The organism is Methylosinus sp. RM1, assembly GCF_011378635.1.
GTDB lineage: Bacteria > Pseudomonadota > Alphaproteobacteria > Rhizobiales > Beijerinckiaceae > Methylosinus > Methylosinus sporium.
In genome coordinates this window covers 1-100,476 of sequence record NZ_WOVC01000015.1, presented here as the reverse complement: position 1 = coordinate 100,476, position 100,476 = coordinate 1, and the positions used below count along the sequence as shown (strand labels likewise).

Genomic DNA, 100,476 nt, shown 5'->3' with positions numbered 1-100,476 from the left:
GAGCAGGCGATAGACGTGGCCCATCACGCGCTCGCTGCGGCGGCTCTTCTCAGGATCGAAATCGTCCTCCGCGCGTTCGCGCGCCGCCACGGCCTCGAGCTTGTCGAGGTGCTGCGTGAAGACGATGCGGAACACCTTCTGGATTTGCGGCTGGGAGAGGCGACTGGTCATGGCGGCCGGAAAGAAACAACGATCGGCGAGCGCGGAAATCTGGCCCGCGAGGTAGCGCGCTCTCCCGGGGTTGCTGGCGCCCCGGCCGAGAATCAGGGTCGCAGAATTTCTCGATTCGGCAAGGGCCGATGGCAGTCGCCGCCGCCAATAATAGAACGCGCCGCGACGCACGACATGGGGGATGGCGGGCACGAAAATCTCCGTGGTGTACCAGCCATGTGTCACACGGATGTGGAAACGCGCCCCAGCTGAGGCGATTTTCTAGCAATTCCAATGATTTGCGGAGTTCTGGCTGGGGCGGGAGGATTCGAACCTCCGTATGGCGGAATCAAAATCCGCTGCCTTACCACTTGGCGACGCCCCAATGCGCCGACCGGCCGAGTCGCCGGGCGGCGGCTATCCAATAATGCCCCGGCGTCGGCTCCGCAACTTTTTCGCGCGCCTCTAGTCCCAGGCGCGCAGCGGCATGAAGCGGGCGAATTTCTTCGATTGATGGCGATCCATGCGGGCCAGCACGTCGCGCAGGAATGTCACCGCCTCGGCGAGATACGGCCCTTTGTTCAGCATCACGCATTCGGCGCGCTGGGCCATGGCGGCGTCCGTGGTCTCGGCCCGGCTCGGCGCGCCGTCCTTGATGAACTGGTCGAGCACCTGCGTCGCCCAGATCACCGGCGCATGGGCGGCCTCGCAGAGCCATAAAATCTCCTCCTGCATTTCGGAGAGCCGCGCGAAGCCGAGCTCGACGGCGAGATCGCCGCGGGCGATCATCACGGCGGTCGGATGATGCTGGGCCGAGCGCAGAATGAGCTGCGGCAGATTGCGCACGGCGAGGGGCGTCTCGATCTTCAGCACGATCGTCTGCTTCGGCAGCGCGCCGCGCCGCGCCGCGAGATGATCCTGCAGGAGATCGACGTCGCTCGTCTCCTGCACGAAGGAGAAGCCGACGAGATCGGCCTTGGCCGCGACGAAATCGAGATCGCGGAAATCCTTCGGCGTCAGCGGCGGCAGGCGCAGATCGATGGTGGGGAAATTGAGGCCCTTCTCGACCTTCAGCCGCTCGCCCTTGCCGCGCGCGCTGAACACTTCCAGCTCCACGGCGCCCGCGCGCGCCTCTATGACGCGGGCGCCGATCTTCCCGTCGTTGATCCACACTTCGGCGCCCGGCGCGAGCTGGTCGATCGCCTGCGGAAAGGAGGGGCGGATCGCGACCGGCCCGGCGGCGCGCGGATCTAGCGCGGCGACCATGGCGAAACGGTCGCCGCGGTAGAGGCGCAGCTTCTCGGGCGCGCGCACTTGCTCGATCCGGCATTTCGGCCCGGCGATATCCATCAGCACGCGGCAATTGCGCCCGAGCGCGGCCTCCGTGCCGCGAATATTGGCGATCATCGCCTCCCAGGCGGCGGCGTCGTCATGCGCGCAATTTATGCGCGCGCAGCCCATGCCGGCCTCCATCAGCCGGCGGATGAGCGCAGGCTCGCTCGCCGCCTCGCTCGGCAGCGTCACCATCACCACGGCGTGCGGCTTCGTGGGGACGGTGCCGAAAATCTGGTCGCGCGCGGCGCTCAAGGCGTCCTCGCCGGCGCGCATCGCCGCCGGCGTGGGGTAGGGGGCGTCGGCCTCGCCGTCGAGCCGCCTGAGCGTCGCGAGCAGCGCGTCCAGCGCCTCCATCACCTTGGCTTCGCTGCGGCCGAGCGAGGAGAGGCCGAAGGCCGAGAGGCGAGATTGCAGAGCGCTGAGATCGCGGCGCCGCAAGGCGATGTAATGGGCGAGATTCTCCGCCGCCGGAGCGGCCTGCGGCGTGAAGGGCTCGCCCCAGCGTGTGAGGAGGGCGGCGCCGTCGGCGATGATCTCCTCGCGCAGGCGCGACAGAGCGGTCGATAGCTCGTGGAGTTCGGCGCGAGCCTCGCTCGTTGGCCTGTGTCTGGCGTCGTTCATCCGGTGAAGTCCATTCGCGGCGAGGCGCCCATGGTTTCTTCCTCCATCGTGACGATTTCGCAACGTCGCTGTGCGACGCGCCGTCACACGGCGAGCGCGCCGGCAGCCGCCGCCGCATGACGCAGCGCGGCGATATTGTCGCGATAGGCGGAAACGCCCGCGCCGGCGAAGACGGCGGAGCCGGCGACGAGAACGTCCGCGCCCGCTTCGACGATCGCCGTCGTCGTCTGCGGCGTCACCCCGCCGTCGACCTCGAGCATGATGTCGCGACGACCGATCATCTCGCGAATGCGCCGAAGCTTGTCGAGCTGCGAGGGAATGAAGCTCTGCCCGCCGAACCCCGGATCGACGCTCATCACGAGAATGAGATCGACATCGTCGAGCACATAATCGAGCGTGCGCTCGCTGGTGGCCGGATTGAGCGACACGCCGGCCTTTTTGCCGAGCGAGCGGATGAGCCGCAGCGAGCGATGCAGATGCGCGCCCGCCTCGGCGTGAACGGTGATGATGTCGGCGCCCGCCTCGGCGAAGGCCGCGACATAAGGGTCGATCGGCTCGATCATCAGATGCGCGTCGAAAGTGCAGGCGGCGTGCGGGCGCAGCGCCTTCACCACGGCGGGGCCGAAGGTGATGTTGGGCACGAAGTGCCCGTCCATCACATCGAGATGAATCCAATCGGCGCCGGCGGCGACGACGTCGCGCACCTCCTCGCCGAGCCGTGCGAAATCGGCGGAGAGAATGGAAGGAGCGATGACGATGTCATTGGGCATATGAGAGGCTCCGTCTATGTCGATGTCGAGAGACTGGCGGGGCTCCCCGATTGCGATTGCGATTCGGCGGGCCGCGTCGATTTGCGTCACGCAGATTTCGTAATGGCGGTGCACCAATGAGATGGCAGGCGCGCTCAAAACCGCTCGCCCGCCGTACATCACATAGAGGGGGGATCCCATGAAAAAAGCCATCGCTCTCGCGGCGCTGCTGGCGCTGCCGTTCTCGAACGCTTTCGCCGCCGATTGCGTCGTTCACATCAAGCGCACGGCCTGCGCCGGCCAGGAGGCGGAGTCTTACAAGAAGTGCAACGGCAAGCAGGAGTGCGACACGCAGGAATCCGCCGAGAGCGAAGCCGAGTGCTCCGCCGTGGCGCTGAAGCATTGCGACAATTCCCGCCTGGATATCACGAAATACAAAGTCGTGACGGCGACCTTCAAGGGCGCGACGCTGACGGGCGGCTTCGCTTCCAGCGGCAAGCCCAGCTCGAAGGGCGCGAATTTCTGCGCCGGCGATCGCCCCGATCTCAATCAGTGCAAATAAGCTCGAAGCGAGCTTTGGCGCGCCCGACGTTTTAGGGCGCGCCGTTCGCCGCATCACTCCGCGGCCCTCTTTTCCGCGAATTGCGGATCGAGCGCGCCTGCGGCATAGCGCTTCGCCATTTCGCTGAGCGGGATCGGCTTGATCTTGTTCGCCTGGCCCGCCGCGCCGAATTCCTCATAGCGCTGCTTGCACACTTTGCGCATCGCCTCCTGCGCCGGCTTCAGATATTTGCGCGGGTCGAACTCGCCCTTGTTCTTCAGCAGCGTCGCGCGGATGGAGGCGGTGACGGCGATGCGGCAATCGGTGTCGATATTGATCTTGCGCACGCCGAATTTGATGCCGCGCTGAATCTCTGCGACCGGCACGCCCCATGTCTGCGGCATCTCGCCACCGGCCGCATTGAACGCGTCCTGCAAATCCTGCGGCACGGACGATGAGCCGTGCATCACGAGATGCGTGTTCGGCAGGCGATTGTGAATCTCCTCGATCACATGCATCGCCAGAATGGCGCCGTCCGGCTTGCGTGAGAATTTGTAAGCGCCATGCGAGGTGCCCATGGCGATGGCGAGAGCGTCGACCTTGGTGCGGGCGACGAAATCCACCGCCTGAGCGGGATCGGTCAGCAGCTGGTCATGGCTGAGCTTGCCTTCGGCGCCATGGCCGTCTTCCTTCTCGCCCTCGCCGGTCTCGAGCGAGCCGAGCACGCCGAGCTCGCCCTCGACCGAAGCGCCGACCCAATGGGCGAGATCGACGACGCGTCGCGTCACTGCGACATTGTAGTCATAGCTCGCCGGCGTCTTGCCGTCGGCCTCCAGCGAGCCGTCCATCATCACCGAGGTGAAGCCGAAGCGAATGGCGCTGGCGCAGGTGGCTTCGCTATTGCCATGGTCCTGGTGCATGACCAGCGGAATGTCGGGATACATGATCGCCAGCGCCTCGATCATCTTGGCCAGCATCACGTCATTGGCGTAGGAGCGGGCGCCGCGGCTCGCCTGGATGATGACCGGAGCGTCGACGGAGGCGGCGGCCTCCATCACCGCGAGGCCTTGTTCCATATTGTTGATATTGAAGGCCGGCACGCCATAGTCGTGCTCGGCGGCGTGGTCGAGCAATTGTCTCAGGGTGATGAGCGCCATTTGCGGTGTCCTCCCAGTGCCGGAATTCGATTAAAGTCTACGGCGGCGGCGCCAGAGCAATGCGGGGGGCGCAGGCCGATTCCGCTGATAGCGATATAGCGGAGCGCGGGAGATGTCATCACCTCCCGCGGCCGCTCGCCGAGAATTGCGACGCCCTCTCGCGAGGGTTTCTCTTGGTCTATTCGCTCGAGCTCGAAATCGACTATTCATTGCTGCCGGCGCGACGCCCGCGAAGCCGCGGGCGCCGTTCCGATCACGCCGATCGTCAGAGCAGCGCTTGCGCGGTTCCGGCGACGCCTTCGGCCGTTATGCCGAAGCGGGCGTAGAGCGCATCCGCCGGCGCGCTCGCGCCGAAGCCCGTCATGCCGACGAAGGCGCCGCGCTCGCCGATCCAGCGGTCCCAGCCGAGCCGCGCGGCGGCCTCGATGGCGACGCGCGGCGCCGAGCCGAGCACGCTGGCGCGATAGGTCGGCGATTGCGTCTCGAACAGCTCCCAGCAGGGCATGGAGACGACGGCGGCGCGCACGCCCCGCGTCCACAGAAGGTCGGCGGCGGCGAGCGCGATCTGCACTTCCGAGCCGGTGGCGATGAGCGTTACATGGCGCCCGCCGCTCGGCTCGCGCAGCACATAGGCGCCGCGGGCGGTGAGGTTCTCGCCGAGCGGCCGCTCCAGCGTCGCCAGATTCTGGCGCGACAGGCTCAGCACGGAGGGCGTCGTCTTCGCATTGAGGGCGATTTCCCAGCTCTCCGCCGTCTCGATCGCATCCGCCGGGCGGAACACATAGAGATTGGGCAGAGCGCGCAGCGAGGCGAGATGCTCGATCGGCTGATGCGTCGGACCATCCTCGCCGAGGCCGATCGAATCATGGGTCAGCACATAGACGACGCGCTGGCCCATCAGCGCGGAGAGGCGGATGGCGCCGCGCGCATAATCGGAGAAGACGAGAAAGGTTCCGCCATAGGGGACGAAGCCGCCATGCAGCGCTATGCCGTTCATCGCAGCGGCCATGCCGTGCTCGCGCACGCCATAGTGAATGTAGCGGCCGGCGAAATTCTCCGCCGAGACGGAGCCGAGCCCTTTGGTGATGGTGAAGTTCGAATGGGTGAGATCGGCGGAGCCGCCGATCGTGGCGTCGGTCGCGGCGTTGATGACGCCGAGCACGGTCTCGGAGGATTTGCGCGTCGCCACCTTGGGCCGCTCGGTGGCGAAGCTCTCGCGCAGCGCGCGCAGCGGCGCCGCCACCGCGCCGGAGACGTCGCCCTTCAGGAAATTCTCGAAGGCGTCGCGCTTGCCGGAGGCGGCGAGGCGCTGCTCCCAGGCGAGCCTTTCGCTCGTCCCGCGACGGCCGGCGGCGCGCCAGGCCTCCAGCGTCTCCGCCGGAATCTCGAAGGGCTCATAGGGCCAGCCGAGCTCGGCGCGGGCGAGCTCGATCTCCGAGGCGCCGAGCGGCGCGCCGTGGACCGTCTCCTTGCCCTGCTTGCCCGGCGCGCCATAGCCGATGACGCTGCGGCAGGCGATCAGCGAGGGGCGCGCGTCCTGCTGCGCGGCGGCGAGCGCGGCGGCGATCTCCGCCGGCGCGTGGCCGTCCACGCGCTGCACATGCCAGCCGGAGGCGGCGAAGCGCGCCAGCTGATCGGTGGAGGTGGAGAGCGTCGTCGGTCCGTCGATGGAAATGCCATTGTCGTCCCATAGCACGATCAGCCGGCCGAGCTTCAAATGGCCGGCGAGATCGATCGCCTCATGGCTGACGCCTTCCATCAGGCAGCCGTCGCCGGCGATGACATAGGTGCGATGGTCGACGATCTCATCGCCGAAACGCGCCGCCTGCAGCCGCTCCGCAATGGCGAGGCCGACGGCGGTGGCGAGGCCCTGGCCGAGCGGGCCGGTCGTCGTCTCGACCCCGATCGTGTGGCCGAACTCGGGATGGCCCGGCGTCTTCGAGTCGAGCTGGCGAAAGTTTTTCAGATCGTCGATCGAAACGCCCGGATAGCCGAGCAGATAAATCAGCGCATAGAGCAGCATGGAGCCATGCCCCGCCGACAGCACGAAGCGATCGCGGTCCGCCCAGTCCGGCGCCGAGGCGTCGAATTTCACGAATTGACGAAACAGCACCGCGGCGACGTCGGCCATGCCCATGGGCATTCCGGGGTGGCCGGATTTGGCCTTCTCCACCGCGTCCATCGCCAGCGCGCGAATGGCGTTGGCGGCGCGGCGCTCGTCCTCGGCCGCGGCGACTTCGGCGACAGTCTCCAGAACATTCGACATCGGATTCGTTTCCTCAGGCTTCGCCACGTTTGCGTTTCATCAGCTCCAAGATCCGCGGCGTGAGTATGAGCTGCATGGCGAGATCGAGCTTATTGCCCGGAATGACGATGGAATTGGCGCGCGACATCCAGCTGCCGGCGATCATCGTCACGAGATAGGGAAAATCGACGCCGCGCGGATCGCGAAAGCGAATGACGACGATCGATTCGTCCGGGCTCGGAATGGAGCGCGCGACGAAGGGATTGGATGTGTCCACCGTCGCGGCGCGCTGGAAGTTGATGTCCGTCTCCGAGAATTGCGGGCAGATGTAATACACATAATCGTGCATCCGACGCAGGATCGTCTCGGTGACGGCCTCGGTGGTGTAGCCGCGCGTGTTGCGGTCGCGATGGAGCTTCTGCGTCCATTCGAGATTGATGACCGGCACGACGCCGATCTTCAGATCGGCGTAGCGCGCGACATTGACGTCCTCCGTCACCACGGCGCCATGCAGGCCTTCGTAGAACAAAAGGTCGGTATTGGCGGGCAGCTCGCGCCAGGGCGTGAAAGTGCCCGGCGGCGAGGCGAGCACGGCGCCCTCGTTCGCGTCATGGACATAATGGCGATATTGCCCGCTTCCGGTCTCGCCATATTCCTTGAACAAGGTCTCGAGCTCGCCGAGCAGATTGGCCTCTGGGCCGAAATGGCTGAAATGCTGATTGCCCTGCGCCTGAGCGTCGGCCATGGCCGCTTTCATCTGATCGCGGTCGAAGCGGTGGAAGGAGTCGCCTTCGACATAGGCGACCTCCACCTTCTCGCGGCGGAAAATCTGCTCGAATGTCTGTTTGACCGAGCTGGTGCCGGCGCCGGACGAGCCGGTGATCGAGATGATCGGATGCTTGATCGACATGACGACGCTCACCGCAGGCCGGAACGGGACGCGCGAGCCGGAAGGCCGCGCTGTAATTCTCCTACAAGAAAAGCCGGGCGTTTGCTCGGCCCGCGCAAAAAAAATCTCGGACGCCGCCGCGCGCCGTCCCGCGTGCCCTGGCGCATTTTATATAATTACGTTGAATCAGTGTATTATGTGAAATTTACGGTTTCCCCCCGTCCCGCCGCCGCCGCCGTCGACCGGGCGCGCGGGGAGGCGGCCGGTTGACCTCCCGGCGGCGTCGATTAGGAAGAGCGCTCCGGCGCTCGCGCCCCCGTTCTGCAGCAGGTGATTTCATGTCCGCCACCTATGACGTCCTCGGCGTCGGAAACGCCATTGTCGACACTCTTTCGCGCGCGGAGGACGATCAGCTGGTCGCCGCCGGCCTGCACAAGGGCGCGATGCAGCTCGTCGACGAAGCCCGCGCCGCCGAAATCTATGCGGCCATGGGGCCGACGACGGTGATGTCCGGCGGTTCCGCCGCCAACACTCTGGTCGGCGTCGCCGGCTTCGGCCTCGCCGCGGCCTTCATCGGCAAGGTGAAGGACGACGACGCCGGGCGCGAGTTCGCCCATGACATTCGCAAGGCCGGCGTCGCCTTCGAGACGCCGGTCGCGGCCGACGGCGCCGCCACCGCACGCTGCCTCATTCTGGTGACGCCAGACGGCCAGCGCACGATGAGCACATTCCTCGGCGCCTGTCAGGCTCTGGGGCCGGAGGATGTCGACGAGGCGCTCGTGCGCTCGTCCAAAATCCTCTATCTCGAAGGCTATCTCTGGGATCCGCCGGCCGCCAAGGAGGCGTTTCTGAAGGCCGCCAAGGCCAGCCGCGCCGCCGGCAATCGCGTCGCGCTCTCGCTGTCCGACGCTTTCTGCGTCGATCGCTATCGTGGCGAGTTCCTGGGGCTGGTGCGCGACGGCCTCGTCGATATTCTTTTCGCCAATGAGAGCGAGCTGCATTCGCTCTATGAGACGGCCGATTTCGCCACCGCGGTGAAGGCGCTCGGCGCCGAGGCCAATCTTCTCGGCGTCGTCACGCGCTCGGAGAAAGGCGTCGTGGTCGTCGAGGGGAAGAAATGCGTCGCCGTTCCGGCCTATCCAGTGACGGAAGTGGTCGACACCACCGGCGCCGGCGATCTCTTCGCCGCGGGCTTCCTGGCGGGCCTCGCGCGCGGCGCGCTCTATGAGGGCGCGGCCTCGCTGGGCGCTCTGGCGGCGGCGGAGGTCATCGCCCATGTCGGCGCGCGGCCGCAGAAGAATCTGCTGCAGCTCGCCCGCGACCACGGCCTGCTGGCCTGACGCGACGCGCGCTTTTACCTCCCCCTAGAGGGGGGAGGTCGAGCGCGAATGCGCTCGGGAGGGGGTGAAACCCCCGAGTCTTCGCCGTTGAACCCCACCCCGGACCGCTTCGCGGTCCGACCCTCCCCCTAGAGGGGAGGGTGGCGTCCTTCAGCGCTTCGCCGCGGCCAATTTGTCGGCGAGCGCTTGCGCCTCCTGCGTCAGCGCGGCGAAGAATTTCTCCGATTTCGCATGTTCGGCGAAGCAGCGGCGGAAGGCGGTCGAGCCCTCCGCCTGCAGATTCGCGTAGTTCTCGAAATCCTTCTCATTGGCGAGGCCGGAGGCGGAATAGGACTCCATCGCCTTCTTGGCCTCGGCTTGATGCTCGGCCCAGATTTTCTCGCAAGCGGGCGCAGACTCGATCTTCGCCTTGGCAGGCGTCGAGGCGATGTAGAGCCGCCCTTCGCGGGCGACGGCGACGATGATCTCGTCGGGCAGCACGCCGCCGGCGTCGTCCTGGCTGCGTAGGTCCAGAATGGCGGCGGCCAACGTCGCCGCCGCGGGCTTGGCGATGGGCAGATCGGCGTATTTCTCGACGCCCGCATCCGGGCTCACCGCCAGAGTGTAGAAAAAGGGCGAAGCCAGCGCCTCGCCGAGCGTTTGCGGCGGCTTTTCGCTTTTCTCCCAATCCTTGCGACGGGCGCGCAAAAAGGCCTCGGCGAGGCCTTGCGTCGAGACGGTGAGCAGCGATTTCTCGTCGTCGCCGGTGAAGGCGAGGCCGTCGAGCTGATCCGCGCCGACGCCCTCGAACAGTGTCTCTATGCTGTATTTGCCGAGCTTCTGAAAACCAGGAACCGAGACGGGGCCGATGATCGCCTCCATCGTCTCGCCGAGGTCTTTCAGCGTCTTCCGCTCCTCCGCCTCGGCCGCTCCGGCGGCTTTGCCGACCGCCTCCAGCTTGCGCAGCTTGGCCGTCGCGCGGTTGCGGAGGGAGAGATAGGCTTCCTCCGGGGTCGCGGCCGTGGCGGCGATGGGCGTGAAGGAGAGCAGGAGCGCGAGCGACGCCGTTTTCGCCATCATCGATCTCACCTCATCCAGTGAATGGCCAGCAGCGCCACCAGTACGACGGCCAGCATGAACCAGCGATCCGACCGCCGCCGCGCCCGCGCCAGACCTTCGAGCGAATCTTCCGAGAGGCGCAGGCCCTTCGAGCCTGCGGAGGCCAGCGTTTCGACGGCGGCCTCAACGTCATTGAGAATCTTGGGCAGGCGCGTCGTGAATTTGGCGACCTCGATCGCGGCGCGGCCGGCGTCCTCGAGCTTTGCCTTGGGGCCGAGATTATCCTCGATCCAGCTGCGCACGACCGGATCGGACGTCCGCCAAATATTCAGCGTCGGATCGAGCGAGCGGGCGACGCCCTCGGCCACCACCATGGTCTTTTGCAGCAGCACCAGCTCGGTGCGGGTGCGCATGTCGAACAGCGCCGTCACCTCGAAGAGCAGAGTGAGCAGCCGCGCCATGGAAATGTCCTGCGCATTCGCCGTATGCAGCGGCTCGCCGATGGCGCGCAGCGCCTGCGAGAATTCCTCGACCGAATGGATCGGCGGCACATAGCCGGCCTCGAAATGCACCTCGGCGACGCGCTTGTAATCGCGGGTGATGAAGCCGAACAAAATCTCGGCCAGAAAGCGCCGCTCCTTGAAGCCGAGCCTTCCCATAATGCCGAAGTCGATGGCGACGAGCCGACCCTTGCGATCGACGAAGAGATTGCCCTGATGCATGTCGGCGTGGAAGAAGCCGTCTCGCATCGCCGTGCGCAGGAAGGACTGCAGCACTTTCCGCCCGAGGTCCTTGAGATCATGGCTCATGGCGGCGACGCGGGCGATGTCCGACAGCGGCGCGCCGTCGATCCATTCCAGCGTCAGCACCTCGCGCGTCGTGCGATCCCAATCGACGCCGGGGGCGCGAATATCGGGATCATCCGTCACATTGTCGCGAAATTCCGAGGCCGCCGCCGCCTCCAGGCGGAAATCTGTCTCGAGCTTCACCGAGCGGGCCAGCGTGTCGACGACCTGGATCATCCGCAGGCGCCGCGCCTCCGCCGAGAAACGCTCGGCGGCCCGGGCGAGAATATACATGTCGGCGAAGTCGCGGCGGAACTGACGTTCCACATCCGGCCGCAGCACCTTCACCGCGACCTTGCGCTCACCCTCGGCATAGGCGACGCGGGCCGGATGCACCTGGGCGATGGAGGCCGCCGCCACCGGCTCTCCGAAGGAGAGGAAAATCTCGTCGATCGGCTTGCCGAAAGCTTTTTCGATGATCTCGACCGCGGCCTTGCGGCCGAAAGGCTCCATGCGGTCCTGCAGCGCGGTCAGCGCGTCGGCGATCTCGCCGCCGACCACATCCGGCCGCGTGGCCAGAAACTGGCCGAGCTTCACATAGGAGGGGCCGATCTGCGCGAAGGCGCGCACCAGCGCCTGCGGCGCGCCGCCGGCGCTGCTGCCGGACTTGGCGAGGAGATTGCCAAAGCGCAGCAGAAATTGCGCCGGGACGGGCAGGATCGCCGGGTCGACGCTCTTGAACACGCCTTCGCGCGCCAGAATGAAGCCGGCGCGCGCCAGTCGGAAGAGATGCCCGAAGCCGATGAGCACGAAGAGCCGCCGTTCGCGTTTAGTTTTAAGGAAAGATCAGAGCTTCCAACCGGAGTGGATCGCCACCACGCCGCCCGTCAGCCGCTCGAAGCCCGTGCGGCGGAAGCCGGCCCGCCGGATCATCCGCTCGAACTCGTCCGCGCGGGGGAAGCGCTGTATGGACTCGACGAGATAGCGATAGGGCTCGCCGTCGCCGGCGACGAGCTTGCCGATCGCCGGGATCACATTGAAGGAATAGGCCTCGTAGATCTTGTCGAGGCCCGGAATCGCGACCTGCGAGAATTCCAGGCACAGGAAGCGCCCGCCCGGCTTCAGCACGCGATGCGCCTCGGCCAGCGCGACCTCGATCCGCGGCACGTTGCGAATGCCGAAGGCGATCGTATAGGCGTCGAAATGCGCGTCCGGGAAGGGCAGGGATTCGGCGTTGGCCTGGACGAATTCCAGCTTGTCGGAGAGGCCGCGCTCCTGCGCGCGGTCGCGGCCGACGTCCAGCATGTCGCCGTTGATGTCGAGCACGACGATCTCCGCCTCCGGCCCGGCGGCCTTGGCGATGCGGAAGGCGATGTCGCCCGTGCCGCCGGCGACGTCCAGATGGCGGAAGGGGCCGCGGCGGGCGGGCCGCACCTTGGCGGCGAAGACATCCTTCCACAGCCTGTGCATGCCGCCGGACATCAGATCGTTCATAATGTCGTAGCGGCGCGCCACCTTGTGGAAAACATCGTCCACGAGGCCTTGTTTTTCGTCCAATCCGACTTCGGAGAAACCGAAATGGGTCGAGGTCTCGCGCTCAGAGGTCATAATCTCTCGGGTCCGGTGGCGTTCCGGGCGATATAACGCGCCTTTGCGCCTATGGCTATGGCTGGGGGCGAAAACCACCCTCTCCTAGGGGAGGACTATCACATTCACACATCTCATAAGGTTCCAAGGTCGTCCTGGCCGGGCTTGTCCCGGCCATCCACGCCCAGCGGCGGCGATATCTTTGGCAGCGCCCGCCATCTGCAAATTTCGGCTTCTCGTGTCGGGCGCCTTCGCCGCGGGACCCCGTCAGAATGCGGCCGGAGCGTCGACGCTGCGCCAAATGAGCCAGTAGACACAATGTCTTGGCGTGGATGGCCGGGGCGAGCCCGGCCAGGACGTCGTGGGTGAATTCGAAGATATGTGAATCTGCAAGCCCTGCGAGGGGCGCGCTGCCCAAAACATGTTATCGATGGGCGAGGCTCGGCTCCTTCCGCCATGGAACGCGGGGGCGAGCAGGGGAGGGCGGAACGGCGTCGTATGTCAAATCAGATCAAAGTCCTGGACCATGGTTTCGTCCGCCTCGTCGATCATATGGGCTCGGACCTCTCCATCGTGCGCGCGGCCCGCGTCTCCTATGACGCCGCCTGGCGCGCCGGCGAGAATGAGGGCTCGGATAAGAAGCTCATCGATTACCTCTGGAAGAACCGCCATACGACGCCCTTCGAGGCGGTGGAGTTCCAATTCGAGGTGATGGCGCCGATCTTCGTGCTGCGCCAATGGCACCGCCACCGCACCTGGACCTATAATGAGCTGTCCGGCCGCTACCGCGAATTGCCGGAGACCTATTACCTCCCCGATCCGGAAAACATCGGCGAGCAGGCGACGACGAATAAGCAGGGCCGGCAGCCCGGCGGCGATCTCGAGGCGCGCCGCGCCGAGGTGGAGAAGCTGCGCGCCGGCTTCGAGGCCGCCTTCGCCACATATCGCGAGCTGCTGGCCGCGGGCTGGCCGCGTGAACTCGCCCGCACGGTTCTGCCAGTGTCCACCTACAGCCACATGTTCGCAAAGGTCAATTTACTGAATTTATTCAAGTTTCTGTCGCTCCGGGCCGATCCGCACGCGCAATATGAGATTCGCGTCTACGCCGAGGCGATGGAGACGCTCATCGAGCCCATTGTCCCGGTCGCGGTCGCGGCCTGGAAAGCGGGGCGGTTCTGAGCCCATGCCCGAGCTGCCCGAGGTCGAGACGGTCCGCCGCGGGCTCGAGCCCGTCTTCACCGGCTCGGGCCTCGCGCAGGTGGAGCTGCGCCGTGCCGATCTGCGCTTTCCCTTTCCGCAGGGCTTTGCCGCGCGGCTTGCGGGACGGCGCGTCGAGGCGCTGAAGCGGCGGGCGAAATATCTCCTCGGCGAGCTGGACAGCGGTGAGACGCTCATCATGCATCTCGGCATGAGCGGCTCATTCCGCATCGACGCCGACGACCCCGAGGGCGCCTATCACCGCGCCGTCACCACAAAGCCGGCGCATGACCATGTCGTGTTCCATTTCACGAGCGGCGCCAGCGTCACCTATAATGACCCGCGCCGTTTCGGCTTCATGCTGCTGGTCCCGCCCGGCGAGATGGCGACGCATCCGCTGTTCGATGGTCTCGGCGTCGAGCCGCTGGGGCCGGAGCTGACGCCGCAGCGTCTCGCCGAGGAGCTGCGCGGCCGCAAGGCGCCGCTGAAAGCCGCTCTGCTCGATCAGCGCATCATCGCCGGCCTCGGCAATATCTATGTTTGCGAGGCGATGCACCGCTCGCATCTCTCGCCATTGCGGGCCGCCGGAACGCTGGTCGACGCCAAGGGAAAGCCGAAACGCGGCCTCGTCGATCTCGTCGAGGCGATAAGACAAGTGCTCGGCGAGGCGATAGAGGCGGGCGGCTCCAGCCTGCGCGACCATCGCCAGACCGATGGCTCGCTCGGCTATTTCCAGCACTCTTTCCGCGTCTATGACCGCGAGGACGCGCCTTGTCCGACGCCCGGCTGCCGCGGCCATGTCTCGCGTGTGATCCAGAGCGGGCGCTCGAGCTTCTTCTGCCGCGACTGCCAGAAATGAGCGCGCGCCAGTCCCGCACAAGCGGCGGCGCTCAAAGCTCGATCATCTTAGCGGATGATTCTGAGCGCTCCGTCCTCGCTGACCGACGCGCCGGCCATCGGGCGCAGCGGAGGAGAGTTTCATGGAAAATGCGGACGCGCTCCCTCCCTTCATCGAGCTCGCCGGGGCGAGCGTCCCGCACAGAATCGTCGACATAGGCGCGCGCCATATCAGCGGCGAGCCGGTCTATGCGCCTCTGCTACGCGGCGGCGAGGCGACCATCGTCGGCTTCGAGCCCGACGAGGCCGCAGTCGAAGAGCTGAACGCGCGCAAAAATCCGGGCGATGTCTATCTGCCTTACGCCGTCGGCGATGGCGGACGCCACACGCTGCACATATGCGCCGCGCGCGACATGACCTCGCTGCTGAAACCCAATCCGGCGGCGATGGAGATGTTCCACGGCTTTCCTGTGTGGTCGGAAGTCGTTGCGACGCAAGAGATCGACACTGTGCGGCTCGACGATGTGGCCGAGACAGAGGGCGCGACCTTTCTGGAATTGGACGTGCAGGGCGCGGAGCTGATGATCCTGCAAAACGCCGTCGAAAGACTGCGGCGCGCCTATGTTCTGCATATCGAGGTCGAGTTCCTGCCGCTCTATGAAGGCCAGCCGCTATTCTCGGAAATAGAGCTGTTTCTGCGTACGCAGGGCTATGTGCTGCATCGCTTCACGCCGATGATGAGCCGCGTGCTCAAGCCTTTGATGCTCGGCAATAATGTCTTCGCCGGCATGAGCCAGATCGTCTGGAGCGACGCGATTTTCGTGCGCGACTTCATGCACCTCGATCGTCTCGCCGATGACGAATTGATCGGCGTCGCGCAGATCGCGCATGATTGCTACCGCTCGGCCGATCTCGCTCTGCGCCTGCTCACCGAGCATGATCGCAGAAGCGGCCGCAATCTGGCGCGCGCTTATATGTTCGGCCTGCGCCATCGTGCGCCGCGTGAGGCTGCGGAGTAGGGCGCCGGTTGATCTCGCCGCCCGGACTTTGCGATAAGGGCGCCGCGAAGCTCGTCGCAACCTTTCCGGGACCCGCAATGTCGCCCGACACTTCCCCCATCCTCCGCGTCGCCGGCGTCTCCAAAACCTACGCCGAGACCGTGGCCGTGAAGCCGCTCAGCTTCGCGCTTCCCGCCGGCTCGGTGACGGGGCTGCTCGGCGGCAATGGCGCCGGCAAGACCACCACGATCGGCATGGTCATGGGCCTCATCGAGCCGACGACGGGAACAATCGAAATCTTCGGCCGTGATTTTTTGAAAGATCGCTATCACGCGCTCGGCCGCATGAATTTCGAGAGCCCTTACGTGGACATGCCGCATCGTCTCACCGTGCGGCAGAATCTCACCGTCTTCGGCCGGCTCTATGGCGTTCGCGGCGTCGCCGACAAGATCGAGGAGCTGGCCGCCGATCTCGCCTTGAAAGAATTTCTCGATCGTCCGAGCGGGCGCCTCTCCGCTGGGCAGAAGACGCGCGTCGCGCTCGCCAAGGCGCTCATCAACGAGCCGGAGCTCTTGCTGCTCGACGAGCCCACCGCCTCGCTCGATCCCGACACCGCCGATTGGGTGCGCGGGCATCTCGAGGAGTATCGCCGGCGCCGCAATTGCGCGATCCTGCTCGCCTCGCACAATATGGCGGAGGTGGAGCGGCTCTGCGATCGCGTGATGATGCTGAAGGAGGGAAGCCTCGTCGACGACGGCTCGCCCGCCGAGCTTTTGGCGCGCTATGGCCGCGCCAATCTCGAGGATGTGTTTCTCGACGTCGCGCGCGGGCGCGGCAATGGAGCCGCCGCATGAGCGCGTCTTTGGAATTCTCGCTCGCGCGCGTCGGCGCGATGACCTTGCGCTATTCCTATCTGCTGCGCTCGTCGATGCCGCGCATGTTGGAGATGATGTATTGGCCGACGGTGCAAATGCTCACCTGGGGCTTTCTGCAGACCTATCTGCTGCGCGCGCCGGGCGGTCTCGCGGGCGCCGATAAGACGACGATCGCCGCCGGCTCGCTGATCGGCGCGGTGCTGCTGTGGGATATTTTGCTGCGCGGCCAGCAGGGATTTTCTTTCTCTTTTCTCGAGGAGATGTGGTCCCGCAATATCGCCAATCTCTTCATGAGCCCGCTGCGGCCGGCGGAATTCGTCGTCTCCATGATGGCGATGAGCCTCATTCGCCTCCTGGTCGGCATGGTTCCGGTGACGATCCTGGCCATTTGGTTCTTCGGCTTCAATCTCTGGGCGCTCGGCTTTGCTTTCGCCGCCTTTTTCGCCATTCTGATCTTCTTCGCCTGGAGCGTCGGCCTGTTCGTGTCGGGGTTGCTGCTGCGCTATGGATTGGGCGCGGAAAGTCTCGTCTGGTCGCTGATGTTCGTCATTCAGCCGCTCGGCTGCGTCTATTATCCGGTCGCCGTTCTGCCTTCCTGGCTGCAGCCGATCTGCTGGGCGCTGCCGCCGACTTATGTGTTCGAGGGGCTGCGCGGCGTTCTCGTCGACCATGCGCTTCGCCTCGATCTGATGATTTATGGATTGGCGCTGGACGCCGCGCTATTCGCCGTCGCCTCTTTCGCCTTTGTGCGCCTGCTCGCCGCAGCGCGCCGGGCCGGGACTTTATTACAGACCGGCGAGTGAGCGCGCGCGAGCGACGCGCGCATTTTCTGTTGCGGCCGGCCGGCCGGCGCTCGATAATGGCGCGACAGTCAGTCGAGTGGCGCGCTTTCGGCGTCTCGCGCCTTACGATCTTCGCCTGTCGAAGCTCGATGGGGACTGTCGTTCGATGCGAATTCTGATCGTCGAAGATCAACCCGATATTTCGACATTGATCGCCGATCGCGTCCGGCGCGCCGGCTATTTTCCAGATTGCGTCCGGGCTTTGGCGGATGTGCCGGGGGCGCTCGGCGCCCGCGACTATGCGGTGATGCTGCTCGATCGGCGTCTGCCCGATGGCGACGGCCTCTCGATCGTCGCCGCGGCGAAGCGTATTCGGCCGGGAATCCGCATTCTGGCGGTGACGGCGGCCCGCTCGATCGAGGACCGGGTCGACGGACTCGACGCGGGCGTCGACGATTATCTGACCAAGCCCTTTTCTCCCGAGGAGTTGCTGGCGCGCATTCGCGCGAGCCTTCGGCGCCCCGGCGGCGAAGCGGCGCCGCCGGTCGTCGTCGGCCGGCTCGCTTTCGATCTCAATTCGGAGAGCGCCTCCATCGGCGGGCATCCGCTCGTCGTGCCGAAACGGGAGCTGGTGCTGCTGGGGGCGCTGATGCGTCGCGCGGGACGGGCGGTCACTTTCTCGACGCTGCTCGAAGAGCTCTATGGGGCGGACGATCCCTCACACATAGGCGCGCTGAAGATGGTCGCCATGCGACTGCGGCAGCGTTTGAAGGATCAGCAGGCCGACGTCGAAATTCACGCGCCGCGCGGCATCGGCTATCTCATCCGCGAAGCGCATGGGCCATGAGGCTGCGGTCGCTTTCGTCGCGATTGATCGTCTATGCGATCTTCGGCTCGATTCTCGGCTATCTCACTCTGCCGCCGGTCGTCGTCGGCGGCGTTCTGGTCTCGGGGTTTCCGGGCGGGCTCGGGTCTCTCGACGATCTGATGCGTCCTCGCGTGGGCGCGATCATGCTCGCGGCGCTGCGCAAGGGCGCAGACGGCGAAAGATCGATCGCGATGACCGATGAATTGCGGCAATTCATGTCCGCAAATCCGGATTTTCGTTTTGCCGCTTTCGATCCGCGCACGGGCAAGGCGCTCGCGGGATCGGCGCCGGAATTGACGGAGGCCTTCGAAGGCGTCGGTCGGCTGAAGCTGTTCCGCTCGCCTATCGAGATCGCTGTCGGCGGCTCCTTGCGCCATGGCGAATCCGCGGTTTTCGATTCGCCGATCGGCGAGGTCGTCATCGCGACTTATGGCGCGAAATTCCAGTGGCGCGACTTTTTTCTGCCGCCCTACCGAATGACCTCGCTCTATGGGGCGCTGATCTTTCTTCCGCATTGGGCGGCGATGTGTCTCATCGCGCTATTCGTCGTCGATCGCGGGCTCGCGCCATTGCGCGCCGCCGCGACGAAAGTCGCGAAAATCGACGTGAATTCGTTGAAGGAGCGCATCGCGCCCGAGGAGGCGCCGTCGGAAGTGCTGCCTTTCGTCGAAGCGGTGAACAAGGCGTTCGAGCGGGTGCGCGAGGGCGTCGAGCGTCAGCGGCGTTTCTCCGCCAATTCGGCGCATGAGCTGCGCACGCCGATCACGATTTTGCGCGCGCGCGTCGGCAAAATGGAGGAGGGCCCGCTCAAATCGGAAATGGAGCGGGATGTGCTGCGCGTGCAGACGATCGTCGAGCAGATGCTGCTGCTCGCGCAGATCGAGGAACGCGGGCGTATCGCGCCGCAGAAGATCGATCTCTACGATGTCGCGCTGACGGTCGCCGCGGATTATGTGCCGATCGCGATCGGCAATAATCGCGAGATTCAGTTCGAGGCGCCGTCGCGTCAAGTCGCGGCGCTCGCATCGCGATGGAGCGTCGACAGCATCGTCACCAATCTCATCGCCAATGCGGTGCGCGCGGAGCCCGAAGGCGGCGTCGTCATCGTTCGCGTGCTGCCCGAATGCGCGATCGAGGTCGTCGATCATGGCGTCGGCGTCGCCGAAGCCGACCGCTCCCGCATTTTCGAGCCCTTCTGGCGAAAGGACGAGGCGACGTCGGGCACGGGGCTCGGATTGGCGATCGTCCGTGAGCTGGTCGATCTGCTCGGGGGCGAAATTCGCGTCGAGGAGACGCCGGGCGGCGGCGCGACCTTCGAGGTGCGGCTCCCCGCCGCGGGCGTCGAGCCGGGCGAGGCGACGGAGGCCGTGGCGCTCGACGTTCAGCCGTTCGACCAGCGCTGCGAGCGCAGCGCCTGAGCGATCGCCTCGGCGCGCGCCTCGGGCGTCGCCGGCTCGATCGGCAGACAGGCGTCGCGCGCCGTCTCCAGCAGCACGGCCTTTGGATAGGCCTCGCCGGAGCGCCCGGAATGGGCGGTGAAATCGCAGCTGCACACTTCCATCAGCAGAGCGAAGCTCTCCGGCGCGTCGAAGGCGCCGAGCCGCTCCAGCATTTGCGCCACCGGGCCGGCGCGCACTTCCGAGGCGCGATGCACGCGCTCGCATTCGCTGAGCGCCGTCAGCGCCAGCGGGACGCAATCCTCTGGAACGCCGAAGCGCTCGGCGATCGAATTTATGCGCGGGCCGCCGCGGTCTATGTGCTTGTAATGATGCGGGAGATGCTCGCGTGGCGAATCCCCTTTGCCGACATTCATCACCAGCAGGGCGAAGCGCACGGGAAGCGGCGCCTCTCTGCGTCCGGCCTCGTCCAGCGAACGCAGCAAATGGGCGCCGAGATCGACCTCGTTCTGGCCGTCCGACAATTGCGGCACGCCGAAAAGGGCGTCGACCTCGGGCAGAACGATCTGCAGCGCGCCGCAGATGCGCAGCACGCGGAACGCCTTGCCGGGCGCCGGCCCGCCGAGCGAGAGCAGCAGCTCCGGCCAGATATCGGCCGGGTCGAGGCCGGCGAGGCAGCCGCTTTCGACCTGCTCGGCCATGAGATCGAGCGTCTCTTCGCCGGGATCGTCATCGGTCTCGGCGAGCAGCGCCGCCATGCGGAGAAGGCCGAGGCCGGGGTCTGTCTGGCCGAATTCGGGCAGGAAGAAAGGTTCTGAGGGCATGAGGCTTCGCGGGTGAGTGGTCGGCTGACGGCCAAGCAAACACCTTGCCGCGCGCCTCACGCACGGCCGGGAAGGGCGGCCCCGCTCAGACGCGGGGCGCGATTTTCGGGCGGCTGCGGCGCCGTGGCGCGGCGGCGCGCATCGGCGACCGTGCCGGCGTAGAGCGTCTCCGGCTCATGCAGCCCGGCCGAGAGCAGCGCCCGCCGCACGGCGGGCCGCGCCCCGGCGACGCAAACCACGGTTCCCGCCTTTCGCAGCCGCGCGACAAAGCTCTCCAGCGCCCGCGCCGCCGTGCTGTCGATCAGCGGAGCCTCGCTGAAATCGAAGATGAAGACATGCGGATAGCGGCCGATCTCGTCCAGAGCCGCGCTCACCGTCGCCGAGGCGCCGAAGAAGATCGCGCCGCTGATCTTATAGACCATCACCTCGGCGTCGGAGGCGGCAGCGGAATCATAGGCGGGGCGATGGCCGCCGTAATCATCCGCCCGGTCTTCGTCGAGGAAGGCCTCGCCGGTCTGCACCTCGACGCTCTCGGCGAGGCGATGCAGGAAGAGGAAGGCGCCGAGCGTCACGCCAACGCCTATGCCCACGGTCAAATCCTCGAAAATGGTGAGCAGGAAGGTCGAGACCAGCACCAGAGCGTCGCCGCGCGAGGCGCGGAACAGAGCGACGAATTCCTTCTTCTCGGCCATGTTCCAGGAGACGACGGCGAGCACGGCGCCGAGCGAGGCGAGCGGGATGTAAGCCGCCAGCGGCGCCGCGACCAGCATGAAGCCGAGCAGGAACAGCGCATGAAGCATTCCCGAGACCGGTCCCTTGGCGCCCGAGCGCACATTGGTCGCGGTGCGGGCGATGGTTCCCGTCACCGGAATGCCGCCGAAGAGCGGCGCGACGACATTGGCGACGCCCTGCGCGGCGAGCTCGCAATTGGAGCGATGGCGTCGGCCGCTCATGCCGTCGGCGACGACGGCGGAGAGCAGCGACTCCATGGCGCCGAGCACGGCGATGGTCAGCGCGTCCGGCAGCAGCGCGCGCAGCCGCGCGAGATCGAAATGCGGGACCGCCGGCGCCGGCAGCGTGCTCGGCACGCCGCCGAAGCGCGAGCCGATCGTCTCTATGTCGAGATGCAGCGCCGCCGTCGCCGCCGCGCAGACCGTCACGGCGATCAGCATTCCGGGCCAGCTCGGCCGCCAGCGCCGCAGCCCGAGGATGATCGCCAGCGCCAGCGCCGAGACGCCGATCGTCGCCGGCTTCAGCGTGCCGCGCGCTTCCCAGAGCGCCGTGAGCTTGGGGCCGAGCGCGGCCGGCTCATTGGCGATGGAGAGGCCGAAAATCTCCTTGAGCTGGCTGGCGAAGATGATGACCGCTATGCCGGCGGTGAAGCCGACCGTCACCGGAAAGGGGATGTATTTTATGTAAGTGCCCCAGCGCAGCAGGCCGATGGCGAAGAGAATGACGCCCGCCATCATTGTGGCGAGCGCGAGCCCGTCATAGCCCTGGCGCTGCACGATGGCGAAGACGAGAACGATGAAGGCGCCCGCCGGCCCGCCGATCTGGAAGCGGCTGCCGCCGAGCATGGAGACCAGAAAGCCGCCGATGATCGCTGTATAGAGTCCGCGGTCCGGGCTCAGCCCCGAGGCGATGGCGAAGGCCATGGAGAGCGGAAGCGCGACGATGGCGACAGTGAGGCCGGCGATGGCGTCGGCGCGCAGATCCGCGAGGCCATAACCCTCGCGCAAAATGGTGACGAGCTTGGGCGTGAACAGCTCGATGAAGCTCGGCTGGCGAAAACGTCGATCTCTCAACACTGGCTCCTTTGGTCGAGGAGCGGCGGGATCGTCGGCGCGAAGTCGGCGGTCGTCGTCGCGATTTATCCTCAAGTCGTCGGATTGGGCGGACCGGGGCGACGCATCCTCACGCCGCGTCCGCCGCTTTCGCTGCGGGCGTTCTCGCCGAGCAGCTCGACGCCGGCCTCGTTCAGCGCCTCGACGACCTTTGTGAGCGTCTCGATCACGCCGCGGACATTGCCGTCGCTCGCCTCCATGCGCTGAATCGTCGGCAGGGAGACGCCGGAAAGCTCGGCCAGCTTCTTTTGATCTATGCCGAGCAGCGCCCTCGCGGCGCGCAATTGAGCGGCGGTGATCATCTCATATGCTCACGCTTATTATATTAGCAGGCATGTTTTATCTCGCCAAGATGATGTTTGAAACATCATTCTCGCGCTTTTGCGACACGGCCGGGTTCTCGCCCGGCGCCGACGCATGTTAGCTTGGCGGATATGAACAAACCCGTGCAGATAGACGAGAGCTGGAAGCTGCGCCTTTCGGCGGAATTCGAGCAGCCCTATTTCGATGCTCTGCGCCAATTCGTGCGCGGGGAATATGCGCGTGGGGCGGTCTATCCGCCGGCCAAGCAGATTTTCCGCGCCTTCGACGAATGCCCTTTCGACGCCGTGGAAGTGGTGATCCTCGGCCAGGATCCCTATCACGGCCGCGGCCAGGCCAATGGCCTGTGCTTCGCCGTCGGCCGCGACATTCCGCCGCCGCCTTCGCTGCAGAACATCTTCAAGGAGATCGAGAGCGACCTCGGCCGGCCCGCCTCGCGCGATCCCGATCTCTCGCGCTGGGCGCGGCAGGGCGTGCTGCTGCTCAACGCCACGCTCACCGTGCGCGACAGTGCCGCCGGCTCGCATCAGGGCAAGGGCTGGGAGCGCTTCACCGACGCCGCCGTGCAGGCGCTCTCGCGCGAGCGCGAGGGAATTGTCTTCCTGCTCTGGGGCAATTACGCGCGGCAGAAGGGCGCGGGCGTCGATCGCTCGCGGCATCTCGTGCTCGAGAGCGCGCATCCCTCGCCGCTGTCGGCGCGCGGCTTCTTCGGCTGCAGGCATTTTTCCAAGGCTAACGGCTATCTGGTCGCGCAGGGGCGGACGCCAATCGACTGGTGAGGCGACGCCAACGTCGGTGAAGCGAGCGCTTCTCCTGTATTGTCGGCAAGAGCCGAACGGGTTCTCAGGTCTATTAGGGGAATGAAATCATGAAGTGTTTTTCACATTCGGATGTCGACGCGGTCGGCGTCTGCAAATCATGCGGAAAAGGCGTGTGTCACTCGTGCGCGCGGGTCGAGAGCAATGGCTTGGTATGCTCGGACGCTTGCGCGCAATCGTGGATGGATATGTTCACTCTCCAAGAAAACACGCGCCAGATTCAGAAAAGATTCCAGAAGAGCGGCGCCTCGATGAAGACACCGATCGCGACAGGAGCGATTGGCGGCATCCTGGCGGCGATGGGGCTGGCCTTCATCGTTACAGGAGACGCCAAGGGCCAGCCGCTCGTCATCATGGGCTCGGGGCTTCTGGCCATCAGTGTCGTGCTCGCCGTGCTACGCCGTTCTTTGCGGTAGAGGCAGACTGTCGGTCGCATGCGATGTCGCGTTCGCGCGCATTGCCGGGCCGCAGCATGGCGATTTCAATTACATCGTTTGCCGGCTGTCTCGCGCGGCGCGATCCGGGACCCCTCGCGCTGGGCGCAACAGGGCCTGCTGCTGCTCAACGCCACGCTCACCGTGCGCGACAGCGCCGCCGGCTCGCATCAGGGCAAGGGCTGGGAGCGCTTCACCGACGCCGCCGTGCAGGCGCTCTCGCGCGAGCGCGAGGGAATTGTCTTCGTGCTCTGGGGCAATTACGCGCGGCAGAAGGGCGCGGGCGTCGATCGCTCGCGGCATCTCGTGCTCGAGAGCGCGCATCCCTCGCCGCTGTCGGCGCGCGGCTTCTTCGGCTGCAGGCATTTTTCCAAGGCCAACGCCTATCTCGAATCGAAAGGACGCGCGCCGATAGACTGGTGAGACGGCTATATTACTGGAAGACAATATAAAATTAGTCGTTTACCGAAATGTAACCGCGGTTTCGTAATCAGGTATTCATTGGAAAGCCGGCGCGAGTCGGCAATTTCCGGGGCGTTTTCGTCGAGTCCGGCGGCGCGTCTCCAAATCATTTCGAGACGAGAGTTGTGCATGTATTCGACGTTAATTTGCAATTCGCTCCATGTTTCCTGCCGATTTTGCGACCTTTGCCTCGATCATCTACGATTGCGTTTCGTCGCCGTCCCATTTGCTGCCGTGCGTCTCGGCCTCGCATTGATGGCGAGCGCCTGTGTCGGCGCAAAAGCGACGGGGCTGACGCTGCCGTCCGTCCCGGACCTCAGTCTTTTCCTCGGCGCGATCGTCGCGCTCGACGTCTATTGTCGCTTCGCCTCGCCGAGCTTGGTCTCGCGCGCCGCGCCGATTTTCGTCTATTCAATGATCTATCTGGTGGCGACGTCGCTCGCGGGCGCCTTTGCGAGCTATGCGACGCAGCGTCTCGCCATGCCGCTGCAGGACGAGCTGTTTCTCTCGCTCGATCGATGGCTCGGCGTCGATTGGCTGGCCTTCGTCCATTATATCGACGATCGTCCCGTGTTGGCGGAATGGCTGCGGAAAGCCTATGCGAGCATGGCCATTCAGATCATCGCGCCGGCGCTTCTGCTGGCCGCGCTCGAGCGCATCGACGAATTGCGCGTCTATCTTCTCTCCTACGCGATCGCACTCACGGCGACGATCGTCATCGCCGCTGTGCTTCCGGCCTCGAGCGCGGTCACTCTCGTCGACAATTCGATGTTTCACGAGCTTCGGTTCGCCGGCCGCACGCCGCTGGATCATCTGGCGCGCTTGCGCGAGGCCGGTCCATTGGATTTCACGAACAGCGGGATCGGCGGCCTTGTGAGCTTTCCTTCCTTTCATGCCGTGGTCGGCGCGCTGACGCCTCTCAGCCTGCGCTCCGTGCGCCCGGTCTTCTATGTCTTGTGCCTCGTCGACGCCGGTCTGATGGTGGGCACGGTGACGGACGGCGGGCATTATGTCGTGGACCCTATCGGCGGAATCGCGGTCGCCTATCTGTCCTATCGGATGGCGCAGAGCATCGAGAGCCGGCGGCGCCGACCCTCGCCAATCGTCGAAGCGCATGGCGCCCGCGCCGCGCATCTGTCGCCGCCCTCCGCGGGGCGGGCGTCCGCCGTCGCCTGAGCGGCGCGACAGCATCCTCCGCTCCGAGCGCTTTCAGCCGACGTGGACGCCGATCGGACATTGGGCACGCGTCGAAGCGAGAGCTTCGAATCTCTCTGCGCCTTCTATGAGATACGGAAAGATTTCAGGGGCCGAAGACGACATCGAGCGCGAAAGTCATCGGCCGCGGCGGCGGAGCGAAGGGCGCGCTCGCGCGAACTCTCTGTAGAGCGGCCGCGTCGAGCTGCGGCTGACCGCTGCTCGACGCCACTTTCACGCTGTCGGCGCGTATTTCGCCGCTCTCCAGAATGAAGAAGGACACTTTCGTCACGCCGCGCCAGGCGGTAGGTCGTCCGGCCTCTGGATAGATGAGCTTCCCTTTTATCTTCTTGCTCACCAGGACGGCATAGGCGCGATCCAGCGTCTCTTTCGACACCTGACGATGTGCGGTCGTGCTGGCGACCTGCTGGCGTTCGGCGCCATCCACCTGCGTCGAGCCGGCGGGCGCCGACTTTGCGGGCGATCGCGCCTGCGCGGCGACCGACTTCGCCGTGATCGGCGCGCCATCTTCTTCTATCGGCTTTTGCTCCGTCGGCGGAGTCGGCTGCGCCTGCGTGGCGTTCTGCGCCCTCTGCTGCGTATCGCCCGCCCTGTCCCGCTGAATTTTTTCGTCGGCCTGGTCGTCCGAGAGGAGGTCGCTCACCTCGAAGATGAGCGTGCTATCGTCTTCCGCTGGCTGGAGACGAGAAAGGAAATAGGGCAGCGTCAGCGCCGCGTGCAGGGCGAGCGACGCCGCGAGGCCATGATAAATCGTGAAGCGGCTCGCGCCCCCGCCATTGCTCGTCGTCATCGTCAATTGCATGGTCATCGTGCGTCTCTCAATTCTCGCCGGCTCTGATCTGCGCGCGGAGGCCGCAGCGTCGGCGAGCGCGCCGACGTCGATCCGAGAGGCGGACGAGGCCGAAATCGAACGTCGTCGACAGCCGCTTCATCTGCATTTCTCCAAACTCTCCCGCACGCGAAGGCAATTTATCCGATTTACAGGAATAAGCCGACGCTCTCCCATTATACAGCAAGAAGCGCGCCTTCTTTCGTCGACGAGCTTCACGATGATGGGGCTCCGCATTTTTCGACTGTAGAATCTTTCTGCGTTTCGTTGAAACATAGAAAGATTATCAGCTCCTGTTTCGATGCGTTTCCAACGCCGGACCGGCGTCTGCTTCGGCTGAAAGCGCTCCGAGCGGCCGCCGATGGCGATGGCGTTTATTGCTTTCGCTTTATCGCACGGCGCCACGCGACGCAAAAATCAGCCGAACGCCTGTTCTTTCGGCATGGACGAAAAGTCGAATCGTAATATAAACAAGACATATTTTCGTGTCGAAGCCGATCGACGCCGTCGGTAAGCCGTCCGATGATCGCTTTCGCGAAGACCGTTCGCCTTCTCGCGAGCGTCGGGGCCGCCGAGTGGCGCCAAATATGCTTGGCTTCGTCGAGGAGCGACGAACGTCGTCGTACGGATCGAAAGCCGACATTTTTGTGGGCTTTGCGTCAGCGACAATTGCAACAGGCCGTTCTGCTCGATCTTTCGAGAGCGCTCCCTCATCACGGCTCTCGTCAGGACGATGCGCGCGCTGTCGATGCGAATCCCGTCTCCTGATCCCCCGATCGAGGGGCTCGGCGTTTCCTCCCCCTCTCTGCGCGCGTGCGAGAAGGAAAGCGCCGGACGCCGCGCGAATCGATCAGCCGGAATCCATACGTCTACCCCTGAAAAATCGACCGTCACGGCCTCGAATGTTTCGAGAAGGGCGGATAGCGAAAGCAGAACATGACGTCTATCGAAACGACCGCCTTCCAGCGCCTCGATGCCGAGGGCCGGCTCTTGAAGCCCAGCCACAAGGGGGCGACCCATCACGCCGGCCGTTTCGGCTTTCGCGGCGAGATCGCCGTCTCGCTCGATCCGCTGCTCGCATTGGAAGGCGTTCACGCCACGGCGCAGGAAGGCGAGGCGGCGCTGTCGTTTCTCGCTGGATCGCTGGCTTCTTTCCGCGAGCTCCCCGCTCTCGTCGCGGCGCTCGGCGCGAGCGCGAAGCCGGAAGGCAAATATTTCATCTATGTCTCCGATCTCGACCGCGCCTCGCGCTATGAGATCAGCATAGACGGCGTGCCGCTCTATGTTCTGCCGATCGACGACACCTCCGTCTACAATGAGCTGATCGAGCTTCTCTATCTCGACAAGACGAAGATGAAGAAATACGACACGGCTGAAAAGATTGACACGCTCGCCGATGGCGCCGCCAAATATGATCAGCGCTTCGAGGCCATCAGCTTCGAGGAAGGGCTGAAGCGGCTCTGAGCCTTCAACGCGCGTCGGCGCAGCGGCTTTCGCCGGGCGCCGATGTTTGCGCGAAATGCTCCACTATGCGTCGATAGCGGAGATCGCCGATTGTCGTGATTATCCGTGTCAGCGGAGTGTCTCGCCTCGCCCCGATCCTACGTCCGAGAGCCCAGCAGCCAATCGCGCCATAGAATTCTTATCGAGGTAGAATTCATCCACGCTTCCGGCTCCGCTGATATTCAGCACGCCAAAAATCCCATCTTCATTTTGTCGGCATTCTAAAGTGATGCAGAATGGAGCTTTGCTGATATCAATTCTCTTCACGAGCTCGCCTTCGAAGCGCGCGCTGCCCAAAAGCGTATAAAAGAACGCTTTCAAGTCCATACCCATGGCCTCCTGTCGGTAAAACGAGTGTGTCGGCCAAAACGCGCGCTCTCCATCGACGAAGCGTCAATTCCCGCTCGGGCGGCGCTTGGCGAAGGCGCCGACGATCACCGCCCGCGCGATATGCTCGGCCATGCATTGATAGCCGAGATCGTTGAGGTGGAAATTGTCGCGCGCCATCATCTGCAGATTGGCGTGGTTCTGCGCGATGAAGCGCATGGCGTCGTAGCGGCGCACATAGGCGACATTCTCGGTGGAGGCGACGCGCTGCAGCACATTGCGTATCGCGAAATATTCCTCGTCGCGCGAAAAGCGCGAGCTGTATTGCAGGCCGACGAGAACGACGTCGATCTCGTTCTCCTTCAGCCAGCGGATCGTCGAGCGCACCGTGTTCTCGAACTCCTCCGGCGCGACGCGCACCAGCGCGTCATTGGTGCCGAGCTGCCACAGCAGCATATCTGGCTTCTCGCGCGCCACCTCGCTCTTGATGCGCTCGGCGGTGACGGCGGCGACCTCGCCCGAGACGCCGCGATTGGCGACGACGACATCGACGCCTTTCATCGCGCCCTCGAGAATGGCCTCGAGCTGCGCCGGATAGGTCTTGGCGTCGGAAGAGGCGCCGACGCCCGAAGTGGAAGAGGAGCCGATGGCGAGAATGCGCGCCGTCTTGCGCTCGCGCAGCGCTTTGGCGAAATGCGGCAGCGAGGCGGGCGCCGCGATGTCGCCGGCCGGCGCCTCGCAGGCGGGGCTGAGTGGCGGCGCCTCGGTCGGCGGCGCGACTTCCTGCGCGAGCGGAGCCGCGACGGCGAACGTGAGCGCTAAGCCGCAGGCGCCCGCGACAATTTTGTCCGCAGCCTGTCCCGCCATTCCGAAGCCCATGCGGCCGCTCCCATCGTAAGGATGCCGAACATAACGATAAAAGCGTCGCTTACAACATCTCCGCCATAGGCGAAGCGGAAGATCTGCCCGGCGAGGCTCAGCAGCGAGCCGGCGCAGAACACCTGGAGCGAATTGCGGCCGAGCAGCGACAGGAAGCCGGCGATGCGCGGCAGCGCCCCCGCGATCGCGCCGAAAGCGCCCGCGAAGACTGTGACGATCGCGAGATTGGAGAGCAGCCGCGCCGGCGAGAGAAAGGTCTTGTCGAAGACGAAGAAGAGCTTGGGCTCCGGCAGAGCGATCGGGGAGGGGTCGAAATCGGTCTTGGCCGCGACCGCGCCGAGCAATACGAGGGGCAGAGCGAGCCGCCAGAGCCATTTTCGATGGCGGCGGGCGAGGCCGCCCAATCCGTCTTCGCCGGCCAGCAGAAAGCCGAGCACGAAGACGAGCTGCCAGGCGAGCGGATCGAAGAACCAGGAGCCCTCGGTCGGCCATGTCGGGAAATTCACGCCGAAAGTCAGAGCATAGGCCCAGATGGCGAGCGAGGCCGGCAGCAGCGCGGGCCGCGCATGGCGATAGCAGAGCGCGATCAGCGGCGAGGCCAGCATCAGCGCCACATAGAGCGGAAGAATGTCGAAATAGCCGAGCTGAAAAGTGAGCGCCACGAGGCCGAGATTGGCGCGCACCGGATCGGTGAAGATGGCGGAGGCGTTGTTCCAATCGAGCAGAAAGGGCGCGTCCAGCAGCAGCGAGGCGCCGGCGAGAAGCGCGACGGCCAGTTGCGCAATGACGAGCTGCGCCAGATAGACGGTGAAGGCGCGGCCCTCGAGCCGCAGGATCAGATAGCGCGCCGAGAGCGGCCTCGCCGGTCCGTCGACGAGCTTGCGCAGCGCGAAGCCGGCGAGAAAGACGAACAGCTCCGCCGAATCGGAGATCGCCACATTGCGGAAGGTGAAGCGCTCGAAAAAAATCCCCGGAATGTGATTGACGAATATCGTGACGAGAGCGAAGCCGCGCCAAAAATCGATTTCGTTCGGCTCGCGCATTCGCTTCTTCGATCGTTCGGCGGTTTCGTCGTCCCGCGCGAAGGCGGGCCGGGCGCGCTCGTTCATGGCCAGGAATGCGGCCTTTTTTAGGACCTCGCGGCGCAACTCACAGCGCGCGCTCGACGCGGCCCGGAAAGACGCGCAAAAGCTGCGCATTTCCGCCGAGCGCGGCGAAGGCCTCGGGATCGGCGCCCGTCATCCACACCTGTCCGCCGATGCGCGAGAGCTCGGCGAAGAGCGCCGTGCGCCGCAACGGATCGAAATGGGCCGCGACCTCGTCCAGCAGCAGCAGCGGCGCGCGCCCGGTCGTCGCCCGCACCAGACGGGCGTGGGCGAGCACGAGGCCGGTCAGCAGCGCCTTCTGCTCGCCGGTGGAGCAAGCGCGCGCCGCCTCGTCCTTGGGGCCGTGGCGCACGCGAAGATCGCTCGCCTGCGGTCCCTCCAGCGTGCGGCCGGCCGCGGCGTCGCGGCGGCGCGCAGCGGCGAGCCGCGCGCGATAGCGATCCTCGACGCGCAGCGCCGGCTCCTCGCCGAGCATTCGCTCGAGCTCCCCCTCGATCGCGACATCGGCGAAGGGAAAGGGCGAGCTGTCGTCGCGCTCGCCGGCGATGAGCGCGCGCAGCCGCATCACGGTTTCAACCCGCGCCGCGGCCACGGCGACGCCGAGCGCGGCGATCTCCCGTTCGGCCGCGTCCAGCCAGCGGGCGTCGGCGGTCTCCTCGGCGAGCAGCCGATTGCGATTGCGCAGCGCGCGCTCGAGCTTCGCCGCGCGGACTCCATGCTCGGCGTCGACGCTCAGCACGAGCCGATCCAGGAACCGCCGCCGATCGCCCGCCGGGCCGGCGAACAGCCCGTCCATCGCCGGCGTCAGCCAGAGCGGGCGCAGATGATCGGCGAATGCGCGGGCCGAGGAAACGGGCGCGCGATCGATGCGGAAGCGGCGCGCCGCGCTCTGCTCGCCGCTCGCCGGCTCCAGCCCATGGCCGAGCTGCGTGGTGAGGCCGTCGGCGGAAATCTCGATCGAGACGGCGAAGCCGCCCGCGCCCTGGCGGCGCGCGCAATCGGCGAATTCGGCGCCGCGCAGCCCGCGCCCCGCCGAGAACAGCGACAGCGCCTCGAGAATATTGGTCTTGCCGGCGCCGTTCTCGCCGGTGAGCGCGACCAGCGGCGCCTCGATCATGCAATCGAGCGCGGCATAGGAGCGAAAATCGGCGAGCTGCAGCCGCCGCGCCATGGGGGCGAGAATGGGTGTGTCGCTCGGCGTCATGCCGCACGCTTTGCCACGGCCGGGCGCCGAGGGCCAGCGCCGAGGCCGCATCGTCGTCGTGGCGCTGTGTCCTCCGCCAATCCCGCCAACTCCGCCGCCGCGGCCGAGCCGGGTTTGATTTCCGTCCTGGCTTACGCCACTCTCCACCGCATGGATCGCAAAAGCGGCAGGCGGCGGACGCTTCTCACCTGCGTCTTGATCTTCGCTCTCGGCGCGCCGGCCCGCGCCGAGGACGATGGTCCGCGCGTATCGATCATCCGCGACGCGGAGATCGAGCAATTGTTGCGGGACTACACCGCGCCCGTGCTGAAGGCGGCGGGAATTCACAGCGAGGCCGCCAAGATCATTCTGGTCGGCGATCGCTCCTTCAACGCCTTCGTCGCCGACGGGCAGAAAATCTTCGTCAACACCGGCGCGCTGATGGAGGCGAAGACGCCCAATGAGATCATCGGCGTGCTCGCGCATGAGACCGGCCATATCGCCGGCGGCCATTTGGCGCGCGGGCGCCAGGAGCTCGCCAAGGCGACCATCCTCTCCGTCGCCGGAATGCTGGCCAGCGCCGGCGCCATGGTCGCGGCGCGCGGCGCCTTCAACCGCCGCGACGGGCAGGTGGGCATGGATTCGGCCGGCGCCGTCGGAATATTGCTCGGCCCGCAAGAGGCGGTGAAGCGCTCGCTCCTCGCCTATCAGCGCGGCGAGGAGCAGGCCGCCGACCGCATGGCGGTGCGCTTCCTCACTGCGACGCGCCAGTCGGCCAAAGGAATGCTGGAAGTGTTCAACCGCTTCGCCGGCGAATCCTTGTTCAAGACGACGGCGATCGACCCCTATCTGCAATCGCATCCGCTGCCCAACGAGCGCATCTCCAATCTCGATCAGGCGGCCAAGCAGTCGCCCTATTTCGATGTCCCGGATTCGCCGGCGCTGCAGGCCCGTCACGATCTGATGCGCGCCAAGCTCGTGGGCTTCATGGGCAATTCCGGCGAGGTGGCGCGGCGCTATCCCATCTCCGATCTATCGCTGCCGGCGCGCTACGCCCGCGTCATCGCCGATAATCGCTTCGGCCGGCTGGAGGATGCGCTGCGCGGCGCCGACGCCCTGGTCGCGGCCGATCCGAAGAACCCTTACTTCTGGGAGCTGAAGGGGCAGATTTTGCTCGAGGCCGGCCGCGCCAATCAGGCCATCGCGCCTTTGCGCAAGGCGGCCGCCATCGCCGGGCCGGGCGCGACGCCGATCCGCGTGCTGCTCGGCCATGCGCTGGTCTCGGCCGACGATCCCAAGCTGCTGAACGAGGCGGTGAGCGTGCTCGCCAACGCGACGCAGCGCGACGAGGATAGCGCCGACGCTTGGGAGTTTCTGTCCATGGCCTATTTCCGCAAGGGCGAGAACGCCAAGGCGCAGCTCGCGGCGGCCGAGGGCCTCTTCGTCGCCGGCAAATATGTCGAGGCGCGCACCCAGGCGACGCGCGCCCAGGCGCAGTTCAAGGAAGGCACGCAAGGCTGGCTGAAGGCGGACGATATATTGACCTATCGCCCGCCGGGGAGCGAGTGAGGCTAGTGCGTTTCCAGCCGAAGTGGAAGCCGGTTCGGCGTTGGAAACGTTCGAAGCAAAAGATCGTAGCGAGCGGCCTTGGCCCCGCGCGACGCTGTGATATGAGGCAGTCATGACGATCACACTGACGAATGATCAGCGCGCCTGGCTCGAGGCGCATGTGAGCCGCGGAGATTACGGCTCGATCGAGGAGGCCGTCCGGCAGCTGCTCGACGAGCGCATCGCCGAGTCCGAATTGATCGAGAACGACGATCTGGCCTGGGCGAAGCCGCTCGTCGACGAGGCCCTTGCCGAGGTCGCCGCAGGCCAGACCATTTCTCTGGACGAGCACGCGCGCCGGATCGACGCATTGCTCGGCGCCGAAACTCGAGCCAAGACGCGCTGAATGGCGCGCCTGCTGTTTTCCCGAAAGGCGCATGCCGATCTGGAACGAATCCTATCCCAGCTCGCCCGTGTCGCAGGGCTCGCGACGGCGCGGAAGTATCAAGGTCTCTTCGAGCGGCTCTATCGCCGCATCGCGGATCATCCCGAGAGCGGCAGTCCGCGCGTGGCGCTCGGAGAAGGCGTTCGGATCGCAATCGTTTCGCCCTTCGTTCTGATCTATCGATATCGCGAGGGCGAGGAGTCTGCGATCGTTCTCAGGATCATCCACGGTCGGCGCAAGATCGCGGGCGCCGATCTTCCTCGCGAATGACCAGTCTTCTTCCTGGAAGGACGATCAAGTGACCACGCTTCCTCTCGCTCTCACCCAGGGCGACCCTTCCGGCATCGGCCCGGAGCTGACGCTGAAGGCCTATGCCGCGCGCAAGGCGCGGGCTCTGCCGCCCTTCTTCGCGCTCGCCGATCCGGCGCAGCTCGCGCGGACGGCGGCGGCGCTCGGGCTCGAGATTGCGCTGCGCGAGGTCGCGCCGGAGGGGGTGGCGGCGGTTTTCGATACGGCTCTGCCGGTCGTCCCGCTCGGTCTTTCAGTTCAGGGCGCTCCCGGCGCTCCCGAGCCCGCCGACGCCGCGGCGACGATCTTCTCCATCGAGCGCGCGGTCGAGCTGGTCGCGGAGGGAAAAGCGCGTGCTCTCGTCACCAATCCGATCGCCAAAAATGTGCTCTACGCCGCCGGTTTCGCGCATCCGGGCCATACGGAGTTTCTCGCGGCGCTGGCGGAGCGGCGCTTCGGCCGCCCCTTCCGCCCGGTGATGATGCTCTATTCGGAAGAGCTCGCCGTCGTTCCGGCGACGATCCACGTCGCGCTCGCCGAGGTTCCGCGCCTGCTGACCCGCGAGTTGCTGCTGGAGACGGGCGTGATCGTCGCCGCCGATCTCTCCGCGCGCTTCGGCCTCGCTTCGCCCCGCCTCGCCTTCGCCGGCCTCAATCCCCACGCCGGCGAGAGCGGCGCCATGGGCCGCGAGGAGATCGAGGTGATCGCCCCCACCGTGGCCGAGCTGCGCGCGCGCGGGATCGACGCCACCGGCCCGCATCCGGCCGACACCATGTTCCACGCCGCCGCCCGCGCGCGCTATGACGTCGCCATCTGTCCGACGCATGATCAGGCGCTGATCCCCATAAAGACGTTGGCCTTCGATCGCGGCGTCAATGTCACGCTCGGCCTGCCCTTTGTGCGCGCATCGCCGGACCATGGCACGGCTTTCGACATCGCCGGCAAAGGCGTCGCCGAGGCGACGAGCGTCATAGAGGCGATCCGCCTCGCCGACCGCATGACGGCGCGATGATCGACGATCTGCCGCCATTGCGCGAGGTGGTCGCGCGCCATGGACTCATGGCCAGCAAGGCGCTCGGCCAGAATTTTCTTTTCGACCTCAACCTCACCGCCCGCATCGCCCGCGCCGCCGGGCCGCTCGAATGCGCCACGGTCATCGAGATCGGGCCAGGGCCGGGCGGCCTCACCCGTGCGCTGCTCGCCGAGGGGGCGGGGCGCGTCATCGCCGTGGAGCGCGATTCGCGCTGCATTCCGGCGCTGCGCGAGATCGAGGCGCGCTATCCGGGTCGGCTCGTCATCGTCGAGGGCGATGCGCTGGCGCTCGATCCGGAGGAGCTGGCGCGGCTACATGGGCTCAGCGGGCCGGCGCGGATTTGCGCCAATCTTCCCTATAATATCGCCACCGAGCTGCTGGCGCGCTGGATCGAGGCGGAGCCTTGGCCCTCGGTCTTCGACCGCTATGTGCTGATGTTCCAGCGCGAGGTCGCCGAGCGCATCGTCGCGACGCCGGCGCAGCGCGCCGATTATGGCCGTCTCGCCGTGCTCTGCGGATGGCGGACGCGCTCGCGCATTTTGTTCGACCTCTCGCCCTCGGCCTTTACGCCGCCGCCCAAGGTGACGTCCTCCGTGGTGGAGCTCATTCCCAACGCCTCACCGCTGCCTTGCGACCCGAAGCTTTTGTCGCAGGTGACGCGCGCCGCCTTCGGCCAGAGGCGCAAAATGCTGCGCCAGAGCCTGAAATCCCTACCGAAGCCGGGCCTGGATGTCCCCGCTCTATTGGCCCGCGCGGGCATAGAGGAGACGCGCCGCGCCGAGGAGATCGACATCGGCGGATTCGTCGCATTGGCGCAGGCTCTGGCTGTCCTATCTTGACTCTGCGGCGCCTATCTTCGAGGAGCGGCAGCAATGGCGAAATTCTATTTTGCGGCGGTGGAGACCGAGGAAGGCCTGCGCGCCGAGCTCAAGATCGCAACCCCTTATTCGCTGGCGGCGGATGTCTTCGATCCGAGCGAGAGCTTTGCCGATTACGAGGCGAAGCTGGACGGCGCTCTGCGCGAGCTGGAGCGTACGCGCGACGAGGCGCGCGCCTGGTTCGCCAAGCATAATGGCGGGGCGGCGGCCGGGTGAAGCGACGCGCTCCGCAAAAGCCCTGACGTCGGCCCGAGTCTCGAGGCTTAATCTCGCTCTCGAATTTCCGCTTGGCGGCGTCGTCGGACTCGATTATAAGCACCTCATACGTGGCGCGCGGCCTGTGGCCCCGCGCCGCGACTGTTTTGTGGCGCGTCTCGACGAGTTTCGGGGCTGCGATCCTCGGCTCGGTGAAACATCTCGGCTCGGTGAAGAATGGCCAATCCGTTTCAGTTCCTGCAAGAAGTGCGCTCGGAAGCGAGCAAGGTCGTGTGGCCGACCCGCCGCGAGACCTTGATCACCTCCGGCCTCGTGGTCCTCATGGTGCTGGCCGCGAGCATTTTCTTCGTCGTCGTGGATCAGGGGCTGCGACTCGCCGTGGGCATGTTGCTGCGGCTCGGCCAGTAAGGCCGAGGAATTCGCCGGCGCGCCGATCGTCGAGAGCGAAAATTTTGGAGCTTGTCGCGCCGTGAGCATGCGCTGGTATATCGTCCACGCCTATTCGAACTTCGAGAAGAAGGTCGCCGACTCCATTCGCGAGGGCGCCGCGCAGCGCAATCTCACCGATCAGTTCGAGGAGATTCTCGTGCCGACCGAGCAGGTGGTCGAGGTGCGCCGCGGCCGCAAGGTCAGCTCGGAGCGCAAATTCTTCCCCGGCTATGTGCTGGTGAAATGCGATCTCTCCGATCAGGTCTTCTCTCTCATCAAGAACACGCCGAAAGTGACCGGCTTCCTCGGCGCCGACAATAAGCCGATGCCGATCAGCGAGGCGGAGGCGATGCGCATCAAGGGGCAGGTGGCCGAGGGCGTCGAGCGTCCCAAGCCCACCATCTCCTTCGAGATCGGCGAGACGGTCCGCGTCGCCGACGGCCCCTTCGCCTCCTTCAACGGCGTGGTGGAAGAGGTCGACGACGCCCGCTCGCGGCTCAAGGTGGCGGTGTCCATCTTCGGCCGGCCGACGCCGGTGGAGCTGGAATTCGCGCAGGTGGAGAAGGTTTGAGGTTTCTGTGAATTCCCTCTCCCGCCTACGGGAGAAGGAAAAGCCGTGGCGGGCGCGCCCCTGTCGCCAGGGGGATCACGCGTCGGACCACGAACTGCAACCGGCGGCCCGGGACGCGGAAGCGTCGCGGGACCGCCTTTCGTTGGAGATGAGACATGGCGAAGAAAATCGCCGGCTACATCAAGCTGCAAGTGCCGGCGGGCGCGGCCAATCCGTCGCCGCCGATCGGTCCCGCGCTCGGTCAGCGCGGCCTCAACATCATGGAATTCTGCAAGGCGTTCAACGCCAAGACGGGCCAGATGGAGAAGGGGACGCCCATCCCCGTCATCATCACCGCCTTTCAGGACCGCTCCTTCACTTTCGAGCTGAAGCAGCCCCCGGTCTCCTACTTCCTCAAAAAGGCCGCCGGCATTCAGTCCGGCTCCAAGACGACGGGCCGCGGCTTCGTCGGCAAGGTCACGCGCGCGCAGATTCGCGAGATCGCCGAGAAGAAGATGCAGGACCTCAACACGACGTCGGTCGATTCGGCAGCGTCGATGATCGAGGGCTCCGCCCGTTCCATCGGCCTCGAAGTGGTGGGGTGAGATCATGGCCCATATCGGAAAACGCATCGCCAAGGCGCGTCAGGCCGTCGAGCGCACCAAGCTCTACCCGGTCGAGGAAGCGATCAAGCTGGTTCGCGCCAACGCCACCGCCAAATTCGACGAATCGGTCGAGATCGCCATGAATCTCGGCGTCGACCCCAAGCACGCCGACCAAATGGTGCGCGGCGTCGTCAATCTGCCGAACGGCACCGGCCGCACGCTGCGCGTCGCCGTCTTCGCCCGCGGCGCCAAGGCCGACGAGGCCAAGGCCGCCGGCGCGGACATCGTCGGCGCCGAGGATCTCGTCACCATCGTCCAGGGCGGCACGATCGAGTTCGATCGCTGCATCGCCACGCCGGAGCTGATGCCGCTCGTCGGCCGTCTCGGCAAGGTGCTCGGTCCGCGCGGCCTGATGCCGAACCCCAAGGTCGGCACGGTGACGATGGATGTCGCCGGCGCGGTGAAGGCCTCCAAGGGCGGCGCGGTCGAGTTCCGCGTCGAGAAGGCCGGCATCGTGCAGGGCACGGTGGGCAAGACCTCCTTCGAGGAGGGCGCGCTCGCCGAGAACATCCGCGCGTTCGTGGATGCGGTGGCCAAGGCCAAGCCGACCGGCTCCAAGGGCACCTATATCCAGCGCGTGGCGCTGAGCTCCACCCAGGGGCCCGGCGTCAAGGTGGATGTGGCGACGCTCGGCGCGACGCAGGGCTGATGTGAGGCGGCGGCCGCTGGGCCGCCGCTCTCCGACTGTTCGCGCAAGATCATCGACGCGAGGAATCAATCGTCTTCTCGTGTCGAACCTTTCGGGGTCGCGCCCCCCTCATAGATCGTGAGATGGGGCCTCCTCGGCAGATCCCGCATCGGCGTCCAGGGCGCAATCGGCGACATCAGAGCCGTTTCCTCTCCGAGCACGCGCAGCGATACGATGTGCAGCGCCTCGACCGGAGTCCGCCCGAGCCATAGTGGCCGCTCTCCGGGCGCCAGAGAGCCCAGCACGCGGGCGTGCGTTTTCCCGAAAAACCGGACCGGCAGGAGCAGGAGCTCGAAATCCGCGATTTCGATCCCTCCCACCAGATAGCCCCGCGCCCCGGCGATGACCGGCGTCGCATCGTCCGTGACGATGCGAAGGATCGTCCTCACATCCTCGCGTCCCGCCTCGCTCCAAATTCCGAGGAATGATCGGCTCGGCCGCTCTGGGGGCCAAAAGGCGCCGACGCGCGCTCCGCAGAGCTTGGCCGGAACGAAATAGCTCAGCTCCGTTTCGATGACGAATGCGTCGGAAAGAGTCTGAAACGTGTTCGCCAGATCCATTTCGTGGCAATCGGGGGCCGCGCGCTCCCCTTTGAAGCCCCGCCAATAATCGTACAATATTCGATTGGCTGGATGTCTCATGCCCGCATTCCGCCCTCCAGCGACGCTCCCGGCCCGTTCAAGTCGCCGCCGAGGCTGTGTTTTCGAATCGCGGCGCATGGCTGTCCGCGACGAACCGTCCGCACGACGGTCAATTTTCTGAGAATCTAGAGATAGCGAATAGAGACGTTCGACACGCCGATCCCCGGATGAACATCCCGGTCGACGAGCTTCGACAATTCGAATGATCGAACGCTTGCTTTCATCAAATGATCAGCCGGGAGTTTTAAGGTAAACAGACCGTGTTTTTTCCGTTATGATCTCGCTCCAGAGCGACCATCTGAATTTCGGGATAAAAAATGTTCGATGAAGCTGGCGCCGAACGGCGTGAGATCGACCGAAGGGGGCTCGATGGGCGTGGCGCCCGTCTCGAACTCCTGTCTCAGGGATTTTGCCGGGCTCTGGGTCATTCGATCATCGCTCTCGTCATCGCTTTCGGTTTCGTGAAAATCGCCTATGTCGAAGCTCGAGCTATCATCTGGGCGCGCCGCGGCTTTTTCAGGGCTGGAGCCGAGGCGTGGCGAAGGTCTGGAGCAGGGACGGGGGCCAAATTTTTGCTTGGCAAACGCATTAGCCCCCTTTAATAAGGCCTTTCCGGGGTCGGCCAGCGTTCGCGACCCCCTTTTCAGATATCAGCTTCCGTCGAACCCGATCCCTCGATGTGGGAAAGGGCGAGACGGTGGATAGGCCGGCGGACCCGGGGGAGATTCCTCGCGTCCCGTCCGGCCATGTCCTGTCCGAGACTGCCGGCGCCCGACCGAGGATCGCACCGAGGGACGGCTCAATCAGCTCGCGGACCGGCGGATCCCTCCGCCCCCGACGAGCGGCCTGCATAGACGGGGAAGACCGGAATTGTAGGGCCGGCGCGGCGCTTTTCAAAGCTCGCGCGCGGTCTTTCGAATTTGGTTGGCGCCCCTCTGATCCGAGGCGAGGCCGTTTCGGCCGACGCCGAGGGGACAGGATCTACGGCGCCGTCGTTCCGCCGCTGCCGCGGCGATGCGACGGCTCATCGCAGCGGCGGGGTTCGCCCCGCTCGAGGAGAGAGCAACCGTGGACAGAGCGGAGAAAAAGCAAGCCGTTGCGGCGCTGAACGAGGTCTTTGCGAAGACCCCGGTCGTCGTCGTGGCGCATTACTCCGGCCTGACCGTCGCCCAGATGCAGAAGCTGCGCAAGCAGGCTCGTGAATCTGGCGCTTCCGTTCAGGTCGCCAAGAACCGCCTCGCCAAAATCGCTCTCGACGGCACGAGCGTCGCCTCCATCGGCCCCCTTCTCAAGGGGCCGACCCTGATCGCCTATTCGGACGATCCGGTGGCGGCGCCCAAGGTGGCCGCAGCCTTCGCCAAGGATCACGACAAATTCGTCATCCTCGGCGGCGCGCTCGGCGCCCAAGCCCTCGACCCCGACGGTGTGAAGTCGCTCGCGACTCTGCCGTCGCTCGACGAACTGCGCGCGAAGCTCGTGGGCCTCATCCAGGCGCCCGCGACCAAAATCGCGCAGCTCACGACCGCACCGGCCGCAAAGCTGGCGCGCGTGGTCCAGGCCTATGCCGACAAAGACGCGAACGCGGCCTGATAGGCGGCTCGTATCCAACCAACCGAACCGAATTCGAAGGACTGAAACATCATGGCTAATCTCGAAAAGATCGTCGAAGACCTGTCGAGCCTGACCGTGCTCGAGGCCGCCGAGCTGGCGAAGCTCCTCGAGGAGAAGTGGGGCGTCTCCGCCGCCGCCGCCGTCGCGGTGGCCGCCGCTCCGGGCGCCGCCGCCGCCGCCGCTCCGGTAGAGGAGAAGACCGAGTTCAACGTCATTCTGGCCGCCGCCGGCGACAAGAAGATCGAGGTCATCAAGGAGGTCCGCGCGATCACCGGCCTCGGCCTCAAGGAGGCCAAGGATCTGGTCGAGGGCGCTCCCAAGCCGGTCAAGGAAGGCGCTTCCAAGGAAGAGGCCGAGAAGATCAAGGCCGCTCTCGAAAAGGTCGGCGCCAAGGTCGAGCTCAAGTAAGACGAGAATCGCCCCTCTCCCGCTTCACGGCGGGAGAGGGTTTTCCGCACTGATGACCAGGAGCGAATGGCGAATAGCGAATAGCGAATAGACAGGCCCTCTATTCGCTATTCGCAACTCGCTATTCGCTTTCAATAAGAGGATCGAGAGGCGACATGGCTCAGACTTCGGCGCAAACTTTCTCCGGTCGCAAGCGTGTCCGCAAATTTTTCGGCCATATCCGCGAAGCCGCGGAAATGCCCAATCTGATCGAAGTTCAAAAGGCCTCCTACGATCAGTTCCTTCTCGTCGACGAGCCCGCCGGAGGGCGCCCCGACGAGGGTCTGCAGTCGGTTTTCAAATCCGTCTTCCCGATTTCCGATTTCTCTCAGGTCGCTCTGCTGGAATTCGTCCGCTACGAGTTCGAGCCGCCGAAATACGACGTCGACGAGTGCCGCCAGCGCGGAATGACCTTCGCCGCGCCGCTCAAGGTGACGCTGCGCCTCATCGTGTTCGATGTCGATCCCGACACGCAGGCGAAGTCGGTCAAGGACATCAAGGAGCAGGACGTCTATATGGGCGACATGCCCTTCATGACGGCGAACGGCACCTTCATCGTCAATGGCACGGAGCGCGTCATCGTCTCGCAGATGCACCGCTCGCCGGGCGTCTTCTTCGATCACGACAAGGGCAAGAGCCACTCTTCCGGCAAGCTGCTGTTCGCGGCCCGCATCATTCCCTATCGCGGCTCCTGGCTCGACATAGAGTTCGACGCCAAGGACATCGTCTATGCGCGCATCGACCGTCGCCGTAAGATTCCGGTGACGTCGCTGCTGTTCGCGCTCGGCATGGACGGCGAAGAGATTCTCTCCACCTTCTACAAGACCATCACCTTCGGGGCCGACGGCGACAGCTGGCGCCAGCCCTTCGATCCCGAGCGGCTGAAGGGCGTGAAGGCCGTCAACGACATCGTCGACGCCGATACGGGCGAAGTGATCGTCGAGGCGGGCAAGAAGCTGACCGCGCGCGCCGCCCGCCAGCTCGCCGAAAAGGGCGTGAAGGCGATCAAAATCCAGCCCGAGGACCTCTATGGGCAATTCCTCGCGCAGGATCTCTATGATCCGTCGACGGGCGAGATTTTCGCCGAGGCCGGCGACGAGATCACGGTGAAGTCGTTGCCGCTGCTGGTCGAGAAGGGCTTCGACGAGCTGCCGGTGCTCGACATCGATCACATCAACATCGGTCCCTATATTCGCAACACGCTGGCGGTCGACAAGAACTCGTCGCGCGAGGAAGCGCTGTTCGACATCTACCGCGTCATGCGTCCGGGCGAGCCGCCGACGATGGATACGGCGGAGGCGATGTTCTATTCGCTGTTCTTCGATCCCGAGCGCTATGACCTCTCGGCTGTCGGCCGCGTGAAAATGAACATGCGTCTCGACCTCGACGCGCCGGACACGATGCGCGTGCTGCGCAAGGACGACATCGTCGCCGTGGTGCGCGCGCTCGTCGATCTGCGCGACGGCCGCGGCGAGATCGACGATATCGACCATCTCGGCAATCGCCGCGTCCGCAGCGTCGGCGAGCTGATGGAGAATCAGTATCGTCTCGGCCTCCTGCGCATGGAGCGCGCGATCAAGGAGCGCATGTCCTCGGTCGACATCGACACGGTGATGCCGCAGGACCTCATCAACGCCAAGCCGGCGGCGGCGGCGGTGCGCGAGTTCTTCGGCTCGTCGCAGCTCTCGCAATTCATGGACCAGACCAATCCGCTGTCGGAGATCACCCATAAGCGCCGTCTCTCGGCGCTCGGACCGGGCGGTCTGACGCGCGAGCGCGCCGGCTTCGAGGTGCGCGACGTGCATCCGACGCATTACGGCCGTATCTGTCCGATCGAGACGCCGGAAGGTCCGAACATCGGCCTCATCAATTCGCTCGCCACCTTCGCGCGCGTGAACAAATACGGCTTCATCGAAGGCCCGTATCGCCGCGTGCGCGACGGCAAGGTGACGGATGAGGTCGCCTATCTCTCCGCCATGGAGGAGCAGAAATATCACGTCGCCCAGGCCAACGCCCCGGTCGATGCGGAAGGCAATCTCACCGAGGATCTGGTGCTGTGCCGCCACGCCGGCGATGTCGTGCTCGTCCCGCGCGAGCGCGTCGACGCCATGGACGTGTCGCCCAAGCAGCTCGTCTCGGTCGCCGCGGCGCTCATTCCCTTCTTGGAGAATGACGACGCCAACCGCGCGCTGATGGGCTCCAACATGCAGCGCCAGGCCGTGCCGCTGGTCAAGGCGGACGCGCCGCTCGTCGGCACCGGCATGGAGCCGATCGTCGCCGCCGACTCGGGCGCCGCCATCGCCGCGCGCCGCGCCGGCGTCGTCGATCAGATCGATGCGACGCGCGTCGTCATTCGCGCGACAGAAGAGCAGGACCCGACCAAGCCGGGCGTCGACATTTATCGTCTGATGAAGTTCCAGCGCTCGAACCAGTCGACCTGCATCAATCAGAAGCCGCTGGTGAAGGTCGGCGACTATGTGAAGAAGGGCGACATCATCGCCGACGGTCCTTCGACCGATCTCGGCGATCTGGCGCTCGGCCGCAATGTGCTCGTCGCCTTCATGCCGTGGAACGGCTACAATTTCGAAGACTCGATCCTTCTCAACGAGCGCATCGTCAAGGACGACGTCTTCACCTCGATTCACATCGACGAATTCGAGGTGATGGCGCGCGACACCAAGCTCGGCCCGGAGGAGATCACCCGCGACATTCCCAACGTCTCGGAAGAGACGCTGAAGAATCTCGACGAGGCGGGCATCGTCTATATCGGCGCGGAAGTGCAGGCGGGCGATATTCTCGTCGGCAAGATCACGCCCAAGGGCGAAAGCCCGATGACGCCGGAGGAAAAGCTCCTGCGCGCCATCTTCGGCGAAAAGGCCTCGGACGTTCGCGACACGTCTCTGCGCGTGCCGCCGGGCGTGCAGGGCACGATCGTCGAAGTGCGCGTGTTCAACCGCCACGGCGTCGAGAAGGACGAGCGCGCCCAGGCGATCGAGCGCGAGGAGATCGAGCGTCTCGCCAAGGACCGCGACGACGAGCTCGCCATTCTCGACCGCAATACCTACGCGCGTCTTTTCGAGATGCTGGTCGGCAAAATGGCGGTCGCCGGTCCGAAGACGCTCAAGAAGGACCAGCCGCTGACCTTGGCGCTCCTCGACGAATTTCCCCGCTCGCAATGGTGGACGATCGTCGTCGACGACGACAATCTGATGAGCGGCATCGAGGCCGTGCGCAAGCAATACGACGAGTCGAAGAAGGGTCTCGAGAACCGCTTCCTCGACAAGGTCGAGAAGCTGCAGCGCGGCGACGAGCTGCCGCCCGGCGTGATGAAGATGGTCAAGGTCTTCGTCGCGGTGAAGCGCAAGATCCAGCCCGGCGACAAAATGGCCGGCCGCCACGGCAACAAGGGCGTGGTCTCGCGCATCGTGCCGCAGGAGGACATGCCCTTCCTCGAGGACGGCCAGCCTGTCGACATCGTGCTGAACCCGCTCGGCGTGCCGAGCCGCATGAATGTCGGGCAGATTCTCGAGACGCATCTCGGCTGGGCCTGCGCCGGCCTCGGCAAGCAGGTTGGCGCCGCCGTCGACGCCTATATGCGCAGCAAGGACCGCAAGCCGCTCGAGGACAAGCTCGTCGACATCTATGGTCCCAACGAGTCGCTGCAGAGCCTCGACGAGCCGACCCTGGTGGAAGTCGCCAAGAATCTGCGCCGCGGCGTGCCGATCGCGACGCCGGTGTTCGACGGCGCGCGCGAGAAGGACATTGTCGAAATGCTGACGCGGGCAGGGCTCTCCTCCTCCGGTCAGGTCACGCTGTTCGACGGCCGCACGGGCGAGCCCTTCGATCGCAAGGTGACGGTCGGCTACATCTATATGCTGAAGCTGCATCATCTCGTCGACGACAAGATCCATGCGCGCTCGATCGGCCCCTATTCGCTGGTCACGCAGCAGCCGCTGGGCGGCAAGGCCCAATTCGGCGGACAGCGTTTCGGCGAGATGGAGGTGTGGGCGCTCGAGGCCTATGGCGCGGCCTATACGCTGCAGGAGATGCTGACGGTGAAATCCGACGACGTCGCCGGCCGCACCAAGGTCTATGAGTCGATCGTGCGCGGCGACGACACTTTCGAGTCGGGCATTCCCGAGAGCTTCAACGTGCTCATCAAGGAAATGCGCTCGCTGGCGCTCAACGTCGAGCTCACCTCCGCCGAGCCCGAGGAGGGCGAGGAGACGCCGCCCGCCGAGACCACGGCCGAGGCGGCCGAATAGAGCCGCCGCTCTTCCTTCTCCCGCTCTGCGGGAGAAGGTGGCCCCGCGGAGCGGGGTCGGATGAGGGCCGCCGCGGATCGCGCGAGCCCTTGGAGCCCTCACCCGACCCGACTGACGTCGGGCCACCCTCTCCCACAAGTGGGAGAGGGGATGCGCACATGAGATTTATGGACGTAGCGGAGAGACATCGCGAGGCGAGCGCGCTTCATCCGTTCTGCGTCTCTAGGAGAAGACCATGAATCAGCAAGAGGTCATGAATCTCTTCAATCCGGTCGTTCAGCCGCAGGCGTTCGATCAGATTCAGATTTCGATCGCGAGCCCGGAGAAAATCCTCTCCTGGTCGTTCGGCGAGATCAAAAAGCCGGAGACGATCAACTACCGCACCTTCAAGCCGGAGCGCGACGGCCTGTTCTGCGCCCGCATCTTCGGCCCGATCAAGGATTACGAGTGCTTGTGCGGCAAGTACAAGCGCATGAAATACAAGGGCGTCATCTGCGAGAAATGCGGCGTCGAGGTCACGCTCGCGCGCGTTCGCCGCGACCGCATGGGCCATATTTCGCTGGCCGCCCCGGTCGCGCATATCTGGTTCTTGAAGTCGCTGCCCTCGCGCATCGGCCTTCTGCTCGACATGACGCTGAAGGATTTGGAGCGCATCCTCTACTTCGAGAGCTATATCGTCATCGATGCGGGCCTGACGCCCCTGAAGGAGCGCCAGCTCCTCACCGAGGACGAATATCTGCGCGCCCAGGACGAATATGGGCAGGATCACTTCACCGCCATGATCGGCGCCGAGGCGATCCGCAAGATTCTCGAGTCGATGGACCTCGAGGGCATCGCCGCGCGCCTGCGCACGGAGATCGCCGAGGCGACGACCGAGCTCAAGCCCAAGAAGCTCGCCAAGCGGTTGAAGATCATCGAGGCCTTCATCCAGTCCGGCAATAAGCCGGAGTGGATGATCCTGAAAGAGATCCCCGTCATTCCGCCGGACCTGCGCCCGCTGGTTCCGCTCGACGGCGGCCGTTTCGCGACCTCCGATCTCAATGATCTCTATCGCCGCGTCATCAACCGCAACAATCGTCTGAAGCGGCTGATCGAGCTGCGCGCGCCGGACATCATCATCCGCAACGAGAAGCGCATGTTGCAGGAGGCCGTCGACGCTCTGTTCGACAATGGCCGTCGCGGCCGCGTGATCACAGGCGCCAATAAGAGGCCTTTGAAGTCGCTCGCCGACATGCTGAAAGGCAAGCAGGGCCGCTTCCGTCAGAATCTGCTCGGCAAGCGCGTCGATTATTCCGGCCGCTCGGTCATCGTCGTGGGCCCGGAGCTCAAGCTCCATCAATGCGGCCTGCCCAAGAAGATGGCGCTCGAGCTGTTCAAGCCGTTCATCTATTCGCGCCTCGATGCGAAGGGCCACTCGGCTACGGTGAAACAGGCCAAGAAGCTGGTCGAGAAAGAGAAGCCGGAGGTTTGGGATATCCTCGACGAGGTGATCCGCGAGCATCCGGTGCTGCTCAATCGCGCGCCGACGCTCCACCGCCTCGGCATTCAGGCCTTCGAGCCGGTGCTGATCGAAGGCAAGGCGATCCAGCTGCATCCCCTCGTCTGCGCCGCTTTCAACGCCGACTTCGACGGCGACCAGATGGCCGTGCATGTCCCGCTGTCGCTGGAAGCGCAGCTCGAGGCGCGCGTGCTGATGATGTCGACGAACAACATTCTGCATCCGGCCAATGGTCAGCCGATCATCGTGCCGTCGCAGGACATTGTTCTCGGCCTCTATTATCTGTCGCTGGAGCGCGACGGCGAACCGGGCCAGGGCATGATGTTCGCCGACCAGGGCGAGATCGAACATGCGCTCGCCGCCAAGTCGATCACGCTGCAGACCAAGATCAAAGGCCGAGCCTGGACCTATGACGAGAAGGGCCAGCGCGTGTCGAAAATCTTCGACACCACGCCCGGCCGCCTGATCCTCGGCCAGCTCTTGCCGCGCAATCCCAAGATTCCCTTCGACGCAGCCAACAGACTGATGACGAAGAAGGAAATCTCCAACATGATCGACACCGTCTACCGCAATTGCGGTCAGAAGGAGACGGTCATCTTCTGCGATCGCATCATGGCGCTCGGCTTCCGCGAAGCGTTCAAGGCGGGCATCTCCTTCGGCAAGGACGACATGGTCGTGCCGGAGACGAAGGAGCGTATCATCGAAGAGACGCGCAGCGCCACCAAGGAATATGAGCAGCAGTACAACGACGGCCTCATCACCCAGGGCGAGAAATACAATAAGGTCGTCGACGCCTGGATGAAGTGCTCGGAGAAGCTCGCCGAGGAGATGATGATCCGCATCTCCACCGTCCGCAAGGACGAGCATGGCCGCGATCTGCCGATCAACTCGATCTACATGATGTCGCACTCGGGCGCGCGCGGCTCGCCCGCCCAGATGAAGCAGCTCGCGGCGATGCGCGGCCTCATGACCAAGCCCTCGGGCGAGATCATCGAGACGCCGATCATCTCGAACTTCAAAGAAGGCCTCACCGTTCTCGAATACTTCAACTCCACCCACGGCTCGCGCAAGGGCCTGTCGGACACGGCGTTGAAGACCGCGAACTCGGGCTATCTCACGCGTCGTCTCGTCGACGTGGCGCAGGATTCGATCATCACCACGGTCGATTGCGGCACTGAGAAGGGCATTCGCATGAGGGCGATCATCGACGCCGGACAGGTTGTCGCCTCGCTCGCCTCGCGCATTCTCGGCCGCACGGCGGCGGAGGATCTGCGCGATCAGCAGGGCAAGATCATCGTCCCCAATGGCGAGATGATTCAGGAATGGCATATCGAGCCGATCAACGCCGCCGGCATTCAGGAGGTGAAGATCCGCTCGGTGCTGACCTGCGAGTCGAAGAACGGCGTCTGCGCCAAATGCTACGGGCGCGATCTCGCCCGCGGCACGCCCGTCAATATGGGCGAGGCGGTCGGCGTCATCGCGGCGCAGTCGATCGGCGAGCCGGGCACGCAGCTCACCATGCGCACCTTCCACATCGGCGGCGCGGCGCAGCTCGCGGACCAGTCCTTCATCGAGTCCAACTTCGAAGGCACGGTGCATATCCGCAACCGCCATGTGGCGCGCAACTCGGATGGCGATCTCATCGTGATGGCGCGCAACGTGGCCGCGGTGATCGTCGGGCCGGATGGCGTCGAGCGCGCCGTCAACCGCATCCAATATGGCGCGCGGCTGAAGGTGGACGAAGGCGACAAGATCAAGCGCGGCGACCGCATCGCGGAATGGGACCCCTATACGCGTCCCATCGTCAGCGAGGTGGACGGCGCCATCGGCTTCGAGGATCTCGTCGAAGGCCAGTCGGTGTCGGAAACGGCCGACGAATCGACGGGCATCACCAAGCGCGTCGTCATGGATTGGCGTCTCAACACGCGCTCGGCGAGCCTCAAGCCGGCAATCGTCATCAAGGGCGCGGACGGCAAGGTCATCAAGCTGCAGCGCGGCGGCGACGCCCGCTACACGCTGCCGGTCGACTCGATCATCGCGGTCGAGCCGGGCGGGCAGATCAAAGCCGGCGACATTGTCGCGCGTATCTCGCTCGAAAGCGCCAAGACCCGCGACATCACCGGCGGTCTGCCGCGCGTCGCCGAGTTGTTCGAGGCGCGCCGTCCGAAGGATCACGCGATCATCGCGGAGATCTCCGGCACGGTGCAATTCGGCCGCGACTATAAGAACAAGCAGCGCCTCTCCATCGTCCCGCACGAGGAGGGCGCGGAGCCGGTCGAATATCTGATCCCCAAGGGCAAGCACATCCATCTTCAGGACGGCGACGTCGTGGAGAAGGGCGACTATATCGTCGACGGCAATCCGGCGCCGCACGACATTCTGGCGATCAAGGGCGTGGAGGAGCTGGCGGCTTACCTCGTCAACGAGATCCAGGAGGTCTACCGGCTGCAGGGCGTCAACATCAATGACAAGCACATCGAAGTGATCGTGCGTCAGATGTTGCAGAAGGTCGATATCGTCGACGCCGGCGACACCGGCTTCCTCGATGGCGAGCAGGTCGATCTCACCGAGCTCGAGGAGGCCAACGCCAAGGCGCTCGAGGAGGGCGGCAAGCCGGCCCATGGCACGCCGGTTCTGCTCGGCATCACCAAGGCCTCGCTGCAGACGCGCTCCTTCTTCTCGGCGGCCTCCTTCCAGGAGACCACGCGCGTGCTCACCGAGGCGGCGGTCAATGGCAAGGTCGATCCGCTGGTCGGTCTCAAGGAGAATGTCATCGTCGGCCGGCTGATCCCGGCGGGCACGGGCGCCGCCATGGCGAAATTCCGTGGCATCGCCACCGGCCGCGACGATCTCATCATCACGCAGCGCGCCGCGGAAGCCGAGACGCGCCCGACGCCGCCGCGCCTGCCGCCCGCCGCGGCGGAGTGAGGCGATAGCGATTCTCCCTCTCCTCCACAGCGGGGAGAGGGAGCCGCGCATAATGAAAAAGGCCGCCAGCGGCTGGCGGCCTTTTTCATTATGCGGTATCTGGGATGTTGTTCGATCTGCGAAAACCGCGGGCGCCCGCATCAGACCCGGCTTCGCCAAGCCGCCTTCTCCAGCGCGCGGGAGAAGAATTCGCAGGCCTACCGCTTTTTCTTGCCGCCGGTTTCCGCCGTTTTTTTGAAGCCGATGGCCAGCTGTGTGCCGAGCGCGAGAGCGCGCGCCTCGGTCACGCGCAGGGCGCAATAGCCGAAATCCGCCTCCTGAACATAGGAGCGGCAGATCTCTTCGCGACGCGCGGAAAAGCCGGCCTGTTCGCGCACCAGCTCCTTGCGCTGCGCCTTGTCGGATTTGATCCGATCATAGAGCGCCTTGAAATCATTGCGCACGGTCTGCTCGATGCGGGCGCGCATCGTCAGCATCTCCTCGGCGCGCTTGGGATCGAATTCATCCGCGCCCATTCCCCAGAGTCCATTGGGGTCGGCGCGGCAATCGGCCTGTTTCAGCTCGCAGGCCTTGCCGTCGGAGCTGACCAGAATCGCCCCGTCCAGCGCGTCGAAACCGAAGGGGCAGGCGGGAAACGCCACCTCATAGCGCCGCAGCCCGCTCGTCGTCTCCCGCGGCGTGAGCGGTAGGGGCTCGGAAACCTCGATGCGGCAGGTCTCGCCGGAGCGCGTCAGCCGATCGCCGACGAGCGAGAGCCGCGCCACTTCCAGCGCGCCGCCGCCACGGCGCTGCAATTCGATCGAGCCGCGCGCGTCGCCGTCCTGGTGGAGGACGTGTCCGACGATCGTCTCCTCGCTCGGCAATTTGGGCGCGACGGGCGCGACCGCGGCGCGCGGCTTGGGCTTCGAGCCCTCCGCCGGCGCCGCCACGGCGCCGGCCGGCGCAGGCGCGACGGCGCCCGGCAGCGCCATTTGCGCGCGCGCGCCGGTCGATGCGGCGAAAGCCGATAGAAGCGCCGCGCCGGATAGAATCGCGCGGATGGACGGTCTGGACATGAAAGCAACAAAGACTGAAAGACGCGGCCTCGGCAAGTGCGGATCGAGGCCCCGTCCGAGGCGGGTCAGCGCGGCGCCAGCACCATGATCATCTGGCGGCCTTCCATCGAGGGCTCGAGCTCGACCTTGGCGATGGTGGCCGTCTCCGCCTTCACGCGGGTCATCAGGCGATAGCCGATGTCCTGGTGGGCGATCTCACGACCGCGAAAACGCAATGTGACCTTGACCTTGTCGCCCTCTTCGAAGAAGCGCTGCACGGCCTTCATCTTCACGTCATAGTCGTGCTCGTCGATGCCCGGGCGGAGCTTGATCTCCTTGACCTCGACGATCTTCTGCTTCTTGCGGGCCTCGGCGGCCTTTTTCTGTTCGAGAAAACGAAATTTTCCGTAATCGAGAATTTTGCAGACCGGCGGCTCGGAGTTGGGCGCGATCTCGACGAGATCGAGCGCAGCCGTCTCCGCCAGAGAGAGGGCGTCGAGCAGAGGAACCACGCCGTGGTTCTTGCCTTCCGAGTCGATCAGTTGCACCTCGCGCGCGCGAATCTCCCGGTTGATGCGCGGACCTTCCTTCTGTGGGGCCGCGGTGCTCTTCATTGGACGGCGAATGGATATTCTCCCTTCAGGATGAATCGGTCGTCTTCCGATCCTATCCGATTCGCGAGAGAAAGCGGCAAAAGCCGTCTTTTCCCCCGGGAGACCCGGTGGATGGCCGACGCCGAAAGAATCTCACTCTCCTCGGCGAAGTCAACCGCCGATATCGAACAATTCTGGGCGAGGGGCTGAAATTCGCGCTCAGCCGCAATCGGCGAAGGCGGGGCAGGAGGCTCTGCAGCCGCCGCCGCCGAGGGCGGCGCAGGCGGGCTCGGCCTCGCCGCCGCTCGCCGGCTTCGCGATCAGCGAGAGCTGGCGCGTCAATTCGACGCTTCCGCAGGCCGGACAGGCGGGAGTGTCGTCCGAGCGCACCAAGGTCTCGAATTCTTTATCGCAGGAATTGCAGCTATAGGCGTAGAGCGGCATCGCAATCCTCGTCGCCGGAACAGGTTTCGCGATACATGCGCTCGCGCCCGCGCCATTGCAAGCCGTGGCTCCTGCTCACGCGCCGCCGCCGGCGAGGCGCAGCGCATAGGCGCGAACATCCTTCGGCCACCCGGCCATTTGCGCCTCGAAGCGCGCGGCGTCCCCGGCGAAGAGCGCGCGCAGCGCCTCCTCATAGCCCGGCAGATTTCCGGCGACGTTGGAAAGGAAGCGATAGGCGGCCTCGCGCGCCGCGCGCGTGCGGTCGTCCGCCCCGCTCTCGCGCCGGGCGTTGTCGACGAGCCGGCGCAGCGTCGCCGAAGCGCCGCCGGGCTGGGTGGCGAGCCAGTCCCAATGGCGCGGCAGTAGCGTGACCTCGCGCGCGACGACGCCGAGCCTGGGCCGTCCGCGTCCGCGCGCGCTCTCGTCGCCCGTCTCCGGCTCGGCGGTTCCGCTTTGCGGCTTGCCGCTGGCGGCGGGGGAAGCGGCGAGCCGCGCGATGATCGCGGCCTTTCCGCCGCGCAGATCGAGATCGACGATCTCGCCCGTCGCATCGTCGAAAGTGAGAATATGGCCGTCGGCGGCGTCGGCGCTCTCGACCGCGAGAGCGACCTCCACCAAAGGGCCCGCGGCCAGCATTCGGCCCTCGGCGAAAGCGGCGCAGGGCCGCGACAGACGGGAGAGGAGATCATTTTCCATGCGCTATTTATACCCATTAAAAATTACGCAAGTCAATAATACCCGGAATAAATAATCGGCAAGCCGCAAGGGCGCGCGGCCCTATCTTTCTCGACGGGTCCTTTTGGGACCGCCACGGAGACCGTCCGATGATTCGCCGGATCGCCCTTTGCCTCTGCCTCTGCTCGACGCCGATCCTCGACGCCGGCGCGGAGCCCTCGCCGGAGGCCGAGACCCGCCGAATAGAGGCGGATCTGAGCCGCATCCATATGCCGGAAGGCTTCGCCATCTCGCTTTATGCGCTGGTTCCACATGCGCGCACGCTCGCTGTCGGACGGCGCGGCGCCGCCATTTTCGTCGGCACGGATGCGAACCGCATTCATGTGCTGACGCCGGGCGGGGAGGGCGCCGCTTCGGTCGATGTTTTCGCCCCCGACGCGCCTTTCGTCATTCCGCATGGGCTCTGCTTCGACGCGGAGGGAAGCCTCTTCGTCGTCGAGCAGAATCGCATTTCGAGCTTCCCCGCGGCGGAGACAGACTGGCGCCGGCTCGCCTGGAAAGACGCGCGCGGCCTCGCGCCGCAGGGCGGGCTCATCCCCGCCGCCGAGCAGAGCGCCAATCACACGACGCGCGTCTGCCGCATCGGGCCGGACGGCAAGCTCTATGTGTCGCTCGGCCAGCCCTACAATGTCACGCCGCGCGACAAGCTCGAGCTCTTCGACAAAATCGGCATGGGCGGAATCATCCGCATGAATCGCGACGGCTCCGGCCGCGAGGTTTTTGCGCGCGGCATTCGCAATTCTGTCGGCATGGATTTCGATCCTTCGGATGGGACGCTCTGGTTCACCGACAATCAGGTGGATAGCATGGGCGACGACACGCCGCCGGGCGAATTGAATCGCGCGACGCGGCCGGGATTGCATTTCGGCTTTCCCTGGTATGGCGGCGGCCATGTGCGCACGAATGAATATGCGCGCGATGCGCCGCCGCAGGGCGTCGTCTTTCCGGAGGTGGAGGAGGCGCCGCACGCCGCCGATCTCGGCATGACCTTCTATCGCGGCTCGACCTTCCCGCCCTATTATCGCGGCGGAATTTTCTCGGCGCAGCACGGCTCCTGGGACCGGACGATGCCGGTCGGCGCGCGCGTGATGTTCACCCGCGTCGGCCCGGAGGGAAAGCGCGGCGTCAGCGAGCCTTTCGCGGAAGGCTGGAACGATGGCGATCCGCAATATCTCGGCCGGCCCGTGGATGTGGCGGAGCTGCCGGACGGCTCGCTGCTGGTGGCGGACGACCAGAATGGGGCGGTCTATCGAATCGTTTATAAGGCGCCGTGACGAATGATCTTTTGTATTGACATTATCCACACACGGGCTTTTCAATAGGCTGATCGTCAGAGGAGAGTCGAATGCCGACCGAGGCGTCGAAACGGCCGGCGGCGCCGGCCAGAGAGCGTCACGACTCCACAGTGAATGTGCGCATGTCGACGACGACGCGCAATCTGATCGACACCGCCGCCTCGCTCCTCGGCAAGACGCGCAGCGAGTTCATCACGGAAAGCGCTCGAAACCACGCCGTCGACATATTGCTCGATCAGCGCCTGTTCGTGCTCGATGAAAAAGATTTCACGGAATTCGAGGCGGTGCTGGATCGGCCGCCGCCGCCCAATGACGAGCTGCGAGCGCTGCTGAAGAAGAAGCCTCTGTGGGAGAGGTAGAGCGCGGGGCGATATTTCATGCGCCCGCGCGGCTCGATCCGACCAAGCATGACTTTCGGACCTTCGACTGCGGCAAGCCTCGGCTGAACGAATGGCTGAAGCAGCACGCGGCCGCGAGCGAAGGACGTAGCGCGAGAACCTATGTCGCCTGCGAGGGCGACAAGGTCATCGGCTATTACTGCATCTCCGCGGGCGCGATCGAGCGTGCGGCGATTCCTTCCAAGGTCAGGAAGCATGGCCTTCCCGATCCGATCCCGGTGAGCATCATCGGCAGGCTGGCGCGGGATGTCGGCCATGCCGGCAAGGGTCTCGGGGCCGATCTGCTCGCCGATGCGCTGAAGCGAATATTGTCCGCTTCGCAGACGATCGGCGTGAGAGGCGTGGTCGTTCACGCGCTCGATGAAGAATCGGTCCCTTTCTATACGAGGCGCGGGTTTCTTCCCTGCAAGCTCGGCGAGCGGACGTTTTTTATGCCGATCGAAACGATCGAGAGCGCTCTGTGAGTCCGCGCCCAAGTCGGCGCGAAATAAGTCGGCGCGAAATCACAGAGGCATCGCCAAGGCGGCCGCGAGCGCGTCTCTCATTTCTCTCATTGATCGCCGTCGAAGCCGAAGGCGAGCTCGGGAAGATCGAGCGCCGCCACGATCTGCTGGAAACGCGCATTGGCGCTCGTATTCTTCAGCAACAGCAGATCGATCGCCGCGAATGCGTCGCGGCGCTCCAGCCAGACATCCACCGCGCTTCCCGACAATGCCGCGCCGAGCGGCGCGGCATAGAGGGTCCAGAACAGCTTCTGACGTTCGCGCGGGTCCTGCGTGGTGATTTCCTCGCGCGCTCGCGCGATCGTCTCCGCCAATCGGCTCGCCGTGGCGGAGAGACGCGCGCGCAGGCAATCGCGATAGGCTTCGATCTTGCTCCGCTCGGCTGCGGAAAGATGCGGCAGCATATCGTCCAGCGCGCCGGAGACGATGATTTCCGCCGCGTCCTTGGGCTGCGCGAGATGCGCCTTGAATTTGTGAACGCGCGCATAGAGCGTATTCTTCACCTTCAGCATATGGCCGTCGTCGAAGCGCACGACATAGCCTTCGCCCTCGGTCTCCGCGAAAGCGCGCGCAGAAAAACTGTCCCAATCCGCGATCGAATCGAAAGCGCGCACGAGCGGAACGCGCAGCCGCCGCGCATGATCGGCGAGCTGCGCGTAAGCGACATGATCGCCGGTCTCGCGTTCGCGCAGGCCGGTCAGTGTCAGAGCCGGTGCGGCGTGGCGGACGACGACGATGTTTTCCGGCGACGTCCATTCGAAAATCGGCGTCAGCCCGGCGACGACGAGATCGCGCAGCGCGGCGCGCCCGGCGCCGTCTCCATCTTGCGTTTCGTACCAGGCGAGCGCCTGGCGCGCTATGTCGCTCACGCCCCAACGCGTCGCGAAGGCGAGCGCGCCATCGGGCCGGATGAAAGCATGAATCATCGAGCCGTCGAGCTTTTCCAGCACGAGATGGCGATCGGCGAGCGGCAGATTCGTCGCCAGCGTCTCCTCGCGTTCGCCGGCGTTGAAGAATTTCTGATAGGGACGCGACAGCAGCGCGCCGTTCTTCGCGTCGAAGGTCAGGCCGCGCAGCTCGCGCGCCAGCGCCGCGAATTGCGTCGCGCCGATTGGCGGAAAAACCTGATTGTCCATATAGGCGTAGTCATAGACGATCGTGCCATTGTGACGTTCGCCGCGCTTGAACGCCTCATGCATGAGGCCGGCGTCGCGATGCCTGTCGATATCGTCGAGATGCCGAATGAGAGGAAAAGCGTATTTCATGGGTCACTCTCCGCGCCCGGCCGCCGCAGCGGCCCGAACGCTGAAGAAGACCGGACTAACAAATCATGTGAAAAGCAGGTTGCCGAGCGCGCGCAGGCCCACGCCGCCACCGCAGTGCGGGGCGTTTTTCTGAATGCGGGCAAAATTGCGCATGTCGCTCATGCGCGGCGCGATACGCCTGTCATGCGCGAAAAGCAAGAGGCTTCGTTGCTCCGCGCGATGACGCTCAGGTGATGAAGACGCCATTCAACGCCTTCCCGTCATGCCCCGTCACGCGCATTTCCAGCATCCGCCCCGCTTCCGCGCCGGGCGTGCGAATGAGCGTGAAATCGTCGGCGCGGGCCATGCCGCCTTTTTCCGTCAGCACGCGCAATGTCTTGCCGATCTGCGCGTCGAGATGACGGATGAGCGCCGCTTCTCCGGCCGCGCGCAGGCGGGCGGCGCGCTCCCTCGCCAATGCGCCATTCACTCGAGGCATCAGCGCCGCCGGCGTTCCGGGACGCGGCGAATAGGGGAAGACATGCAGATGCGTCAGCCCGCACTCCTCGACGAGAGCGAGCGTGCGGGCGAACATGTCTTCCGTCTCGGTGGGAAAGCCGGTGATGAAATCGGCGCCGAAGACGATATCCGGCCGCGCCGCGCGCAATTCGGCGCAAAAACGAATGGCGTCGGCGCGCGAATGGCGACGCTTCATGCGCTTCAGAATGAGATCGTCGCCCGATTGCAGCGAGAGATGCAGATGCGGCATGAGCCGCGGTTCGGCGACCATGCAATCGAAAAGCGCGGCGTCCGCCTCTATGCAGTCGATGGAGGAGAGCCGCAGCCGCTCGAGCTGCGGCAATTCCCGCAACAGCGCGCGCGCGAGGCCGCCGAGCGTAACGCCCTCGGCGGAATAGCTGGTGAGATCGACGCCGGTCAGCACGATCTCGCGCTTGCCGCTCTCGACCAGCCGCCGCGCCTCGGCGACGACCTCGCCCGGCGCGATGGAGCGCGAGGGACCGCGGCCGAGCGGAATGATGCAGAAAGTGCAGCTATGATCGCAGCCGTTCTGCACGGCGAGAAAGGCGCGAGTCTGCCCTTCGGCGGCGCTGTCGGCGCGCGTCTCGCCCGGCTCGGTCAGCACCCGCGTGACGCCATCCATCGTGGCGAAGCTCTGCGGGTCGATGCGCGCCGCGCAGCCGGCGACCACGATCTCGGCCGTCGGCCGCTCGCGCTTCAGGCGGCGGATCGCCTGGCGCGCCTGGCGCGTCGCCTCGGCCGTCACGGCGCAAGTATTGACGATGACGCGCTCGCTTTGCGCGCCGGCGCGCGCCTCGTGCAGCAGCCGCTCGGAATCGACGTAATTGAGACGGCAGCCGAAGGTGACGATGTCGACCGCGGCGGTCATGATTCCGGCTCGGCGAAATAGCGCGCTTCCAGCGCCGTCTCGAATTCGAGCTCGACGTCGCCGGTCATCAGCACATGATCGTCCGCCCCCCAGGCGATGACGAGCTCGCCGCCGGGCAGGCGCACGCGCGCCTCGCGGGCTGAAAGGCCGCTTCGGGCGGCCGCCACCAGCGTCGCGCAGGCGGCCGAGCCGCAGGCCCGCGTCTCGCCCGCGCCGCGCTCCCATACGCGCAGCAAAATCTCGTCCGGCGTGATGATCTTGGCGAAGGAGATATTGGCGCGCTCGGGAAAGAGCTTGTGATGCTCGAGCTGCGGCCCGAGCGTCGCGAGATCCATAGACGGCGGGTCGTCGACGAAGAAGACCGCGTGAGGATTGCCCATATTGACCGCCGAAAAGGCGGCGGGCGCCCCCTGGATTTCCGGCGCAAGCGTCACATTTCTCGTATCGGGCGCTTCCTCGGCGAGCGGGATCTCCCGCCAGCCGAGACGCGGGGCGCCCATATCGACGGCAAAGCGCGTCTCGCCGGCGCGCCATGTGCGCACCGGGCCGGCGTCGGTCTCCAGCGTCAGCGTCTCGCCTTCGCCGGCGCGGCCGAGCACATAGGCGACGCAGCGCGTGCCATTGCCGCAGGCGGCGGAGAGCGAGCCGTCGGTATTGTAGATGCGCATGAAGGCGTTGGCGCCAGCATGGCGCGGCGTCTGCAGGACCATGAGCTGGTCGAAGCGCAGGCCGGGGGCGCGGGCGATGGCGCGCGCCTCGGCGGGCGCGACCTCGAGGCCGGCGCGGCGCAAGTCGAGAACGAGAATTTCATTGCCGATCCCGTTCATGCGAAAGATCGGGAGGCCGGCGAGCGGACTGGTCATCATGCCGTTCATTTCCTGTTACAGGCGTATATAGAGAATCGAATCGCGACGCTATGGCCGGCGCCTGCGCTTTCCAAGAGGACGAGACCGATGAGCAATTCGAGCGGTGAGGGCGTCACGCAGAGATTGAAGCGGGCTTGGCCCTTTGTCGCGGGGCTGGCTGTTCTCGCCGTCGTCGCGGGAGCCTTTTTCGGCGCGACATCCACCTCGCCCACCCCCACCGCCGTCGTTCTGGCGCCGAGCGCGCAGGTCGCGGCGGAGACGCCGCAAAAGCCCGCGCCCGCCGCGCCGGACAGCCCCGTCGCGCCGAAGCCGACGCTGGACCTCAACGAGCCTTCTCAGGCCGAGGCGGAGGCGCAGGCGCAGGCGCAGGCCGACGCTATCGCCGGTCAGGCGATCGATATCATCGCCCGTCCCGTCGTCAAATTGCGCGGGCAGGGCACATGGGCGGACGGACTCAAGACGCTTTCAGAGGCCGTCGCCAATCTGCGCATCGCCGCCTCCAAGGCTGGCCTCACCGTGGACGGCCGTCCGCTGGTCGCCTTCACCGAGACGGATGACAATGGCTTTCATTTCGAGGCCATGTTGCCGCTGATGCGCCCGCCCGAGACCAAGGCCAAGTTCGAGCACGGTGTCGAGGCCGGCGCGTCGCCGGCCGGCAAGGCGCTGAAATTCCAGCATCGCGGGCCTTATGAGGAGATCGACTCGACCTATGAGGCGATCACCGCCTTTCTGGACGAGAAGGGTCTCGACACGAAAAATCTGTTCGTCGAGGAATATCTCACCGATTTGAAGACCAGTGACGACGATGGGCTCGAGGTGGATATCTACGTGTTCTTGAAGTGAGGGTCATCGCTTCGCTTTTGCGAGCGCCTGCAGAGCCGTCGAAATCGGCAGGAAGTAGGAAGATGATCTGACCGCGAAAGCAAGAAAACCGAGGCTTCGATAGAAGGCCTCGGCGCTTTCGTCCTTCGCCTCCACGACGATCGCGAATATCGCGGGATCGGCCCTCGCCGCTCGCACGACGGCGTCCATGACCATTGCGCCGGCGAGGCCTCGCCGTCGAAATTTCACATCGACCGCAAGCCTGCCGATCAGTCCGGCGGGAACCACGCCGTAGCGCGGCAGCTTTCTCACGATCGCGGGTGGCAGCTCGGTGAGCGGCAGGCTGGCCGCGGCGAAAGTGTAATAGCCCGCGATGGCGCCGACGTCGTCGAGCGCGACGAAGCAATTGCTGATGCGCCGCTTCACATCCTGTGCAGCGAGCTCGCGCAGATAGCGGTCGAGCGGCTCGACGCCGCAATAAAATCGCTCCCTGTCATGGATCGAGCTCAGCAATTCGATACGAAATTCGACCGTCACTTCGTCGCCTTGACGAGCCGACGATAGGCGTCGGCGGCGCGCTGCAATCCGGGCGACGGCGCGGGTGGGTCGAGAATCGCATCGGCGAATATGCGCTGATCTTCGACCGAGAGTCGGATGATCTGGGTTTCCTCGATCGTGCGAATCGCCGCTTCGTGCGCGGCGACCACCACGAAATCGCTGACGCTTCGGCCTTGGATTTCGGCGGCGCGTTTGATCGCGGCCAGCGCCTCGGGCGCGAGACGCGCTTCGAGCCGCGCCGTTCGGTTGTTTTCTGCGCCCATGACGCCTCCGATTTTTGACGCCTCCGATCTTCGACCGCATATGTACGGTAAATCGCCGGATAAATCAACCTCCCTTTCCCTCTGCCTCCGGCCGATATTCCAGAATGTCGCCCGGCTGGCAGTCCAAGACCTCGCAGATCTTCTCCAGCGTATCGAAGCGAATTCCTTTCACCTTGCCGGATTTCAAAAGGCTCACATTCTGCTCGGCGATGCCGATGCGTTGCGCGAGATCGCGCGAGCGCATTTTGCGCCGCGCGAGCATCACGTCGAGATTGACCACGATCGCCATGGCGCTCACACGAATTGCGCGTGCTCGCCGGCGATGTCGGCTGCGGTCTTGAAGATATGCGCTATGGCGATCAGCATCAGCAGGAAGATGATGTTCAGCAGATCCTCGAGCCTTATGTAGCCGTGATGGTTCTGTCCGGGCGGCAGATGCGATGCGATGGCGAGGATGATCGCCGAGCGCATGACGACATCCAGCAGCACGGTGAACAGCCCGATGACGCCGGCGCGCCGCAGCCAGAGCGCCGCCTCCGCGGAGAAGACGCCGCCCTCGCGATAGAGGCTGAACACGCGCCACAGGCAAAAGCTGATGACGGCGGCGAAGACCCAGACGAAGAGGCTCAGCGCCGTCGCTGTCGCATATTGGCTTTGTGAAGCGCCCGAAACATCGATCTGCAGCAGCTCGTGATAATGGCGCTCGACCTTTCCGTGATCGGCCCAGAAGGTCAGTATCGCGAGGAGATCGGCCCCGGCGAAGACAATGACGAGCGCCCGGACCGTCTGGCAGATCCAGCCGATGCGCGCCCGCAGCGCGGAAAAACGCGGGTCCTGAAAAGCGACGGCGTCGGTCATGGGTTGCATCCTCCTTGGTCGCGTCATGCGCGATAGAAACAATTTGACACATATTATTTTTAATGTCAAACATGAAAATATAATCGAACAAAAGGAAGCGATTCATGACCCGCGGCCTCCCGTCTCTCGCGCTCGCCTCTGCTCTTTTTCTTTCGGCCTGCAACGGCGTTCCACTCTCCACGCAGTGGAAGCTGCGCTCCTTCGATCTCTCGACGGCCGACGTCGCGCCGCTCCGTGTCGCCTTGCGCGCGCCCGATTGGCTGGAGCCGACGCCGACGAGCGCGCGGGTCGTCGTCGCCTATTGGCGGGAGGGCGAGGAGGCGGCCAAGCGCGTGCTGACGATTCGCCTCGTCTCCGGCGCGAGGGCCGAAGACGGGCCCATTCTCGCCGGCCTCGAATCGACGCTGAGCGGCGGGCTCGTGGTTTTCGAGGCCGACAGGCGGGATCTCGCCGCTATCCGCGCCGCGCAGGAGGAAGGAATGCGCTGGCGCGAGAGCGGCGCGAAAGCCCACGGTTCGCTCGAGCTCGACGGCGGGCTGTTCTGTCGCCGCGCGGAAATCCCCGCCGGGGCGGTGATTTTCGACGTCTATGTGCATACGGATGATGCGCTCGGCTGGCTGCCGCTGCTGATCGGCCATGACGCGCACCGGCCCGGCGCGGACGAGAAAAAGCTCGCCGACTTCATGCCGCCCTGCGCCGCCGCGCCCGCCAATGTCGCGGCCAAGACGCGGCGATAGCGCAAAGCTCCGCCGCCGTCCGATCTCGCTGGCCTTCTCCCCCTTCCGCGCGATATGATCGCGCCCATGCTGCCCACGGGCAGGGTTGGAAATCCAAGTCAATGAACGGCGACGAGCTTTCCGTCGGCTTCGAAATCTTCGAAATCATCTGGATCGATCTGCTTCTTTCGGGCGACAATGCGATTCTCATCGCCCTCGCCTGTCACAAGCTCCCGAAACAGCAACGGCGATGGGGCATAATTCTGGGCGCGGCCGGCGGCGTGACGCTGCGCATCGCCTTCGCCTTCGTCGTCATACAGCTCATGGCCATTCCGGCGCTCAAGGCGATCGGCGGGCTCTTGCTGCTCGGCGTCGCCACCAAGCTGCTCATCGACGAGACCGAGCATCACGTCGACGCGAAAGAGGACCTCTGGGGCGCGGTGGCGGCCATCGTCATGGCCGATGCGGTGATGTCGCTCGACAATGTCATCGCCATCGCCGGCGCCGCGCGCGGCTCCATGCCGCTCATCGTCTTCGGCCTCGCCGTGTCCGTGCCGATCGTCGTCTTCGGCGCCGGCCTGCTGATGCAGGCGCTGTCGCGCTTTCCCATTCTCGTCTGGGCGGGCGCCGGCCTGCTCGGCTGGATTTCGGGCGAGCTCATCGCTGGCGATCCGGTCTGGACGAAGCTCGGCTGGACTGCGCCGGCCCATTTCGAATTGGCCTCCTCTATCGTCGGCGCCGTTCTGGTGCTCGTCGCGGGCTTTGTCGCGTCGAAGCTCGAGGAGCGCGCCGAGGCGCGGCGCCGAGCCGAAAGCAAAGGCTGATCGCCGATGGTCCTTGCGCTGCTGAAATGGACGCTGCTCGTCGTCGTCGGACTTTACTTTCTGTCGACGGCGGGCCTCGGCCTGTTTCAGCGACGCCTGCAATATCTGCCGGACAGGCGTCATATCCCGCCGCATGAGGCGGGCCTCGCCGGCGTCGAGGAACTGACGCTTTCGACATCGGATGGCGAGACGATCGTCGCCTGGCACGCGCCGCCGCGCGAGGGGCGGCCACTGTTGCTCTATTTCCACGGAAACGCCGGCGGGCTGGTGGATCGCGCCGCGCGTTTCCGCAATTTCCTCTCCGCCGGCTATGGCTTTCTCGCCATCGCCTATCGCGGCTATGCGGGCTCCAGCGGAACGCCGACGCAAGAAGGCGTCATGCGCGACGCCGAGGCCGCCTATGCGGAGGCCCGCGCGCGCGGCTACGAGCCGGAGCGCCTCGTCATCATCGGCGAATCATTGGGGTCCGGCGTCGCGACGCAGCTCGCGGCGCGGCGCGCGGCGGCGGCCCTGGCGCTCGATTCGCCTTTCTCCTCGGCCGTCGACGTCGCCGAGACGCGCTTCGGCTTTCTGCCCGTGCGCTGGCTGATGCTGGATCAGTTCCGCTCCGATCTCGCCATTCGCGACGTGCATATGCCGCTGCTGATCGTCCATGGAGACGAGGATGGCGTGGTGCCGATCGCGCTCGGGCGGCGGCTGTTCGATCTCGCCAATGAGCCGAAGACCTTCGTCCTCGCGCCCGGCGGGCAGCATTTGGTGCTGGGACTGCCGGACGTGTTCCCGCGCGTCGCGCGCTGGGTGGACGCGGCGCTGGCGACGCCGCGTCGCATGGAGGCGAGCGATTGACGCTCAGCCGCGCGAGGCGCCCTGTTTCGCGATCGGCTGCTGCGGATCGAGCGCCAGAGCGCGCTGATAGGATTCGGACGCCTTCTGGCGATTGCCCTTGCGCTCATAGGCGAGGCCGAGCCAGGCCCAGGCCGGCGCGCTCTTATTGTCGACATTGAGCGCAGCGTTGAAATCCTCGATCGCCTTGTCGTAATTGCCGAGCGTGACGAGGCTCTCGCCGCGCGCCTGATAGGGCGCCGCCGCGAAAGGATCGCGATCGATGGCGTTGTCGAAATCGGTGACGGCGCGCTGATTGTCGCCGCGCTTCTGATGGATCAGCCCGCGCGCGTGAAACGCCTGCGCGCTCTCGGGATTGAGCTTGATCGCCGCATCGAGATCGGCGAGCGCCTGCTCGAGATTGCCCTGCGCGCGCAGCAGATTGGCGCGGCCGATATAGGCCGGCGCGTGATTGGGGTTGACGTCGACGGCGCGGTCGAAATCGAGCCGCGCCTGATCGTTGCGGCCGATCTGGCGGAAGGCGAGGGCCCGATTGGTGAAAGCGGCGGCGTTATTGGGCTCGATCTTGATTGCCTGGGAAAAATCGGCGATCGCCTCCTGGAACTGGCCGATCTTCGCCAGCGCCACGCCGCGGGTGTTGTATGCCTCCGGGCTCGGATTGCGACGAATCACCTCGGAGAGCGATTCGATATTGGCGTTGGCGGCTCTGGGGTCGGCGGCGTCGGTCTCGGCGAAGCCGCGTCCCGGCGGCCGCAGCACGCCGGCGGTCTCGCAACCGGTGAGGGCGAGTAGAGTCAGCATCGCGGCGCCCGCGCGCAGAGGCGCGCGGCGGCGAGATGCGGGGGACGTCCGGCGAACCGCCGAGCCGAGCGGCAATTCCATTCCGTCCGACCTCCTCGAACAAAGTCCTGAAAGCGCGGAACGCGCGATGACGACGATCTATACCGGGCAATTCGGCGAGAATTCGACGGTGCGCCCGCTTTTAACGCGCTCAGCGGCCGCCGACGGCGGGCTTCGCTTTCACCGGCAGCAGACCTTCGCGCTGCAGCTTCTTGCGGGCGAGCTTGCGCGCGCGGCGCACGGCCTCGGCCTTCTCGCGGGCCCGCTTCTCGGAGGGCTTCTCATAATGGCCGCGGAGCTTCATCTCGCGGAAAATGCCTTCGCGCTGCATCTTCTTCTTCAGCGCCTTGAGAGCCTGGTCGACATTATTGTCGCGGACGAGAACTTGCACGAAGCGATCCTGTTTCTAGAGGCGGCGCGCGCCCCGGGTGGAGACGTTGCTGCGGGTGAGAATAGTCAGTCGGGCGCTGACGGAGCGCCTGACCCGTGCGCGGGGAATTAACAGAACCGCTCGGCGTTGTCCACACGCAGCAGCGGCGGCGTCGCCGTTATCAGTACAAACCGATAGGCCGGGAGCGCCCCGCCCGCTTCTGGTTTTCCCGCGGCGCCAGGGTGGATTTTTGCGGCGGCTTTCGCCACCATGCCGCAAAGCGCGCGTTACGGCGCGCGTCATGCGGCGTTTTCTGGAGACGACATGAACAAGCCGATCAGCAAAGGGGAATTGAGCGCGGCCGATGGCGCGGAGGCGATCCGCGCCCGCTATCGCCGCGATGATTCGCCCACCCCGCCCGTTTGGAACGAGACGCTGGAGCTTCTGCTCGCGCATCGGTCCATTCGCGCCTATCTGCCGGAAAAAATTCCCGCCGAAACTCTGGCGACCGTCGTCGCCGCCGCGCAATCGGCCTCCACCTCCTCCAATCTCCAGGTCTGGAGCCTCGTCGCCGTCGAGGATGAGGCGCGCAAGAGCCGCCTCGCCGATCTCGCCGGCAATCAGCAGCATATTCGCGACGCGCCTTTGTTTCTTCTGTGGCTCGCCGATCTCTCGCGGCTCGAGAATATCGGCAAGGAGCAGGGCCGCGACGGGGCGGCGCTGCCCTATCTCGAAATGTTCCTCACCGCCGCGATCGACGCCGGCCTCGCCGCGCAAAATGCGCTGGTCGCGCTGGAATCGCTCGGCTATGGCGGGGTCTATATCGGCGGGATCCGCAACAAGCCGGAGGAGGTGGCCAAGGAGCTGGACCTGCCGCCGGGCGTTTTCGCCGTCTTCGGCATGGCGGTCGGCCGTCCCGATCCGGCCAAGGCCGGCGGCGTGCGCCCGCGCCTCGGCCAGGGCGCCGTTCTGCATCGCGAGCAATATGCCTGGAACGAGGCGCAGCGCGAGGCTGTCGCCACTTATGACGGGAAGTTCCGGGATTTCCAGAAGGAGGCGGGCCTTCCCGAGCAGGGCTGGATTCGCCAGGCGCTCTCTCGCATTCGCGGCCCGGAGAGCCTCAGCGGCCGCGACCGGCTGAAGGATGCGCTGCGGGCGTTGGGATTCGCGTTGAAGTGAGCCGCGCTCGAGCGGTTCTACGGTGACGATCGGGTGAAGGTTTCCTCATCCTGAGGAGCCCGCATCGATCTCGGGCTCGCCCGAGATCGGCAATTCGAAGAGCCAAAGTCGGGCAAACCCGACTTTGGTGCGGGCGTCTCGAAGGACGAGGAAACCGTCAGCGCCGCCTTCTGGAGTTCGCCCGCGTGCTTCGAGACGGCGGCTCCGCCGCCTCCTCAGCATGAGGGCGAGGGGGATGGACTTTCGATTCGCGGGCGCCGCGCCGACGATTGCCAAGCGCGACATGCTTGCCTTATCAATGCCCCCGGCCCATCTCGGGCCGCAAGCGACTTACGCCGACTTGTATCGGCGAGTGGGCGCATGAGGAGAGCATATGATCGCCGTAACCTTCCCCGACGGGGCGTCCCGTCAATTCGAGCCCGGCGTCTCCGGCCTCGATATCGCCAAGAGCATTTCCCCTTCCCTCGCCAAGCGCACCGTCGCCATGGCTCTCGATGGAGAGCTGCGCGACCTCGTCGACACGATCGACCGCGACGCCAAAATCGAATTCGTCGGCCGCGAGGATCCGCGCGCGCTGGAGCTGATTCGTCACGACTGCGCGCATCTTCTGGCGGAAGCGGTGCAGGAGCTGTTTCCCGGCACGCAGGTCACCATCGGCCCGGTGATCGAGAACGGCTTCTATTACGACTTCTATCGGTCCGAGCCGTTCACGCCGGACGATCTTCCCGCCATCGAGAAGAAGATGCGCGAGATCGTCGCGCGCGACGCCGCCATCACCAAGGAAGTCTGGAGCCGCGATCAGGCCAAGACCTACTTTACGGCGAAGGGCGAGGCCTTCAAGCGTGAGCTGATCGAGAGCATTCCCGGCGGCGAGGATCTGAAAATCTATCGCCAGGGCCATTGGCTCGACCTGTGCCGCGGCCCGCATCTGCCGTCGATCGGCAAGGTCGGAACCGCCTTCAAGCTGATGAAGGTGGCGGGCGCCTATTGGCGCGGCGACCACAATAATCCGATGCTTTCGCGCATCTATGGAACCGCTTTCGCGAAACAGGAAGACCTCGACGCCTATCTGCATCGCCTCGAGGAGGCCGAGCGCCGCGATCATCGGCGTTTGGGCCGCGAGATGGACCTCTTCCATTTCCAGGAGGAAGGGCCGGGCACGATCTTCTGGCACGAGAAGGGCTGGGCGCTGTTCCAGAGCCTCGTCTCCTATATGCGCCGACGCCAGAAGGCCGCGGGCTATCGCGAGGTGAACACGCCGCAGGTGCTCGACCGCGCTTTGTGGGAGACCTCCGGCCATTGGCAGACCTATCGCGAAAATATGTTCCTCACCAAGACAGAGGACGAGCGCATTTTCGCGTTGAAGCCGATGAACTGCCCCGGCCATGTGCAAATCTTCAAGAACGGCTTGAAGTCCTATCGCGACCTGCCGGTGAAGATCGCCGAATTCGGCATTGTGCATCGCTATGAGCCGTCGGGCGCGCTGCATGGCATGATGCGCGTTCGCGCCTTCACGCAGGACGATGCGCATATCTTCTGCAATGAGGACCAGATCATGGAGGAGGCGTTGAAGATCAACGACCTCATCCTGACGATCTATCGGGACTTCGGCTTCGACGACGTCGTGGTGAAGCTCTCCACGCGGCCGGAGAAGCATGTCGGCTCCGATGAAGCCTGGGCCAAGGCCGAGGCGGCGCTCCACAAGGTGCTGGAGGAGCTCGCCGCGCGCGGATTGAAGACCGGCGTCAATCCGGGCGAGGGCGCTTTCTATGGGCCCAAGCTCGAATATACTTTGCGCGACGCCATCGGCCGCGAATGGCAATGCGGCACGACGCAGGTGGACTTCAATCTGCCGGGGCGTTTCGGCGCCTTCTATATCGGCGCGGACAGCGAGAAGAAGACGCCGGTGATGATTCACCGCGCCATGTTCGGCTCGCTGGAGCGCTTCACCGGCATATTGATCGAGCATTATGCCGGTCATCTGCCGCTGTGGCTCTCGCCGCTGCAGATCGTCGTGTGCACCATCACGCAGGACGCCGACGACTACGCCTATGAGGTGGCGGCGGAGGCGCGCAAGCTCGGCCTCGCGGTCGATCTCGATCTGCGCAATGAGAAGATCACCTATAAGGTCCGCGAGCATTCGCTGGCCAAGGTTCCGGCGCTTCTCGTCGTCGGCAAGAAGGAGGCGGTCGAGCGCACGGTCTCCATCCGCCGTCTCGGCTCGCAGGCGCAGAGTTCCGCTACCCTTGCCGACGCGCTGGCCGCGCTCGCCGCCGAGGCGACGCCGCCGGATGTGAAGGAGGGGTAAGACCGCTCGCGACAGGCGCTCACGGTCGCGGCAGCGCGATCGCGAGACGCCGTGATCGAGGCCGGGATTGGCTTTCGCCAAATCGCGTCATTTGCGGGCGTCGCGATATTGCCGCAGCGCGATGCGCTCCAGAGTGTCGTCGGGATAGATAGCGTCTCGCCCGCGGCCGGTGGCGGCGCTTCCGGCGCAGCTTGCGCGACAGCCGGCGATCGAAGGCAATTTGGTTTACCGGCGCAATGAATATTTCGCGCGGCGGCACGGAATCGTGAACGGCGAGCACATGCGGTGGGCGTCCCCCGTCGGCGACGGATGCTATGGCGAGATATTGGACAATTTCGAAAGCGGCAAGTCGCGAGCTCTGCATTATGCGGTCCTCACGACCTTGCACCACCAGCGCAGAAAATGAATTTCCATAATTCGCGACTATGCAAGATATAAATAAAACAGAGATTGCGGTGGGGATTTTCTTCGCGTTAGTTCGTTCCACTCGCGAGGGAACAGGTGATGATCGATCGTCGATATTTCAGCCGAGCGGTCGCCGCATCCGCTCTCGCCCTGCCTGGCATCGCGTGGTCGGAGTCTCCCGTGCTGCGCCTCGGAACGATGCGCCTGAACAGCGCAGCGCCGTTTTTTGTCGCGTCTGATAAAGGCTTTTTCGAAGACGAAGGCTTGAAGGTCCAAGTCGAATATTTCGACGCCGCCGCCCAATTGCCCGTCGCCGCCGTCGCGAATTCGATCGACGTCGGCATGACCGCCTTCACCGCCGCTTATTTCAACCTCGCCGCCAAAGGCGGGCTGAAACTCGTCTGCGGCGACAGTCGACCGCATCCCGCCTTTCCCAATAATCAGCTGGTGGCCAGCCGCAACGGCTACGACGCCGGATTGCGCTCTTTCGCAGACATTCGGGGACGTCGCCTGGGCATAACGACCATCGGATCGTCGTTCCATTATCAGTTCGGCGTGATTGCTGCGAAATTCGCCTTCCCACTGTCGCAGGTGGAACTCGTCCCTCTTCAGACTCTGCCGAACGTCGGTTCGGCGGTCGCCGCCGGAAAGCTGGATGGCGCCATCCTTCCCTCGACGGTCGCGGACCCGTTGGTCAGAGCGGGATCCGGCGTCTTCATCGGAAACACGGCCGAGGTCGACATGACGCAAGGAAGCGGCGTGTTTACCCGCCCCGATTTCATCGCCGCCAATCGTGCGGGGATGGAACGCTTCGTGCGAGCGCATCGGCGTGCGATGGCCTTCAGCAATAGAGCCGTCAATCGGCTCGACGAGCGAGGCCGACCGGTCGACAGCGACGAGCGAGAGGAGCTTCTCGAAATCGTCGCTCGGCGCACGGGCCAGACCAGGCAGCAGATCAGCTCGACCTTCGGCTATTACGATCCCGCCGCCGGCTTGAACCTCGAGGACGTCCGCAAGGTGCTCAGATTTTGGCAAGGCCTGGGACTCGTGAAGCGAAACGTCGACGCCGAACAGGTCGTCGACCTCTCTTTCGCGGCTTGAAGTCGGCCTCGGGGAGGACGCAATGGAACTGGAGCTTCGAGGATTGGGACACGACTTCGGGTCGTTGACCGTTCTCGACAATGTCTCGTTCGCGGTGCGAAAATCCGAGATCGTCTCTGTCATCGGTCCCTCTGGTTGCGGAAAGTCGACTCTACTGGCGATCGCCGGCGGCCTCATCGCGCCGAGCCGAGGATCGGCTGTCTCGCTCGGCGTTCCGCCGGCTGCGAGCCTCAACCCCTTCACCTTCGTTTTTCAGGACGCCGGGCTGCTGCCGTGGCGGACCGTGGCCGGCAATGTCGCATTGGCGCTGGAGGGTCGGCCGCTATCGCGAAAGGCGCAGGCCGAGATCATCGAGGAAGTGTTGGATCGAACCGGTCTGCGCGGCTTCGCGAAAGCCTATCCGAAGCAATTGTCGGGCGGCATGAAACAGCGCGTCGGCATCGCCAGGGCGCTGGCCGCTCGTCCAGCCTTCCTCCTCATGGACGAGCCCTTGTCCGCCGTAGACGCGCAGACGCGCGAGCTGCTGATGGAGGAGTTCCTCGCCCTGTGGCTGCGAGACCGCGTTTCGATCCTCTACGTCACCCATAATCTCGACGAGGCGGTGCGGCTTTCCGACCGGATCGTCGTGCTCTCGAGACGGCCGGGCCGCGTCCGCGAAATCGTCGACGTCGCAATTCCGCAAAGCGAGCGCCGCCGCCCCGAGGTCGCGAGCGAATTGTCGGCGATGCAGAACGACATCTGGAATCTGCTTCGATCGGAGGCGCGCAACGCCGATCGAGAGCTTCTGTCCCTGGAACGAGCCGATGTCTGAAGCCCATACGCCATCAGCGATCGGAGCTCCGAGCACGGTGCGATTCCGGGGCGGCGGATTCGAGATCACGCCGAAACGATGGTTCGCTCCGGCATTTGCCGTTGTGCTCGTCGGAGCGTGGCAGGCCGGATCGACCTCGGGGCGGATCGATCCGCTGCTGCTGCCGGGGCCGGTCGACGTGCTCGAGACACTCTATCGCGAGCTCGCGCAAGGGGATTTGGCGATCCATATCGGTCAATCGCTCACTCGACTGCTGTTGGGCTGGTCGATCGGAAGCCTCGCGGGCCTGAGCGTGGGGCTCTCGATGGGACTCTGGTCCTGGTGCCGAGCGATCGGCGACGCCGCGATCTCTTCCCTATACCCCATTCCCAAGATTGCCCTGCTGCCGCTCTTCATACTCTGGCTCGGAATTGGGGAGTCCAGCAAAATAACGACGATCGCGCTCGGCGTTTTCTTTCCTATGGCGGTGTCCGTATGCGCCGCCGTCGACGCCGCGCCGCGTCCTTTCATACGCATGGCCCAGAGCTTCGGACTCGATCGGCTGTCGATCATCGTCAAGATCGTGCTGCCATCCGCCCTCCCGGCCATGTTGGCCTGCGCGCGCATTACCGTTTCCACAGGCCTCGTGCTTCTCGTCGCCGCCGAGATGATCGGCGCACAATATGGGATCGGCGCCTATATTCTCGCCGCCGGCAACATCATGGACTCCGAGAAGCTCCTCGCCGGCGTTCTCGTGCTCTCTCTCCTCGGAACATGTGCAGGGGCGGTGATCGCAGCGCTCGAACGCACGCTCTTGCGTTGGCGTTGACCCGCTCGCTCATCGGATCATCATTCATGAAAGCTCTCCAAAAAACAGCGCCGAGCTTCGGAGTCGAGTTTCGCGACGTTGCCCGTCCGGTCCCGCGCCCAGGCGAGGCGCTCATCGAAATCACTGCAGCCGGCGTTTGTGGGACGGACGTGCATATCTTCGAATGGAGCGGCGGCTATGAATTCATGGCGCCGCTGCTTCCGCTGACGCTCGGGCACGAATTCGCGGGACGCGTGATCGACGTCGTCGGCGACGCAAACGGATTGGCGCCCGGCGCGCTCGTCGCCGTAATCCCTTCCGCCCCATGCGGAAGTTGCGCGCATTGCCTGAGCGGCGCAGCCGAATCTTGCGAGCGTCGGTCAGCCAAAGGCACCAGCGCCGACGGCGGCTTCGCGCCTTGGATCACTGCGCCTGTCGTCAATTGCCTCGAGGCGCCGAACGGCGTCGACGACGAGCTCGCAGCGCTCGCCGAACCATTGACCGTCGCGCAGGAAGCCGTCCTGAAAGGCGGAGTGACGCGCGGCGATCGGGTGCTCGTCATCGGTCCCGGAACGATCGGACAGGCGATCGCCCTCTACGCCCACATGGCCGAAGCCGCGGAGGTCGTCGTCGTGGGGAAGAACGATCCCCTCCGTTTCGAAACGCTGCGCGCTCTCGGATTTTGGGACCTTGTCGACATTGGCGACGGCGATCTCGAAACCGCTTTGGCGTCCCGCTTCACAAGCCAGAAATTCGATATCATTTTCGAGGCGACCGGCGTTCCGGAGGTGGTTCAGCAAAGTCTCGCATTCTTGCGCAAGGAAGGCGTTCTCGTCGTCGCTGGGATACACCCGCACCGGGCTTCGCTCGATCTCACCCGCCTCGTGCGCGAAAGACATCAAATCCGAGGCACGCAACGCGCTCCGCCCAATGTCTGGCCGCGTGTGCTCGACAGCCTCGCGACCGAAGGCGAACGGTTTCGCCATATGATCACGCATCGCATGTCGCTCGATCGCGGCGTCGAGGCCTTGGAATTGGCGCGGACGCGTCGGGCCTCGAAAATCATTCTCTCGCCGGTTGTTCGAAAGAGAAGTTCATGACCGCTGTCTCGATCGCCCCCCATGGAAATGTCGTCGTTATTTCGATCGATCGCCGAGAGCGACGAAACGCCATCGACATCGACGTCGTCCGTGGACTGCAAGAGGCGTTCGCCCAATTCGACGCGTCCGATGGCCGCGTTGCGGTGCTGACCGGCGTCGGCGACGATTTTTCCGTCGGATCCGATCCGAATGTCCCGGTAACGGAGCTCTGGCGCTGTATGCCGACGATCGGAATCGTTACGAAAAAGCCCATCGTCACCGCCGTCGCCGGCGAATGTCGAGGCAGCGCCTTCACTCTCAATATGTTCGCGGATCTCTGCGTCGCAGACGAAAGCGCGAACTTTTGCTATCCGGAAGGAACGCACGGGGCCTGGGGCGGCCTCGCCGCAGGTCTCGCAGCGCGCATTCCGCACAAGATCGCGATGGAAGTTCTGCTGTTGTCGCAGCCGATCTCGGCGCGCCGCGCCTATGAAGTCGGACTCGTCAACCGTCTCGCGCCGCGAGGGAAGCATCTGGAAACGGCGCTCGAAATCGCCCGCGTCGTCGCGACGCGCGCTCCGCTCGTCATGCAATCGATGAAGCATTTTGTGACCGACCATGTGCTCGTGCAGAGCCCATCGGAGATACTCGGACGGACGACGCGCGACCTGACTGCGGTCCGCACGAGCCAGGACGCAGCCGAAGGCAAACGCGCGATGGCCGAGGGACGCGCACCCGAATTCGTCGGCAGATGAGCGCCCGGCTCGGCGATAACAAGGGAATTTGCCTCCTGTGACGACACGCGCCATTGACGCTGGCACGATCATCCGCCGCAATCTCCGTGACGCCCCGCCGCGCGTCTTGACGACCGACCTCTGCGTCGTGGGGTCGGGAATCGCCGGCGTATCCGCCGCGCTCGAAGCGGCGAGACTCGGGCATCGGGTCGTTCTGGTCGAGGCGGGCGGATCGCTCGGCGGTCAGTCCGTCGCAGCGCAGATCAACACATTTTGCGGGTTCTATGCGAATGGACCAACGCCACGGCAAATCGTCTTCGGCATCGCCGACGAGATACTCGCAGACCTCGGGAAGACCGGCGACGTCATGCTGCTTCGCAGCCGCCACAACTCCTTCGTCGTTCACTACCACAGCGTCGCTCTACAACGCTGGATCGAGCGGGCGACGAGCCGCGAGAGCGTTACCCCGCTTCTCGGCGCGGCGCTGTTCGACGCTCGCGTCGAAGACGAGCGCCTAGTCTCCATTTCCGTGGCAACGCGCGCCGGGATACTGCGCATCGAAGCCGAGGCCTTCGTCGACGCGACAGGAGACGCCGCTGTCGCCTGGATGAGCGGCCTCGCTACGCGAGAGCCCGCCGCTGGGCCGATCTATGGATCGCAGAACGGCATCCTTCGCAATGTCGATGAGCAGGCGCTCGCGGCGATCGATCGCGCGACCCTGCGATCGCGCCTCATCGCCAAAGGCTGCGCCTATGGCTTGGACAGAAGCGACGCCTTCATATTCACCGCCCCGGGATCGGGCGAGACGCTCGTCAATATGACGCATGTAGAGACGCCTCTCGATCCCATCCACGCAAGTGAGATGGTCGCCGTCGGTCACGACAAGATGGACCTCGCCCTCGACTTTCTTCGGGCTGAATTTCCGGAAGCTTTTTCTCGCGCCGTGGTAAGCATATATGGCGCGCTCGGCGCACGCCAGACGCGCTGGTTCAAGAGTCGCTGTCAGCTGAGCGCGGACGATGTGCGGGCCGGAACGATCTTCGAGGATGCGATCGCCCATTGCGCATGGCCGATCGAGCTCCACAATAGTCTCGACCAAATATATTTCGAGGCCTTTGATGAGGAGCACATTCATACGATTCCGTTTCGCTGCATGGTTCACGACGAGGTCGTGAACCTGCTCGCCGTCGGCCGATGTGTGGATGGCGACGCGCTCGCGCTGTCCTCCATTCGCGTAATGGGCCCGTGTATCGCGATGGGAGCCGCGGCCGCCCACGCCTTCGACCTGACCGGCGGCAGGTTCGACGCCCCGCCTGTCGGCCGCCTGCGTCGACGCCTGGCCGCCAATCTCGGGCTGGCGCAACTCGCCTGAGCGCTTCGGGCCGTTTCCAAGTCCCGGGCTTCGGCCGAAAAAAAAGCGGCTTGCAAATCTATTAAAACCATCGATATAATAGATTACTATCGGGAGTTCCTGACGCATGTCGCTGAGCTTACAGCCTCGTCGAAACGGAAATCCGACGCTCACTCCGGCGCGAGACGATCGGCCGCATGGCGTCAGCGTCATTCGCAATCAGATTCTCGAGAACGACCTTCTCCACGTGTTCGTGACGGTCGTCGACCAGGGCGGGTTCACTGCCGCCGCTCGAACGCTGCACAGAACCCAGGCGGCCGTCAGCCTGCAGATCAAACGTCTCGAAGACATTATCGGCGTCAGCCTGATCATGCGCCCGCAGAGAGGCTTTCGCCTCACTCCCGAAGGCGATCTCATGCTCGATTACGCGCGGCGCATGTTGGCGCTCAACGCCGAAGCGCTTCGCACGCTCCGCGCCGAAGAAACCGATTGCACGGTACGCCTCGGCACGATCGACGATTACGTCGCCAACATTCTGCCGCCGCTCGTCGGCGCATTCTGTCGTTCGCATCCACGCGTCAATGTCGAGCTCTATGGCGGTATGCCGAGTTCGATGCTCACACGCATCGGCGCCCATTTCGATATTGTGATCGCCATGGAGCCGGCCGGCACGAGCCAGGGACAGGTGCTTCGTCGCGAGCCGGTCGTATGGACGACATCGTCCGAGCACAATCAACATGAGCGATCCCCCTTGCCTCTGGCGGTTGCTCCGCCTGGAAGCATGTTTCGTCATTGGGCGATCGCCGCTCTTCAACAAAGTGGCGTTCCCTGGCGTCTCGCCCATGTGAATTCGAACGTTTCCGGCATAGAAGCCGCCGTGCGACAAGGCCTCGGCGTAGGGGTGTTCAAAGCGAGCACGATCGACGATCGACTACGGCGTCTCGACGAAAGCGACGGCTTCCCGCGGCTTCCCGATGTCGAGATAGCGCTCTATTCAATTCGCTCGTCTCCGTCCTCGCCGACCATGCGGCTGAGAGACTATCTCGTCGAGCGGCTCGGAGATAATTCTGGCTCGGATTGACCACGCGGAAAGCCGACCATGCCGATTCGGCTATTCGACGAATAACCGAATTCCGTATTTCCAAAATCATATGATCGCCTCAGATTCCTCGAGCGTGAGCGTGTCGCCGAGGAGGGATATCCCGGCGAGATCCGATTGCGGGACCTCTATCGATTCATGGCCATGACCAGCGCTTATCCGAGTCTTTGTCCTCGACCATTCGAATATGACAAATCGCATGTCGTGAGCTCGGACGGCGTGCAAATCGTCGTGCGGCGGTGGGGCAATCGCCGAGGACCGCCGATCATCTTTGTCCATGGCTTCGCGCAGAGCGGTCTCGCCTTCATCCGGCAAGTACGAGACGAACGTCTCGCGGAAAAATATCATCTGATCACCTATGATCTTCGCGGTCACGGGGCGTCGGACAAACCTCTCGATCGTAACGCTTACCACGACAATCGGCTCTGGGCGCATGATCTACGCGCCGTCGCCGCTGCGGTCGGCGCGGCGCGGCCAATTCTTGTCGCCTGGTCATTCGGAGGCCGCGTCGTTTGGGACTACCTCAAAGAATATGGCGACGAGAGCCTCGCCGGCGCGCAATTGGTGGGATCGTCGTGGCGCCGAAGCAGCGAATGGACGAGCGCGGCTTCGGCCGCAAGCCTACCGCTGATGCTCGAAGACGATCTATCCACTAATATCGCCGGAACGATCGCCTTTCTTTCGAGCTGCTTCGCAACGCCGCCCTCGCCCGAGGAGTTCGCGCAGATGCTCGCCTATAATATGACGCAGCCGCCGTCCGTTCGAAGGCTGATCGTTGGACGACCACAGCAGCCCCATGACTTCATCGCCTCGCTCTCTTTGCCGCTCGCGTTCATCGTCGGCGAGAAAGATCGCCATTGTGACCCGCGCGCGTCGCGCGCCTCCGCCGAACATATTCGCGGCGCAACCTTCCTCGAGCTGCCCGATGTCGGCCATTCGCCGTTCTACGAGGACGCGCCGGCGTTCAACGCGCAGCTGCTGAGCTTTGCGGAACGCGTCTTTCCGCGCGGATGAAAGCATCCACCGTTTTCGATATGCCACTCATAAGAAGAATCAGCGTTGCCTGAGCGTTTACGTAATCTGTAGCGTTGTTTTACGATGTTTGCGTCAGAAAGTGGGAATGATGAGAAAATCGCTTATCGCCGCTATTCCGCTTTGCCTCCCCTTCACTGTCACCAGCGTCGCGCAGACGCCTCCTTCCGAGGAGGCGCGCGTTCCAGATGTGGTGGTCGGCGCGCCGAAATCGACCGCCGACGTGTCCGAGCGTCAAGCGACCGCATTCCAAACGACGCCGCAGGCCGCGACCGTCATCACGAAGCAGCAGATCGACGCGTTGCAGATCAGCAATCTTCTGCAGGCGCAAAAGCTCGAGCCGAGCTTGCAGATCCGCTTCGCCGACGTTCGCTCATTGACTGTCAATATTCGCGGGTTCGGTTCGTCGACCTCCGTCGCCACCGACGGAATCTTCGGCGGCGTGCCGGTCTATGTCGACGGCATATTGCAACCTCGGCCAGGCCAAGCGATATTCGATATTCCCGATCTCGTTGGCGTCGACGTTTTAAAAGGGCCACAAGGAACGAGAGGCGGGATGGATTCGACGGGCGGCGCCGTCTATCTCAACACGGCGTCGCCGAGCTTCGACACACAACGAAAGCTCGAAGTCAATCATGGAAGTTATGGCAACATTCAGGTTCGCGGATCGGCGACGGGTGCGATCGCCGACAGCGACAAGTTGGCGTTCCGCTTGTCATTCGTCAGCGCCGATCGCGACGGATACGTCTACAGCTATTACAGCGGCCAAAAATACAATGACTGGCACAACAAGAGCTTTCGCGCGCAGATCCTGTTCCAGCCGACGAACGACCTCAGCGTACGTCTGATCGCCGACTATTCGCGTGTCAATCAGGCGTGTTGCCCGAATGTGCTGAACGGCGTCGTCGCGAATTACGCCAATGGCGCGGCGGTTCCGAACAATCTCTACGCCCGCCTGGCGAGGCTGAACTATGCGCCGACATCGTTCTACAATATCGACAGCTACAAGGGCGATATTTCCGGCTATCTGCAGAACACGCAGCAGAGCTATGGAGTGGCCGCTGTGATCGACTACAAGCTCGGCGGCTACGAATTTTCCTCGGTCACGTCTTTCCGAGGGTGGAGCTTCGATCCGCTGAACCAGACGAGCAGTGCTCTCGCCCCGGTGCGGACGACCAACTCGAACAATCAAATCGCTGAAAGATCCCTGCAGCAAGAGTTCAAAGTATCGACGCCCGCCAACGGCCCCATCGAGGGAACCGCAGGCCTCTTCTATCTATTCGAGCAGCTCTATGACTGGGGATATTCGAGCTATGGCCCAGCTGCGGGCGCATGGTACGGCTCGGCGGCGAATCCCCAGGCCTTGAACGATATCGCGCTCAACAACCTCGCCTCCAAGTCCTACGACAATCCAGTCAGTCATGTTATCGCGCCTTATGCGCGAGCCGTCTGGCATGCGACGCCGGATCTCGATTTCACCTTCGGTCTTCGCTACTCTTATACCGCGAAGAGCACATTATTTCGACAGTACCAGTTTGCCGCCAACAGCCTCGACGGGCTGACCGCGGCGCAACAAGCCACCGCGCGATCCGCGCGAATTGGATTGATCGGCGCAGATCGTGAATTCTACGCCACGACACGACAAGGATTGATTTCCGCTCTCGCCTCCGCCTCCTATAAGATTTCGCCCGACGCGCTCGCTTATGCGACCTACGCGCGTGGAGGACGCGCCGGCGGTCCAAATCCCGTCGCCAACCTTCCGACGACAGCCGCTACGACGGTGCGGCCCGAGGAATTGGACGACTTTGAAATTGGATTGAAGACTGATTTCTTCGATCATCGACTGCTCGCGAACATTGCAGCCTTCATCATGGTCGACCGGAATTATATCACCAACGTCACCGATACGTCTGGCGCTCGGCCGATCACCTATCTTTCCAACGCCAAGAGGGCGATCTCCCGAGGGTTCGAGCTCGATCTGCGGGCAAAACTCATCGAGGGGCTGACGACCTATGGTTCAGTCACCTACGATCACACCTATTACGATTCGTTTGAAAATGCGCCTTGCCGATTCGAACTCGCATTCTTGAGCTCTTGCAGCCTGACCGGCCGCCCGATCTCCCTGACGCCGCGATGGGCTCTCGCCGCCGGCGGCGAATATGCGCACGATATCGGACACGTGCTCGATCCGATCGAAAGATCGGTGATCGCCTATTTCGGAGCCGACTTCTCCTACCAGACGAAATTCTTCTCGGTTCCAGACGATTCGATCTACAGCGTCATCGACGCGTACGGTCTGCTCAATCTGCACGCCGGAATTCGGCTCGACGATGAAAGCGTCGATTTGTCGGGGTGGGTCCACAATGTGACCAACAAGCACTACTTCACTACCGTGTCGCCGAATTTTACCGCTGGCGGAGTGATCGGCACGCCTGCTGATCCGATCATGGCCGGATTCACGCTGAAAGCGAAATTTTGAACGCGACGCCGATGTGCGACTCTTCGTCCCCGAGGCCGTGTTCGTAATCGCTCCGAGCCTCGTCGACTTGCGCGGGGGCCTCGACGGCGATTGCATGCTCGCGAATGAAAAGATCGCGGCCCGGAATCTATCTTCCGAGCGATAGACGCATTAGCGGGAGCGATCTCACGCATAAACGAAACGAGCATTGCCAAATGCGACCGTGATCGGCATAGCTAGAAACGGCGCTTTTGCCCATCCCCTGTCGAGTTGTCCCGCGAAATGTCGCTCGAACAACAGAGCCGCAGCAATGGAGTTGTGGTCGCTCACGCGCGGTGGCGTTGGTTCCGCTTCGCTGTGCTGCTCACGGGCGTTTTTCTGTCGCCACTCGATTTTTTTATCGTCAATATCGCGCTTCCGGCGATCAAGGAGGAGTTCGGCGCGACGCCCGCCGATTTGCAACTCGTTGTCTCCGGCTACATGACCACCTATGCCGTGTTCCTTATCACAGGCGGTAGGCTCGGAGACATTTTCGGACGTCGGACCATCTTTTTGGCGGGACTCGCCTGCTTTGCCGGCGCATCGGCGATATGCGGTTCGGCCCCCAGTTCCAGCATTCTCGTAGCGGGCAGAGTTCTCCAAGGATTCGGCGCCGCGCTGATGGTTCCCCAAGGGCTCGCGTCCATCAATGTGATTTTCGCACCGGAAGAAAAATCGCTCGCGCTGGGTCTTTATGGCGCGACGCTCGGACTTGCCGCGGCGAGCGGACAAATCCTGGGCGGCTTCCTGGTCTCGGCCGATGTCTTCGGTCTCGGCTGGCGGATCGTCTTTCTCGTCAATCTGCCGATCGCAGCGGCCGTTCTCATTTCGGGGCTTCTCTTGCCCGAGGCGTCTAATCCACGTCGACCGCGGCTCGATATTTTCGGCGTCCTGCTTTCTGCGCTGACGCTCGCTCTCGTCGTCACGCCGCTGATCGAAGGTCGTGAACGAGGCTGGCCGCTCTGGTCCCTGCTATTACTGATGGCGGCGCCGATCGCCGGATCGCTGTTCCTGCGAAATGAGGAGCGACTCCTGCGAGATGGAGGAACTCCGCTTTTCGATCCGCGCGTCATGGAATTGCCCGGCTTCGGCCTGGGGTTGCTGGCGGCCCTCTTCTTCTATGCCATCGGCTCGTTTTTCCTTATTTTTTCCATTTATCTGCAAACTGCGCTCGGAGAATCTCCGAGAGACGTGGCGCTCGTCTTTCTCCCATTCGGCGTCGGCTCTTTTCTCGCTCCGCTGCTCAGCCCCTATGCCGGCCGGATGCTCGGCCCGCGAACGGCTCCCTTAGGAATCGCTGTCGAGACGATCGGTATGCTGGGCCTAGCGTTTGTCGTTTGGAATTGGCGAACCGACCAGTCGCTCGATCACGCGCTTCGCGGCCTTGCACTGTTCGCGATCGGCTTTGGGCAAGGGACAGCGTTGCCGAGCCTCGTTCGCGCCATTATCGGCAAAGTCGACACGGCATGGTCTGGGCTCGTATCCGGCATCATCAACACGACCTTGCAGATCAGCTCCGCATTGAGCATCGCCATCGTCGGCGGATTGTTTTTTTCGATCGCCGGTCATGAGCCCATCGCTGAAAATATCTCGTTCGCATTGGTGGTGTCCTTGATCGCTATTTCGGGTTGCCTCGTCATTGCCGCGCTCGCAACCGTCGCTCTCACGCAAACAAGGCTCGTCGAGCTCGGCACGACGCCCAGCAAGAAAATCCGCTAGCGCGCGCCGGCCGAAAGGCCTTATTCTTTCTGATGCACAATTATAGAATAATACACGCTTTTGGCTTGTCGATATGACATCGCAGAATTACGAGGCAGTTAAATTGTTATGTGTCGTATAATAAAATTCTATATTGCTATTTTTAACGATTGTAATATTTATTTCGTTGTCGAGCTTTATTGTTGCTCGGTTATGGATGCGGCTACAAGAATAGAGGCTCGCCCTGGCATCGTTCTCGGGAGACTCGAATGACGACGCGGCAATTCGTCGAGACAGACAATAGGAATTTTTTTCGGGTGCATCGGCAAGTCTATGTATGTGAGGATACTTGGCGCCGGGAGCTGACGCGAATATTCGATAAATGCTGGCTGTATGCCGGTCATGCGAGCGAGTTGGAAAAGCCCGGCGCCTTTCTCACGCGCAAGATCGGCGGTCGCCCCGTCATCTTGGTCAGGGACGTAGCTTCCGAGGCGCCGCTCGCGTTCTTGAACGCCTGCGCGCACCGCGGCGCCGTCGTCTGCACGGACGCGAAAGGAACCGCCAATCGATTTGCATGTCCCTATCACGGCTGGATGTACGATACGTCGGGCGCGCTCACCGGCGTGCCGGGAAGGTCCGCGTATGGACGTGTCGGCGAAGGGCTGCCCGAGCCTTCCTTGCCGCAAATCAAGCTCGATGATTATCGCGGCTTTCTATTCATCAACTTCGGCGAACCGTCGGTGAGCCTCGCCTCCTATCTCGGGGGCGCGAAGGAATACATAGACCTCGTCTGCGATCAGTCCGAAGGATCCGTCGAAGTTCTGCCCGAACATCTTCATCACTCCATCCGAGCCAATTGGAAGCTCCTCGCTGAAAACGGCGTCGATGCCTATCATCTGCCATTTGCGCACAAACGATTTCTCGAGCTTCTCGATTCGCTCGGAACCGATCCGAACTCGCACAAGCGCAGCGGCGTCGGCTATGCTCTCGGCGGCGGACATGGCGTCATAAAGAGCGGTCCGCCTTCGACTGGACGGCCCATCGCCTATTGGAGCCCCCTATTCCCAGCCGACATGAAAGCAGCGATCGATAAAAAGTTCGACGATCTCGTCGCTCGTGTCGGACGAGGACGCGCGGAGGACATGGCTCATACCAACCGCAGCCTCTTCGTTTTTCCAAATCTGGTCATCAATGACATACTCGGATTGAACATACGGACTTTTTTCCCGACGTCTCCCGACGAGGTCGAAGTGACCGTCTGGGGCGCCGGATTTTCGAATGACACGCCGGAAGAAAGAGCCATGCGCGTCAGCGCGCTGATATCCTTCATCGGGCCAGGCGGTTTCGGAACGCCCGACGACGTCGAAATTCTGGAATCCTGTCAGCGCTCATATGCACATGCGGGCATCGGCTACAGCGACTTCTCGCGTGGCATGAGCGTCGGCACGACAAATCATACAGATGAAGAGCAGAACCGAGCCTTCTGGCGCGAATGGGCCAATTATGTGGAGCAGCCGTAATGACAGCAACATTCGTCGTTCCCTATATGAGCGCAGTCCCGATTGTTCCGGATATCGTAAGCCGCATCACCTCCTTTCTCGCCTTGGAAGCGGACCTGCTCGACGAATGGCGCCTCGATGACTGGTTCGAGCTTTTTGAACCGGAGGCGCGATACATCGTCGCTCCATTGCAGCGCGCGGCCGAAAGCGCGCCTGAGCAAGCCCTCTGCCTGATCTTGGACGATTATGAGCGACTGCGGGCGCGCGTTCGGCATTTCGCGGGCGCGTCGACTTGGATGGAGCAACCGCGCTCGCGTACGCGTCGCTTGGTGTCCAATTTGCGATTTTTGGCCTCTGCGACCGAAGAGATCGTCGTGAGAGTGAATTTCGTCGTCTATCAATTTCGAAATCACGAATCCTGGGAGTTCGTCGGCAGCGCCAAATATCGGCTCGTCCCGCATGAATCCGAGTTTCGAATCCGTGAGCGGTCGGTGCAATTGGACCATGAGTCCATCTCGAAACAAAGACGCATCAGCATCATCATCTGAGACCTTTCTCGGAGAACGCCATGCAGAACCAAGACAGCTATTCGAAGGACGAGAGCGAAGCCTATATCCACGATGTCGGCTACGCCGATCGAGAGCGATTGGAGATATTGACCGAGCTATACGACCCCGCGAGTCGAGACTTCATCACGAGCCAGCTTCCCGACAATGCGCGGTCCGTATTGGAAATCGGATGCGGGCACGGCCAAATGGCGTTCTGGTTCGCCGATCAGGTCAGGTCACACAGCGGAGCTGTCGTGGCGATAGACGAGTCGCAAGCTCAGATCGACGTCTGTCTCCAGAGGCGAGACGAGCGCGGGATCGACAATATTCGCTTTATCCGCCATGATATGACATCCACGCTGGATATCGGAGAAGCGTTCGACGTCGTCTACTGTCGCTTCGTTCTCGCGCATATCACGAACTGGACGACATTTTTCGAGAACGTCCTGTCGCTATGCAAGGACAACGGCTCGATTATCATCGAGGAGCCGACGACACGCCGCTTTTCGATTCCTCATCACCCCTCCGTTCCCCGTTCGGTCGAGCTGCTCGAAAGGTTGGGCGAGAGAATCAACGTCAAATTCAATTGCGCGGAGCCGCTCTGGACCTATGTGCAGAACATGGACGTCGCTATCGAAGCGGCGCAGTTCACACAACCGGCGCTCAGGACCCCGCGTCAAAAGAGCCTGATCTGGCGTTCGTTCGTTCAGATTCGAGATCGGCTGCGAGAATTCGGACTCGCGACCAGTCCAGAAATAGAAGCGCTCTACCGCGATCTCCGAAATGTCGCAGAGGACGACGGCTACCTACTGGAAGGCGTTCGCATTCTTCACCTGCATTTGAGAAAGCGCCCTCCGGTGCGAAACTAAACGGCCCCAGTTCGGATCGCGGAGCTGCGCGGCGGGGCGTCTCTTCATGCTTCGACCGCGTGGCGGAAACGGCGACGAGATCGAGTATGCGCTAGAACGCCGAGGTCTGCATGTCTCATAATTGTTTCGGCCACCTCTTCCGCGTCACGACATTCGGCGAGAGCCATGGGCCGGCGCTCGGCGCAGTGGTCGACGGTTGTCCGCCGGGAATTGAGCTGACGGCGGCGGAGATTCGACATGCGCTCGAGAGACGTCGACCCGGCCAATCGCGCTTTACCACGCAACGGCGGGAGCCGGATGACGTGAAAATTCTCTCCGGCGTCTTCACGGATGGAAACGGCCGGCAAGTGACGACGGGCACGCCGATCGCTCTGATGATCGACAACACCGATCAGCGCACAAGAGACTATAACGAGATCGCGAACAAATTCCGTCCCGGTCATGCAGACTATGCCTATGATGCGAAATACGGAATTCGTGACTATCGCGGTGGCGGACGCGCATCGGCGCGGGAGACGGCCGCGCGCGTCGCAGCGGGCGCGGTCGCCCGCAAAGTCGTCGCGGGCGTATCGATTCGTGGAGCGCTCGTGCAGATCGGCGCGGATAGAATCGATCGCGAGCGCTTCGATTGGAGCGAGGTGGAGAGAAATTCGCTATTTTGCCCGGATCCACGAGCCGCGCGGCGTTGGGAGGATTATCTCGACGAGGCGCGGAGAGCGGGCTCGTCCGTCGGCGCCGTGATCGAGGTAATCGCGGAAGGCGTTCCTGCAGGCTGGGGCGCGCCGATCTACGGTAAGCTCGACGCCGAGCTCGCGAGCGCCCTCATGTCGATCAATGCCGTCAAGGGAGTTGAAATCGGGGCGGGCTTCGCGGCTGCGGAACTCTCGGGCGAAGCCAACGCCGACGAAATGCGTTCGGGCAATGACGGGAGAGCGGTCTTTCTTTCCAATCACGCCGGCGGCGTGCTGGGCGGCATTTCGACCGGGCAGACGATCATGGCGCGTTTCGCGGTCAAACCGACGTCGTCGATCCTCACGCCGCGGCTGACGATCGACAGCCTCGGAGGAGACACGGAAATCGTCACGAAAGGCCGGCACGATCCCTGCGTCGGCATTCGCGCCGTGCCGGTCGGCGAAGCAATGATGGCGATCGTGCTCGCCGATCAGTTTCTGCGGCATCGTGGCCAAGTCGGATAGCGTCGCAAGCGCTGGGAACTCGGTGTCACGCGGCGAGCCGGCATATATCGACAGACAGCCACGAAGCCACCCTCTCGCGAGCCGCGCCCGCCGGATGCGCAAGTCCGCTGCGCGTTGTGGCGCAGCGCTTCTCCGTCGTGCGGTAAATCTCACTTTCGTGCTTGACCCTGACATTGATGTCAGGAGCTAGACCATGCGGCAGGAGGGCGGATGAAGATCGGAGACGTTGCAAAAAGGACTGGGGCGAGCGTGCGCTCCATCCGTCATTACGAGAAGGTCGGCCTGATCCGCGCCACCCGCGAGGAGAACGGCTACCGCGATTTCGACGAGGCCGAGGTCGCTTTCGTGCGCCGCATCGGCCGGATGATCCGGCTCGGCTTCACCACAGACGAAATCGCGACATTTCTCAACTGCATCGTCGACGATCCCGCCGCGGTTACCGCCTGTCCGAAGGTGGCCGCTGCGCATCGGTTGAAGCTCGAGGCGATCGAACGGCAAATGGCCGATCTCGAAACGCGCCGCCAGAAGCTTCTCGTCACCCTGAAGGCTGCCTCCAGCCAGGACGACATCAACGTATCGGAATCGCCTGTCCATGCCGAAACCAACCCCATCGCCCTCGCTCATCCTCGCCACCCTGGCGCTCGCCGTCTATTTCGTCGGCGCGGTTGAATTCATGCTCGCGCCGATGCTGACGCCATTGGCGTCGGCCTTTGCCGCGAAGCCCGCCGATATCGCCTGGCTCGTCTCGGCCTACGCGGTATCCTATGCCGTACTCGCCCCGCTCATCGGCCTCCTCGGCGATCGGATCGGTCGGCGGCGTTTGTTGTTGCCAGCGCTGGCGCTTTTTGCCGCCGATGCGCTGGCTGTCGCCTTCGCGCCCTCGCTCTCTTTCGCGATCGTCGCGCGAGTGCTCGGCGGCGCGGCGGGAGCGGCGCTCACGCCGACCGCCTTTGCCCTGATTGCCGAGACCGTTCCCGAAGAACGTCAGGCGGGAGCCATGGGGCTCGTCCTCTTGGGCTTGACCCTCGGCATCGCCACGGGTCCGACTTTCGCAGGGCTATTGACCGACGCCTATGATTGGCAGGCGCCGTTCATTGCCGTAGCCTGCGGCTGCATCGCCGTCCTCATCCTGGCGGCGCGCATTTTGCCGCCATCCATCGCGCGGCGGAGTCGTCCGCTCAAAGCCTCGGCGGCCCGATTGCTCGACGGCGCGATCCTCCGGCCCAACCTCTCCAAGGGGTTCTGGCTCGGCGCGACGATTGCTGGGTTTCTAATCTCCGGCGAGGTTCTGCGTAGCCGCTATGGTCTTTCCACCGGCGTCATCGGCCTTTCGGTCGCTGCCTTCGGTCTCGGGCTCGCCGCAGGCAACCTGGCCGTCGGACGGCTGACCGCCTGGGCCGGACGGCCCGAGACTGTGCTGGTTTTCGCCATCGGCCTGATCTTCTTTACGCAAAGTGCGTTTCTGGCGACCGAGTCGAGCCGCGTATCGGCAATTATCCTTCTGGCTCTTTGGGGATTTGCCTCGGGCCTCGCCGCCCCGGCCAACACCGCCGTTCAGGCGAGCCGAGCTGGGCCTGACGCGGGCTTTGTATTGGCGTCATCGGAATCGATTAACAATTGCGCTCTTCTCGTTCTGGCGCCAGTCGTCGCGAGCTGGATCGGACGGGCCGACACCGTCGATGCGGCGATCCTACTCGGCGCCTGCACGCTCGCGGCGCTCGGCGTAAATCTCCTCGATCAGCGATCGCTCCCGAAAATCCTTCCCGGCGAAACCGCCTAGCATTATTCGGCGCGCCGCGTTTCGATTGCACGATGGCGCTGGTGTTCCAGGAGGACGCGCGATTGCTTCCCTGGCGGCGTCCAGGCCAATATGACGATTGGGCGCATCTGCGCGCTGGATGCAGTGCGCGGCATCGGCTTCGAGGCTTTCCGCACAGTTCTCCAGCGGACAGAGGCCGCGCGTCGCCTTCGCCCGCGCGCTCGCGGTGCGGCCGGACGTGCTGCTGACGGACAAGTCTTTCTCCGCGCTCGACACGCCGACCCGCAGCGTTTGCAGGACGATCTGCTCGAGCTCCGGCGCTCCGTCTCGGCTACCGTGTGATCGCTCTCGGCGGAAAGCCGGGCGAGGTCCGCGCCGCCGTCACGATCGAGGTCGGCGCGCCCGCGATGACGTGCCGACCCACGCTGTCGCCTCCTATCGTCTCGAGATTTATTGACTTTGTCTAGTAATTTAGTCAACATACGCGCCGCCGTGAAACCACGATTGCCTTCACCTGCCGAGCAAACTGCGGGGCGCGGGGCAAAATGTAATGACGCATCGAGGCGCCGAGCATGTTCAGTCCCTCTTCCTTTTCGGTGGTCGTTACCGATAAGAAAAGGACCGGAATCGAGACCGTTTCCGGAGTGACGCCCGGAGCGACGAGCCGGGCTTCGGCCATGGTGTTCGAGGATCCCGTCTCGTTGCGGCTCAAAGCCGATCTGCATCGGATCGCGCCGAGCGACGCGACCGTTTTGATCATCGGCGAGACCGGCACCGGAAAGGAGCTGGTCGCTCGCTATATTCACGCCAATAGCGCGCGCAAGGACGGTCCCTTCCTCGCGGTCAATTGCGGCGCTTTCAGCGAGACGCTGGTCGAGGCGGAGCTGTTCGGCCATGAGAAGGGCGCGTTCACTGGCGCCGCGAGAAGCGAGAACGGCTGGTTCGAGGCCGCCCATGGCGGGACGCTGCTGCTCGACGAGATCGGCGATCTTCCGCCGCCCATGCAGGTGAAGCTGCTGCGCGTCTTGCAGGAGCGCGAGATCGTGCGCGTCGGATCGCGCAAGGCGCGGCCGATCGATGTGAGGCTGATCGCCGCCACCAATGTGAATCTCGAGGCGGCGGTGGCCGCGAAGAGCTTCCGCAAAGACCTCTTCTATCGACTCGCCATAGCGACCGTGAATATCGCGCCGCTGCGCGCGAGACGCGGCGACATCGAGCCGCTCGCCAATTATTTTCTGCGCCTCTATGGCGCGAAGCTCGGCCGCCCGATGCCCGTGCTCGCGCCCGAAGCCCTCGCGAAGCTGACCGCCTATCATTGGCCCGGCAATATTCGCGAGCTGGAGAATGTGCTGCACAATGCGCTGCTGCTGACGCCGGAGGCGCACATAAGCGATGTGCCGATCGTCGAGGCGTTCGACGCGCCGCATGCGGAAGAGGTCGCCGATTTCGAGACGCGCCTGCGCGGCCTGCTCGAAACCGCGATAGCGCAAGGCGAGAAGAACCTCTTCGACCGCGTGACCCGTTCCCTCGTCTCGGTCGCTCTCGATCTCGAGCGCGGCAATCAGGTCCACACCGCGGAGCGGCTCGGCATGAGCCGCAACGAGCTGCGCACCCATCTCGGCCATATGGGCGTCATTGCTCCGCGCAAGAAGAGCCGGCCCGAGAAAGATCGGGAGGAAAAGCGGACGCCGGCGCGAAGCGCCCCCAATGTCGTGCGGCTGGGCTTTCAGAAATTCGGCACGCTCGCGGCCTTGCGGGCGTTGGGGTCGCTCGACGAACGCCTTCGACCATTCGGCTATCACGCCGAATGGCGGGAGTTCAGCGCCGGGCCTGCTGTTCTCGACGCGATCGGTCGCGGCGAGATCGACATCGGCGTAACCGGCGAGGCTGCGACGGTTTTCGCTCTCGCGATGGGCGTTCCGTTCTTCTATGTCGGCTATGAATCTCCCGCCCCGACCGATGTCGCCCTCGTCGTCGCCGATCCGCGCCTCTGCTCGATCGACGATCTGAAAGGCAAGCGCGTCGCCTTCAGCCGATGGTCGAACGCCGATCATTTTCTGACGACCGCGCTCAACATTCGGGGGCTATCGCGCGACGACATCGAGCCCGTCTATGTCCCTCCGACGCTCGATCTGCTCGAGGATTTGCGCGAGGGCGCCATCGACGCTTGGGCGATCTGGGAGCCTTTGTTGAGCGCCGCGCGCATGGGGAGCAAGACTCATGTGCTCCTCGATGGCTCCGGCTTCGTCGAGAATCATCAATTCTATGTCGCGCGCCGACACTTCGCTTGCGGCCAACCGCAGATCGTCGACGCGATCCTCGCCGAAATCCGCGCGCTCGGCGCGACGCCGCGCGAGCGCGCCGAGGAAGAGCTCGGCGCCGTCGCGCGATGCCTGCATCTCGACCGGCAGGTGGCGCGACATTATCTGCACCGGCTCGATTTCGAGCCCAAGCCGCTCGATTTCCATGTCATCGGCCAGCAGCAGTCGATCGCCGACGGCTATTTCGCCGCGGGCCAATTACCCGCTCGCGTCTCGATCGAAGGCGCCGTTTGGCGAGGCGCGTGACGGCGCCTCGCGCTTTTGGCTCGGAGCGTGATCGATCGAACGATTCCATTCGATCGAAAGGCGCTTTCGCGTCAATATTTGGCGAGGATCGGCTGCGCCGACGCCCCGCCGAAGCGCAGAGTGACGCCGACGCTCGCGAGCCAAGGATCGAGGTTCGACTTCACCCTGACATAGATGTTCTGATTGAGCGCGGAATTATAGATCGTCGCATAGGCGGTCGGCTCCGCCATGATGCGCTTCAGATCGACATTCACGCCGATATTGGGCGTGATCATATAATCGAAGCCGATCTGTCCCGCGACGCCGACCGAGGTTCCGATCTGCAGAGCGCGCACCGAATCATAGCCGGTGAAGCCGAGCGCGGTGCCGAGGGGCGTCCAGCCGTTGCCCGGGCTGTATCCATAGGGAACCGCCCAAGTGACGCCGACGCCGATATAGGGTTGGAAGGCGCCGAATTGGGTGAAGTGATATTGGCCGAGCAGCGACACCGGTAGAAGATTCGTCGCGCCGACCGGAATGCCGGCGAGCGAGCCCGTCGCCGTCAAAGTGTGCCGCGTATAGCCGGCGATCGTCTCGACAGCGAAATGCTCGTCGAAATAATAGCTGAGATCGATCTCGGGAATGATCGACGTGGAGGCATGAACGCCGGCGCCGAAGATCTGGCCGCCGGGAACGCCGGCGGCGATTCCGGTGACGGCCGGCACGGTTCCGAAGCGGTCGAAAACCGAAAAGCCGCCGTCCGGAACGATCGCCGTCGCGCGCAGCCTGATTTGGAAGGGTTGATAATCAACGGACGAGATCGTCGCCGGCTGCGGCTGCGCGCGCGACGGAAGATCGGCGGCGAAGGCGGCGTTCGCGCAGACGAGCGCGCTCGCCGCACCGATGACGCGGTACGGGATATTCATCTTCTTTCCTCGAAATGCTGGGAACAAACGAGACGAGAGGCGACGAGCCTTTCGTTATTCGCCGCCTTCATAGAACAGCTCGAGCGGCAGACCGACCGCCGTCTTGCCGATCCAGTCGCGCGCGATGATGTTCGACGGCCCCATGCCGATGCCGGCGCGGGCGTCGCGGAAATAGCGCTCGAGCGAGCCCTTCTTGTAGCCGTAGCCGCCGGTGACGGTGAGCGCGGCCGCGGCGGAGAGATTGGCGGTCTCGGAGGCGTGAACCTTGAATTCGGTGAGCGCGATCAGCAGCTCCGATTGCGGTTTGCCCGAAAACCACAGCGCGTCGAGCCCCGCCGCGAGCTCACGCCGCCAGGGTCCGAGTGATTCGATCAGCACTTTCGGCTTGGCGAGCTCCTGTCGGATCGCCTGATAATCGGCGAGACGCTTGCTCGTGTCCTTGTGGATCGAATTCTTGATATGTCCCACCGCCGTATCGTGAGCGCCGCGGGCGACCCCTTCCCACACCGCGCCGAGGCCGATCAGATAGACCGGCGAGACGCCGTTGTAGATGATCTCCTTGCCTTGATTTTCCTCGCCGAGACGATTGCTCCGCGCGACCTTCACGCCCTCGTAGCGGATCGGACCGGAATGGTTTCCGCGCACGCCGAGCGCGTTCCACGGCCCGGGCGTGATGCCCGGCGATTTCCCATCCACGATGAAGAAGGAGATATCCGATTGATCGCGCGCGTCCGGCGTGCGCGTCTGAGTGATGTAGTAATCCGCCTTGCCGGAGGAGGTGGTGAAGGATTTTTCCGCATTGACGATATAATCATCGCCGTCGCGCGACGCCTGCGAGAAATTATACCACCAATGACCGCCGGAGGCGCGCTCGCTGGTCGAGTAGGTTCCGAGCAGATATTTTCCGTCCTGCGGCTTCAGCCAGCGCAGCTTCTGATCATGCGTGCCATAGAGATTGATCGTCTGCGCGGCGCCGACATGCATCACATAGACGAGGCCCGTCGAGGCGTCCTTCTGTCCGATGCGATAGGCGGCCTCGGCGAAAGCCGTATGATCGAGTCCTAGCCCGCCATATTCCGGCGAGACCAGCGCGCGGGTCCATCCGGCTTCGGCGAGAGCATGGAGATTCTCGGCGGGAAACAGCGACTGCTCGTCATTGCGCTCCGCATTGGCGGCGATCACTGTCTCGATAACGCGATCGAGCCGTTCGAACGCTTCTGCTCTGTTGACTTCCGACATTTTCGTGCCTCAACTTATTCTGTCATTGTGGATCGAAGCGCAGTTCCGATCGACGAATCTGTTTCGAGACGCTCACGCGGCCAAGCGGGCTTGCTCGGCCTCGAGCGCGCGCACGAGCGGAATGACGCGCTTGCCGAAAAACTCGACCTCCTCCTGAAAATGCAGGAAGCCGAGAAGGACGAGATCCACGCCGACCGCCTTGATATCCAAGATCCGCCGGGCGACCTCTTCCGGCGAGCCGATGAGATTGGTCTTGAACCCGTCATTGTATTGGACGAGATCATCGAAGCTCGACTTCGCCCAATTGCCTTCGCGCTCCGGCGAAGCCGCGCCGGCGTTCTGAACCTCGTGGTGGAAAGCGCGAACGGCGTCCGGATCGGCATTTGTCAGAATATCGTTCAACGCGGCGCGCGCTTCCTCGGCCGTGTCGCGCACGATAGCGAAGGCGTTGACTCCGATCCTCACCCGATGACCGCTCTGCGCGGCCTTGGCGCGAATGTCGTCGACCTGTTTTTGAATGCCTTCGATCGTGTTGCCATTGGTGAAATACCAGTCGGAAACGCGCGCCGCCATGTCGCGCGCCGCGCGCGAGCTGCCGCCCTGGAATATCTCCGGCGGGCTGACGGGCTTCGGCTTCAGCGTGTAGGCGCGGAACCGGTAGAAGTCGCCTGCGAAGCTGAAATCGTCTTGCGACCACACGCCACGCAGAACGCGGATGAACTCCTCCGAGCGCCGATAGCGCTCGTCGTGATCGAGCCAATGTTCGCCGATTGCCTGGAACTCGCCGCGGAACCATCCCGAGACGATGTTGACCGCGAGCCGCCCACCGGTATACCAGCTGATCGACGCGACCTGCTTGGCGACAACCGCCGGATGCCATGGGCCGGGAAGAATCGCCGCGATTACATTGAGCTTCTCGGTCGCCGCGAGCAGCGCATGGGAGAAGCTCACCGACTCGTGCTGATAGTCGGCGCCATAGCCGGCGGTGAAGCGGATTTGCGTCAAGGCGTATTCGAAGCCCGACGCTTCGGCGATCTGCGCGAGCTTGCGATTATAGTCGATATCCCAGCTCGTGCGCTGCTCGACCTTGCTGATGACGAGGCCGCCCGAGACATTCGGAACCCAATAGGCGAATTTGATCGCCTCCGTTTTTTGATGCGCCGAAGGCGAAGAAGCGCCGCTCATCCTTAGTCTCCCTGTGGCCCGCGCGCGCCGCCGATAGTCACGCGACCGCGCATCGATCGTCTATGAATGAGCACGGCGCGTGCCACCCAATTTTCGGCTGGTGATTACGGATTTCCGCATTATCACGGGGGACGGCGATTGCATTCGCAACAGTCCAGGCGCGGCGCTGCTGCGCATGCAACAATGCGATTGCGATAGGCCGCGATCTGCCGAGTCCCGATCCGGCGCCTCGATTGCGATGCGATTACTTCCGAGGCACATCGAGAGGATCTTCGAATGACACGATCGAACCGCCCGCGGCATATCGTCGACATGCGCGCGCGACCATCATTCCTTCATTCCTTCTTCGGAGCGGAGCCTGGATCGGCCGACTTCGAAACCGTGTGCTGGATGAACCGCCGCATGGGCTCCGAGGATATCGACCATTTCACGCGAGCGCCCGACCTTCCTTCGTTTCGTCGAGAGCTCGACGCGGCGGAGATCGACATCGCTGTCATGGTGGGACGCAGCACGCCGAGCGTGCGGATTTCAAATGATGTGCTGGCGACGCTGTCTCGCTCGTCGGAAGGGCGCCTGCTCGGCGTCGGCTCGGTCGACCCGCAACTCTTCACCGGCAGAGGTGCGGCCGACGAGGCGGAGCGCTGCCTGAAGGAGCTTAAGCTCGCAGGCGTCAATGTCGATCCCGCTTTTTTGGGGGAGCCGATCTCTCACGACGACGCTACGTTGTTTCCCGTCTACGAAGTCTGCGCGGAGATCGGCGCGCCGGTCTTCATGATGTCTGGCCCGACGACGCCGGACCTACGACTCAACGATCCGCTCGCCGTCGATCGCGTCGCGCGCGCTTTCCCGAGCCTTCCCATCGTCTGCTGCCACGCCTTCTACCCGCGAATCGACGAGATGATCGGCGTCGCCTTTCGTAACGAGAATGTCTTCGTGTCGCCGGACATGTATCTCTTAGCGCCGGGCGGCCAGCGCTATGCGGACGCTGCGAGCGGATGTCTCGCGGATCAAGTCCTGTTCGGCTCGTCCTATCCGTTTCGCCCTCTCGGTCAGGGCGTCGCCGATTTCCTGCGCCTCGACTTGCACGAGGAAGTGATCGAGAAAGTCGCATGGCGCAACGCTGCGCGCCTGCTGCGTCTCGATCTGGCATGAGCTGCTGCGCTTGCCGCAGATCCGGGTCGGAATTGCTTCGAATGCAGCAGCCGAAGCACAAAACGAGCGAGGATTTAGCGGGCGAGCGATTGGCCCGTCTCTTGCGGCCGGCAATCGCAAAAGAAGTCTCCTATTGCCGCGCTCGGGCCGGCGAACAGGGATCGGATCATGGATATCTTGTGGTACATTCCGACGCATGGCGACTCGCGCTATCTCGGCGCCGAGGAAGGCGCGCGGACGGCGACCTTCGACTATCTTCGGCAAATCGCGGTCGCGGCCGACAGTCTCGGCTATTACGGCGTTCTCATTCCGACGGGGCGCTCCTGCGAGGATCCGTGGATCGTCGCGGCGAGCTTGATCGAGTCGACGAAGGCCCTGCGCTTTCTCGTGGCTCTGCGTCCTGGCCTGGTGCAGCCGGCGCTGGCGGCGCGCATGACGGCGAGCCTCGATCGTCTCTCGCGTGGGCGGCTGCTGATCAATCTCGTCGCCGGCGGCGATGCGAGCGAACTCGCCGGGGACGGACTCTTTCTCGATCATGCGGCCCGCTACGAGGTCTCGGCCGAATTCGTGCGCGCCTGGGAGGCGCTTCTTCGCGCGAGCCATGCGGATGAGAGCGTCGATTTTCACGGCGCGCATTTCGACATGGAGAAGGGTAGGCTGCTGTTTCCGCCGGTGCAGAGCCCACGGCCGCCGCTCTATTTCGGCGGCTCCTCGGAGCCCGCGCACGAGCTCGCAGCGCGCGCTGTCGACACTTATCTGACATGGGGAGAGCCGCCCGCCGCGGTCGCCGAGAAGATCGCGGATGTGCGGCGTCGCGCGGCGGCGTTCGGACGTGCGCCCCGCTTCGGAGTGCGGCTTCATGTGATCGTTCGAGAGACGGAGGACGAAGCCTGGGCGGCGGCGGACTCCCTCATCAGCCGCCTGGATGATGGCGCCATCGCAGAGGCGCAGAAGACCTTCGCGAAGATGGATTCGATCGGCCAGAGGAGAATGCTCGAATTGCGCAAAGGCGGAGGGCGCACGCGCGCGGACCTCGAGATTAGCCCCAATCTCTGGGCCGGCGTCGGATTGACGCGGGGCGGCGCAGGAACGGCGATCGTCGGCAATCCGGCGCAGGTCGAGGCGCGCTTGCGTGAATATGCAGCGCTCGGCGTCGACAGCTTCATTCTTTCCGGCTATCCGCATTTGGAGGAGGCCTATCGTTTCGCCGAGCTCATGTTTCCGAGGCTCGGAGTCGAGGCGCGCGGGACATTGCCGGGCAAGAAGATCACCGGTCCGTTTGGAAGCGTCGCGGCGAAGCCCGACGCGGCGCCTTCGGCGGCGGCATGAGGAGCGCATCATAAATGTCTGACCGCATCGTCGAGATCCGCGCGACCGCTGTCGCGCTCGAGCGCCTGCTCGCCGCGCTCGCCTCAAACGCCGCACAACGTGACAAGCAGGGCGGCACGGCCAAGCACGAGCGCGATCTCATTCGCGACAGCGGCCTGCTGACCCTCTCCATCCCTCACGAATTCGGCGGCGGCGGCGCGGATTGGGTCGAAATATTCGCCATAATTCGGCGAATGGCGGCGGTCGACAGCTCGCTCGCCCATCTTTTCGCGTTTCATCATCTGATGATCGCCACGCTCCAATTCTTCGGGACGGCCGAGCAGACGCGGCGCGCCATGGAGAAGACGGTTCGCGAGAATTGCTTTTGGGGCAATGCGGTCAATCCGAAAGATTCTCGCCTGCGGCTACGTCGCCATGGCGAATCCTATCGGCTCGACGGCGCGAAGAGCTTTTGTTCCGGCGCGAGCGATTCCGACATGCTCGTCGTCTCGGCGCTCGACGATCGGGAAAAATTGAAGATCGCCGTCATTCCGACCCGGCGCGCCGGAATTCGGATTCACGATGATTGGGACAATATGGGGCAGCGCCAGACCGACAGCGGCTCCGTGTCCTTCGACGCGGTCGAGGCGCGTGAAGACGAACTGCTCGTCTCGCCCGGGCCGCTCGGCTCGCCTTTCGCGGCCTTGCGGCCATGTCTCGCGCAGCTCATTCTCGTCGCCATTTATGTCGGATTGGCGCGTGGCGCGCTCGATTCGGCCATCGCCTATGTGCGGGAGTTGCCGAGCGATGGCGCGGCGCGCATCGGCGGCGATCCGTTCACTCTCCATACGGCAGGCGAGCTCTGGGCGCAGGTCTGCGGGGCGGAGGCGCTGGTCGATTGCGCCGTGCAGTCTTTTCAACGCGGGTGGACGCGCGGCGACGCGATCACGCCGCAAGAACGCGGCGCCGTTGCGATCGATGTGGCGACCGCCAAGGTCGCGAGCGCCCGCGCGGCGCTCGACGTCGGCAGCCGCATGTTCGACATCATGGGCGCGCGCGCGACGATCGCCCGCGCCGGGCTCGACCGCTTCTGGCGTAATGCGCGCACGCATACGCTTCACGATCCGCTCGATCACAAGCTGAAGGAGCTCGGTGATTTCGCGCTGAACGGCGCCTATCCTACGCCTTCCTTCTATTCTTGAACGGCGCTGCGCCACAGCCGGCTTTCATAGCTCTCACACAGGAGACGACATGACCGCGATAAAGCTCGTCGCCGTATCCGGCGGCCTCGGACACCCGTCACGCGCAGCCGCTCTCGCGCAAGCGATCACGGCGGAAATCGCCGCATCGACAACGATCGAAGCCTATGCGATCTCGGTCGCCGATCTCGTCGCCGATCTCGCCGGAGTCGTTTCGGCAAAGGACGCTCCCCCGTCGGTGAGCGAAGCCGTGAAACAAATCGAGACCGCGGACGCGCTGGTCGTTACGACTCCGGTCTATCGCGGCTCCTACACCGGCCTCTTCAAGCATCTCTTCGATCTCGTCCATCACGAGGCGCTGATCGGTACGCCCGTTCTGCTCGCCGCGACGGGCGGCAGCGATCGACATTCATTGGTGATCGATCACCAATTGCGGCCCTTGTTCGCTTTTTTCCAGTCGCTGACATTACCGCTCGGCGTCTACGCCAATGACAGCGATTTCTCGAATTATGAGGTGAGCAGCGACGCTCTGAAGGAACGCATCAGGCTCGCCGTCACACGAGGAATAGAGCATTTGAAGCACTGACGGTAGCTGCGCTTCACTTCACTGGAAGCCTGATCCCTATCGGCGGAGTGATTCTGGAGCCGTCGTGATGAGCCTCGCCTTCGCCGTTTTCAAAGAGAAGTCGCGTCTGGAGGCCTTCTCGACCATTTCTCGATCATCGACGACCCGCGCGAGGCCTGGCGCGGCGCGCATCAGCTTCGCGAGGTTCCCCGAACAGTCGATGAAGCTATTTCGGACGATGACGGACATGCGGCTCTTCAAGTGACGGGCGCAGGGGAGGGGGCGTCGACAGGGGCGCAATCGCCTGTCGATGGGCGCCTAGAAGTTCGCAGTCAGAAGAGGCGCGGCGCGTTTCGGCGCGGCCGGACGAGCAGGAGGAAAAAGCCAGCGGTGCGCGATGGGCATGAAAAGCGAAGGCTTTGCATAGGCGTCACGCAGTTTGCCGATCGAGATGCGACCGCATCACCAGTTCCGAATAGGCTCGTCCTTGCGCCATGAGTTCATCGTGCGCGCCACGCTCGATGATCCGGCCCTTTTGCAAGACGATGATTTGATCGGCCTGCCGCACCGTCGAAAGGCGGTGGGCGATCGCGATGGTCGTGCGTCCCTGCGATAGCGCGGCCAGCGCAGACGCCATGGCGTGTTCGGTCTTGGCGTCGAGGGCGCTGGTCGCTTCGTCGAGCAGCAGGATCGGCGGATCGCGAAGAATGACGCGCGCGAGCGCCAGCCTTTGCTTCTCGCCGCCCGAAAAGCGATAGCCTCTCTCCCCGACCAGCGTCTCGTAGCGGTCGGGCAAGGCCATGATCGTCTCGTGAATCTGGGCGATGCGTGCGGCCCTCGCGAGCTGATCGTCGGACGCCTCGCCTCGGCATATTCCAGCGCGAGCCGCTCGTCCGGGGCGAACAGCGGGCTATCGCGCCAGTCCGTGAGCGCGTCGATCTTCTCCATCGCGACGCCGCGTTTCGCCAGCGTCGCGGAGTTGATGTCGACGCAAAAAGCGCAATGGTTGATCTGCGAGACGCGCACGGTCAGCAATGAGCGCAGCGCCGGCGACAAAGGCGAGGAGCGTCGGTTCAAGGCGCCGTATAACAGCGCCGCGGCCGCGAAGACCAGAGGCGAGCGCCCCCAAAGCAGGCCCGGATCGAGAACGCGTCCATAGGTCAGCTTCTGCTTCCAGAAGAAGAGACGAATGAGCCAGGGATATCGAGGAATCGGCTTGGCTTCGACAAGGGGCATGAGGAGCTCCATTCGGGGAAGAGCACGAGGCTGCGCGCTACGTGGCGACGGTCAACGCCGTCCTTCACGCAGGCGCCGGAGAATCACGGGCAGCAGCGACAGAGCGCCGAGTCCGAGCAGAGCGGCGATCAATGTGGGGCTGAACACGTCTTCCAGCCGCACGTCTGCGCCGGCGTCGAATATCTTGCCGAGACTTGCTCCAAACGCCGCATAAACCAGCGTGCCGGGCACGATGCCGATCCCCGTGGCGGCGACGAAGGGCTCGAGGCGCATGCCCAGCAGCGCGGGCGCCAGATTGACGGCCCAGAACGGAAACACGGGAACGAGCCGAAGGAACAACAGATAGTTGAATGCGTCCTTGCGAAAGCCGTCGGCCATGCGCGCGAGAAAAGGTCCCGCGCGCTCGCGCAGGACATCGCCGGCAGCGGAGCGGGCGATGAGGAACAACAGTGTCGCGCCGGCCGTCGCGCCGATGATAGTCAATGTCGCCCCGAGCGGCACGCCGAACAGAAAGCCTCCCGCCAGCGTCATGACCGCCGCTCCGGGCAGTGAGAGCGCGACGACTCCGACATAAGCGAGCACATAGGCGCAAGCGGCGACAACGCTGTGCGACTGGACGAACTCCAACAGCGCGGCGCGATTGTCGCGCAGGGCGTCGAGCGTCAGATATTGGTCCACGCGCAAATAAACAGCCGCCGCGATCAACGCCGCGAGCGCGAGCAGAGGGGCGAGGCGCCGCAGGCTCATCCGAAAGCTCCGAGAAAGCGGACGAGCGCGCGCATTCGCGTCGAGAACAGCGCAGGAGTGTAATAGGCGCCGGCGGCGCGCTTGGAGATTTCGCTCAGCGTCGGATAGGGGACGATGAGATTGGCCAACGCCCCGATCTTTAGCCCTTCCGAGATCGCCAAGGTCCAGGGCGTTATCAACTCGCCGGCATTGTGGCCGACGATGGTCGCGCCCAGCACATGCCCGCCTTTTCCGACCACGACCTCGAGGAATCCGCGCGTTTCGCTCTCGGCTCGAGCGCGGTCATTGTCCGCGAAATCGGCGCGCAGAATGCGAATATCGGCGCCTCCCTCCCGCGCCTGCGCTTTGGTGAGTCCGACTTGCGCGAGTTCCGGATCGGTATAGGTCACCCATGGAAAGGCCTTCGGTCGGCTTTTTGCCGGCAGCCGGAACAGCGCGTTGCGGATGATGATGCCGGCGTGATAGCTGGCGAGATGAGTGAATTGGAGTCCGCCCGCAACATCGCCGGCGGCGAAGATCCGCTTATTGCTCGTGCGCAGCCGGGCATCGGTCTCGACGCCTTTCTGCGAGTAGCGCACGCCTGCGATGTCGAGCCCGAGATCTTCGACATTGGGCTTTCGGCCCGCGGCGACGAGCAGATGCGAGCCTTCGATCGCGCTTTCGCCGGCGCCGCTTCGCAGCACGATGGCGACGCCTTCGGCGCGCGTCTCGACGCGGAGAATGTCGACGCTCTCGTGAAGATCGACTCCATCCTCGACGAGCGCGTCACGAACGACGGCGGCTGCGTCCGGATCGTCCTTCGGAAGCAGAGGGCCGAGGTCGAAGAGGCTTACTTCCGCGCCGAGCCGTCGATGCGCCTGCGCCAATTCGCAACCGATCGGCCCCGCGCCGATCACCAGGAGACGTCTCGGCAGAACCTTGTTGTCGAAAATCGTCTCATTGGTGAAATAAGGCGAGCTGTCCAGCCCGGGAATCGGCGGCACGGCGGCGCGGCTGCCGGTGGCGATCACGAAGCGCCGCGCGCGAATGATCTTGCCAGCGGCCTCGACGGTTCGCGGATCCACGAAGCGCGCGCGCCCTTCGATCACAACGCATCCGAGGCCCGTGAAGCGCTCGATGGAATCATGTGGTGCGAGCGCATCGATGACGCCGTGGACATAGGCGTTCACCGCGTCGAAATCGACGTGCGGCTCGCCGGCTCGCACGCCGAATCGGCGCGCTCGCGCCACGGCTTTCGCCGCCTTCGCCGCCGCCAGCAGCGATTTCGACGGCACGCAGCCGGTGTTGAGGCAATCGCCGCCCATCTTATGCGACTCGATCAAGACGGTGCGCGCGCCGAGCTGCGCCGCGCCCGCCGCGACCGACAGGCCGGCGGAGCCCGCGCCGATGATGCAAATATCGGCCTGAATGTCCTCGCTCATCGCGCCGCTCCCGGCGCGCTGGCGATTCCGACGAAGGCGCCCGTCTTTAACGGGATAATGGCGCCCGGGGATTCCGGGATAATGGCGCCCCCTCTAACGGAATGATCCCGCCTGGGCGCCGCGTTCGTCGACCGGCGAGATTTGTTTCACCCGTTCTGGTTTTCGGTCAAGGCGTTTTTGGCTCCTTTGGCGCGCGCTCGGCGTAGGCTTTCGGCCGATAGCTCGATACGGTTGGCGTTGTGAACGAGGCGGTCCAGGATCGCATCGGCGTAGGTGGGATCTCCGATAACCTCATGCCAGGAGGCTATGGGGAGCTGAGAGGTGACGATCGTCGATCGGCGCCCGTAGCGCTCTTCGAGGATTTCGAGAAGATCGTGGCGAGCGCCGGCGTCGAGCGGCTCGAGGCCGAAGTCGTCGAGGACCAGGAGATCGGCGCGTCCGAGCGATTTCAGAAGCCGCGGATGGCGGCCGTCGCCGCGTGCGAGCGCCAGCTCTTCGCAGAGCTTCGGCCAGCGATGATAGACGACGGAGCGATTGTCGCGGCAGGCCTTCTGGCCGATGGCGCAGGCGAGCCAACTTTTCCCGACGCCGGATGGCCCGACGAGAGCCAAATTATCGTGAGCGTCGATCCATTGGCCCTCGGCGAGCTTTTGGAACATCGCGCGGTCGAGGCCGCGCGCGGCGCGATAGTCGACGTCTTCGACGGTGGCCTGCTGGCGGAGCTTGGCGGCGCGCAGACGCGCCGTCAGCCGCTTGTCCCGCCGGAGCGAGGCTTCCCGATCGAGCAGCAAGGCGAGCCAGTCGTTACGGTCGAGTCCTTTCGCTTCGTCGGTCTCGGCGAGCTCGACGAAGGCCTTGGCCATTCCGTAGAGCCCGAGGGCGTGGAGCTGATCGAGGGTCGGATGTTTGAGCAAGTCGGCGTCTCCTAATGATAGTAGCGCGAGCCGCGGATGTTGGGATGAAGGATCGGGGCCGTGTCCGCGGCGCGCTTTGGCGGCGGCTTCCGATCGAGCTTGTTGTCGAGAATGGATTTGACCGAGCCGTAGGTCTTCGCGCCGATCTCTATGGCGCGTTCCGCCGCGGCCTCGACGCGCTCGGCTCCATAGGGGCCGGCCAGGCG

The 100,476-nt window shown here is 64.2% G+C and carries 99 protein-coding genes, 1 tRNA gene and 4 pseudogenes; 61 read left to right on the top strand and 43 right to left on the bottom strand.

Annotation, left to right across the window (positions count from 1 at the left end; genetic code table 11):
- From FMZ75_RS12500 to rpe, 4 genes are all read right to left on the bottom strand, one after another.
- The coding region (locus FMZ75_RS12500) for a DUF6538 domain-containing protein (RefSeq protein ID WP_207783413.1) at positions 1-363 on the bottom strand (363 nt) is incomplete at its 3' end.
- 97 nt (positions 364-460) lie between these two features.
- Positions 461-535 (bottom strand) — tRNA-Gln (locus FMZ75_RS12495).
- Between the two features lie 80 nt (positions 536-615).
- The gene (locus tag FMZ75_RS12490) at positions 616-2,106 is read right to left on the bottom strand and encodes a pyruvate kinase (protein ID WP_166143163.1); all 1,491 of its coding nucleotides are present in this window, start codon (positions 2,104-2,106) and stop codon (positions 616-618) included.
- Between the two features lie 83 nt (positions 2,107-2,189).
- Entirely contained in the window at positions 2,190-2,876 is a 687-nt protein-coding gene (rpe, locus tag FMZ75_RS12485) for a ribulose-phosphate 3-epimerase (RefSeq protein ID WP_166143167.1), read from the bottom strand.
- A gap of 178 nt (positions 2,877-3,054) precedes the next feature.
- On the opposite strand from rpe, the gene FMZ75_RS12480 reads away from it, so the two are divergent.
- The gene (locus tag FMZ75_RS12480) at positions 3,055-3,417 is read left to right on the top strand and encodes a hypothetical protein (RefSeq protein WP_142862474.1); all 363 of its coding nucleotides are present in this window, start codon (positions 3,055-3,057) and stop codon (positions 3,415-3,417) included.
- Between the two features lie 53 nt (positions 3,418-3,470).
- On the opposite strand, the gene fba is transcribed toward FMZ75_RS12480, so the two are convergent.
- The 3 genes from fba to FMZ75_RS12465 form a co-directional block, all read right to left on the bottom strand.
- Positions 3,471-4,553 (bottom strand): class II fructose-bisphosphate aldolase, encoded by a 1,083-nt coding sequence (gene fba / locus FMZ75_RS12475; protein WP_166143161.1) that lies wholly within the window; start codon positions 4,551-4,553, stop codon positions 3,471-3,473.
- Between the two features lie 265 nt (positions 4,554-4,818).
- Positions 4,819-6,819 (bottom strand): transketolase, encoded by a 2,001-nt coding sequence (gene tkt / locus FMZ75_RS12470; protein WP_166143159.1) that lies wholly within the window; start codon positions 6,817-6,819, stop codon positions 4,819-4,821.
- 13 nt (positions 6,820-6,832) lie between these two features.
- Positions 6,833-7,708: a phosphoribulokinase gene (locus FMZ75_RS12465; protein WP_108915998.1), complete on the bottom strand. Its 876-nt coding sequence runs from the start codon at positions 7,706-7,708 to the stop codon at positions 6,833-6,835.
- Between the two features lie 317 nt (positions 7,709-8,025).
- Here FMZ75_RS12465 and FMZ75_RS12460 point away from each other — a divergent pair, with 317 nt between their 5' ends.
- Complete coding sequence (locus tag FMZ75_RS12460; RefSeq protein ID WP_166143157.1) at positions 8,026-9,027, top strand: adenosine kinase; 1,002 nt, start codon at positions 8,026-8,028, stop codon at positions 9,025-9,027.
- 150 nt (positions 9,028-9,177) lie between these two features.
- On the opposite strand, the gene FMZ75_RS12455 is transcribed toward FMZ75_RS12460, so the two are convergent.
- The 3 genes from FMZ75_RS12455 to ubiE are packed head-to-tail and all read right to left on the bottom strand — an operon-like array spanning position 9,178 to position 12,458.
- Entirely contained in the window at positions 9,178-10,086 is a 909-nt protein-coding gene (locus tag FMZ75_RS12455; protein ID WP_166143155.1) for a hypothetical protein, read from the bottom strand.
- Positions 10,087-10,091: 5 nt separating this feature from the next.
- A complete protein-coding gene (gene ubiB, locus FMZ75_RS12450; protein WP_166143153.1) occupies positions 10,092-11,660 on the bottom strand; it encodes a 2-polyprenylphenol 6-hydroxylase in 1,569 nt (522 codons plus the stop codon).
- Between the two features lie 36 nt (positions 11,661-11,696).
- Entirely contained in the window at positions 11,697-12,458 is a 762-nt protein-coding gene (ubiE, locus tag FMZ75_RS12445) for a bifunctional demethylmenaquinone methyltransferase/2-methoxy-6-polyprenyl-1,4-benzoquinol methylase UbiE (protein WP_024879320.1), read from the bottom strand.
- 477 nt (positions 12,459-12,935) lie between these two features.
- On the opposite strand from ubiE, the gene thyX reads away from it, so the two are divergent.
- The 7 genes from thyX to FMZ75_RS12410 all read left to right on the top strand — a co-directional run bounded on the left by thyX (position 12,936) and on the right by FMZ75_RS12410 (position 19,412).
- On the top strand, positions 12,936-13,616 hold the full coding sequence (gene thyX / locus FMZ75_RS12440) for an FAD-dependent thymidylate synthase (protein WP_166143151.1): 681 nt from the start codon (positions 12,936-12,938) through the stop codon (positions 13,614-13,616).
- A 4-nt stretch (positions 13,617-13,620) separates the two neighbouring features.
- The gene (gene mutM, locus FMZ75_RS12435; protein WP_166143149.1) at positions 13,621-14,493 is read left to right on the top strand and encodes a bifunctional DNA-formamidopyrimidine glycosylase/DNA-(apurinic or apyrimidinic site) lyase; all 873 of its coding nucleotides are present in this window, start codon (positions 13,621-13,623) and stop codon (positions 14,491-14,493) included.
- A 121-nt stretch (positions 14,494-14,614) separates the two neighbouring features.
- Entirely contained in the window at positions 14,615-15,490 is an 876-nt protein-coding gene (locus FMZ75_RS12430) for an FkbM family methyltransferase (RefSeq protein WP_166143147.1), read from the top strand.
- 77 nt (positions 15,491-15,567) lie between these two features.
- Entirely contained in the window at positions 15,568-16,323 is a 756-nt protein-coding gene (locus tag FMZ75_RS12425) for an ABC transporter ATP-binding protein (RefSeq protein WP_166143145.1), read from the top strand.
- A complete protein-coding gene (locus FMZ75_RS12420; protein ID WP_108915988.1) occupies positions 16,320-17,147 on the top strand; it encodes an ABC transporter permease in 828 nt (275 codons plus the stop codon). The genes FMZ75_RS12425 and FMZ75_RS12420 overlap by 4 nt, the downstream gene beginning before the upstream one ends.
- 145 nt (positions 17,148-17,292) lie before the next feature.
- Positions 17,293-17,973 (top strand): response regulator transcription factor, encoded by a 681-nt coding sequence (locus tag FMZ75_RS12415; protein WP_108916017.1) that lies wholly within the window; start codon positions 17,293-17,295, stop codon positions 17,971-17,973.
- A complete protein-coding gene (locus tag FMZ75_RS12410; RefSeq protein ID WP_166143143.1) occupies positions 17,970-19,412 on the top strand; it encodes a HAMP domain-containing sensor histidine kinase in 1,443 nt (480 codons plus the stop codon). The genes FMZ75_RS12415 and FMZ75_RS12410 overlap by 4 nt, the downstream gene beginning before the upstream one ends.
- On the opposite strand, the gene FMZ75_RS12405 is transcribed toward FMZ75_RS12410, so the two are convergent.
- From FMZ75_RS12405 to FMZ75_RS12395, 3 genes are all read right to left on the bottom strand, one after another.
- The gene (locus tag FMZ75_RS12405) at positions 19,376-20,215 is read right to left on the bottom strand and encodes a tRNA nucleotidyltransferase (protein WP_343219785.1); all 840 of its coding nucleotides are present in this window, start codon (positions 20,213-20,215) and stop codon (positions 19,376-19,378) included. The genes FMZ75_RS12410 and FMZ75_RS12405 overlap by 37 nt on opposite strands.
- 56 nt (positions 20,216-20,271) lie before the next feature.
- Complete coding sequence (locus FMZ75_RS12400; RefSeq protein WP_108915985.1) at positions 20,272-22,020, bottom strand: SulP family inorganic anion transporter; 1,749 nt, start codon at positions 22,018-22,020, stop codon at positions 20,272-20,274.
- Between the two features lie 71 nt (positions 22,021-22,091).
- Positions 22,092-22,361, bottom strand: a complete 270-nt coding sequence (locus FMZ75_RS12395; protein WP_108915984.1) for a helix-turn-helix domain-containing protein — start codon at positions 22,359-22,361, stop codon at positions 22,092-22,094.
- Between the two features lie 132 nt (positions 22,362-22,493).
- Between FMZ75_RS12395 and ung the strand changes: the two genes are divergently transcribed.
- The 4 genes and pseudogenes from ung (at position 22,494) to FMZ75_RS12375 (ending at position 25,270) form a co-directional block, all read left to right on the top strand.
- The gene (ung, locus tag FMZ75_RS12390) at positions 22,494-23,159 is read left to right on the top strand and encodes a uracil-DNA glycosylase (protein WP_108916016.1); all 666 of its coding nucleotides are present in this window, start codon (positions 22,494-22,496) and stop codon (positions 23,157-23,159) included.
- A gap of 227 nt (positions 23,160-23,386) precedes the next feature.
- Positions 23,387-23,614 (top strand): hypothetical protein, encoded by a 228-nt coding sequence (locus FMZ75_RS12385; protein WP_159289089.1) that lies wholly within the window; start codon positions 23,387-23,389, stop codon positions 23,612-23,614.
- A gap of 120 nt (positions 23,615-23,734) precedes the next feature.
- Positions 23,735-24,055: pseudogene (locus FMZ75_RS12380) on the top strand (uracil-DNA glycosylase); the annotation flags it as partial.
- 294 nt (positions 24,056-24,349) lie between these two features.
- Positions 24,350-25,270 carry a phosphatase PAP2 family protein gene (locus tag FMZ75_RS12375; protein WP_166143141.1) on the top strand — a complete coding sequence of 307 codons (921 nt, stop codon included), beginning with the start codon at positions 24,350-24,352 and terminating at the stop codon, positions 25,268-25,270.
- A gap of 124 nt (positions 25,271-25,394) precedes the next feature.
- Here FMZ75_RS12375 and FMZ75_RS12370 read toward each other — a convergent pair whose 3' ends face one another.
- Together FMZ75_RS12370 and FMZ75_RS12365 are read right to left on the bottom strand one after the other, a co-directional pair.
- Positions 25,395-26,117, bottom strand: coding sequence for a TonB family protein (locus tag FMZ75_RS12370; protein ID WP_166143139.1), 723 nt, complete (start codon positions 26,115-26,117; stop codon positions 25,395-25,397).
- Between the two features lie 438 nt (positions 26,118-26,555).
- On the bottom strand, positions 26,556-27,032 hold the full coding sequence (locus FMZ75_RS12365) for a hypothetical protein (protein WP_166143137.1): 477 nt from the start codon (positions 27,030-27,032) through the stop codon (positions 26,556-26,558).
- A gap of 42 nt (positions 27,033-27,074) precedes the next feature.
- On the opposite strand from FMZ75_RS12365, the gene FMZ75_RS12360 reads away from it, so the two are divergent.
- On the top strand, positions 27,075-27,602 hold the full coding sequence (locus FMZ75_RS12360; RefSeq protein ID WP_166143135.1) for a hypothetical protein: 528 nt from the start codon (positions 27,075-27,077) through the stop codon (positions 27,600-27,602).
- 108 nt (positions 27,603-27,710) lie between these two features.
- Here FMZ75_RS12360 and FMZ75_RS12355 read toward each other — a convergent pair whose 3' ends face one another.
- The 4 genes from FMZ75_RS12355 to recF all read right to left on the bottom strand — a co-directional run bounded on the left by FMZ75_RS12355 (position 27,711) and on the right by recF (position 31,157).
- On the bottom strand, positions 27,711-27,974 hold the full coding sequence (locus FMZ75_RS12355; protein ID WP_166143133.1) for a hypothetical protein: 264 nt from the start codon (positions 27,972-27,974) through the stop codon (positions 27,711-27,713).
- Between the two features lie 60 nt (positions 27,975-28,034).
- Positions 28,035-28,847: a GDSL-type esterase/lipase family protein gene (locus tag FMZ75_RS12350; RefSeq protein WP_142862492.1), complete on the bottom strand. Its 813-nt coding sequence runs from the start codon at positions 28,845-28,847 to the stop codon at positions 28,035-28,037.
- Positions 28,787-29,890: an OpgC family protein gene (locus tag FMZ75_RS12345; protein ID WP_166143131.1), complete on the bottom strand. Its 1,104-nt coding sequence runs from the start codon at positions 29,888-29,890 to the stop codon at positions 28,787-28,789. Before FMZ75_RS12345 ends, FMZ75_RS12350 begins: the two co-directional genes overlap by 61 nt.
- A 106-nt stretch (positions 29,891-29,996) precedes the next feature.
- Positions 29,997-31,157 (bottom strand): DNA replication/repair protein RecF, encoded by a 1,161-nt coding sequence (recF, locus tag FMZ75_RS12340; RefSeq protein ID WP_166143129.1) that lies wholly within the window; start codon positions 31,155-31,157, stop codon positions 29,997-29,999.
- Between the two features lie 114 nt (positions 31,158-31,271).
- On the opposite strand from recF, the gene FMZ75_RS12335 reads away from it, so the two are divergent.
- The 10 genes from FMZ75_RS12335 (at position 31,272) to rplA (ending at position 37,837) form a co-directional block, all read left to right on the top strand.
- Positions 31,272-32,705, top strand: a complete 1,434-nt coding sequence (locus FMZ75_RS12335) for a M48 family metalloprotease (RefSeq protein ID WP_246728927.1) — start codon at positions 31,272-31,274, stop codon at positions 32,703-32,705.
- A gap of 112 nt (positions 32,706-32,817) precedes the next feature.
- A complete protein-coding gene (locus FMZ75_RS12330; protein ID WP_108915975.1) occupies positions 32,818-33,090 on the top strand; it encodes a hypothetical protein in 273 nt (90 codons plus the stop codon).
- Positions 33,091-33,399 carry a type II toxin-antitoxin system RelE/ParE family toxin gene (locus FMZ75_RS12325; protein ID WP_108915974.1) on the top strand — a complete coding sequence of 103 codons (309 nt, stop codon included), beginning with the start codon at positions 33,091-33,093 and terminating at the stop codon, positions 33,397-33,399. It begins immediately after the preceding gene.
- Positions 33,400-33,427: 28 nt separating this feature from the next.
- Positions 33,428-34,429 (top strand): 4-hydroxythreonine-4-phosphate dehydrogenase PdxA, encoded by a 1,002-nt coding sequence (pdxA, locus tag FMZ75_RS12320; protein ID WP_166143127.1) that lies wholly within the window; start codon positions 33,428-33,430, stop codon positions 34,427-34,429.
- Positions 34,426-35,289: a 16S rRNA (adenine(1518)-N(6)/adenine(1519)-N(6))-dimethyltransferase RsmA gene (rsmA, locus tag FMZ75_RS12315; protein WP_166143125.1), complete on the top strand. Its 864-nt coding sequence runs from the start codon at positions 34,426-34,428 to the stop codon at positions 35,287-35,289. Before pdxA ends, rsmA begins: the two co-directional genes overlap by 4 nt.
- A 33-nt stretch (positions 35,290-35,322) precedes the next feature.
- Positions 35,323-35,544, top strand: a complete 222-nt coding sequence (locus FMZ75_RS12310; protein ID WP_142862498.1) for a hypothetical protein — start codon at positions 35,323-35,325, stop codon at positions 35,542-35,544.
- 216 nt (positions 35,545-35,760) lie between these two features.
- Positions 35,761-35,952, top strand: coding sequence for a preprotein translocase subunit SecE (gene secE / locus FMZ75_RS12305; RefSeq protein ID WP_108915970.1), 192 nt, complete (start codon positions 35,761-35,763; stop codon positions 35,950-35,952).
- Between the two features lie 61 nt (positions 35,953-36,013).
- Positions 36,014-36,544, top strand: coding sequence for a transcription termination/antitermination protein NusG (nusG, locus tag FMZ75_RS12300; RefSeq protein WP_108915969.1), 531 nt, complete (start codon positions 36,014-36,016; stop codon positions 36,542-36,544).
- Positions 36,545-36,699: 155 nt separating this feature from the next.
- The gene (rplK, locus tag FMZ75_RS12295) at positions 36,700-37,128 is read left to right on the top strand and encodes a 50S ribosomal protein L11 (RefSeq protein WP_108915968.1); all 429 of its coding nucleotides are present in this window, start codon (positions 36,700-36,702) and stop codon (positions 37,126-37,128) included.
- Positions 37,129-37,132: 4 nt separating this feature from the next.
- Entirely contained in the window at positions 37,133-37,837 is a 705-nt protein-coding gene (gene rplA / locus FMZ75_RS12290) for a 50S ribosomal protein L1 (RefSeq protein ID WP_142862499.1), read from the top strand.
- A 65-nt stretch (positions 37,838-37,902) separates the two neighbouring features.
- On the opposite strand, the gene FMZ75_RS12285 is transcribed toward rplA, so the two are convergent.
- The gene (locus FMZ75_RS12285) at positions 37,903-38,517 is read right to left on the bottom strand and encodes a PAS domain-containing protein (protein ID WP_166143123.1); all 615 of its coding nucleotides are present in this window, start codon (positions 38,515-38,517) and stop codon (positions 37,903-37,905) included.
- Positions 38,518-38,834: 317 nt separating this feature from the next.
- Between FMZ75_RS12285 and FMZ75_RS12280 the strand changes: the two genes are divergently transcribed.
- The 5 genes from FMZ75_RS12280 to rpoC all read left to right on the top strand — a co-directional run bounded on the left by FMZ75_RS12280 (position 38,835) and on the right by rpoC (position 49,266).
- The gene (locus tag FMZ75_RS12280) at positions 38,835-39,119 is read left to right on the top strand and encodes a hypothetical protein (protein ID WP_166143121.1); all 285 of its coding nucleotides are present in this window, start codon (positions 38,835-38,837) and stop codon (positions 39,117-39,119) included.
- A gap of 466 nt (positions 39,120-39,585) precedes the next feature.
- Entirely contained in the window at positions 39,586-40,107 is a 522-nt protein-coding gene (gene rplJ / locus FMZ75_RS12275) for a 50S ribosomal protein L10 (RefSeq protein ID WP_024881583.1), read from the top strand.
- Positions 40,108-40,158: 51 nt separating this feature from the next.
- Positions 40,159-40,536, top strand: coding sequence for a 50S ribosomal protein L7/L12 (gene rplL, locus FMZ75_RS12270; RefSeq protein ID WP_161912122.1), 378 nt, complete (start codon positions 40,159-40,161; stop codon positions 40,534-40,536).
- A gap of 155 nt (positions 40,537-40,691) precedes the next feature.
- A complete protein-coding gene (rpoB, locus tag FMZ75_RS12265) occupies positions 40,692-44,840 on the top strand; it encodes a DNA-directed RNA polymerase subunit beta (RefSeq protein ID WP_142862502.1) in 4,149 nt (1,382 codons plus the stop codon).
- 235 nt (positions 44,841-45,075) lie between these two features.
- The gene (gene rpoC, locus FMZ75_RS12260) at positions 45,076-49,266 is read left to right on the top strand and encodes a DNA-directed RNA polymerase subunit beta' (RefSeq protein WP_166143119.1); all 4,191 of its coding nucleotides are present in this window, start codon (positions 45,076-45,078) and stop codon (positions 49,264-49,266) included.
- Positions 49,267-49,463: 197 nt separating this feature from the next.
- Here the strand turns inward: rpoC and FMZ75_RS12255 are convergent, their stop codons facing one another.
- The 4 genes from FMZ75_RS12255 to FMZ75_RS12240 form a co-directional block, all read right to left on the bottom strand.
- Positions 49,464-50,321, bottom strand: coding sequence for a hypothetical protein (locus FMZ75_RS12255; protein ID WP_142862504.1), 858 nt, complete (start codon positions 50,319-50,321; stop codon positions 49,464-49,466).
- A 65-nt stretch (positions 50,322-50,386) separates the two neighbouring features.
- Positions 50,387-50,914 carry a translation initiation factor IF-3 gene (infC, locus tag FMZ75_RS12250; protein ID WP_108915958.1) on the bottom strand — a complete coding sequence of 176 codons (528 nt, stop codon included), beginning with the start codon at positions 50,912-50,914 and terminating at the stop codon, positions 50,387-50,389.
- 198 nt (positions 50,915-51,112) lie between these two features.
- On the bottom strand, positions 51,113-51,337 hold the full coding sequence (locus FMZ75_RS12245; RefSeq protein ID WP_166143117.1) for a zinc ribbon domain-containing protein: 225 nt from the start codon (positions 51,335-51,337) through the stop codon (positions 51,113-51,115).
- Between the two features lie 75 nt (positions 51,338-51,412).
- Positions 51,413-52,033: a DUF2239 family protein gene (locus FMZ75_RS12240; RefSeq protein ID WP_108915956.1), complete on the bottom strand. Its 621-nt coding sequence runs from the start codon at positions 52,031-52,033 to the stop codon at positions 51,413-51,415.
- Between the two features lie 128 nt (positions 52,034-52,161).
- On the opposite strand from FMZ75_RS12240, the gene FMZ75_RS12235 reads away from it, so the two are divergent.
- From FMZ75_RS12235 to FMZ75_RS12225, 3 genes are all read left to right on the top strand, one after another.
- Positions 52,162-53,346, top strand: coding sequence for a sorbosone dehydrogenase family protein (locus FMZ75_RS12235; RefSeq protein ID WP_166143115.1), 1,185 nt, complete (start codon positions 52,162-52,164; stop codon positions 53,344-53,346).
- Between the two features lie 71 nt (positions 53,347-53,417).
- A complete protein-coding gene (locus FMZ75_RS12230; RefSeq protein ID WP_166143113.1) occupies positions 53,418-53,726 on the top strand; it encodes a DUF1778 domain-containing protein in 309 nt (102 codons plus the stop codon).
- Positions 53,714-54,229, top strand: a complete 516-nt coding sequence (locus FMZ75_RS12225; protein WP_206605350.1) for a GNAT family N-acetyltransferase — start codon at positions 53,714-53,716, stop codon at positions 54,227-54,229. The genes FMZ75_RS12230 and FMZ75_RS12225 overlap by 13 nt, the downstream gene beginning before the upstream one ends.
- 86 nt (positions 54,230-54,315) lie before the next feature.
- Here FMZ75_RS12225 and FMZ75_RS12220 read toward each other — a convergent pair whose 3' ends face one another.
- The 3 genes from FMZ75_RS12220 to dapF form a co-directional block, all read right to left on the bottom strand.
- Positions 54,316-55,533 carry an RNA ligase gene (locus FMZ75_RS12220; RefSeq protein ID WP_166143111.1) on the bottom strand — a complete coding sequence of 406 codons (1,218 nt, stop codon included), beginning with the start codon at positions 55,531-55,533 and terminating at the stop codon, positions 54,316-54,318.
- A gap of 226 nt (positions 55,534-55,759) precedes the next feature.
- Complete coding sequence (locus tag FMZ75_RS12215; RefSeq protein WP_166143110.1) at positions 55,760-56,920, bottom strand: MiaB/RimO family radical SAM methylthiotransferase; 1,161 nt, start codon at positions 56,918-56,920, stop codon at positions 55,760-55,762.
- Positions 56,917-57,783 (bottom strand): diaminopimelate epimerase, encoded by an 867-nt coding sequence (gene dapF / locus FMZ75_RS12210; RefSeq protein ID WP_166143165.1) that lies wholly within the window; start codon positions 57,781-57,783, stop codon positions 56,917-56,919. The genes FMZ75_RS12215 and dapF overlap by 4 nt, the downstream gene beginning before the upstream one ends.
- A 90-nt stretch (positions 57,784-57,873) precedes the next feature.
- On the opposite strand from dapF, the gene FMZ75_RS12205 reads away from it, so the two are divergent.
- Positions 57,874-58,629, top strand: coding sequence for a GyrI-like domain-containing protein (locus tag FMZ75_RS12205; protein ID WP_166143108.1), 756 nt, complete (start codon positions 57,874-57,876; stop codon positions 58,627-58,629).
- A 3-nt stretch (positions 58,630-58,632) separates the two neighbouring features.
- On the opposite strand, the gene FMZ75_RS12200 is transcribed toward FMZ75_RS12205, so the two are convergent.
- From FMZ75_RS12200 to FMZ75_RS12185, 4 genes are all read right to left on the bottom strand, one after another.
- Positions 58,633-59,145, bottom strand: a complete 513-nt coding sequence (locus tag FMZ75_RS12200) for a GNAT family N-acetyltransferase (protein ID WP_166143106.1) — start codon at positions 59,143-59,145, stop codon at positions 58,633-58,635.
- The gene (locus FMZ75_RS12195) at positions 59,142-59,429 is read right to left on the bottom strand and encodes a DUF1778 domain-containing protein (protein WP_166143104.1); all 288 of its coding nucleotides are present in this window, start codon (positions 59,427-59,429) and stop codon (positions 59,142-59,144) included. The genes FMZ75_RS12200 and FMZ75_RS12195 overlap by 4 nt, the downstream gene beginning before the upstream one ends.
- Positions 59,430-59,493: 64 nt before the next feature.
- A complete protein-coding gene (locus FMZ75_RS12190) occupies positions 59,494-59,718 on the bottom strand; it encodes a helix-turn-helix transcriptional regulator (RefSeq protein ID WP_024881568.1) in 225 nt (74 codons plus the stop codon).
- Between the two features lie 5 nt (positions 59,719-59,723).
- Positions 59,724-60,287, bottom strand: a complete 564-nt coding sequence (locus FMZ75_RS12185) for a DUF2975 domain-containing protein (protein WP_166143102.1) — start codon at positions 60,285-60,287, stop codon at positions 59,724-59,726.
- A gap of 104 nt (positions 60,288-60,391) precedes the next feature.
- Between FMZ75_RS12185 and FMZ75_RS12180 the strand changes: the two genes are divergently transcribed.
- The 3 genes from FMZ75_RS12180 to FMZ75_RS12170 all read left to right on the top strand — a co-directional run bounded on the left by FMZ75_RS12180 (position 60,392) and on the right by FMZ75_RS12170 (position 62,673).
- A complete protein-coding gene (locus tag FMZ75_RS12180; RefSeq protein WP_108915946.1) occupies positions 60,392-61,024 on the top strand; it encodes a hypothetical protein in 633 nt (210 codons plus the stop codon).
- Between the two features lie 101 nt (positions 61,025-61,125).
- Positions 61,126-61,827, top strand: coding sequence for a TerC family protein (locus FMZ75_RS12175; protein ID WP_108915945.1), 702 nt, complete (start codon positions 61,126-61,128; stop codon positions 61,825-61,827).
- Between the two features lie 6 nt (positions 61,828-61,833).
- Positions 61,834-62,673 carry an alpha/beta hydrolase gene (locus FMZ75_RS12170; protein ID WP_166143100.1) on the top strand — a complete coding sequence of 280 codons (840 nt, stop codon included), beginning with the start codon at positions 61,834-61,836 and terminating at the stop codon, positions 62,671-62,673.
- A 3-nt stretch (positions 62,674-62,676) separates the two neighbouring features.
- Here the strand turns inward: FMZ75_RS12170 and FMZ75_RS12165 are convergent, their stop codons facing one another.
- Positions 62,677-63,552, bottom strand: a complete 876-nt coding sequence (locus FMZ75_RS12165) for a tetratricopeptide repeat protein (protein WP_142862514.1) — start codon at positions 63,550-63,552, stop codon at positions 62,677-62,679.
- Positions 63,553-63,661: 109 nt separating this feature from the next.
- Positions 63,662-63,901, bottom strand: a complete 240-nt coding sequence (gene rpsU / locus FMZ75_RS12160; protein WP_018267543.1) for a 30S ribosomal protein S21 — start codon at positions 63,899-63,901, stop codon at positions 63,662-63,664.
- Positions 63,902-64,204: 303 nt separating this feature from the next.
- On the opposite strand from rpsU, the gene FMZ75_RS12155 reads away from it, so the two are divergent.
- The 21 genes and pseudogenes from FMZ75_RS12155 (at position 64,205) to FMZ75_RS12060 (ending at position 88,399) form a co-directional block, all read left to right on the top strand.
- Positions 64,205-65,059 (top strand): nitroreductase family protein, encoded by an 855-nt coding sequence (locus FMZ75_RS12155; protein WP_142862515.1) that lies wholly within the window; start codon positions 64,205-64,207, stop codon positions 65,057-65,059.
- Between the two features lie 373 nt (positions 65,060-65,432).
- The gene (gene thrS, locus FMZ75_RS12150) at positions 65,433-67,367 is read left to right on the top strand and encodes a threonine--tRNA ligase (RefSeq protein ID WP_142862516.1); all 1,935 of its coding nucleotides are present in this window, start codon (positions 65,433-65,435) and stop codon (positions 67,365-67,367) included.
- Positions 67,368-67,871: 504 nt separating this feature from the next.
- Positions 67,872-68,873, top strand: coding sequence for an ABC transporter substrate-binding protein (locus FMZ75_RS12145; protein ID WP_166143098.1), 1,002 nt, complete (start codon positions 67,872-67,874; stop codon positions 68,871-68,873).
- A 22-nt stretch (positions 68,874-68,895) separates the two neighbouring features.
- The gene (locus FMZ75_RS12140; RefSeq protein WP_166143096.1) at positions 68,896-69,684 is read left to right on the top strand and encodes an ABC transporter ATP-binding protein; all 789 of its coding nucleotides are present in this window, start codon (positions 68,896-68,898) and stop codon (positions 69,682-69,684) included.
- Between the two features lie 103 nt (positions 69,685-69,787).
- Positions 69,788-70,492 carry an ABC transporter permease gene (locus tag FMZ75_RS12135; protein WP_370464711.1) on the top strand — a complete coding sequence of 235 codons (705 nt, stop codon included), beginning with the start codon at positions 69,788-69,790 and terminating at the stop codon, positions 70,490-70,492.
- Complete coding sequence (locus tag FMZ75_RS22155; RefSeq protein WP_370464710.1) at positions 70,438-71,571, top strand: zinc-binding dehydrogenase; 1,134 nt, start codon at positions 70,438-70,440, stop codon at positions 71,569-71,571. Before FMZ75_RS12135 ends, FMZ75_RS22155 begins: the two co-directional genes overlap by 55 nt.
- On the top strand, positions 71,568-72,305 hold the full coding sequence (locus tag FMZ75_RS12125) for an enoyl-CoA hydratase-related protein (RefSeq protein WP_166143090.1): 738 nt from the start codon (positions 71,568-71,570) through the stop codon (positions 72,303-72,305). The genes FMZ75_RS22155 and FMZ75_RS12125 overlap by 4 nt, the downstream gene beginning before the upstream one ends.
- A gap of 37 nt (positions 72,306-72,342) precedes the next feature.
- Entirely contained in the window at positions 72,343-73,656 is a 1,314-nt protein-coding gene (locus FMZ75_RS12120) for an FAD-dependent oxidoreductase (protein ID WP_166143088.1), read from the top strand.
- A 106-nt stretch (positions 73,657-73,762) separates the two neighbouring features.
- A complete protein-coding gene (locus tag FMZ75_RS12115) occupies positions 73,763-74,716 on the top strand; it encodes a LysR substrate-binding domain-containing protein (protein ID WP_108915932.1) in 954 nt (317 codons plus the stop codon).
- Positions 74,717-74,878: 162 nt separating this feature from the next.
- Entirely contained in the window at positions 74,879-75,748 is an 870-nt protein-coding gene (locus tag FMZ75_RS12110) for an alpha/beta fold hydrolase (RefSeq protein WP_158271739.1), read from the top strand.
- Positions 75,749-75,854: 106 nt separating this feature from the next.
- Entirely contained in the window at positions 75,855-78,245 is a 2,391-nt protein-coding gene (locus FMZ75_RS12105; protein ID WP_166143086.1) for a TonB-dependent receptor, read from the top strand.
- 261 nt (positions 78,246-78,506) lie between these two features.
- The gene (locus FMZ75_RS12100; protein ID WP_166143084.1) at positions 78,507-79,982 is read left to right on the top strand and encodes an MFS transporter; all 1,476 of its coding nucleotides are present in this window, start codon (positions 78,507-78,509) and stop codon (positions 79,980-79,982) included.
- Positions 79,983-80,230: 248 nt separating this feature from the next.
- On the top strand, positions 80,231-81,481 hold the full coding sequence (locus FMZ75_RS12095; protein ID WP_166143082.1) for an aromatic ring-hydroxylating dioxygenase subunit alpha: 1,251 nt from the start codon (positions 80,231-80,233) through the stop codon (positions 81,479-81,481).
- Positions 81,481-82,008, top strand: a complete 528-nt coding sequence (locus FMZ75_RS12090; protein WP_170295655.1) for an aromatic-ring-hydroxylating dioxygenase subunit beta — start codon at positions 81,481-81,483, stop codon at positions 82,006-82,008. The genes FMZ75_RS12095 and FMZ75_RS12090 overlap by 1 nt, the downstream gene beginning before the upstream one ends.
- Before the next feature lie 98 nt (positions 82,009-82,106).
- The gene (locus FMZ75_RS12085) at positions 82,107-82,877 is read left to right on the top strand and encodes a bifunctional 2-polyprenyl-6-hydroxyphenol methylase/3-demethylubiquinol 3-O-methyltransferase UbiG (RefSeq protein WP_166143080.1); all 771 of its coding nucleotides are present in this window, start codon (positions 82,107-82,109) and stop codon (positions 82,875-82,877) included.
- A gap of 110 nt (positions 82,878-82,987) precedes the next feature.
- A complete protein-coding gene (gene aroC, locus FMZ75_RS12080) occupies positions 82,988-84,073 on the top strand; it encodes a chorismate synthase (protein WP_166143078.1) in 1,086 nt (361 codons plus the stop codon).
- 210 nt (positions 84,074-84,283) lie between these two features.
- A pseudogene (locus FMZ75_RS22150) lies at positions 84,284-84,424 on the top strand (MerR family DNA-binding transcriptional regulator); the annotation flags it as partial.
- A 42-nt stretch (positions 84,425-84,466) separates the two neighbouring features.
- Complete coding sequence (locus tag FMZ75_RS22145) at positions 84,467-84,742, top strand: hypothetical protein (protein ID WP_370464713.1); 276 nt, start codon at positions 84,467-84,469, stop codon at positions 84,740-84,742.
- A 4-nt stretch (positions 84,743-84,746) separates the two neighbouring features.
- Complete coding sequence (locus FMZ75_RS12070) at positions 84,747-85,853, top strand: MFS transporter (protein ID WP_207783411.1); 1,107 nt, start codon at positions 84,747-84,749, stop codon at positions 85,851-85,853.
- Between the two features lie 118 nt (positions 85,854-85,971).
- On the top strand, positions 85,972-86,289 hold the full coding sequence (locus tag FMZ75_RS22140) for a hypothetical protein (protein WP_370464709.1): 318 nt from the start codon (positions 85,972-85,974) through the stop codon (positions 86,287-86,289).
- 115 nt (positions 86,290-86,404) lie between these two features.
- Positions 86,405-88,399 (top strand): sigma 54-interacting transcriptional regulator, encoded by a 1,995-nt coding sequence (locus tag FMZ75_RS12060; protein WP_166143072.1) that lies wholly within the window; start codon positions 86,405-86,407, stop codon positions 88,397-88,399.
- A 71-nt stretch (positions 88,400-88,470) separates the two neighbouring features.
- On the opposite strand, the gene FMZ75_RS12055 is transcribed toward FMZ75_RS12060, so the two are convergent.
- From FMZ75_RS12055 to sfnG, 3 genes are all read right to left on the bottom strand, one after another.
- Positions 88,471-89,304, bottom strand: coding sequence for an OmpW family protein (locus tag FMZ75_RS12055; RefSeq protein WP_142862532.1), 834 nt, complete (start codon positions 89,302-89,304; stop codon positions 88,471-88,473).
- A 54-nt stretch (positions 89,305-89,358) separates the two neighbouring features.
- Complete coding sequence (locus tag FMZ75_RS12050) at positions 89,359-90,543, bottom strand: acyl-CoA dehydrogenase family protein (RefSeq protein ID WP_166143070.1); 1,185 nt, start codon at positions 90,541-90,543, stop codon at positions 89,359-89,361.
- 72 nt (positions 90,544-90,615) lie between these two features.
- The gene (gene sfnG / locus FMZ75_RS12045) at positions 90,616-91,728 is read right to left on the bottom strand and encodes a dimethylsulfone monooxygenase SfnG (RefSeq protein ID WP_166143068.1); all 1,113 of its coding nucleotides are present in this window, start codon (positions 91,726-91,728) and stop codon (positions 90,616-90,618) included.
- A 276-nt stretch (positions 91,729-92,004) separates the two neighbouring features.
- Between sfnG and FMZ75_RS12040 the strand changes: the two genes are divergently transcribed.
- The 4 genes from FMZ75_RS12040 (at position 92,005) to msuE (ending at position 95,973) form a co-directional block, all read left to right on the top strand.
- Positions 92,005-92,880, top strand: a complete 876-nt coding sequence (locus tag FMZ75_RS12040; protein WP_166143066.1) for an amidohydrolase family protein — start codon at positions 92,005-92,007, stop codon at positions 92,878-92,880.
- A 168-nt stretch (positions 92,881-93,048) separates the two neighbouring features.
- The gene (gene ssuD / locus FMZ75_RS12035) at positions 93,049-94,209 is read left to right on the top strand and encodes an FMNH2-dependent alkanesulfonate monooxygenase (protein ID WP_166143064.1); all 1,161 of its coding nucleotides are present in this window, start codon (positions 93,049-93,051) and stop codon (positions 94,207-94,209) included.
- 14 nt (positions 94,210-94,223) lie between these two features.
- Positions 94,224-95,390, top strand: coding sequence for an acyl-CoA dehydrogenase family protein (locus FMZ75_RS12030; protein WP_166143062.1), 1,167 nt, complete (start codon positions 94,224-94,226; stop codon positions 95,388-95,390).
- A gap of 49 nt (positions 95,391-95,439) precedes the next feature.
- A complete protein-coding gene (gene msuE / locus FMZ75_RS12025; RefSeq protein WP_166143060.1) occupies positions 95,440-95,973 on the top strand; it encodes an FMN reductase in 534 nt (177 codons plus the stop codon).
- A gap of 36 nt (positions 95,974-96,009) precedes the next feature.
- Here the strand turns inward: msuE and FMZ75_RS21330 are convergent, their stop codons facing one another.
- From FMZ75_RS21330 to FMZ75_RS11995, 7 genes and pseudogenes are all read right to left on the bottom strand, one after another.
- Entirely contained in the window at positions 96,010-96,201 is a 192-nt protein-coding gene (locus FMZ75_RS21330) for a hypothetical protein (protein WP_207783410.1), read from the bottom strand.
- Positions 96,202-96,382: 181 nt separating this feature from the next.
- Complete coding sequence (locus FMZ75_RS12020; RefSeq protein ID WP_370464712.1) at positions 96,383-96,769, bottom strand: ATP-binding cassette domain-containing protein; 387 nt, start codon at positions 96,767-96,769, stop codon at positions 96,383-96,385.
- A gap of 104 nt (positions 96,770-96,873) precedes the next feature.
- Positions 96,874-97,188: pseudogene (locus FMZ75_RS12015) on the bottom strand (carboxymuconolactone decarboxylase family protein); the annotation flags it as partial.
- A 51-nt stretch (positions 97,189-97,239) separates the two neighbouring features.
- On the bottom strand, positions 97,240-97,935 hold the full coding sequence (locus FMZ75_RS12010; protein ID WP_166143056.1) for a TVP38/TMEM64 family protein: 696 nt from the start codon (positions 97,933-97,935) through the stop codon (positions 97,240-97,242).
- The gene (locus tag FMZ75_RS12005; RefSeq protein WP_166143054.1) at positions 97,932-99,356 is read right to left on the bottom strand and encodes an NAD(P)/FAD-dependent oxidoreductase; all 1,425 of its coding nucleotides are present in this window, start codon (positions 99,354-99,356) and stop codon (positions 97,932-97,934) included. The genes FMZ75_RS12010 and FMZ75_RS12005 overlap by 4 nt, the downstream gene beginning before the upstream one ends.
- Before the next feature lie 146 nt (positions 99,357-99,502).
- Positions 99,503-100,270, bottom strand: coding sequence for an IS21-like element helper ATPase IstB (istB, locus tag FMZ75_RS12000; protein WP_166143052.1), 768 nt, complete (start codon positions 100,268-100,270; stop codon positions 99,503-99,505).
- Positions 100,271-100,281: 11 nt separating this feature from the next.
- Positions 100,282-100,476: pseudogene (locus FMZ75_RS11995) on the bottom strand (IS21 family transposase); the annotation flags it as partial.

Bases quoted from the DNA above. Each gene is read 5' to 3' on its own strand.
- FMZ75_RS12490 (WP_166143163.1), bottom strand. From the start codon at position 2,106: ATGAACGACGCCAGACACAGGCCAACGAGCGAGGCTCGCGCCGAACTC.
- rpe (WP_166143167.1), bottom strand. From the start codon at position 2,876: ATGCCCAATGACATCGTCATCGCTCCTTCCATTCTCTCCGCCGATTTC.
- FMZ75_RS12480 (WP_142862474.1), top strand. From the start codon at position 3,055: ATGAAAAAAGCCATCGCTCTCGCGGCGCTGCTGGCGCTGCCGTTCTCG.
- fba (WP_166143161.1), bottom strand. From the start codon at position 4,553: ATGGCGCTCATCACCCTGAGACAATTGCTCGACCACGCCGCCGAGCAC.
- tkt (WP_166143159.1), bottom strand. From the start codon at position 6,819: ATGTCGAATGTTCTGGAGACTGTCGCCGAAGTCGCCGCGGCCGAGGAC.
- FMZ75_RS12465 (WP_108915998.1), bottom strand. From the start codon at position 7,708: ATGTCGATCAAGCATCCGATCATCTCGATCACCGGCTCGTCCGGCGCC.
- FMZ75_RS12460 (WP_166143157.1), top strand. From the start codon at position 8,026: ATGTCCGCCACCTATGACGTCCTCGGCGTCGGAAACGCCATTGTCGAC.
- FMZ75_RS12455 (WP_166143155.1), bottom strand. From the start codon at position 10,086: ATGATGGCGAAAACGGCGTCGCTCGCGCTCCTGCTCTCCTTCACGCCC.
- ubiE (WP_024879320.1), bottom strand. From the start codon at position 12,458: ATGACCTCTGAGCGCGAGACCTCGACCCATTTCGGTTTCTCCGAAGTC.
- thyX (WP_166143151.1), top strand. From the start codon at position 12,936: ATGTCAAATCAGATCAAAGTCCTGGACCATGGTTTCGTCCGCCTCGTC.
- mutM (WP_166143149.1), top strand. From the start codon at position 13,621: ATGCCCGAGCTGCCCGAGGTCGAGACGGTCCGCCGCGGGCTCGAGCCC.
- FMZ75_RS12430 (WP_166143147.1), top strand. From the start codon at position 14,615: ATGGAAAATGCGGACGCGCTCCCTCCCTTCATCGAGCTCGCCGGGGCG.
- FMZ75_RS12425 (WP_166143145.1), top strand. From the start codon at position 15,568: ATGTCGCCCGACACTTCCCCCATCCTCCGCGTCGCCGGCGTCTCCAAA.
- FMZ75_RS12420 (WP_108915988.1), top strand. From the start codon at position 16,320: ATGAGCGCGTCTTTGGAATTCTCGCTCGCGCGCGTCGGCGCGATGACC.
- FMZ75_RS12415 (WP_108916017.1), top strand. From the start codon at position 17,293: ATGCGAATTCTGATCGTCGAAGATCAACCCGATATTTCGACATTGATC.
- FMZ75_RS12410 (WP_166143143.1), top strand. From the start codon at position 17,970: ATGAGGCTGCGGTCGCTTTCGTCGCGATTGATCGTCTATGCGATCTTC.
- FMZ75_RS12405 (WP_343219785.1), bottom strand. From the start codon at position 20,215: ATGCCCTCAGAACCTTTCTTCCTGCCCGAATTCGGCCAGACAGACCCC.
- FMZ75_RS12395 (WP_108915984.1), bottom strand. From the start codon at position 22,361: ATGATCACCGCCGCTCAATTGCGCGCCGCGAGGGCGCTGCTCGGCATA.
- ung (WP_108916016.1), top strand. From the start codon at position 22,494: ATGAACAAACCCGTGCAGATAGACGAGAGCTGGAAGCTGCGCCTTTCG.
- FMZ75_RS12385 (WP_159289089.1), top strand. From the start codon at position 23,387: ATGTTCACTCTCCAAGAAAACACGCGCCAGATTCAGAAAAGATTCCAG.
- FMZ75_RS12375 (WP_166143141.1), top strand. From the start codon at position 24,350: ATGGCGAGCGCCTGTGTCGGCGCAAAAGCGACGGGGCTGACGCTGCCG.
- FMZ75_RS12370 (WP_166143139.1), bottom strand. From the start codon at position 26,117: ATGACCATGCAATTGACGATGACGACGAGCAATGGCGGGGGCGCGAGC.
- FMZ75_RS12360 (WP_166143135.1), top strand. From the start codon at position 27,075: ATGACGTCTATCGAAACGACCGCCTTCCAGCGCCTCGATGCCGAGGGC.
- FMZ75_RS12355 (WP_166143133.1), bottom strand. From the start codon at position 27,974: ATGGGTATGGACTTGAAAGCGTTCTTTTATACGCTTTTGGGCAGCGCG.
- FMZ75_RS12350 (WP_142862492.1), bottom strand. From the start codon at position 28,847: ATGGGCTTCGGAATGGCGGGACAGGCTGCGGACAAAATTGTCGCGGGC.
- FMZ75_RS12345 (WP_166143131.1), bottom strand. From the start codon at position 29,890: ATGCGCGAGCCGAACGAAATCGATTTTTGGCGCGGCTTCGCTCTCGTC.
- recF (WP_166143129.1), bottom strand. From the start codon at position 31,157: ATGACGCCGAGCGACACACCCATTCTCGCCCCCATGGCGCGGCGGCTG.
- FMZ75_RS12330 (WP_108915975.1), top strand. From the start codon at position 32,818: ATGACGATCACACTGACGAATGATCAGCGCGCCTGGCTCGAGGCGCAT.
- FMZ75_RS12325 (WP_108915974.1), top strand. From the start codon at position 33,091: ATGGCGCGCCTGCTGTTTTCCCGAAAGGCGCATGCCGATCTGGAACGA.
- rsmA (WP_166143125.1), top strand. From the start codon at position 34,426: ATGATCGACGATCTGCCGCCATTGCGCGAGGTGGTCGCGCGCCATGGA.
- FMZ75_RS12310 (WP_142862498.1), top strand. From the start codon at position 35,323: ATGGCGAAATTCTATTTTGCGGCGGTGGAGACCGAGGAAGGCCTGCGC.
- secE (WP_108915970.1), top strand. From the start codon at position 35,761: ATGGCCAATCCGTTTCAGTTCCTGCAAGAAGTGCGCTCGGAAGCGAGC.
- rplK (WP_108915968.1), top strand. From the start codon at position 36,700: ATGGCGAAGAAAATCGCCGGCTACATCAAGCTGCAAGTGCCGGCGGGC.
- rplA (WP_142862499.1), top strand. From the start codon at position 37,133: ATGGCCCATATCGGAAAACGCATCGCCAAGGCGCGTCAGGCCGTCGAG.
- FMZ75_RS12285 (WP_166143123.1), bottom strand. From the start codon at position 38,517: ATGAGACATCCAGCCAATCGAATATTGTACGATTATTGGCGGGGCTTC.
- FMZ75_RS12280 (WP_166143121.1), top strand. From the start codon at position 38,835: ATGTTCGATGAAGCTGGCGCCGAACGGCGTGAGATCGACCGAAGGGGG.
- rplL (WP_161912122.1), top strand. From the start codon at position 40,159: ATGGCTAATCTCGAAAAGATCGTCGAAGACCTGTCGAGCCTGACCGTG.
- rpoB (WP_142862502.1), top strand. From the start codon at position 40,692: ATGGCTCAGACTTCGGCGCAAACTTTCTCCGGTCGCAAGCGTGTCCGC.
- rpoC (WP_166143119.1), top strand. From the start codon at position 45,076: ATGAATCAGCAAGAGGTCATGAATCTCTTCAATCCGGTCGTTCAGCCG.
- FMZ75_RS12255 (WP_142862504.1), bottom strand. From the start codon at position 50,321: ATGTCCAGACCGTCCATCCGCGCGATTCTATCCGGCGCGGCGCTTCTA.
- infC (WP_108915958.1), bottom strand. From the start codon at position 50,914: ATGAAGAGCACCGCGGCCCCACAGAAGGAAGGTCCGCGCATCAACCGG.
- FMZ75_RS12245 (WP_166143117.1), bottom strand. From the start codon at position 51,337: ATGCCGCTCTACGCCTATAGCTGCAATTCCTGCGATAAAGAATTCGAG.
- FMZ75_RS12240 (WP_108915956.1), bottom strand. From the start codon at position 52,033: ATGGAAAATGATCTCCTCTCCCGTCTGTCGCGGCCCTGCGCCGCTTTC.
- FMZ75_RS12235 (WP_166143115.1), top strand. From the start codon at position 52,162: ATGATTCGCCGGATCGCCCTTTGCCTCTGCCTCTGCTCGACGCCGATC.
- FMZ75_RS12230 (WP_166143113.1), top strand. From the start codon at position 53,418: ATGCCGACCGAGGCGTCGAAACGGCCGGCGGCGCCGGCCAGAGAGCGT.
- FMZ75_RS12220 (WP_166143111.1), bottom strand. From the start codon at position 55,533: ATGAAATACGCTTTTCCTCTCATTCGGCATCTCGACGATATCGACAGG.
- FMZ75_RS12215 (WP_166143110.1), bottom strand. From the start codon at position 56,920: ATGACCGCCGCGGTCGACATCGTCACCTTCGGCTGCCGTCTCAATTAC.
- dapF (WP_166143165.1), bottom strand. From the start codon at position 57,783: ATGACCAGTCCGCTCGCCGGCCTCCCGATCTTTCGCATGAACGGGATC.
- FMZ75_RS12205 (WP_166143108.1), top strand. From the start codon at position 57,874: ATGAGCAATTCGAGCGGTGAGGGCGTCACGCAGAGATTGAAGCGGGCT.
- FMZ75_RS12195 (WP_166143104.1), bottom strand. From the start codon at position 59,429: ATGGGCGCAGAAAACAACCGAACGGCGCGGCTCGAAGCGCGTCTCGCG.
- FMZ75_RS12190 (WP_024881568.1), bottom strand. From the start codon at position 59,718: ATGGCGATCGTGGTCAATCTCGACGTGATGCTCGCGCGGCGCAAAATG.
- FMZ75_RS12185 (WP_166143102.1), bottom strand. From the start codon at position 60,287: ATGACCGACGCCGTCGCTTTTCAGGACCCGCGTTTTTCCGCGCTGCGG.
- FMZ75_RS12180 (WP_108915946.1), top strand. From the start codon at position 60,392: ATGACCCGCGGCCTCCCGTCTCTCGCGCTCGCCTCTGCTCTTTTTCTT.
- FMZ75_RS12175 (WP_108915945.1), top strand. From the start codon at position 61,126: ATGAACGGCGACGAGCTTTCCGTCGGCTTCGAAATCTTCGAAATCATC.
- FMZ75_RS12170 (WP_166143100.1), top strand. From the start codon at position 61,834: ATGGTCCTTGCGCTGCTGAAATGGACGCTGCTCGTCGTCGTCGGACTT.
- FMZ75_RS12165 (WP_142862514.1), bottom strand. From the start codon at position 63,552: ATGGAATTGCCGCTCGGCTCGGCGGTTCGCCGGACGTCCCCCGCATCT.
- FMZ75_RS12155 (WP_142862515.1), top strand. From the start codon at position 64,205: ATGAACAAGCCGATCAGCAAAGGGGAATTGAGCGCGGCCGATGGCGCG.
- thrS (WP_142862516.1), top strand. From the start codon at position 65,433: ATGATCGCCGTAACCTTCCCCGACGGGGCGTCCCGTCAATTCGAGCCC.
- FMZ75_RS12145 (WP_166143098.1), top strand. From the start codon at position 67,872: ATGATCGATCGTCGATATTTCAGCCGAGCGGTCGCCGCATCCGCTCTC.
- FMZ75_RS12140 (WP_166143096.1), top strand. From the start codon at position 68,896: ATGGAACTGGAGCTTCGAGGATTGGGACACGACTTCGGGTCGTTGACC.
- FMZ75_RS22155 (WP_370464710.1), top strand. From the start codon at position 70,438: ATGTGCAGGGGCGGTGATCGCAGCGCTCGAACGCACGCTCTTGCGTTG.
- FMZ75_RS12125 (WP_166143090.1), top strand. From the start codon at position 71,568: ATGACCGCTGTCTCGATCGCCCCCCATGGAAATGTCGTCGTTATTTCG.
- FMZ75_RS12115 (WP_108915932.1), top strand. From the start codon at position 73,763: ATGTCGCTGAGCTTACAGCCTCGTCGAAACGGAAATCCGACGCTCACT.
- FMZ75_RS12110 (WP_158271739.1), top strand. From the start codon at position 74,879: ATGACCAGCGCTTATCCGAGTCTTTGTCCTCGACCATTCGAATATGAC.
- FMZ75_RS12105 (WP_166143086.1), top strand. From the start codon at position 75,855: ATGATGAGAAAATCGCTTATCGCCGCTATTCCGCTTTGCCTCCCCTTC.
- FMZ75_RS12100 (WP_166143084.1), top strand. From the start codon at position 78,507: ATGTCGCTCGAACAACAGAGCCGCAGCAATGGAGTTGTGGTCGCTCAC.
- FMZ75_RS12095 (WP_166143082.1), top strand. From the start codon at position 80,231: ATGACGACGCGGCAATTCGTCGAGACAGACAATAGGAATTTTTTTCGG.
- FMZ75_RS12090 (WP_170295655.1), top strand. From the start codon at position 81,481: ATGACAGCAACATTCGTCGTTCCCTATATGAGCGCAGTCCCGATTGTT.
- aroC (WP_166143078.1), top strand. From the start codon at position 82,988: ATGTCTCATAATTGTTTCGGCCACCTCTTCCGCGTCACGACATTCGGC.
- FMZ75_RS12070 (WP_207783411.1), top strand. From the start codon at position 84,747: ATGCTCGCGCCGATGCTGACGCCATTGGCGTCGGCCTTTGCCGCGAAG.
- FMZ75_RS22140 (WP_370464709.1), top strand. From the start codon at position 85,972: ATGCAGTGCGCGGCATCGGCTTCGAGGCTTTCCGCACAGTTCTCCAGC.
- FMZ75_RS12060 (WP_166143072.1), top strand. From the start codon at position 86,405: ATGTTCAGTCCCTCTTCCTTTTCGGTGGTCGTTACCGATAAGAAAAGG.
- FMZ75_RS12055 (WP_142862532.1), bottom strand. From the start codon at position 89,304: ATGAATATCCCGTACCGCGTCATCGGTGCGGCGAGCGCGCTCGTCTGC.
- FMZ75_RS12050 (WP_166143070.1), bottom strand. From the start codon at position 90,543: ATGTCGGAAGTCAACAGAGCAGAAGCGTTCGAACGGCTCGATCGCGTT.
- sfnG (WP_166143068.1), bottom strand. From the start codon at position 91,728: ATGAGCGGCGCTTCTTCGCCTTCGGCGCATCAAAAAACGGAGGCGATC.
- FMZ75_RS12040 (WP_166143066.1), top strand. From the start codon at position 92,005: ATGACACGATCGAACCGCCCGCGGCATATCGTCGACATGCGCGCGCGA.
- ssuD (WP_166143064.1), top strand. From the start codon at position 93,049: ATGGATATCTTGTGGTACATTCCGACGCATGGCGACTCGCGCTATCTC.
- FMZ75_RS12030 (WP_166143062.1), top strand. From the start codon at position 94,224: ATGTCTGACCGCATCGTCGAGATCCGCGCGACCGCTGTCGCGCTCGAG.
- msuE (WP_166143060.1), top strand. From the start codon at position 95,440: ATGACCGCGATAAAGCTCGTCGCCGTATCCGGCGGCCTCGGACACCCG.
- FMZ75_RS21330 (WP_207783410.1), bottom strand. From the start codon at position 96,201: ATGTCCGTCATCGTCCGAAATAGCTTCATCGACTGTTCGGGGAACCTC.
- FMZ75_RS12010 (WP_166143056.1), bottom strand. From the start codon at position 97,935: ATGAGCCTGCGGCGCCTCGCCCCTCTGCTCGCGCTCGCGGCGTTGATC.
- FMZ75_RS12005 (WP_166143054.1), bottom strand. From the start codon at position 99,356: ATGAGCGAGGACATTCAGGCCGATATTTGCATCATCGGCGCGGGCTCC.